86 protein-coding genes, 4 tRNA genes and 1 pseudogene (1 of these 91 cut by a window edge) are annotated in these 94,827 nt (G+C 67.2%); 39 read left to right on the forward strand and 52 right to left on the reverse strand.

Features of this window, described 5'->3' with window-relative positions; genetic code table 11:
• Positions 1 to 213: the end of a phosphoribosylformylglycinamidine synthase subunit PurL gene (gene purL, locus V1Y59_RS10330; protein ID WP_330504855.1), read on the forward strand. Its footprint begins 2,076 nt before the window's first position; the window shows 213 of its 2,289 coding nt (coding positions 2,077–2,289); its start codon lies beyond the left edge, outside the window; the stop codon is at positions 211 to 213.
• 76 nt (positions 214 to 289) lie between these two features.
• On the opposite strand, the gene V1Y59_RS10335 is transcribed toward purL, so the two are convergent.
• Positions 290 to 1,147 (reverse strand): glycerophosphodiester phosphodiesterase, encoded by an 858-nt coding sequence (locus V1Y59_RS10335; RefSeq protein ID WP_330504857.1) that lies wholly within the window; start codon positions 1,145 to 1,147, stop codon positions 290 to 292.
• Positions 1,148 to 1,275: 128 nt separating this feature from the next.
• Here V1Y59_RS10335 and V1Y59_RS10340 point away from each other — a divergent pair, with 128 nt between their 5' ends.
• Positions 1,276 to 2,373 (forward strand): NAD(P)H-dependent amine dehydrogenase family protein, encoded by a 1,098-nt coding sequence (locus V1Y59_RS10340; protein ID WP_330504859.1) that lies wholly within the window; start codon positions 1,276 to 1,278, stop codon positions 2,371 to 2,373.
• Here V1Y59_RS10340 and V1Y59_RS10345 read toward each other — a convergent pair.
• On the reverse strand, positions 2,370 to 3,878 hold the full coding sequence (locus tag V1Y59_RS10345; RefSeq protein WP_330504861.1) for a glutamate-cysteine ligase family protein: 1,509 nt from the start codon (positions 3,876 to 3,878) through the stop codon (positions 2,370 to 2,372). The two genes, V1Y59_RS10340 and V1Y59_RS10345, sit on opposite strands and share 4 nt — an antisense overlap.
• 16 nt (positions 3,879 to 3,894) lie before the next feature.
• Between V1Y59_RS10345 and V1Y59_RS10350 the strand changes: the two genes are divergently transcribed.
• The 3 genes from V1Y59_RS10350 (at position 3,895) to purM (ending at position 7,369) form a co-directional block, all read left to right on the forward strand.
• A complete protein-coding gene (locus tag V1Y59_RS10350; protein ID WP_330504955.1) occupies positions 3,895 to 4,308 on the forward strand; it encodes a sterol carrier family protein in 414 nt (137 codons plus the stop codon).
• 190 nt (positions 4,309 to 4,498) lie between these two features.
• Positions 4,499 to 6,076, forward strand: coding sequence for an amidophosphoribosyltransferase (purF, locus tag V1Y59_RS10355; RefSeq protein WP_330504863.1), 1,578 nt, complete (start codon positions 4,499 to 4,501; stop codon positions 6,074 to 6,076).
• Between the two features lie 171 nt (positions 6,077 to 6,247).
• Complete coding sequence (purM, locus tag V1Y59_RS10360; protein WP_330504865.1) at positions 6,248 to 7,369, forward strand: phosphoribosylformylglycinamidine cyclo-ligase; 1,122 nt, start codon at positions 6,248 to 6,250, stop codon at positions 7,367 to 7,369.
• A 245-nt stretch (positions 7,370 to 7,614) separates the two neighbouring features.
• Here purM and V1Y59_RS10365 read toward each other — a convergent pair whose 3' ends face one another.
• The 3 genes from V1Y59_RS10365 to ygfZ form a co-directional block, all read right to left on the reverse strand.
• Positions 7,615 to 7,791 (reverse strand): DUF3073 domain-containing protein, encoded by a 177-nt coding sequence (locus tag V1Y59_RS10365; RefSeq protein WP_330504867.1) that lies wholly within the window; start codon positions 7,789 to 7,791, stop codon positions 7,615 to 7,617.
• A gap of 167 nt (positions 7,792 to 7,958) precedes the next feature.
• Entirely contained in the window at positions 7,959 to 8,624 is a 666-nt protein-coding gene (locus V1Y59_RS10370; protein WP_330504869.1) for an MOSC domain-containing protein, read from the reverse strand.
• A complete protein-coding gene (ygfZ, locus tag V1Y59_RS10375) occupies positions 8,621 to 9,811 on the reverse strand; it encodes a CAF17-like 4Fe-4S cluster assembly/insertion protein YgfZ (RefSeq protein ID WP_330504871.1) in 1,191 nt (396 codons plus the stop codon). Before ygfZ ends, V1Y59_RS10370 begins: the two co-directional genes overlap by 4 nt.
• Before the next feature lie 73 nt (positions 9,812 to 9,884).
• On the opposite strand from ygfZ, the gene V1Y59_RS10380 reads away from it, so the two are divergent.
• The 6 genes from V1Y59_RS10380 to V1Y59_RS10405 all read left to right on the forward strand — a co-directional run bounded on the left by V1Y59_RS10380 (position 9,885) and on the right by V1Y59_RS10405 (position 19,066).
• Positions 9,885 to 10,754, forward strand: a complete 870-nt coding sequence (locus tag V1Y59_RS10380; RefSeq protein ID WP_330504873.1) for an aminodeoxychorismate lyase — start codon at positions 9,885 to 9,887, stop codon at positions 10,752 to 10,754.
• A gap of 303 nt (positions 10,755 to 11,057) precedes the next feature.
• Positions 11,058 to 12,614, forward strand: a complete 1,557-nt coding sequence (locus V1Y59_RS10385; protein ID WP_330504875.1) for a cytochrome ubiquinol oxidase subunit I — start codon at positions 11,058 to 11,060, stop codon at positions 12,612 to 12,614.
• A gap of 11 nt (positions 12,615 to 12,625) precedes the next feature.
• Positions 12,626 to 13,708, forward strand: coding sequence for a cytochrome d ubiquinol oxidase subunit II (gene cydB / locus V1Y59_RS10390; protein ID WP_330504876.1), 1,083 nt, complete (start codon positions 12,626 to 12,628; stop codon positions 13,706 to 13,708).
• Entirely contained in the window at positions 13,705 to 15,453 is a 1,749-nt protein-coding gene (cydD, locus tag V1Y59_RS10395; RefSeq protein ID WP_330504877.1) for a thiol reductant ABC exporter subunit CydD, read from the forward strand. Before cydB ends, cydD begins: the two co-directional genes overlap by 4 nt.
• Entirely contained in the window at positions 15,443 to 17,245 is a 1,803-nt protein-coding gene (gene cydC / locus V1Y59_RS10400) for a thiol reductant ABC exporter subunit CydC (protein ID WP_330504878.1), read from the forward strand. Before cydD ends, cydC begins: the two co-directional genes overlap by 11 nt.
• A gap of 498 nt (positions 17,246 to 17,743) precedes the next feature.
• Positions 17,744 to 19,066 carry a hypothetical protein gene (locus V1Y59_RS10405; protein ID WP_330504879.1) on the forward strand — a complete coding sequence of 441 codons (1,323 nt, stop codon included), beginning with the start codon at positions 17,744 to 17,746 and terminating at the stop codon, positions 19,064 to 19,066.
• A gap of 15 nt (positions 19,067 to 19,081) precedes the next feature.
• Here the strand turns inward: V1Y59_RS10405 and V1Y59_RS10410 are convergent, their stop codons facing one another.
• The 4 genes from V1Y59_RS10410 to V1Y59_RS10425 all read right to left on the reverse strand — a co-directional run bounded on the left by V1Y59_RS10410 (position 19,082) and on the right by V1Y59_RS10425 (position 22,453).
• On the reverse strand, positions 19,082 to 19,747 hold the full coding sequence (locus V1Y59_RS10410) for a heme-binding beta-barrel domain-containing protein (protein ID WP_330504880.1): 666 nt from the start codon (positions 19,745 to 19,747) through the stop codon (positions 19,082 to 19,084).
• 290 nt (positions 19,748 to 20,037) lie between these two features.
• On the reverse strand, positions 20,038 to 20,343 hold the full coding sequence (locus V1Y59_RS10415) for a DUF1416 domain-containing protein (protein ID WP_330431044.1): 306 nt from the start codon (positions 20,341 to 20,343) through the stop codon (positions 20,038 to 20,040).
• Positions 20,344 to 20,345: 2 nt separating this feature from the next.
• On the reverse strand, positions 20,346 to 21,185 hold the full coding sequence (locus tag V1Y59_RS10420; RefSeq protein ID WP_330431043.1) for a sulfurtransferase: 840 nt from the start codon (positions 21,183 to 21,185) through the stop codon (positions 20,346 to 20,348).
• Between the two features lie 356 nt (positions 21,186 to 21,541).
• A complete protein-coding gene (locus V1Y59_RS10425; protein WP_330504881.1) occupies positions 21,542 to 22,453 on the reverse strand; it encodes an LmeA family phospholipid-binding protein in 912 nt (303 codons plus the stop codon).
• A 146-nt stretch (positions 22,454 to 22,599) separates the two neighbouring features.
• Between V1Y59_RS10425 and V1Y59_RS10430 the strand changes: the two genes are divergently transcribed.
• The 3 genes from V1Y59_RS10430 to V1Y59_RS10440 all read left to right on the forward strand — a co-directional run bounded on the left by V1Y59_RS10430 (position 22,600) and on the right by V1Y59_RS10440 (position 25,338).
• A complete protein-coding gene (locus tag V1Y59_RS10430) occupies positions 22,600 to 23,415 on the forward strand; it encodes a winged helix-turn-helix transcriptional regulator (RefSeq protein ID WP_330504882.1) in 816 nt (271 codons plus the stop codon).
• The gene (gene mshD / locus V1Y59_RS10435; protein WP_431309144.1) at positions 23,384 to 24,319 is read left to right on the forward strand and encodes a mycothiol synthase; all 936 of its coding nucleotides are present in this window, start codon (positions 23,384 to 23,386) and stop codon (positions 24,317 to 24,319) included. The genes V1Y59_RS10430 and mshD overlap by 32 nt, the downstream gene beginning before the upstream one ends.
• 65 nt (positions 24,320 to 24,384) lie before the next feature.
• The gene (locus V1Y59_RS10440) at positions 24,385 to 25,338 is read left to right on the forward strand and encodes an endonuclease/exonuclease/phosphatase family protein (protein WP_330504883.1); all 954 of its coding nucleotides are present in this window, start codon (positions 24,385 to 24,387) and stop codon (positions 25,336 to 25,338) included.
• A gap of 7 nt (positions 25,339 to 25,345) precedes the next feature.
• Here V1Y59_RS10440 and V1Y59_RS10445 read toward each other — a convergent pair whose 3' ends face one another.
• The 6 genes from V1Y59_RS10445 to V1Y59_RS10470 all read right to left on the reverse strand — a co-directional run bounded on the left by V1Y59_RS10445 (position 25,346) and on the right by V1Y59_RS10470 (position 31,992).
• Positions 25,346 to 26,524, reverse strand: coding sequence for an LLM class flavin-dependent oxidoreductase (locus V1Y59_RS10445; protein WP_330504957.1), 1,179 nt, complete (start codon positions 26,522 to 26,524; stop codon positions 25,346 to 25,348).
• An 11-nt stretch (positions 26,525 to 26,535) separates the two neighbouring features.
• The gene (locus V1Y59_RS10450; RefSeq protein WP_330504884.1) at positions 26,536 to 27,735 is read right to left on the reverse strand and encodes a 3-dehydroquinate synthase II family protein; all 1,200 of its coding nucleotides are present in this window, start codon (positions 27,733 to 27,735) and stop codon (positions 26,536 to 26,538) included.
• Between the two features lie 53 nt (positions 27,736 to 27,788).
• Positions 27,789 to 28,616 carry a 2-amino-3,7-dideoxy-D-threo-hept-6-ulosonate synthase gene (locus V1Y59_RS10455; RefSeq protein WP_330504958.1) on the reverse strand — a complete coding sequence of 276 codons (828 nt, stop codon included), beginning with the start codon at positions 28,614 to 28,616 and terminating at the stop codon, positions 27,789 to 27,791.
• A gap of 160 nt (positions 28,617 to 28,776) precedes the next feature.
• The gene (locus V1Y59_RS10460; RefSeq protein WP_330504885.1) at positions 28,777 to 29,991 is read right to left on the reverse strand and encodes a 4-hydroxybenzoate 3-monooxygenase; all 1,215 of its coding nucleotides are present in this window, start codon (positions 29,989 to 29,991) and stop codon (positions 28,777 to 28,779) included.
• Positions 29,991 to 30,827, reverse strand: coding sequence for a glycosyltransferase family 2 protein (locus V1Y59_RS10465; RefSeq protein ID WP_330504959.1), 837 nt, complete (start codon positions 30,825 to 30,827; stop codon positions 29,991 to 29,993). Before V1Y59_RS10465 ends, V1Y59_RS10460 begins: the two co-directional genes overlap by 1 nt.
• Positions 30,828 to 31,026: 199 nt before the next feature.
• A complete protein-coding gene (locus V1Y59_RS10470; RefSeq protein ID WP_330504886.1) occupies positions 31,027 to 31,992 on the reverse strand; it encodes a hypothetical protein in 966 nt (321 codons plus the stop codon).
• Between the two features lie 670 nt (positions 31,993 to 32,662).
• Here V1Y59_RS10470 and pstS point away from each other — a divergent pair.
• The 4 genes from pstS to pstB are packed head-to-tail and all read left to right on the forward strand — an operon-like array spanning position 32,663 to position 36,652.
• Positions 32,663 to 33,784: a phosphate ABC transporter substrate-binding protein PstS gene (pstS, locus tag V1Y59_RS10475; protein ID WP_330504887.1), complete on the forward strand. Its 1,122-nt coding sequence runs from the start codon at positions 32,663 to 32,665 to the stop codon at positions 33,782 to 33,784.
• 41 nt (positions 33,785 to 33,825) lie between these two features.
• Positions 33,826 to 34,917, forward strand: coding sequence for a phosphate ABC transporter permease subunit PstC (gene pstC / locus V1Y59_RS10480; protein ID WP_330504888.1), 1,092 nt, complete (start codon positions 33,826 to 33,828; stop codon positions 34,915 to 34,917).
• Positions 34,914 to 35,840 carry a phosphate ABC transporter permease PstA gene (gene pstA / locus V1Y59_RS10485; protein ID WP_330504889.1) on the forward strand — a complete coding sequence of 309 codons (927 nt, stop codon included), beginning with the start codon at positions 34,914 to 34,916 and terminating at the stop codon, positions 35,838 to 35,840. Before pstC ends, pstA begins: the two co-directional genes overlap by 4 nt.
• Positions 35,841 to 35,875: 35 nt before the next feature.
• Positions 35,876 to 36,652: a phosphate ABC transporter ATP-binding protein PstB gene (gene pstB / locus V1Y59_RS10490; RefSeq protein ID WP_330504890.1), complete on the forward strand. Its 777-nt coding sequence runs from the start codon at positions 35,876 to 35,878 to the stop codon at positions 36,650 to 36,652.
• Between the two features lie 104 nt (positions 36,653 to 36,756).
• Here pstB and V1Y59_RS10495 read toward each other — a convergent pair whose 3' ends face one another.
• From V1Y59_RS10495 to gad, 7 genes are all read right to left on the reverse strand, one after another.
• On the reverse strand, positions 36,757 to 36,921 hold the full coding sequence (locus V1Y59_RS10495) for a hypothetical protein (protein ID WP_330504891.1): 165 nt from the start codon (positions 36,919 to 36,921) through the stop codon (positions 36,757 to 36,759).
• Between the two features lie 169 nt (positions 36,922 to 37,090).
• Positions 37,091 to 37,753, reverse strand: a complete 663-nt coding sequence (gene phoU, locus V1Y59_RS10500; RefSeq protein WP_330504892.1) for a phosphate signaling complex protein PhoU — start codon at positions 37,751 to 37,753, stop codon at positions 37,091 to 37,093.
• A gap of 102 nt (positions 37,754 to 37,855) precedes the next feature.
• A complete protein-coding gene (locus tag V1Y59_RS10505; RefSeq protein WP_330504893.1) occupies positions 37,856 to 40,030 on the reverse strand; it encodes an LCP family protein in 2,175 nt (724 codons plus the stop codon).
• A 181-nt stretch (positions 40,031 to 40,211) separates the two neighbouring features.
• Positions 40,212 to 41,366, reverse strand: a complete 1,155-nt coding sequence (gene dusB, locus V1Y59_RS10510) for a tRNA dihydrouridine synthase DusB (protein ID WP_431309145.1) — start codon at positions 41,364 to 41,366, stop codon at positions 40,212 to 40,214.
• Between the two features lie 56 nt (positions 41,367 to 41,422).
• Positions 41,423 to 42,415: an acyl-ACP desaturase gene (locus V1Y59_RS10515; protein ID WP_330504894.1), complete on the reverse strand. Its 993-nt coding sequence runs from the start codon at positions 42,413 to 42,415 to the stop codon at positions 41,423 to 41,425.
• A gap of 241 nt (positions 42,416 to 42,656) precedes the next feature.
• Complete coding sequence (locus tag V1Y59_RS10520; RefSeq protein WP_330504895.1) at positions 42,657 to 43,169, reverse strand: nuclear transport factor 2 family protein; 513 nt, start codon at positions 43,167 to 43,169, stop codon at positions 42,657 to 42,659.
• A 57-nt stretch (positions 43,170 to 43,226) separates the two neighbouring features.
• Positions 43,227 to 44,630: a glutamate decarboxylase gene (gene gad, locus V1Y59_RS10525; protein ID WP_330504896.1), complete on the reverse strand. Its 1,404-nt coding sequence runs from the start codon at positions 44,628 to 44,630 to the stop codon at positions 43,227 to 43,229.
• A 142-nt stretch (positions 44,631 to 44,772) separates the two neighbouring features.
• Between gad and V1Y59_RS10530 the strand changes: the two genes are divergently transcribed.
• Complete coding sequence (locus V1Y59_RS10530) at positions 44,773 to 46,173, forward strand: WS/DGAT/MGAT family O-acyltransferase (protein WP_330504897.1); 1,401 nt, start codon at positions 44,773 to 44,775, stop codon at positions 46,171 to 46,173.
• Between the two features lie 43 nt (positions 46,174 to 46,216).
• Here V1Y59_RS10530 and V1Y59_RS10535 read toward each other — a convergent pair whose 3' ends face one another.
• Together V1Y59_RS10535 and V1Y59_RS10540 are read right to left on the reverse strand one after the other, a co-directional pair.
• A complete protein-coding gene (locus V1Y59_RS10535; protein WP_330504898.1) occupies positions 46,217 to 48,268 on the reverse strand; it encodes an NAD(+) synthase in 2,052 nt (683 codons plus the stop codon).
• Between the two features lie 64 nt (positions 48,269 to 48,332).
• Complete coding sequence (locus V1Y59_RS10540; RefSeq protein WP_330504899.1) at positions 48,333 to 49,529, reverse strand: acyl-CoA dehydrogenase family protein; 1,197 nt, start codon at positions 49,527 to 49,529, stop codon at positions 48,333 to 48,335.
• Positions 49,530 to 49,853: 324 nt separating this feature from the next.
• On the opposite strand from V1Y59_RS10540, the gene V1Y59_RS10545 reads away from it, so the two are divergent.
• Positions 49,854 to 50,987 (forward strand): thiolase family protein, encoded by a 1,134-nt coding sequence (locus V1Y59_RS10545; RefSeq protein ID WP_330504900.1) that lies wholly within the window; start codon positions 49,854 to 49,856, stop codon positions 50,985 to 50,987.
• Positions 50,988 to 51,269: 282 nt separating this feature from the next.
• Here V1Y59_RS10545 and V1Y59_RS10550 read toward each other — a convergent pair whose 3' ends face one another.
• Positions 51,270 to 52,520, reverse strand: coding sequence for an HNH endonuclease (locus V1Y59_RS10550; protein WP_330504901.1), 1,251 nt, complete (start codon positions 52,518 to 52,520; stop codon positions 51,270 to 51,272).
• A gap of 147 nt (positions 52,521 to 52,667) precedes the next feature.
• The gene (locus tag V1Y59_RS10555; protein ID WP_431309146.1) at positions 52,668 to 53,861 is read right to left on the reverse strand and encodes an acyl-CoA dehydrogenase family protein; all 1,194 of its coding nucleotides are present in this window, start codon (positions 53,859 to 53,861) and stop codon (positions 52,668 to 52,670) included.
• Between the two features lie 118 nt (positions 53,862 to 53,979).
• On the opposite strand from V1Y59_RS10555, the gene fabG reads away from it, so the two are divergent.
• On the forward strand, positions 53,980 to 54,738 hold the full coding sequence (fabG, locus tag V1Y59_RS10560; RefSeq protein WP_330504903.1) for a 3-oxoacyl-ACP reductase FabG: 759 nt from the start codon (positions 53,980 to 53,982) through the stop codon (positions 54,736 to 54,738).
• A 49-nt stretch (positions 54,739 to 54,787) separates the two neighbouring features.
• A complete protein-coding gene (locus tag V1Y59_RS10565) occupies positions 54,788 to 56,011 on the forward strand; it encodes an acetyl-CoA C-acetyltransferase (RefSeq protein ID WP_330504904.1) in 1,224 nt (407 codons plus the stop codon).
• A 72-nt stretch (positions 56,012 to 56,083) separates the two neighbouring features.
• Here the strand turns inward: V1Y59_RS10565 and V1Y59_RS10570 are convergent, their stop codons facing one another.
• From V1Y59_RS10570 to V1Y59_RS10590, 5 genes are all read right to left on the reverse strand, one after another.
• Positions 56,084 to 57,133 carry an IS630 family transposase gene (locus tag V1Y59_RS10570; RefSeq protein ID WP_330504905.1) on the reverse strand — a complete coding sequence of 350 codons (1,050 nt, stop codon included), beginning with the start codon at positions 57,131 to 57,133 and terminating at the stop codon, positions 56,084 to 56,086.
• Positions 57,134 to 57,199: 66 nt separating this feature from the next.
• Positions 57,200 to 58,117: a LysR family transcriptional regulator gene (locus V1Y59_RS10575; protein ID WP_330504906.1), complete on the reverse strand. Its 918-nt coding sequence runs from the start codon at positions 58,115 to 58,117 to the stop codon at positions 57,200 to 57,202.
• A gap of 3 nt (positions 58,118 to 58,120) precedes the next feature.
• A complete protein-coding gene (locus tag V1Y59_RS10580; protein ID WP_330504907.1) occupies positions 58,121 to 59,035 on the reverse strand; it encodes a LysR family transcriptional regulator in 915 nt (304 codons plus the stop codon).
• 30 nt (positions 59,036 to 59,065) lie between these two features.
• Positions 59,066 to 59,827, reverse strand: a complete 762-nt coding sequence (locus V1Y59_RS10585) for a crotonase/enoyl-CoA hydratase family protein (RefSeq protein WP_330504908.1) — start codon at positions 59,825 to 59,827, stop codon at positions 59,066 to 59,068.
• 2 nt (positions 59,828 to 59,829) lie between these two features.
• Entirely contained in the window at positions 59,830 to 60,927 is a 1,098-nt protein-coding gene (locus tag V1Y59_RS10590) for an MBL fold metallo-hydrolase (protein WP_330504909.1), read from the reverse strand.
• Between the two features lie 183 nt (positions 60,928 to 61,110).
• Between V1Y59_RS10590 and V1Y59_RS10595 the strand changes: the two genes are divergently transcribed.
• Positions 61,111 to 62,265 (forward strand): CaiB/BaiF CoA transferase family protein, encoded by a 1,155-nt coding sequence (locus V1Y59_RS10595; protein WP_431309149.1) that lies wholly within the window; start codon positions 61,111 to 61,113, stop codon positions 62,263 to 62,265.
• Positions 62,266 to 62,483: 218 nt separating this feature from the next.
• Here the strand turns inward: V1Y59_RS10595 and V1Y59_RS10600 are convergent, their stop codons facing one another.
• The 3 genes from V1Y59_RS10600 to V1Y59_RS10610 are packed head-to-tail and all read right to left on the reverse strand — an operon-like array spanning position 62,484 to position 65,483.
• Positions 62,484 to 63,626, reverse strand: a complete 1,143-nt coding sequence (locus V1Y59_RS10600) for a CoA transferase (RefSeq protein WP_330504911.1) — start codon at positions 63,624 to 63,626, stop codon at positions 62,484 to 62,486.
• Positions 63,627 to 63,642: 16 nt separating this feature from the next.
• Complete coding sequence (locus V1Y59_RS10605) at positions 63,643 to 64,641, reverse strand: MaoC family dehydratase (RefSeq protein ID WP_330504912.1); 999 nt, start codon at positions 64,639 to 64,641, stop codon at positions 63,643 to 63,645.
• The gene (locus V1Y59_RS10610; protein ID WP_330504913.1) at positions 64,638 to 65,483 is read right to left on the reverse strand and encodes an HpcH/HpaI aldolase/citrate lyase family protein; all 846 of its coding nucleotides are present in this window, start codon (positions 65,481 to 65,483) and stop codon (positions 64,638 to 64,640) included. The genes V1Y59_RS10605 and V1Y59_RS10610 overlap by 4 nt, the downstream gene beginning before the upstream one ends.
• A gap of 248 nt (positions 65,484 to 65,731) precedes the next feature.
• On the opposite strand from V1Y59_RS10610, the gene V1Y59_RS10615 reads away from it, so the two are divergent.
• Both V1Y59_RS10615 and V1Y59_RS10620 read left to right on the forward strand, forming a co-directional pair.
• Positions 65,732 to 66,883, forward strand: coding sequence for an acyl-CoA dehydrogenase family protein (locus V1Y59_RS10615; protein WP_330504914.1), 1,152 nt, complete (start codon positions 65,732 to 65,734; stop codon positions 66,881 to 66,883).
• A gap of 21 nt (positions 66,884 to 66,904) precedes the next feature.
• The gene (locus V1Y59_RS10620) at positions 66,905 to 67,648 is read left to right on the forward strand and encodes a GntR family transcriptional regulator (protein WP_330504915.1); all 744 of its coding nucleotides are present in this window, start codon (positions 66,905 to 66,907) and stop codon (positions 67,646 to 67,648) included.
• 33 nt (positions 67,649 to 67,681) lie between these two features.
• Here V1Y59_RS10620 and menC read toward each other — a convergent pair whose 3' ends face one another.
• Complete coding sequence (menC, locus tag V1Y59_RS10625; RefSeq protein WP_330504916.1) at positions 67,682 to 68,788, reverse strand: o-succinylbenzoate synthase; 1,107 nt, start codon at positions 68,786 to 68,788, stop codon at positions 67,682 to 67,684.
• A complete protein-coding gene (locus V1Y59_RS10630) occupies positions 68,785 to 69,585 on the reverse strand; it encodes a GNAT family N-acetyltransferase (RefSeq protein ID WP_330504917.1) in 801 nt (266 codons plus the stop codon). The genes menC and V1Y59_RS10630 overlap by 4 nt, the downstream gene beginning before the upstream one ends.
• A gap of 109 nt (positions 69,586 to 69,694) precedes the next feature.
• Here V1Y59_RS10630 and V1Y59_RS10635 point away from each other — a divergent pair, with 109 nt between their 5' ends.
• From V1Y59_RS10635 to V1Y59_RS10650, 4 genes are all read left to right on the forward strand, one after another.
• A complete protein-coding gene (locus V1Y59_RS10635) occupies positions 69,695 to 70,222 on the forward strand; it encodes a YtxH domain-containing protein (protein WP_330504918.1) in 528 nt (175 codons plus the stop codon).
• Between the two features lie 127 nt (positions 70,223 to 70,349).
• The gene (locus V1Y59_RS10640; protein WP_330504919.1) at positions 70,350 to 71,087 is read left to right on the forward strand and encodes a YcnI family copper-binding membrane protein; all 738 of its coding nucleotides are present in this window, start codon (positions 70,350 to 70,352) and stop codon (positions 71,085 to 71,087) included.
• Positions 71,080 to 71,625 carry a copper resistance CopC family protein gene (locus tag V1Y59_RS10645; RefSeq protein ID WP_330504920.1) on the forward strand — a complete coding sequence of 182 codons (546 nt, stop codon included), beginning with the start codon at positions 71,080 to 71,082 and terminating at the stop codon, positions 71,623 to 71,625. The genes V1Y59_RS10640 and V1Y59_RS10645 overlap by 8 nt, the downstream gene beginning before the upstream one ends.
• Positions 71,626 to 71,661: 36 nt before the next feature.
• Positions 71,662 to 72,597 (forward strand): copper resistance D family protein, encoded by a 936-nt coding sequence (locus tag V1Y59_RS10650; RefSeq protein WP_330504921.1) that lies wholly within the window; start codon positions 71,662 to 71,664, stop codon positions 72,595 to 72,597.
• Between the two features lie 3 nt (positions 72,598 to 72,600).
• Here the strand turns inward: V1Y59_RS10650 and V1Y59_RS10655 are convergent, their stop codons facing one another.
• The 3 genes from V1Y59_RS10655 to V1Y59_RS10665 form a co-directional block, all read right to left on the reverse strand.
• A complete protein-coding gene (locus tag V1Y59_RS10655) occupies positions 72,601 to 73,683 on the reverse strand; it encodes a zinc-binding dehydrogenase (RefSeq protein ID WP_330504922.1) in 1,083 nt (360 codons plus the stop codon).
• Positions 73,683 to 74,243, reverse strand: a complete 561-nt coding sequence (locus V1Y59_RS10660) for a 2,4'-dihydroxyacetophenone dioxygenase family protein (protein WP_330504923.1) — start codon at positions 74,241 to 74,243, stop codon at positions 73,683 to 73,685. The genes V1Y59_RS10655 and V1Y59_RS10660 overlap by 1 nt, the downstream gene beginning before the upstream one ends.
• Positions 74,244 to 74,373: 130 nt before the next feature.
• Positions 74,374 to 75,414 carry an AraC family transcriptional regulator gene (locus V1Y59_RS10665; RefSeq protein WP_330504924.1) on the reverse strand — a complete coding sequence of 347 codons (1,041 nt, stop codon included), beginning with the start codon at positions 75,412 to 75,414 and terminating at the stop codon, positions 74,374 to 74,376.
• Positions 75,415 to 75,511: 97 nt separating this feature from the next.
• On the opposite strand from V1Y59_RS10665, the gene V1Y59_RS10670 reads away from it, so the two are divergent.
• A complete protein-coding gene (locus tag V1Y59_RS10670) occupies positions 75,512 to 76,534 on the forward strand; it encodes an NAD-dependent epimerase/dehydratase family protein (protein ID WP_330504925.1) in 1,023 nt (340 codons plus the stop codon).
• Positions 76,535 to 76,561: 27 nt separating this feature from the next.
• On the opposite strand, the gene V1Y59_RS10675 is transcribed toward V1Y59_RS10670, so the two are convergent.
• Positions 76,562 to 77,473, reverse strand: coding sequence for an alpha/beta fold hydrolase (locus V1Y59_RS10675; RefSeq protein WP_330504926.1), 912 nt, complete (start codon positions 77,471 to 77,473; stop codon positions 76,562 to 76,564).
• Positions 77,474 to 77,642: 169 nt separating this feature from the next.
• On the opposite strand from V1Y59_RS10675, the gene adhP reads away from it, so the two are divergent.
• Positions 77,643 to 78,674 (forward strand): alcohol dehydrogenase AdhP, encoded by a 1,032-nt coding sequence (gene adhP / locus V1Y59_RS10680; protein WP_330504927.1) that lies wholly within the window; start codon positions 77,643 to 77,645, stop codon positions 78,672 to 78,674.
• A gap of 30 nt (positions 78,675 to 78,704) precedes the next feature.
• Positions 78,705 to 79,628 carry an alpha/beta fold hydrolase gene (locus tag V1Y59_RS10685; protein WP_330504928.1) on the forward strand — a complete coding sequence of 308 codons (924 nt, stop codon included), beginning with the start codon at positions 78,705 to 78,707 and terminating at the stop codon, positions 79,626 to 79,628.
• Here the strand turns inward: V1Y59_RS10685 and V1Y59_RS10690 are convergent.
• The 3 genes from V1Y59_RS10690 to V1Y59_RS10700 are packed head-to-tail and all read right to left on the reverse strand — an operon-like array spanning position 79,621 to position 82,501.
• Positions 79,621 to 80,253, reverse strand: a complete 633-nt coding sequence (locus tag V1Y59_RS10690) for a LutC/YkgG family protein (protein ID WP_330504929.1) — start codon at positions 80,251 to 80,253, stop codon at positions 79,621 to 79,623. The two genes, V1Y59_RS10685 and V1Y59_RS10690, sit on opposite strands and share 8 nt — an antisense overlap.
• Positions 80,250 to 81,704: a LutB/LldF family L-lactate oxidation iron-sulfur protein gene (locus V1Y59_RS10695; RefSeq protein ID WP_330504961.1), complete on the reverse strand. Its 1,455-nt coding sequence runs from the start codon at positions 81,702 to 81,704 to the stop codon at positions 80,250 to 80,252. Before V1Y59_RS10695 ends, V1Y59_RS10690 begins: the two co-directional genes overlap by 4 nt.
• Positions 81,705 to 81,760: 56 nt before the next feature.
• Positions 81,761 to 82,501 carry a (Fe-S)-binding protein gene (locus tag V1Y59_RS10700; protein ID WP_330504930.1) on the reverse strand — a complete coding sequence of 247 codons (741 nt, stop codon included), beginning with the start codon at positions 82,499 to 82,501 and terminating at the stop codon, positions 81,761 to 81,763.
• A 360-nt stretch (positions 82,502 to 82,861) separates the two neighbouring features.
• Here V1Y59_RS10700 and V1Y59_RS10705 point away from each other — a divergent pair, with 360 nt between their 5' ends.
• Positions 82,862 to 84,370: an alanine/glycine:cation symporter family protein gene (locus tag V1Y59_RS10705; protein ID WP_330504931.1), complete on the forward strand. Its 1,509-nt coding sequence runs from the start codon at positions 82,862 to 82,864 to the stop codon at positions 84,368 to 84,370.
• A 37-nt stretch (positions 84,371 to 84,407) separates the two neighbouring features.
• Here V1Y59_RS10705 and V1Y59_RS10710 read toward each other — a convergent pair whose 3' ends face one another.
• Positions 84,408 to 85,259 (reverse strand): universal stress protein, encoded by an 852-nt coding sequence (locus tag V1Y59_RS10710; RefSeq protein WP_330504932.1) that lies wholly within the window; start codon positions 85,257 to 85,259, stop codon positions 84,408 to 84,410.
• Between the two features lie 88 nt (positions 85,260 to 85,347).
• Positions 85,348 to 85,962: a TetR/AcrR family transcriptional regulator gene (locus V1Y59_RS10715; RefSeq protein ID WP_431309147.1), complete on the reverse strand. Its 615-nt coding sequence runs from the start codon at positions 85,960 to 85,962 to the stop codon at positions 85,348 to 85,350.
• 104 nt (positions 85,963 to 86,066) lie between these two features.
• Here V1Y59_RS10715 and V1Y59_RS10720 point away from each other — a divergent pair, with 104 nt between their 5' ends.
• Together V1Y59_RS10720 and V1Y59_RS10725 are read left to right on the forward strand one after the other, a co-directional pair.
• On the forward strand, positions 86,067 to 87,242 hold the full coding sequence (locus V1Y59_RS10720; protein ID WP_330504934.1) for a phosphotransferase family protein: 1,176 nt from the start codon (positions 86,067 to 86,069) through the stop codon (positions 87,240 to 87,242).
• A gap of 3 nt (positions 87,243 to 87,245) precedes the next feature.
• Positions 87,246 to 88,388, forward strand: a complete 1,143-nt coding sequence (locus V1Y59_RS10725; RefSeq protein ID WP_330504935.1) for an Rv3169 family protein — start codon at positions 87,246 to 87,248, stop codon at positions 88,386 to 88,388.
• Between the two features lie 55 nt (positions 88,389 to 88,443).
• On the opposite strand, the gene V1Y59_RS10730 is transcribed toward V1Y59_RS10725, so the two are convergent.
• The 7 genes from V1Y59_RS10730 to V1Y59_RS10760 form a co-directional block, all read right to left on the reverse strand.
• Positions 88,444 to 89,244 carry a putative hydro-lyase gene (locus V1Y59_RS10730; RefSeq protein ID WP_330504936.1) on the reverse strand — a complete coding sequence of 267 codons (801 nt, stop codon included), beginning with the start codon at positions 89,242 to 89,244 and terminating at the stop codon, positions 88,444 to 88,446.
• Between the two features lie 4 nt (positions 89,245 to 89,248).
• On the reverse strand, positions 89,249 to 90,487 hold the full coding sequence (locus V1Y59_RS10735; protein ID WP_330504937.1) for an NRAMP family divalent metal transporter: 1,239 nt from the start codon (positions 90,485 to 90,487) through the stop codon (positions 89,249 to 89,251).
• Between the two features lie 158 nt (positions 90,488 to 90,645).
• Positions 90,646 to 91,485, reverse strand: a complete 840-nt coding sequence (locus V1Y59_RS10740) for a hypothetical protein (RefSeq protein WP_330504938.1) — start codon at positions 91,483 to 91,485, stop codon at positions 90,646 to 90,648.
• Positions 91,486 to 91,633: 148 nt separating this feature from the next.
• Positions 91,634 to 92,233: a dihydrofolate reductase family protein gene (locus tag V1Y59_RS10745; protein ID WP_330504939.1), complete on the reverse strand. Its 600-nt coding sequence runs from the start codon at positions 92,231 to 92,233 to the stop codon at positions 91,634 to 91,636.
• Positions 92,230 to 93,066, reverse strand: a complete 837-nt coding sequence (locus tag V1Y59_RS10750; protein WP_330504940.1) for a metalloregulator ArsR/SmtB family transcription factor — start codon at positions 93,064 to 93,066, stop codon at positions 92,230 to 92,232. The genes V1Y59_RS10745 and V1Y59_RS10750 overlap by 4 nt, the downstream gene beginning before the upstream one ends.
• Positions 93,067 to 93,369: 303 nt before the next feature.
• A tRNA-Lys gene (locus V1Y59_RS10755) sits at positions 93,370 to 93,445 on the reverse strand.
• A gap of 93 nt (positions 93,446 to 93,538) precedes the next feature.
• Positions 93,539 to 94,012, reverse strand: coding sequence for a hypothetical protein (locus V1Y59_RS10760; RefSeq protein WP_330504941.1), 474 nt, complete (start codon positions 94,010 to 94,012; stop codon positions 93,539 to 93,541).
• Positions 94,013 to 94,200: 188 nt separating this feature from the next.
• On the opposite strand from V1Y59_RS10760, the gene V1Y59_RS10765 reads away from it, so the two are divergent.
• From V1Y59_RS10765 to V1Y59_RS10780, 4 genes and pseudogenes are all read left to right on the forward strand, one after another.
• Positions 94,201 to 94,273 (forward strand) — tRNA-Glu (locus tag V1Y59_RS10765).
• A gap of 55 nt (positions 94,274 to 94,328) precedes the next feature.
• Positions 94,329 to 94,402: transfer RNA gene (locus V1Y59_RS10770), tRNA-Asp, on the forward strand.
• A gap of 40 nt (positions 94,403 to 94,442) precedes the next feature.
• A tRNA-Phe gene (locus V1Y59_RS10775) sits at positions 94,443 to 94,519 on the forward strand.
• 71 nt (positions 94,520 to 94,590) lie between these two features.
• Positions 94,591 to 94,827 (forward strand): annotated as a pseudogene (locus V1Y59_RS10780) (IS30 family transposase); the annotation flags it as partial.

Below are 94,827 nucleotides of genomic sequence, written 5' to 3' on the forward strand. Positions count from 1 at the left end.
TTCTCCGAGTCCGCCGGACGTGCTGTCGTGGCCGTGCCGCGCACCGAGGAATCACGGTTCAGCTCGATGCTCGACGCGCGTCGGATGCCGTGGACGCGGATCGGCGTGGTGGATCAGGGCAGTGACTCGGTGACGGTGCAGGATCAGTTCGACGTGACTCTCGCCGAGCTTCGCGCCACGCACGAGGGCACGCTGCCGAAACTGTTCGGCTGACACTTCTGGCCGCAGTTGCAGGTTCCGGCTTGGGGCGGGAACTGCGGCCAGAGTCCGGAACTGCGGCCAGAACCAGTCACAACGCGGCGACGAGCCCCTCGGCATCGTCAGTGGTGATCTGATCGACCCGTAGCTCGGTGAGGCGGCGGGCCTGCCGGATCGAGTCCGCGTCGATGCCGGAGATCGTGTACGCGTCCACCATCCGGTCGTGGGCGTGGAACGCGCCGACCATGTCGAATCCGCGGCGGTCCGCCTCGAGGATCAGGCGACGCTCCAGATAGACCATCTCGGCGTGCGGCGATGCGGTGATCGCGCGGCGGACGAACCCGTCGAAATCCTCCGACCGCAGTACCCGGCGAAGGGCGCCCTGATGGCAGGGGTCGTAGCCGATCCGGATGCCGGGTACAGCATCGGTCAACGTCCGAACGGCTTCGGCGTCCCCGCACGAGAGGATCGAACTCGATGCCATCGGTGCGACCGCGTCGGCAAAATTGCGCACCGTCACGGCGTCGAGGGCGATGGCGTCCTGTTTGAAGTCCAGCTGGAGCAAGGCATCGGGGTGGATGTCGTGCTCCGCGAGTAGTTCGGGGAGATCGTCGAGCAGGAGGACCGGTTCGTCCAGCGGGGCGCCGTCGTTGTCGCGGATACGCAGGGCGCGCAGTTGCTCGGCCGTTGCTGTGGAGACCCGGCCGCGACCGGTGGTGGCGTGCCCGAGGTCGAGATCGTGCAGGACGGCGAATCCGTGTTCGCCGTGGACCACCAGGTCGATCTCGACGCTGGCCCCTACAGTCATGCCCTCGACGATGCGATTCGACGTGAACGGCGGGTCGTCGGGCCGCCGCCGCGCGCGATGCCATTTGATCGAGGTCCTGTGACCCTCGTGGATCACCTCGACCGGTGGCAGCGTGAAAGCCGTAGACGGATCGGTCTGCATCGACGTGACGCTACGCCGGGTGAATGAACGGGAGGCGTCGTTGCGGTTCAGATTCGGGCGGTGCATCGGGTGCCGGCGTCTGCATGAAACTCCACCCCCAGAACTGCAACATGTTCTAATTTGGGCACATGACACTTCGTGTGGTCGAGTGGTCGACCGGAACCGTCGGGAAGCATGCCATCGCGGGAATCGATGCCCGCCCGGACCTGGAGCTCGTCGGGGTATGGGTGTCCGATCCGGCGAAGGTCGGGCGCGACGCCGGTGAGCTGGCCGGACTCGGCCGAGAACTGGGCGTGACGGCGACGAACGATCGCGATGCGCTCCTCGCGCTGAATCCGGACTGCATCGTGCACACGGCGATGACCGATGATCGGATCTTCGAAGCGATCGACGACCTGATCGCCTTCGTCGAGGCCGGGATCAACGTCGTGTCCAGCGGCCCTGTCCTGTTGCAGTTCCCGCAGGGCATCCTCGACCGGGACCTGATCGAGCGGATCGAGGCGGCCGGCCGTACCGGCAATGCCAGCCTGCACGTGAACGGGATCGACCCCGGATTCGCCAATGACGTGCTGCCGCTGGCCATGACGAGCCTGTCGCAGAGGATCGACGAAGTCCGCTGTCTCGAGATCGCCGACTACTCCACCTACTACCAGCCGGTGGTGATGAAGACGATCTTCGGTTTCGGCCAGTCGATGGACGAGACGCCGATGCTGTTGCATCCGGGGGTGCTCTCGATGGGGTGGGGCAGCGTGGTCCGCCAGGTCGCCGCAGGCCTGGGGCTGACCCTCGACGATCCGCTGGTGGAACGCTTCGATCGTGTTCCGGCAGAACGCGATTACTCCACGGTCTCGGTCGAGATCCCCCAGGGAAGCATGGCCGCCTTGCACTTCGAGGTGGTCGGTCAGGTCGACGGCGTCGACCGGGTGGTGCTCGAGCACTACACCCGCACCCACCCCGACCAATGCCCTGACTGGCCGACGCCGAACGAGGGGGACGGCTGCTACCGGATTCTGGTCTCCGGCGAACCGGAGATGAAGGTCGAGTTCACCCACCACGGCGAGAACGGCGACCACAACGTGTCCGGCATGATCGTCACCGCGATGCGGTTGGTCAATTCCGTTGCCGCCGTTGTGGATGCGAAACCCGGACTGGTGACGGCGCTGGATCTGCCGCCGGTGAGTGGGCGGGGGCTTGTGGCGGGGGCGTCGGGTAGCCCTGCCCTCTAGAGCGACCAGGTGTGTACCGGTTCCCCTTCGTGCATGAGGGTGACGTAGTCACGCAACATCCCGCACAACGCCTGTTCCCGGGTCTCGCCGGCGTCCTCGCGGGCGACCACGGCCTTGCGTTGCCAGACCGATCCGGTCTGGTGGGTGATGCACCGGCCTTCGATCACCGACAGGTACCGGGCACGGGCTTTGCCCGACACCCCGTAGGCCCGCAGACCCACGTCGGCGAGGTCGAGCAATCGGCGCAGGGTCAGTTCGTCGGGTCGCACCCAGCCGACGTTCGGCCAGTACAGTTGCGCCTCCAGACCGGCACGCGCACCGGACTGCAGGTTCTCGGCGGCCGCGTTGAACGACATCTGCGACCAGAGCGGGCGATCGGATTCGACGAGCCCGCGGACCACTCCGTAGTAGAAGGCCGCGTTCGACATCGTGTCGACGACTGTCGGTCCCGCAGGCAGCACCCGGTTCTCGACGCGCAGGTGGGCCCGCCCGCCGACGACGTCGTAGACCGGGCGGTTCCAGCGGTACACGGTGCCGTTGTGCAGCCGGAGCTCGTCGAGCGCCGGGATCCGGCCGTCGTCGAGCTCGTCGATCGGGTCGGTGTCGCTGGCGACCGGCAACAGCGCGGGAAAGTAGCGGGTGTTCTCCTCGAACAGATCGAAGATCGTGTTGATCCACCGTTCGCCGAACCAGACCCGGGGTCGCACGCCCTGGTTCTTCAATTCGAGCGGGCGCGTATCGGTGGCCTGCTCGAACACCGGGATTCGGCTCTCGTGCCAGAGCGCGGTCCCCGCCAGGAACGGGGAATTGCCGGCCAGCGCCACTTGCACGCCGGCGATACTCTGCGCGGCATTCCAGTACGCCGCGAAGTCCTCCGGGGCGACGCGAAGATGCAGTTGCAATGACGTGCACGCGGCCTCCGGCAGGATCGAATCCGTGGTGGTGTGCAGCCGTTCGGTCGGATGTTGCTCGCCCAGCGGGATGCCGCTGATGTCGATCTCGATGTCCTCGCCTCGTGCAGCGAAGATCTGCCTGTTCAGCAGGTCGTAGCGGGGGTTCGCCGAAATCCACTGATGGGCGAAGTGCTCGTGGGTGAGGGTGGGCAGCATCCCGATCATCACCAGGTGGTTGTCGGTGCGCGACGCGCGGTCCTCGGCGCGGTTCAGCGACGTGCGCAACGCCTGCTCGAGGGAGATCGTGTCGTCGGTGACGAACGGCCGTGGCGATACGTTGATCTCGATGTTGAACTGCCCGAGTTCGGTCTGGTAGTCGGGATCGGCGATGGCGTCGAGCACCGTCGCGTTGGCCATTGCCGGGTTCATCTCGTCGTCGACGAGATTGAGTTCGACCTCCATCCCCAGCAGCGGTTCGGGTGGCTCACCCTGATCGGTGAACAGGCCGTCGGCGAGCATCCGGGCGATGGCCTCGGTACCCCGGCTGACCTGCCGACGGAACTGCACGCGGTCGGCGCCGGTGAACTCCCGTTTGGCCACGTCGGTTCCCATGGATCAATGGTGCATGATGGTCGGCGTGGCAGCGCGCAAACCGATCGATCCGGTCGAGGTGCGCGCCGCGGTGATGGCGGTGGCGCCATGGCTGCTCGACGACTCGCGGCCCGAACCGTCACGCGCCGACCTCGCCGCCGCCGTGCGGCTCACCGCCCGGAGTCTCGCCCAACTCGCCCCCGGCAACTCCGTGGAGGTACGGGTGCCGCCGTTCGTGGCGGTGCAGTGCATCGAGGGACCCCGGCACACCCGTGGCACACCGCCCAACGTGATCGAGACCGTTCCGCGCGTGTGGTTGCTTCTCGCGACAGGGCTCCAGGATCTCGACGACGCGGTCACGGGCGGGCGGGTCAGTGCATCAGGACACCGGGCACCGGCGATCGCCGACCTGCTGCCGATCGTCCCGCTCGACCGCGGCACCCCGGCATGACACCACGGCGCAGGATGTGGCAGTGCGATGCCTCACACCTCGGAATATCCCGACCCGGCGCACCGCTGCATGATTCGCAATCGCCGGCTACCGACCGGTAAACTGCAGGTATCTCCCAACCGTCGATGTCTCAGCCCGTCAACGTGTTGCCATGTCGTGAACCCGTACCGCACCAGGGAGCGCACCCCGCATGACCGACTTGTCGATCGCCAGCAAGAACCTCCTCACTTCCTCGCGTACCTGCGGAACGGCGCGGATCTCTGACGAGCCCGAGAACGAGCCCCGCGAAGAATGCGGTGTGTTCGGTGTGTGGGCGCCCGGCGAGGACGTCGCGAAGCTCTCCTATTACGGCCTCTACGCCCTGCAGCATCGCGGCCAGGAAGCCGCCGGCATCGCCGTCGGCGACGGGTCACAGGTCCTGGTGTTCAAGGACCTCGGCCTCGTCAGTCAGGTCTTTGACGAACAGACCCTGGGTGCGATGGTCGGCCATGTCGCGATCGGGCACTGTCGGTACTCCACCACGGGTTCCACCACGTGGGAGAACTCCCAGCCGATCTTCCGCACCACCACCGCCGGAACCGGGGTGGCGCTGGGCCACAACGGCAATCTGGTCAACACTGCCGATCTCGCCAGCCGCGCCCGCTCGCTCGGTGTGATGAGTTCGGCCGCGACGTCGGACTCCGATCTCGTCGGCGCGCTCCTGGCTCACGGCGCCGCCGACAGCACGATCGAGCAGGCGGCGATGGATCTGCTGCCGCGGCTCAAGGGTGCCTTCTGCCTGACGTTCATGGACGAGCACACGCTTTACGCGGCTCGCGATCCGCACGGGGTTCGCCCGCTGTCGCTGGGTCGTCTCGATCGTGGCTGGGTCGTGGCGTCGGAAACCGCGGCGTTCGACATCGTCGGCGCGTCGTTCGTCCGTGACATCGAGCCCGGCGAACTGCTCGCCATCGACGCCGACGGGGTGCGTAGCTCGCGGTTCGCCGAGCCGGAGCCGCGTGGCTGCGTGTTCGAGTACGTCTATCTGGCCCGCCCGGACAGCGTGATCCATGGGCGGTCGGTGCATTCGACCCGTGTCGAGATCGGCCGACGCCTGGCACGTGAACATCCCGCCGACGGTGATCTGGTGATCCCCGTGCCCGAATCGGGCACGCCCGCCGCCGTCGGTTACGCGCAGGAATCGGGGATCCCCTACGGCCAGGGCCTGATGAAGAACGCTTATGTCGGACGCACGTTCATCCAGCCTTCGCAGACGATCCGTCAGCTCGGCATCCGACTCAAGCTCAATCCACTCAAAGAGGTCATCCGCGGCAAACGGCTTGTCGTGGTGGATGATTCGATTGTCCGCGGCAACACCCAGCGCGCCCTGATCCGGATGCTCCGGGAGGCGGGCGCCGCCGAGGTGCACGTCCGCATCGCGTCCAGCCCGGTGCGGTGGCCCTGCTTCTACGGCATCGATTTCGCCTCGCCTGCCGAGCTGATCGCCAACGGCATGGAGTCCGAGGAGGGGATGGTCGAAGGTGTCCGGCAGGCCATCGGCGCCGACTCGCTCGGCTACATCGGTATCGACGAGATGATCGCCGCCACCGAGCAGTCCGCCGACAACCTGTGCGCGGCCTGCTTCGACGGTGACTACCCGATCGAGCTGCCGAAAGAGACCTCGATGGGCAAGGCCGTTCTCGAGCAGATGCTGGCCAGTGCGGCCGGAGACAGCCGTGATCCGCTCACGGCGCCCAACGACAACGTCAGTGCGGTGATGCGCCCCTGACTGCTCGGCTCGGCGTCTGCCACCGAGCGATGCGGACACACCGGTGTCGGGTAGCGTATTCGGCGTCGGGACTCGCGGGTGACACTCGGGCGCGAGCCGACCGAACTACGACGGAAACTCCGACACCCGGAGGTCCGACCACCTGGATTTCGACAAGGGGTGCTCCGCCAGATGTCCGATCGGGATTCGGCTGCCGGTAGTCCGGCCAACGACCGTCACACCGCGGAGGACGGTCTCTCCTACGCCTCGGCAGGTGTCGACATCGACGCCGGCGAGCGTGCCGTCGAACTCTTCGCGCCGCATGCCAAACGCGCGTCGCGGCCCGAGGTGATGGGCGGCCTCGGCGGATTCTCCGGACTGTTCGCGCTGAAGGGCAACTACCGGGAACCGGTGTTGGCCGCGGCCAGCGATGGCGTCGGCACCAAACTGGCCATCGCGCAGGCGATGAACAAGCACGACACCGTCGGACGTGACCTCGTCGCGATGTGTGTCGACGATCTCGTGGTGTGCGGCGCCGAGCCGCTCTTCCTGCAGGACTACGTGGCGGTCGGCAAAGTCGTCCCCGAGACGGTGGCGCAGATCGTGGCCGGGATCGCCGACGGCTGCGTGGACGCGGGATGCGCGCTGCTGGGCGGGGAGACCGCCGAGCACCCGGGCCTGATGGACGAGGACCACTACGATCTGTCCGCGACCGCGGTCGGCGTCGTCGAGGCCGACGAGATCCTCTCCCCGGAGCGCGTCCGGCCCGGTGACGTCGTCATCGCGATGGGTTCGTCGGGACTGCATTCCAACGGATACTCGCTGGCGCGCAAGGTGCTGCTCGAGTGGGGGCACATGGACCTGGCCGGCCACGTCGAGGAGTTCGGTCGTTCGCTCGGCGAGGAACTGCTCGAACCGACCCGGATCTACGCGCGTGATTGTCTGGCCCTGGCTGCCGAGACGGATGTGCGGACCTTCGCGCACGTCACCGGAGGCGGCCTGGCCGAGAACCTGGCTCGAGTCATCCCGGCCGGTCTCGTCGCCGAACTGGAGCGCGAGACCTGGACTCCCGCGCCGGTGTTCGCGCTGATCGCGCAGCGCGGACGCGTGGCCCGCGAGGAGATGGAGCGCACCTTCAACATGGGTGTCGGCATGGTCGCCGTGGTGGCGCCGGAGGACACCGAACGTGCGCAGGCGGTGCTCACCGCCCGTCACGTCGACAACTGGGTGCTGGGTTCCATCAAGCGGTCGTCGGAGCCGAAGAATCATGACCTGCCCAGGGTGGCCCTGAGCGGCGAACACCCGCGGTTCTGAGCGGGCCGGCGCGAATCGGTTCTGGAGCGATCTCCCGAGGTCTCGATAACGCCCTCGCCTAGCGGCTCGGGCTACTCGACCGGCGGGTGGTGGCTCTCGCTACTCGACCGGCGGAGCAGGCAGCACGAAACCACACCTGTGCCGGAGGCGGGCGTGGAGCCCGCGGTCACCTGCTCAGGTGTGGTTCACGTGGAGCGCACCGAAAAGGTGCGGAGGTATGAGGGTGTGCCGACGGCGAACGAGCGTCAGGCTCGGCGCCACTCGTCCTCGTCGGCCCACTCATCCACCGGTTCCCGGCGATCCGCCGAGTCCTCCGACCCGGACAGCTCGCGCTGCAAGCTGTCGAAGTCGGTGTGGGGAGTGGAGTACTTCAGCTGACGAGCAACCTTCGTCTGCTTTGCTTTTGCCCGGCCGCGGCCCATATGGGACCCCCTCGCACAATGACGGGGCGGCCAAACGCTTGGCGGCCCCGTTCTCTAGGTAATGAATCTGTCGTGGGTCCCAGTTTAGCGCGCTCGTCTCGATAATGCGGATCGCCCTGCCGTACACGCCGCGACTCACACGAATCCGCCGTTCGGACGCGTGTCACTCAGACGCGGGAGAGCTTTCGCGTGGCCTCCCGCTGCACCTTGGGGGCGATTCCGTCCTCGGCGAGAAGCGCTGCGAGTTGTTCTCCGTCGGCGTCGGTGCCGGCGACCAGATGACGCACCCGGACGCCGTGATCGGGTCGATGGACGACACGGACGCGGTCACCTTCGGCCACCGTGCCCGCATGTAGAACACGCAGGTAGGCGCCGGTGTCGGCACGTGCGAGGAATCGTTTCACCCACTGCGGTTCGCCGGCCCAGGCCGCGAAGGTGCGACACGGGATGCGCGGGATCGTCGTTTCGAGGACGAGCCCGTCGTCGCCGACCTCCCATCGTTCGCCCACCAGCGCATCGGTGATCGGCAGTCCGTCGATGCGCAGATTCTCACCGAACCAACCGAACGGGAGTTCGCGGTCGAGCTCGTCGGCCCAGCGACGCGCCTCTCGTTCGCTGTAGGCGTATACGGCCTGGTCCGCGCCACCGTGATGCTTGGTGTCGACGACGTGATCGGTGACCAGGCCCATCTCGGTGACGGACACGCGCCCCGATCGTGGTCGCTTGTCGATCCCGCTGGCGCCGACCTTGTCGAGGACGACGTCGTCGCCGGCTGCGCACACAGCCAAGACCCTCCCGATGTCGCCGACCTGCTCGAATGGGCCGGCGGTCACGAGCCGTTCCCGCCGCCGCGGAGACGCTCGACGGCGGCGCGGCCGGCCTGCACGTGGTCGTCGGTGCGGACCGAGTCGGGATCGATGCGGGCGCTCACCGGGTGCTCACCGTCGACCATCAGGTCGACGTCGGGCCCGACCGACCGCTTGACCAGGGCCAGGGCGATGGGCCCGAGTTCAAAGTGGTCGACGACGGTACCGACCCGCCCGACTGCGCGGCCGCCGGCGGTCACACGATCGCCGGGTACGGGACGTTCGTCGGTGCTGCCGTCGAGGTGCAGCAGCACGAGACGGCGAGGCGACTTGCCGAGGTTGTGCACCCGCGCGACCGTTTCCTGTCCGCGGTAGCACCCCTTGTCGAGGTGCACCGCACCCTCGACCTCGGGTCCGCCGATCCAGTTCACCTCGTGCGGGATGGTGCGTTCGTCGGTGTCGATGCCCAGGCGCGGTCGGATCGCGGCCACGCGCATCGCGTCGTACGTCCAGCTGCCCGCCATCCGCGCGCCCGCCTCGACGATCTGACTCCACCACGTGTCCACCGTGTACTCCGGCACGACGAGGTCGACCGTCGGCAGTCCGGCACCGTCGCCGAGGGACGGCATCACCCGCCAGAACCCGAGGGGCTCGTCCTCGTGATGCAGCTCGGGCAGGCTCCCCGCCGCGTACACGCCTGCGTCGGGCGTCAGTTCGAGCAGTTCGGCGATGGGGCCGGTCGTCACATCGGGTCCGATGAGGGTGAGCACGGCCATGTCCGGGCGAGCGGCCGGCTCGGCCTTCGCCCAGAAGACCATCTTGGTCAGAAAGTCCAGCAAGGGCGCACCCCGCGGGCCTTCGCAGTCGATCCACGTGACGCCGTCGATGTCGGTGAGCACGAAATGCTCCTCGACGCGACCGTTGGCGTCCAAGGAGAGGTTCTCCGCGCTGGTGCGGTCGGCGAGGGTGGCGACATGCTGGCTGGAGATGGTGTGCAACCAGCTCAGGCGTTCGGCCCCGGGGAGTTCGATCACCGCCCGGTCGGACCTGTCGACGATGACGGCGCTGCGCTCGGCCGCCCGCTGCTCGCCGAGCGGGTCGCCGTAGTGCCAGGCGACATCGACCGTGTCGGGCCGGGCCGGGTCGGCGGAACGTGCGGGACCGGGCACGGCGCCTCGGTCGGAATACCTGGTCAAAATGGGTGACGCGGTCACGTGTCGATTCTACGGGTCGACACGGACACGTCGATGGGGGCGCAACCGCGCCGCACGGCATTAGCCTCGGATCATGGCTGCAGCGCAGATTCTGGTGACCCTCGACGGCACGGTGCATGATCCGGACGAACCCTTCCTGCACGCCGACGACCTGGCCGCGCTTCGCGGCGACGGGGTCTTCGAGACGTTGCTGATCCGATCCGGTCGCACCCGCAAGGTGCCCGCGCACCTCGATCGGTTGGCCCGCAGCGCCGAGATGATGGAGCTGCCGATGCCGGAGCGTGACACATGGGCCAAGGCGATCGAGGCGGCCGAGAAGCAGTGGACCGCCGACAACGGCGACGCCGAGGCGTGGCTGCGGCTGGTGTACTCACGCGGTCGGGAGTCCGCTCCCGACGCCGGTCCGACGGCCTACGTGATGGCGGGCCCGGTCGCCGAGCGGGTCGCGCACGCCCGGTCGGAGGGTATCTCGGTGGTGACGTTGGAGCGCGGCTTCTCGACCGACCTCGCCGAGCGTGCGCCGTGGCAGCTGCTGGGGGCCAAGACCCTGAGCTATGCCACCAACATGGCCGCATTGCGGTACGCCGCCACCAACGGGTTCGACGACGTGATCTACCTGAGCAGCGAGGGAGCCGTGCTCGAGGGGCCGCGCTCGACGGTGGTCACGGTGACCGGCCGGACCCTGACGACCCCGCCGACCGAGGCGGGGATCCTGCCGGGTACCACTCAGCGGGCGGTGTTCGAGACGGCGGCGCAAGAGGGCTGGACCACCCGCACCGAAGTGATCCGCCGCGCCGATCTGATCGCCGCGGACTCGGTGTGGCTGATCAGCAGTGTCGCGCTGGCGGCTCGGGTGACGTCGTTGAACCGCTACGTCATGCCGTTGTCACCGAACGACCACGAATTCGTCGATTTGGTGGACCGCGCGATTTGCGTTGATTGAGAATGATTGCGAAGTCGGGAAATTCTGCGGCAATTCGGTTCGCCGTGCCGGCAAGCGAGATGCAGCCCACAATTGAATATCGAGTGCGACATTGCTGTAGGTGATTGATCCGAACGATCTGTGCAGCGTAGCGTGGACGCCACGCCCTACTACGCCTCGTAGTACCACGGTTTTTCGTAGGACACGGTTTCGGTGGTTCGCGGTTCGTAGTGCACAGGGCGGGGTTCGGAGGTCAGGAGTTCGCACAGCCCGGACCGGCCCGTGCATCTTTAGCCCGATGCACCGACTCTCGATTGAGGCGACATGGACGCTCTTGATGTATCTCGGTGGCAATTCGGGATCACCACCGTCTATCACTTCATCCTGGTGCCGCTGACGATCGGCCTCGCGCCGATGATCGCGGTGATGCAGACGGTCTGGCACGTGACCGGTAATGAACAGTGGCTGCGCGCCACCAAGTTCTTCGGCAAGCTCTTCCTGATCAACTTCGCGCTGGGCGTGGCGACCGGCATCGTGCAGGAGTTCCAGTTCGGCATGAACTGGAGTGAGTACAGCCGGTTCGTCGCCGATGTCTTCGGGGCTCCGTTGGCACTCGAGGGCCTGGTGGCCTTCTTCCTCGAGTCGACGTTCATCGGACTGTGGATCTTCGGTTGGGGACGGCTGCCGCGGCGCGTGCACCTGGCGTGTATCTGGTTGGCCGCGATCGGCGTCAACGCCTCCGCCTACTTCATCATCGCCGCGAATTCGTGGATGCAACACCCGGTCGGCGTGGCCTGGGACGAGGAACGAGGCCGTCCGGCGATGAACGACTTCGTCGCCGTCATCACCAACAACACGACGCTGGCCGCGTTCCCGCACGTGATCGCGGGTGCCTTCCTCACCGCGGGAACCTTTGTCGCCGCGATCGGTTGCTGGTGGATGGCCCGGAACATGTACCGGGCGAAGAAGCTCCGCGAGGCGATCGAGACCGGCGACACCACCGAGATGCCGAAGTCGTCCTCGCCCAGTCATATCGACGCAACTCCCGAGGACCTCGAGCGCGACGCACGCGGACTGTGGCGCCCGGTGACGAGATTCGCGCTATGGGTCACCATGGTGTCCGGCGTGGCGTTGTTCATCACCGGGGACATCCAGGCCCAGATCATGTTCGAACAGCAGCCGATGAAGATGGCATCGGCAGAGTCGTTGTGCAACACCGAGACCGGCGCGCCGTTCTCCGTTCTCGCCATCGGTCGGCAGAACAACTGCGACAACATCACCGAGGTCCTCGAGATCCCCAACATGCTGTCGTTCCTGGCCGATCACGACTTCAACAGCACGGTGCAGGGCGTGAACCAGCTGCAGGAGCAGTATGCCGCGCAGTTCAACATGCCCGGACAGAATTTTGCGCCGAACCTGTTCGTCACCTACTGGGGTTTCCGCGCGATGATCACCTGGGCGCTCGGCTCGGCGGCGCTGGCGCTCGCCGCGCTGTGGCTGACCCGCAAGAAGCGGGTGGTGGAGTCACGCAAGTTCGGGCTGTTCGCGCTGTGGATGATCCCGACACCGTTCCTGGCCAACAGCTCCGGCTGGATCTTCACCGAGATGGGACGCCAGCCGTGGGTCGTGGTACCGAACTGGGCCGATGATCTCGACCCGTTGCGGATTCACATGCTGGTCCAGGACGGTGTGTCCAACCACGTCGCCGCGACGGTCTGGGTCACGCTCATCGGGTTCACCATCCTCTACGGCGCGCTCGGCGTCGTCTGGTTCATGTTGCAGCGCCGCTACATCATCGAGGGGCCGGCGACCTACGATGCGGTACCGCCGGACGAACCGTCGGATACCGATGAGCCCAAACAACTCTCGTTCGCCTACTGAGGAGATCTCCGATGGGTTTGCCCGAGTTCTGGTTCCTGATCATCGCGATCCTGTTCGTGGGCTACTTCGTCCTCGAAGGCTTCGACTTCGGCGTCGGCATGCTGATGCCGATCCTCGGCAGCAGCCACACCGGAGGTGACGAATCGGTCGGTCCCCGCGAGGAACTCGCCGACCCCGACGCCCGGCGACGGGCGATCCTGAACACGATCGGTCCCGTCTGGGACGGCAATGAGGTCTGGTTGCTGACCGCAGGCGGCGCGATGTTCGCCGCGTTCGGCGGCTGGTACGCGACCATGTTCACCGCGTTCTACCTCCCGTTGTTCCTCATCCTGGTGGGACTCATCACCCGGGTCTGCGCGATCGAATGGCGCGGCAAGATCAACAACCCGCGCTGGCGCATGTGGGCGGACGTGGGAATCGGGCTCGGCTCATGGATTCCGGCGATCCTGTGGGGCGTCGCATTCGCGAACGTCATCCGCGGCCTGCCGATCGACGGCGACGCCCAGTACACCGGCGGGTTCTTCAACCTCCTGAACCCGTATGCGCTGCTCGGCGGACTGACGACGCTACTGGCCTTCCTCACCTACGGCGCCGTCTTCCTCGCGCTCAAGACCACCGGGGTCCTGCGCGAGGATTCGATGAAGTACGCCGCGCGGCTGGCGATCCCGACGTTGGTCGTCGCTGCGGCCTTCCTGCTCTGGACGCAGTTCGCCTACGGGAACGGCTGGACCTGGATTCCGGTGCTGATCGCGGCGGTCGCCGCCGTCGTGATGGTCGGCGCCACCCAGGTGCGACGTGAGGGCATCGCGTTCGCCGCCACGTTCATCGCCGTGGGCGGTACCGTCGCAACACTCTTCGGCGCCCTCTACCCGAACGTGCTGCCGTCGTCGACCGACCCGGCGTTCAACCTGACCATCGACAACACGTCGTCGAGCGACTACACCCTGACCGTGATGACGTGGGCCGCCGTGCTGATCACCCCGGTCGTCATCGGCTACCAGGCGTGGAGCTACTGGGTGTTCCGCAAGCGCATATCCGTGGAGCAGATCCCGGCCAACACCGGTCTGTCCTCGCTGCGCGTGCCGTCGGAATGACGAACCCGATCACCGGGTCGTCCACGCAAGCTCTCGAGATCGGCCCCGGGCCGGCGAATGCCGCCGCGCCTCGTCGGTCCGGCCCGATCGACCCGCGACTACTGCGCCATTCATCCGTGGCCCGTGGCTATGTGGTCGTCACCGCGCTGTTCTCCTTCGCCTCCGTCGTCACCATCATCGTCACCGCGGCGATGGCGGCGTCCATCGTGTCCGAGCTCATCGTCGACTCGGACCGCCGGACGTTCGCCGCGCAGCAGACCCATCTGATCGTGCTCGCCGGGGCGTTGATCGCACGCGGACTCGTCACCTACCTGCACGACCGCTACGCCCATCGCGCGGCCGCCCGCGTGATCGCGCAACTGCGTGCGCGGGCGCTCGACGTACTCACGGATCCCGCGCACACGTCACCGCGCACATTGGTGACGCGCCGCGATCACGCCACGACCGTGGTTCTCCGCGGGCTCGACGATCTCGGCCCCTATCTGTCCGGCTATCTCCCGGCATTGATCGTGACGCTGACCGTCACGCCCACGGTCGTCGCGGTCATCGCACTGACGGACCTGGCGTCGGCGCTCATCATCATCGTCACCCTGCCGCTCATCCCGGTCTTCATGGTGCTGATCGGACTGATGACCCGCGACCGCACCACCCGCAAGCTGGAGGCGACCAGCCGGCTGTCGGCGCAGCTGCTCGATCTGATCGCCGGGCTGCCCACGCTGCGCGCGCTCAACCGGTATCGCGGGCCCGCCGCGCGGGTCGCCGAACTCGGTCGGGCACACACCCGCAGCACGATGTCCGCGCTGCGGGTCGCCTTCCTGTCCGGAGCGGTGCTCGAACTGCTCGCCACCCTCTGCGTCGCGCTCGTGGCCGTCGGCATCGGACTGCGGCTGGTGTACGGCGAGATGAGCCTGTACGCGGGGGTACTCGCACTCATTCTGGCGCCCGAGGCGTATCACCCGCTGCGGCAGGTCGGCGCCCAGTTCCACAACTCCGCCGACGGGGTGGTGGCGGCGGGGGAGGTGATCGACCTGATCGAGGCCGAGCCGGATGAGTCCTCCGCGACGTCGGGTACCCGGACCTGCGCGGTCGCCGGCCAGGCCATCTCCCTGCTCGACGTCGGCGTCCACGGCCGGGACGGCTGGGCACCGGCACATCTCGACGCGGTGATCGAACCGGGCCGACTCACGATGCTCACCGGCCCGAACGGTGCCGGAAAGTCCACCGCCCTGCTCACCGTCATGGGCCTCGCCAGACCCGACGAGGGCTCGGTGCTGATCGGGTCGATCTCGGTCGGCGAACTCGAACCGACGGCGTTGCGCGAGCAGATCGCATGGCTGCCGCAGCAGCCGGTCGTGGTCCCGGCAACGGTGGCCGACAATCTCGCGATGTTCGGCGCGATCGACCCGGTGGACCTGCGACGTGCCTGTACCGCAACAGGATTCGACGACGTGATCGATGATCTGCCCGACGGTGTGGACACGGTGGTCGGTGCGGGTGGCGTCGGGTTGTCGGCCGGACAGCGGCAGCGCCTGGCACTGACCCGGACGCTGGCCTCCCCGGCACCGCTGGTCCTGCTCGACGAACCGACCGCACACCTGGACGAGGGGTCGGCTCGCGCGGTGCTCGAGGCGTTGTCGGCACGCGCGGCCGCCGGCGACACCGTGGTGGTGATCGCACACCAGCCTCTGGTGCGGTCGTTCGCCGACGCGATCGTGGACGTGAGGGGAGGGGCCCATGTCGACTGAGCCGTCACGAACCGCCGCCGAGTCCGCGGCCACATCCTCTGGGGACCCGTTGCGTCGGGCCTTCGTCTTCCTCGGACTGCGCGGTCGCCCGTTGACGAAGTCGATCCTGCTCGGCGTCGGCGGATCGCTGTCCGCGCTGGGGCTCGCCGCGCTGTCGGCGTGGTTGATCACGCGGGCCTGGCAGATGCCGCCGGTGCTGTACCTGTCCGTGTCGATCACCGCGGTCCGTGCGCTCGGCATCTCCCGCGGCGTGTTCCGCTATCTCGAACGTCTCGCCACCCACGACCTGGCACTCGGTGCGATGGCCACCGCTCGGGAACGCGTCTATCAGACGCTCGCCGCCGGGTCGCCGGCGTACTCGGTGCGCCTGCGCCGCGCCGACCTGCTCGGACGGACCGGCGACGACATCGACGAGATCGGCAACGCGTTGATCCGTGGTGTCATCCCCATCGCGGTCGGAGCCGTGACGAGTGTGGCGGCGGTGGTCATCATGGCGTTCGTGTCGTGGTGGGCGGCGGTCGTGCTGGCCGTGGCCCTCGTCGTGAGCGGCCTGGTGGCCCCGTGGCTGGCCGCCCGGGGGTCGGTACGCACCATCGAGGACTCGTCGTCGGCTACTCGGCGTTCCGAGGAGGCGACGGTCACGGCGCTGTGGCACGCCCCGGAGTTGATCGTGGCCGGGCGGCGCGACGATGTGCTCGCGACCGCGCGGCGGTCCGACGCCGACGCACTCGCGGCGGCCGATCGTGGCCTGCGGTATGAGGCGGCGGCGAGTGCCGCGACGCCGCTGTCGATGGGTGTGTCGTTGGTGGCGGCCTGCCTGATCGGCATCCACCTGGCCTCTACGGTGCCGGGGTCGCTGGCGTCGGTGGCTTCGGGTGAAGGTCTGACGCCGATGATCCTCGGTGTGCTGATCCTGTTGCCGTTGTCGGCGTTCGAGTCCACCGGTCCCCTCACCGAGGCCGGCATCCAGCTGGAACGGAGCAGGCAGAGTGCGCGGCGCGTGATGTCGCTCGTCGACGGGGCGGGCGCATCGACGTCCCCCGACACCGAACCCACCGACACCGAGCTCGCCGACCCCGACCCCGCGGCCGATCGCACCGTCCACCGCGGGCCGGTCACGATGACGGTCGACGGCCTTCGCTGGGGATGGTCACCCGACCGACCGCTGGGGCCGGCCGACGGATTGCGGTGCCGGCTGGCGCCGGGAGACCGGCTGGTCGTCGTCGGGCCGAGCGGTTCGGGCAAGTCCACCCTGGCGCTCACCCTCGCGGGCCTACTCGCACCCTGTTCGGGAGCTGTCGCCGTGCGCGATCCGGACGGACACAGCGTGGACATCCGGGCAGCGACCTGCTATCACGCCGAGGAAGGTCACCTGTTCTCCACGACCCTGCGGGAAAATCTGCTTGTCGCGCGGGGCGATGCGACCGACGACGACCTCGTCGACGCGCTCGATGCGGTCGGACTCGGCGGGTGGCTGCGCACGCTGCCCCACGGCCTCGACACCGAACTCGCCGGTGGTTCGGAGGCGGTGAGCGGCGGGCAACGTCGGCGCCTGTTGCTGGCTCGGGCGTTGCTGCACCCGGCGCCGGTCGTCGCGCTCGACGAGCCGACCGAGCACCTCGATGTCGCCGACGCCGAGGCGATCCTGGAACGGCTGGTGTTGCCTGCAGCGAACCTCTTCGACGAGCAGCGGATCGTCATCATCATCACGCATCATGCTGCCGCGCAACAGCTTTCCGCGAAGAATCCGCGATGTCGCGTCGTCGATCTCCATCCGGTCGTCGCGAGCTGAAAAGCGGTTGCCGGGCCCCGTGGCCGGGCGTATCTTCGTCGGTACACGACGAAGGAGGTGGTTCGAAGTTGTATGACTATTGGACACGTGAGGTGACCATCCGCTAGCGCGGATCGAGGCATTCACCTCCACGGAGTGCGCGCCGGATCGGATCCCGATCCGCGACGTCGCACCGTCCGTGCCGGCGAATCCCAGATGGTCACCCGGCCCTCGTACCCCGATCCTGTCCGATCGGCACAGGCCCCTCCGCGGGGTGGTACGGGGGCCGTTTCCGTTCTCCGGCGGCCCCGTTGCGGCGCGGTGCGTCATCCAGCGGTGTGTAACGCGCCTCACCGCAACCGCGATCGCTAATTCAAGTAGTCGACTACTCGTGCTCCTGATCCTCGTCTGGCGTGAACTGGGTCCAGACGTCGATCAGAACCGATCAGACCGGCCCAATCCGCTGCGGGCCGGGACGCGAACCACACACGAACAACCGACTCGCCAAGGGAGCCCGCCATGACCACGACACACGCGCACGTGGTGTCCGTCCTGGACGAACCGACCGCACACGACACGCGTTCACCCGCCGCTCGTGAGGTCGCCCCGCACATCGACGACGAGGTTCGCGCACGGTTTCTGACCCCCGAAGACCCGGACTGGACCAACGACGGCGCAGTCAACTGCGTGACCGGCCACATCTCCGGGTTGACCTACTCCAGTGGTCCCGGGGCCTATCACATCATCTTGCACAACGGGTCGGCGGACGACCTCGGCGTGATGTCGGTCCCCGAACTCCCCGAGACCGCAGGCGCGGTGTTCACCTACCTGCCCGCGGGTGCGTCGGTGGATCTGCCGACGGCGGAGTTCCACGCACTGCAGACCGAGCGAGTCGACGGGCGTCCCGTGCTGGTCGGGCAGATCGTCGAATCCGGGTCGGGCGAGAACGAACCGGAATTCACCCTCGACGGCCCGGCCGCCGGCGAGGTCGACTGGGACGAACGCGATCCCGACGCCAGGTTCTGGCGGCCCGGCGACGTCGACTTCGGGGTCCCGCAGACGCCCGCGTTCGTCTTCGCCGACCCGATGGCACACGGTGTGCACCAGACCCGGGTCGGTGGCGAGGTGGCGATCCACAACCGGGGCGACGGTCCGATCGCGGTGCTGACCGTCGGGGCCGACGGACCCCGCGACCTCGTGGTCGCCGAGCCCGGCCACAGCGTCCCAGTGCCGCCGGGTGACCAGGTCTGCTATGTCCAGGCTCCGCGGACAGATTGCTGCCCAACGCTTCTCGGCGTGCTGTGGTTCGCCGACGGCGAGTCGATGCCCACGTCACTGCCCATCCCGGATCGGCGGGATCACCTCGATCATCACTATCTGACGCCGTGGAGCGCCGATTGGGACTGCGGATATCCGGAGCAGTTCCACCTCGATGCCGAGGCCGACGGGGTGACCTACCAGTACCGGACGGGCGCGGACACCATGACGATCCGCAACACCGGCGATGCGACGATCGCGGTGATCTACAACTGCGGCGAGGACCGCGCTGTCGCCGAGATCGCACCACGCGGCAAGCGGACGTTCCCCGTCTGCGCCGATGCGGACACCGGCCAGGTGTTCTCGGTGGTCGGACAGCGGGTGGACAGCCGGCCCGGTCGGGCCGCGACGCTCGACTCGGCGGGCATGGTGATCCCGGGGACTACCGGTCAACCGGGGACACCGACCAACTATGGGTCGGTGGTGATCATGTTGGGGACTGTCGTCTACAGCGCGATCCCGAAGAAGAACCTGTACCTGGCCTGGTCGGATCGCCGGCGCTGGCTGCGTCTGCCGCATCACTGATGCGGTGACGCCAGGTCAGCCGACGACGCGGCGGAGCTTGGCAGAGAGCCGTGGGATGAGATCGCCGTCTGCGTCGACACGCTCCTCGACGTAGGCGAGGTCGCCGTCCTCGACGAGTCCGTACAGCCGTTTCGCCCCGCCGGTGCGGCGTCCGGAGTCGGCCTTGATGACGACGTCGGTGGCCAGTTCCCACGACGTCTGCGTCAGTGGGCTGCCGTAGAAGAGTTCGATCGACCCCTCGGCGTGCGCGAGCAGCAGTTCGATGGAGTCATCCTCACCGATGCGCCAGAAGCCGGACTCGCGCAGGTCGGGGCGGACGAATCGGGCGTCCTCGTCGATAACCCACGACCGTGCCTGCCAGTTCAGGAAGTTCTGCCCGTCGTGGCTGACGATGATCTGCTGGGCGAAGTGGTAGTCGGTCCCGGTGTCGGGGTCATTCGCCTCGCCCTCGCCCTGCCACACACCCACCATCGGCAGCAGCGCGAGCAGCCCCGAATGCAGGTCGGCACCGAGGCGCAGATTGGCGGTGTCGTGGGGGAGCGGGAGATCGCCCCACTCCGGGAGGTTACGGTCGCCGGTCTCCTTGGCGCGCTCGGCCGCCGAGTTGATCGCCTCGTCGCCGGAGCGTCGTCCGGCCGGGCGCTCCCGAGGGTCGGTGCCGTCCGCGTCTGCGGAGGTCACGACTCGTCGGTGATCAAACGGTAGAGGACATAGACGCCGAACCAGGTGATGAGGATTGCCGCCAGGATCAGCAGAATCTCGAAGAAGATGACCACGCGTGGATTCTACCGCCAGCCTCACGAGGTCCGCGCGGCCGGTCTCGCCACCCGTGGATCGAAGTGGCGGCGCACGGAGTGAGGTGCGTGTCGAGATCTTTCGGCGGTAGGAAATGACGAAGAAGACCCCCGGCGAACAAGCCGGAGGTCTTCTTCTGGTGTCGTCTGTCTTTCGACGACCTACTTCTTGACGTTCTACTTCTTGACCACGATGTCGTTCTCGTGCACGCCGGGGCCCTCGGGCGACACGGTCACATCACCGTTGCCGACGGACGACAGCGCACGCAGCGTCCACGTTCCGGGTGCCGCGAAGAAGCGGAAGTCGCCGGTGGGGCTCGCCACGACCTCGGCGGTGAACTCGCCGGTCGAGTCGAGCAACCGCACGAATGCGCCGGCCACCGGGGTGCCCGACTCGTCGTTGACGGTGCCGATCAGCACGGTCTCCTTCTCGACGTCGACGCCGGCAGGGAGCTTCTGTCCCTGCTTGGGTGCTCCGCACATGATTACTTTCCTTCTCCCAGCTCGACGGGTACGCCCACCAGCGAGCCGTACTCGGTCCAGCTGCCGTCGTAGTTCTTCACGTTCTGGTGGCCGAGCAACTCCTTGAGCACGAACCAGGTGTGGCTCGAACGCTCGCCGATGCGGCAGTAGGCGATGGTCTGCTTCTCACCGTCGAGACCGGCCTCCTTGTACAGCTCAGCGAGGTCGTCGTCGCTCTTGAAGGTCCCGTCTTCGTTGGCGGCCTTGCTCCACGGCACGTTGATGGCGCCGGGGATGTGGCCGGGTCGCTGGCTCTGCTCCTGCGGCAGGTGCGCCGGGGCGAGGATCTTGCCGGTGAACTCGTCGGGGCTGCGCACGTCGACGAGGTTCTTGTTGCCGATCGCGTCGACGACCTCGTCGCGGAAGGCGCGGATCGAGGTGTCGGGCTCGGCGGCCTTGTAGGTGGTGGCCGGGCGGCTCACGGCATCGGCCGACAGCGGGCGACCGTCCAGTTCCCACTTCTTGCGGCCACCGTCGAGCAGTTTGACGTCGTTGTGGCCGTACAGCTTGAAGTACCAGTACGCGTAGGCGGCGAACCAGTTGTTGTTGCCGCCGTAGAGGACGACCGTGTCGTCGTTGGCGATGCCGCGCTCGGAGAGCAGCTTGGAGAACTGGTCGGCGTCGACGAAGTCGCGCCGGACCGGATCCTGCAGGTCGGTCTTCCAGTCGAGCTTGACGGCGCCCTCGATGTGGCCGCCGTCGTATGCGGTGGTGTCCTCGTCGACCTCGACGAAGACGGTCTTGTCGGCGTTGAGGTTCTGCTCAGCCCAATCGGCGCTGACCAGGACGTCCGAACGTGCCATGGTGTGTTCCTTCCCGAACATTGAGGCCCGAACTATCGGTGATTGTGCGATGTGGAGCGGGATGATGGGGCCGAACGGTTCGGCGCGGATGCCGTCGACAGACCTGGTGTCCGGATCGGACCCGGGATGTCAGAGGTGCAGAGAACTGCCCGGCCGCCATCGCGAAGCGGACGCGTCGTACAGACGCCACGTCCACTGTCTAACGACAGCAACAGTCGGCGACACGACAGAAGTCGATCGCACGACGGCGGGTGAGCAAGAACTCACGGCGCAGTTGCATGCGCCCCACCCTACAGGGACGCCGGGTGGCTCCCAAACCCCGCCTCGGGGACGTAACCGCCGGTCAAGAACCTGCCTCAGAAATCTGCCGGACGCACGTCGCGGCTCCCGGAGTCCCCGGCGAGGACGACGTCGCTGCCCTCGCTGTGGGCTCGAGTCGGCGCGGTCCCCCACGGCATGGGCATCGGCGGCAGGGTGGCGGTGAACTCCGACAGCACGTGGTCCCGTTGGTCGTCGGCAACGTCCGCCTCGACGTGTTCTTCGGGACCGCGATAGAAGTCGGTGGCCTCGAGGTGCAGTCGGCCGTCGACGACGGACAGATCGACGACCACGCTGACCTTCACCACCGGACCCGGGTAGGCAGAGGCCGACGGTGGGACGTCGCTGTCGGGGGGCGGTGCGGACAGCGGCACGGTGCCGGTCAGCAACACGCCGCTCGACCGTCGCAGCAGACCGTCGCCGGGGCCGCCGGCACCCGCGCGGCCGGCCGGTGCCGGGGTGTTGACGGTGAGGTCGGTGATGCCCAGCATGCGTCCGAGGTTCACCGAATCGAGGCGTACATATCCGTCGACCGACGCAGTGTGCACGATGTCACTCTCCTCGATCCGGAAACCGTCGGGGACGGTCGTCGCACCGAGGGTGGCGCCCATCTCGGCCCGGCACCCGTCGGTGGACGGGCAGCCGACGCCGACGCCGCGGGCGGTGATGACCACGCCCGTGAACTCACCGGTGCGGGCGTGACCGACGAACGGAAAACCGCTGATCGTGACCTCGGGATCGAAGGTCAGGCGGGGCGAGGTCAGCAGCGCACGAGAAAACGAGTGTTCGGCGCGCATCGCCACGAAGGTGTCGGCCAGGAGCGCCACCCCGATTGCCACGACGAGTCCGAGGGCACCGACTCCGACCCACCTGCGTGCCCGGCGATGTGTACGGTTCGACGCATGCTGTCGACGCTCCTCGGGCGCCTTGTTAACAGCAGAACGCCACATTGGCGCTATTCTGTCATCTATCGCGCACACGTTGGTAAGGCGGCGTAAACAATCGCCGACCGCAGATCCGGCGTCGACCAGGGCTCATCGGTGAGTCCGGGAGGGCGTGGACGTGGGTTTGGGGAACGACGGGATCGGAGTGGTTCATGGATCTCTTGCTGTTGACGGCCGACCCTAATCCGGAGAGTGTTCTGCCGTCGCTGTCGCTGCTCGCCCATACCGTCCGGACCGCACCGACCGAGGTCTCCTCGCTGATGGAGGCGGGCAACGCCGACGTCGCCATCGTGGACGCCCGCACCGATCTCGCCGCCGCCCGCGGGCTGTGCCGACTGCTCGGCAGTACCGGGTCGTCGGTACCGGTGGCCGCCGTGCTCACCGAGGGCGGTCTGGTGGCCGTCAACGCGGACTGGGGTCTGGACGAGTTCCTGCTTCCCGCGACCGGCCCCGCCGAACTCGATGCCCGGCTGCGACTGCTTGTCGTGCGGACGCGCGGGATGACCTCGGAAGAGGCCAGCGGCAAGGTCACGCTGGGTGAACTGGTCATCGACGAGGGCACCTACACCGCGCGACTGCGGGGACGCCCGCTCGACCTCACCTACAAGGAGTTCGAACTCCTCAAGTACCTCGCCCAGAACGCCGGGCGGGTGTTCACCAGAGCGCAACTGCTGCAAGAGGTCTGGGGCTACGACTTCTTCGGCGGAACGCGCACGGTCGATGTGCACGTCCGGCGACTGCGCGCCAAGCTCGGCAGCGAGCACGAGTCGTTGATCGGCACCGTGCGCAACGTCGGCTACAAGGCGGTACGGCCGAGTCGCGGTCGCCCCAGCGGAGGCGACAACTCACTCGGTTCGGTGGCCGACGACGACGACTTCGACAGCGACGATCTCGGCGGGGACGAACTCGGACCGGATGATCTCGACGGCCCGTTCGATGAGGAGTTCAGCGCGAGTGCCGGAAACTGAGCCCAGCGTGGGCGACCCCGTCGTCCTCGACGTACTCACCCCCGAGAAGGCCACGCAGGCACACGATCTCGCCGCTGCCGCGACTGTCGCGGACGGGGTGGCGCCGCTGGCCGAGCAGGCACTACACGCGATCGACGCCTCGGCGGAATCCGGCGTCCGGCACGTGCTGACCGATGCCGGCTACGCCAACGTCATCGCGGGCCGAGCCGGGGAACCCGCCATGATCGAAGCCGTGGTCCATCCGGATGCACGCCGCCGCGGGCACGGACGTGCGTTGCTGGACACGGCATTCGCCGCCGCGCGCGAGCTCGTCGCCGAGCCGGGGCCCAGAGCGTGGGCACACGGTGATCTGCCGGGAGCGGTGGCGCTCGCCGGTGCGATGGGTTTGCAGCGACGTCGGGAACTCCTCCAGCTACGCCGCCCGTTGGGTCCCGAAGCCGACGAACTGCCACCGCTGCAGGTCGCCGACGACATCGTGCTCCGTACCTATACGGGACCGGCCGACGACGCCGAGATCCTGCGCGTGAACAACGCCGCATTCGACTGGCATCCGGAGCAGGGTGGGTGGTCGCCGGCGGAGATCACCGACCGGGTCCGCAGTGAATGGTTCGACCCGGAAGGGCTGTTCCTGGCCTTCGACGCCGGAGAACCGACGCGGCTGCTCGGCTTCCACTGGACGAAGCGGCAGAACGCCGAACTCGGCGAGGTCTACATCGTCGGGGTCGACCCGGCAGCGCAGGGACGGGGGTTGGGTCGGCTGCTCACCCTTGCGGGCCTGCATCATCTCGCCGACCGCGCGATGGCCGAGGTGGAGCTCTACGTGGAGGGCGACAACACGGCGGCACTGCGCACCTACGAACGTCTGGGTTTCACCCGCTACGCGATCGACGTCGCCTACGGCTGACCAGAGCTGGTGTCCCGCCCGCGACCGGTGAAAGTCGTTGAGGGTGAGCATGACAGGATCGAGCCATGCGTCGCGTGCTGTGGGTGGTCGGCTGGGTCGGAGTGCTTCTCGGCGCGATCGGTGTCGGGGCCCATTTCTCGGGTCTGGTCAGCAACATCGCGACCCGTATCGCATCGTTCACTCCGGTCCTCATCGGAGTCGGGCTCATCGGCCTGATCCTGCTCCTGGTCGCCCGGGCATGGATGTCTGCGGCGGTCGCGGCGGTCGTCGTCGCCGTCGGCCTGGGGTCGCAGGCTCCGTTGTATGCCGGTGTGGACGAGCAGGTCTCAGCATCCGACCTCACCGTGATGCAGGCCAACATCTTCCTCGGCGAGGCCGACGCCGCGTCCTTGGTCGCCCGCGTCCGCGAGGCCGATGTCGATGTCCTGACCGTCATCGAACTGACTCCGGAAGCGACCGCCGGACTGGAGCGCGCCGGCCTGCGCGAGGTGCTGCCGTTCGCCTTCGTGAACCCCCGCGACGGCGGTAGCGGGGCCGGGATCTACGCCCGAGCGTCGCTGACCGATGGTCGCGTGCTCGATAGGATGCGGCATTCGAATCTGCATGCCCGGCTGTCGATTCCCGGACGGGAGCCGTTGTCGGTGTACGCACTGCACCCGCTGCCGCCGTACCCGGAGCCGTCGTGGCGCTGGGACGCCGAGTTGCGCGAGCTCCGATCGGTGCTGTCCGCCGATCAGGACCCGCTGGTGAGCGGTGCGGACTTCAACTCGACCTACGACCACCGCCCGTTCCGGGCGCTGCTGTCCGGATCCGATGCGGACGACTCACCCGAATTGACCGATGCGGCAGAATATCTCGGCTCCGGGATCGTGCCCACGTATCCGGCAGATCGGCCGTACCCGGCCGTGCTGGCGCTCGACCGGGTGCTCACCCGCAACGGTCCGACGCCGACCTCGTTGCGGCGCTTCGAGATCGCCGGATCGGATCACCACGGCGTGATCGCCACGGTGCGTTACTGAGACCGCGTTACTGAGACCGCACTCCCGGCAGGGCGGCGGACTTCAGGAGCGGAAGAAGCAGGTCCGCGACCATCTCCGCCTCGGCTGCCAGCGGCCAGCCGGACAGGATCCAGATGTCGATACCGGCCTGATGGGCCACCGACGACATCGCGGCGGCGACGTTCTCCGCACTGCCGACGAAGTACGTCCCGGTTCCCTTGCCCGCGATGTCGAACGGCGGCTCGGCCGCCGTCCACGTGGTCAGGCCGGCGGCCATGTTGGGCGCGAACTCCAGGTCCGCCCGCCCGGGCAGACGACCGGCCCGCAGGGCATCGATCCGCGCCTGGACCTGTGCGTTGTCGCTACGGAGCTCGTCCAGACCGGGATAGCCGAAACTGCGCAGATTGCGGTCCGCGGTGGCGAGCACGGTCTCCGGTCGGGTCTGCCGCAGCTGCCACTCGAACCGCTCCCACGCCTCGTCGTCGGTCTCCCGCACGATGACGCTGGCCAGCACACCGAACCGAAGTGTGCGGCCGCGGTCGGCCGCCGCCGCGCGGACTCGGTCGAACAGTCCGGTGAGCTTGGCCGGTTCGGACATGAAGGACAGATACACGTCGAGAACCTCGGCGGCGTGCGCGATACCCTCCGGCGATGCCCCGGTGCCCCAGACCTCGATGCCGTCGGGCTGCCGCGGCCCGGGGATCGGTGGCTTGTATCGCGGTCCGTAGGAGAAGAACTCGCCGTCGTAGGGCTCGGCGTCATCGAGGTAGAGACGCTTCACCTGCCGCCAGAACTCCGCCGACACCCGGTAACGTTCCGCCTTGGAGCCGAATCGGCCGTACCGGTGCAGGACCGGGTCGGCTCCGTTGACCTGGTTGTAGATCAGCCGTCCGCCCGAGTACTGGTCGAAGACCTGGGCTTCCTCGGCCAGCAGGACAGGCGGTTTCACGCCCGGATACTCAGGGATGAGGAACCGGAGGTGCTCGGTGTCCCCGACGAGGGAGATGGCCTCACGTGCGGTGGTGAGCGCCCCGTAGTAGCCCAGACGGTCGAGCGTGCGTGCCTGATGCCGGATGGCCTCGAACGTCGGCTCCGCCCGGCGCTCCGGCTCCCACGGCACGTCACCGTCGGTCGGGTTGATGTACCAGAGAACCTGTGGGGCAACGCCATCGGACGGGGTTCCGAGGTCGGGCACGAGGGCGGAGATGCTCACGTCGGCTACCTCTCGTCGCAGAATTCCGTGATGGGCAGGCCGACGTGGCGGGACTCCGGAGGCGCGTAACCCAGGAGGGTGTCGCCCGGCTTCAGGTCGGTGACATTGTTGACCGAGCCGCCGGGGCCGAGCAGGCGGACGTGCCAGTCGTCCTGGGCGATCACGTTGACGACTCTGCCGTCGGTGGTGGTGGCGGTGACCGAGATGAGGGGTCGCCGTTCGATCTTGACCCGGCCGATGCGAACCTCGCGCACCTCACCGGTGCTGCGGATGGCCAGGATCGGTTGCCCGGCCTGCAGTTCGCTGACATAGCGGGTTCGGTTGTCGGGCACCAGGACATACGAGTGCACGGCACCGGCGTTCCAGCGGAACGGGCGGGTCGGCATGTACGGCAGTGGGTGGGTCTCGCTGCAGGACAGGAACATCCCGGTGGAGAACGATCCGATGAGGCAGCCCTCGTCCTTCTCCAACAGCGAACACGTGTCGATGCACGCACGCTCGCCCATGCCGATGTGCTCGACCTTGGTGACGGTCAGCTCGGTGAGTTCGATCCGATCGGCGCTCGGGCGGATGACCTCGGCGAGGGTCCCGACGTCGTCGGCGTTGCGGGGACGCAGCAGCAGGCCGTCCGACCCGTGCTCGAGGACCAGCTTCACGATGCCGGCGTCCTCGATGTCGTTGACGATGGTGACGGTGCGCCCGCCCGAGTTCTCCGCCGCCGCGATGACGATCTCCAGCGGGATCTTGGTGGGGTCGGTGAAGGTGAGCAGGGTCCAGGGCGCCCGGCGCACGGTCTCGCATGCGTGGCGCAGGGTGTCGGCGTCGGAAACCACCACGTGCACGCCGGCCTCTGCGGACGGTCCGGCGTCGACGATCCGATTCGTGTCGTCACCCGAGTGATCGGCCAGAACGATGTCGACCGACGCCGCCACATCGGCATCGACGGAATGTCCAGTGGTGGTGAGTACCCGGCGCACCGTCGGCGGAAGGTCGCGCAACAGTTCGGCGTCATCGGCGACGATGCCGTCGATGCGGTGATGGATCGCGGCTTGGACGAGCGCATCCCGCTCGACGTCTGCGGCGCCGCGGATATCGATCCAGGCGAAGTGCGCACGCTGCTCCTGAGCGGCCGAGTTCGGCACCGCATCGGGGACTGCGGCGAGCGGGGTGATGTCGTCGGTGACGATATCGGTGGAGGAGTTCACGATGGTCTTTCTGGTGTCGGGACGGGCTGGGTGATCTCAGGCGAGTTCGAGTCTCAGGCGAGTTCGAGGGTCGCGGCCAGCGGACGGTTGGGCGTTGGTTCGGAATGGAGACCGTCGGCAAGGGTCGTGGCGACCCGCTCGGGGTCGTCGGCGCCGAAGATGAGACGGCCGAAACTGAGTCCGGCGACGCGGGATTCGGCGACCTGGAGGCCGAAGATGATCGCGGCGTCGTCGGACGTCGTCGTCGGTCCGCCGGCAACCAGGATCGGTATGGGGCAGCTGTCGACGACCTCGTCCATCCGATCGGAGGATCCGGCGTAGTCCAGCTTCACGATGTCCGCGCCGAGGTCGGTGGCGATCGCACCCAGATGCGCCAGCGTCGCAACCGAGGTGTTGCCGGCGTCGGCCACCCCTCCGCGCGCATACATCATGGCGAGCAGTGGAACGCCGAGCCGATCACATTCGGCGGCCACGATGCCGAGATCGACCAGCTGTTCGGCCTCCGTCGGCGCACCGACGTTCACGTGCACGCTCACCGCATCGGCGCCCAGCGCAAGGCATTCCTCGACCGAGCCGACCAGCACCTTGCGGGTCTGGTCGACCGCGAGATTGGTGCCCGCCGACAGGTGCACGATCAGCCCCATCGATCCGAATCGGGTCGGTGCGATGGTCCGCGCGCGCCCCTTGTGCACGATGACGGCATCCGCGCCGGCACGATGCAGAATCGCGGCCGTCTGGTCGGCATGGCCGGCGGCGCCGAGCGGACCCACGGTGACCGAGTGATCGAGCGGCACGACGAGAGCACGACGGCTCGGGGAGCCGAAGATCCGAGACAGACGAATCTGTTTCCCCTGCGGCAGATGCCGACGGGTCACGTGCATGTCGATCACAGCTTTCTCCGATCACTGAGCGTGGCCGCCGCCGTTGCGACACGTGGATGTGTCGGAGCGGCCGGCAGCCTCAGGTAAGGGTAGCCTCGCCTAGCTTGGTGGGCAATTGGAGGGGTGGGACGACCGTCGGCTGCGGTGTTCTGATGGTCGGTCACGCCGGTACCGCCGCGGGCTGCCACGGGGTCGGGAACGGCAGACCGAGGTAGACCTTACCGAGCGCGCGCTCCTCGTCGGCCGACGTCGTCCACCGTTGCAGCCGTGCACGCCGGATCTCCCAATCGAAGTCGTCGTCGCCGAGACGGTGCAGCGTCGTCGTCAGGTTCCACGAAAAAGCTTGTGCCTGCCACACTCTCGGAAGCGCGGTCGACGAGTACGTCTCGAGACCGGTGCGGTCGGCGTGCGCATAGAAGGTGCCGAGTGCGTGCGAGAGCACGCACGCGTCGGAGATCGCCAGGTTGAGTCCCTTCGCCCCGGTGGGTGGCACGATGTGCGCGGCGTCGCCGAGCAGGAACAGCGAGCCCTGCTGCATCGGGTCGGTGACCACGCTACGTAACGGTGCCAGCGAACGTTCGATGATCTCGCCGGTCTCGAGCTCAGGGTGATCGTCTGCGGCGCTGCGTCGTCGCAGTTCTGCCCAGATCCGATCGTCGGTCCACGCGGCGAGATCGGTGTCCGCGGGCACCTGCAGATACTGGCGTGTCAGGTGCGCGCCACGCATGCTGTGCACCGACAGTCCGTCCGGGTGGGCGCAGTACATACCCTCGTCCGTGACGGGCGTGGTGTGTGCCAGAATGCCCAGCCACGCAAACGGATACGTCCGATCCATCACCCGGAAACGCGAGGGATCCACGACCTGGCGGCAGACCCCGTGGAAACCGTCGCATCCGGCCACGAAATCGGCGCGCACCCGGCGGCGTACCCCTGCTTCGGTGAACTCCACCCGGGGATGGTCGGTGTCGATCTCGTGGACGGCGACATCGGTCGCCTCGAAGTACAGTGGGCGGCCCGTAGATCGCCGTGCGTCTATCAGGTCGGCCACGAGCTCGGTCTGGCCGTAGACGTACGCGTGCCGGTCGAGATGCCGATGGAAGTCGAGGTGATGTGTCCGGCGATCGAATCGGACATAGAAACCGTTGTGTACCAGCGCCTCCCGATGAAGGCGATCCGCGAGGCCGATCTCGGTGAGTAGGTCGACTGTGGTCTGCTCGACGACCCCGGCACGAACACGCGCCCGAACATGGGCTTCGGATTGTCGCTCGACGACGACGGTGTCAATGCCCTGCAGGTGCAGCATGTGCGCGAGCGTGAGGCCGGCGGGGCCGGCGCCGACGATGGCGACCTGGCACCGGATGTCCGTGGTGGTCATCAGCGTGCCGAACGCGCCTGATCGGTGACTGCCGTGGCGCCCTGTCGTCTGCTGCTGCGCTGACCGGCACGACGTGAACGACGCTCACGGTCGATCGTGCGCAGGACGCGCAAACCGTCGCTGAAGGCATTCAGGTTGCTGCGGCCGTGGATACGTCGACTCTCGTGGCTCCCGACCTCGCGGATCACCACCCCGGCGCGCGCCATGCGCACGTTGATCACGGTCTCGACCTCGAACCCGTCGCCCCACTGGGCCTCGGTGGCATCGACATCGGGCAGGTCGATGACCGGGCGATGTCGGCGCCAGAACGCGTTGTAGCCGTAGCAGAGGTCCGCGAAGTCGGTGTCGAACAGACGATTCACCAGCCCGTTGAGCGCCTTGTTGCCGAGCCGTCGGAGCACGGTGATGTCGTCGCTACCGCCGCCGAGCGAGAAGCGGCTGCCCTTCGCGAGGTCGGCCCCCTCGACGAGCGCGTTGACGAACATCGGGATCTCGGCGGGGTCCGTCGATCCGTCCGCGTCGATCATCACGATGATGTCGCCGGTCGCGGCCGCGAATCCACATGCGAGGGCGTTGCCCTTGCCGCCGCGGGTCTGCTGGACGATGACCGCCTCCGGCCAGAGTCGACGCGCCACGTCGATCGTGTTGTCGACGGACGATCCGTCGACGACCACGATCTCGTCCACCGGCGGCATCCGTTCGGCGACGTACGGCAGGTTGAGAGCCTCGTTCCGGGTCGGGATCACCACCGTCACACGCGGTGTGGCGCCTTCGGCGGGCGCAGCGGTGTCGGCGGTGCCGGTGCGGGTGTCGAGGTCGTTTTCGAACTCGCTCATGTCGCCGGTCGATGTCGTGTCGACGGCTGCGGCAGCGCGTACGCGCTCCGATGCGTTGGTCAAGGTGCCCTCCGTGTCGTCGCCGCACACCTGGCGCATGTCGCATTGAGGCGAGTTGCCGGTGATCGGTTGATTGCGACCCTAGGCGCTTAGGATAACCTTGCCTAATTCTCAGCGCGTTTTGTGGGTCTCCTCACCGCTACTCGGAGATGACCGCCAAGGCGTGGCCGACCACTGCCGTCAGGGCGTCGGAGACCCGATCGCCGTCGATGACGTCGGCGTGGAACGCCGCCGACAGGCACAGCGCATGGTCGCCCACGGTCGAGGACGTCACGGTGATCCCCGCCGGCGACACCGGATCGCTGACCGTGTAGTTGAACGCGAGGTCCGGGTCGGTGAACGGGGAGAACTGCGTCTGCGGTATCCGTCCCACGTAGGAGTGCAGCAACTCGGCGCGGACCGCGGCCGGATTCGCGGCGACCCGCCATGCGCTGTCGGCGTCGAGCGAGGATCCGGCGATCCTCAGCTTCGTGCTGCCGACGACCAGGTTCGCGACCGGCCGGCCGCTGCGGTACGCGGCGGCGATCATGTCCTTCACTTCCGGTGCAGAAGTACTGGTGTTCAGGGGAAACGTGAGACCTGCCGAGAACGAGGCCAGTGTGTCCATTCGCCGGGGGAGATAGGGCCGTACGTCGAAGGGGATCGTGACGTCGCGCCGGGTGTCGATTCCGGCCTGGGACAGCGACCGCAGCAGCGCACAGGTGACGATGGCGAACATGCTCACCCCGGGGAGGTGGCGGTCGCGGGCAGCACGCAGTTCGGCGATCTGGTGATCGTCGATGCGGATCGTCCGGGCGCTCGGCGTGCTCCGGGACACCGCGCAGGTGGGGGCCTGCGGCCCGGTGTCGGCTGTGGTCCGGCCCGAGTGGTGAAGGCGTGCGAGCTCGACCAGCCGTCGTGGATCGCCGCCGAAGGTGCGGGCGGCCGCGGCGGCCAACGGGTGCCGGCCCCGACGGTAGGGCGCCCAATGCGGATCCGTGAGTGCGACCCCACCGAGCATGACGTCGACCACGGCTTGCGAGAACGCCACGTCGCCGAGTCCGTGGCTGAATTCGATGGCAACCCACTCGCCCGCGAGTACCACCCGAAGTCCGGTCTCGGGCATGCCGCGCACCGTACGGAGGAGATCCAGCGGGTCCGCCGTGAGCGAAAGGGGTGCCACTTCCGCGACCGACACGGCTTGGTCGGTCTCGACCGTGTGCCAACGCTTTTCCCGGGCCGACGGGCGCAGCCCGAGACGGAACGCCGGCCCGGCCGCGGCCATGGCATGAAGACGGTCGACTGCTACGTCACGTGATGGAACCGCCATCGGACCGAACACCGACGCCGACCGACGTCGGCTGTGCTGGAGATCGAGGGAGGTCATCGGGACGCCCGCGGCCGGATCGCGTGAAGCGGAAAGGCCCGAAACGGAGAGTCGCCGAGCGAACGGGATGCCCATGATGATCGATGCACAGGGTAGCAACACCCCGCGACCGGACCGTGAAACGGTTCACCCCGAGTTCACCATTCGTCCACCGCCCGTAGCCGATGGACGGGTGACGAATGTCGGGTCGGCGCAGATTCCGATGAATCGTCGCGGATCTCGGCTTCACATTGCTGCACAGAATGGCCGCACTCGTGAGGGACGTATCACATTCCCCAAGGTACGGGGGTGGGTATTCATCTTCCGTTAACCCTCGGGGTGCGGAGTGTCCACCAGCGAATCTTAGTGTCTGAGCGACCGGGCGTGGTCACCGTTGTGGCGCGCCATGATCTGATGCTGGAGGAATCCTGTGAAATTGAGTCGTCCCGGTGTTGCAGTGGGCTCCTTGTTGGCCACGTCCGCGCTCGTGCTGAGTGCGTGCAGTGACAACTCGGAGAGGGGAGACAACACCGCTGCGCCTGCGTCCGCAGTGGCCGACATCCAGTGCGAGGGCAAGCAGAACCTGCAGGCCAGTGGCGCCACCTCCCAGGCCAATGCGATGACGATCTTCTCCACCTCGTTCGCCCAGACCTGTCCCGGATTCGAACTCGCTTACGGCGGTGGCGGTTCCGGCCAGGGCGTGTCGGACTTCACCCAGAACCTGACCGACTTCGGCGGCTCTGACTCGGCGCTCGAGGGCGAGGATGCCGCCGCCGCCCAGCAGCGCTGCAGCTCCGAGGCCTGGAACCTGCCACTCGTCTTCGGTCCGATCGCCGTCGCCTACAACGTCGAAGGTGTCGACGACCTCGCGCTGTCGGCCCAGACCATCTCGGCCATCTTCGGCGGCGAGATCACCAACTGGAACGACCCGGCCATCGCCGCCGAGAACGAGGGCGTCGAACTGCCGGATCTGCCGATCAGCGTCATCTACCGCGCCGAGGAGTCGGGTACCACCGACAACTTCCAGAAGTACCTGACCGCCGCCGGCGGCTGGGACAAGGGCGACGGCAAGACCTTCAACGGCGGTGTCGGCGAGGGCAAGCAGGGCAACCCGGGCGTCGGCTCGGCGGTCGGCCCCACGGCCGGCAGCATCGCCTACGTCGAGTGGGCATACGCAACGTCCAACGACCTGTCGATGGCCAAGATCATCACCGAGCAGGACCCGGAGGGCGTCGAGCTGAACGCCGAGACCGGCGGCCAGACGATCGATTCGGCCACCCTGGCCAACGGTGACGAGAACCACAACATGGTGATCGACACCCAGTCGTTCTACAAGCCGACCCAGGCCGGCTCGTACCCGATCGTCATGGCAACCTATACCCTGGTGTGCTCGGACTACGCGGATGACGCCACCGCCCAGGGCATCAAGACCTTCCTGAACGTGGCGTCGGCACCGCAGAATCAGGGCCAGGATCTGCAGAACGCGGGCTACATCCCGCTGCCGCAGGAGTTCCAGACCAAGCTGCAGGGCTCGATCGAAGCCATTCAGTAACTGCGGCTCGAACTCGACCGAGAGAATAGCGATCACACATCATGTCCGTGGATGACACCACCGGTGTCGGCCGGAGCCGGGCGGGTAAACACTCGTCCGGCTCGGCGCCGACCCCGACACCCGAGCAAGATCCGAACCGCACACCGGATGACCGCGAGCTAGAGGAACAATTGCACCCGGGGCTGCAGAGCAGTCGCGGGCAGATGGGTGACCGCGTTTTCTCGTACCTGGCGCAGGGCACCGGCCTGCTGGTCATCATCCTGATCGCCGGCATCGGGGTCTCGTTGCTGATCGACGCGATCCCGGCCATCACCGAGAACAACGCGAACTTCCTGTTCTCGTCGGACTGGAACACCAGTGGTCAGGCCTTCGCGGACGGAACCGCCTCCTTCGGCGTCTGGGAACTGTTCCGGGCGACGATCCTGACATCGTTCTTCGCCCTGTTCCTGGCGACGCCGGTGGCGATCGGCATCGCGGTGTTCCTCGTCGAATACGCCCCCTCGAGCATTTCTCGGCCGCTGGCCGCGGTCATCGATCTGCTCGCGGCCGTGCCGTCGATCATCTTCGGTCTGTGGGGCATCTACGTCCTCGCCCCGGTGATCTCCCCCTTCGCGGTCTGGCTGAACGACACCTTCGGGTGGTTCTTCCTGTTCTCCAGCGGCAAGACATCGATCACCGGTGGCGGCACCATCTTCACCGCCGGCATCGTCCTGGCCATCATGATGCTGCCGATCATCACCTCCATCACCCGCGAGGTCCTGCGCCAGACGCCGAGTGGTCACAAGGAGGCCGCTCAGGCGCTCGGCGCGACCAAGTGGGAGGTCATCCGGATGACCGCCTTCCCGTACAGCCGCTCCGGCATGATCGCGGCCTCGATGCTCGCCCTCGGTCGCGCGCTCGGCGAGACGATCGCCCTGATGATCATCCTGAGTGCCGCCGTCGGCCAGTTGAAGTGGTCGCTGTTCGAGGGCGGCGACACCTTCGCCTCGAAGATCGCCCGAGACGTCGGCGAATTCGTCGGCAGTGAGGCCTCGGCAGGGGCGTACATCGCCGCCGGCCTGGTCCTCTTCGTCCTCACATTCGTCGTCAACGCGATCGCCCGTGTGATCGCCGGTGGAAAGGTGAACGGATGACCGTGACCGTCGATACGACATCGGGTGGGCCGGTCAAATCCTCACCCACCGCGTTCCGTGAGGTGTCGGCCAGCCGAAAGTTCCGCAACGAGGCCGCCCGCGTGACCTTCGCGCTGTGCTTCGTGCTCGGTGTCATCCCGCTGGTGTGGCTGCTGTGGACGGTCATCTCCGAGGGTGCCCCGGCGCTCACCGATCCGAACTGGTGGTTCGGCAACGCCTACGGCGTCGACACCACCACCCAGTTCGGGGCCGGTATCTCGCAGGCCATCATCGGCACCCTGATCCAGGCGCTGATCGCCACCGTGATCTCGGTGCCGATCGCGGTCATGACCGGCATCATGCTGGTCGAATACCCGACCAGTCCACTGGTGAAGCCGGTGAGCTTCATGGTCGACATCCTGGCCGGTGTGCCGTCCATCGTGGCCACATTGTTCATCTTCACGGTCTTCGTGATCGGGCTCTCGATGGGTCAGAGTGCGTTCATGGTCAGTCTCGCGCTGATCCTGCTGATGATCCCGATCGTCGTCCGATCCACCGAAGAGATGCTGAAACTGGTGCCCGACGAACTCCGTGAGGCGTCGTACGCGCTCGGTATCTCCAAGTGGCGGACCATCGTGAAAGTCGTGCTGCCGACGGCGATGTCGGGCATGCTGTCCGGCATCTTCCTGGCCATCGCGCGCATCATGGGCGAGACCGCGCCGGTGCTGATCCTCGCCGGTCCGGCCAGTTCGCAGGTGCAGACGAACCCCTTCGACGGCGGGATGAACTCGCTGCCGCTGTTCATCAAGGACATGTGGTCGGCGGCCCAGCCGGCCTCGGGCTTCTACTACTGGGGAGCGGCGCTCACGCTGATCATCATCATCGCGGTGCTGAACCTCATCGCCGCGATGACCGCTAAGTTCCTCGCCCCCAAGACCAAGTAACGGCGCGACCGCCGCCACACAGCAAAGGCATCATCATGGCCAAACGCCTCGACGTCAAAGACCTCAACATCTATTACAGCAAGTTCCACGCCGTGAAGGACGTGACCCTCGCCGTCCCGCCGCGCAGCATCACCGCGTTCATCGGCCCGTCGGGCTGCGGCAAGTCCACGGTCCTGCGGACGCTGAACCGCATGCACGAGGAGGTGCCGGGCGCATACGCCGTCGGCAGCGTGCTGCTCGACGGTGAGGACATCTACGCCAAGGGGATCAACCCGACCGCGGTGCGCACCACCATCGGTATGGTCTTCCAGCGGCCGAACCCGTTCCCCACCATGTCGATCCGCGACAACGTCGTCGCCGGTCTGAAGTTGCAGGGGGTGCGCAACAAGTCCCAGCTCGAAGAGGTGTGCGAACGCAGCCTGCGCGGCGCGAACCTGTGGGAAGAGGTCAAGAACCGTCTCGACAAGCCGGGCGGTGGCCTGTCCGGCGGTCAGCAGCAGCGTCTGTGCATCGCCCGGGCGATCGCCGTCTCCCCGGACGTGCTGTTGATGGACGAGCCGTGCTCGGCGCTCGACCCGATCTCCACCCTGGCGATCGAGGACCTGATGGGTGAGCTCAAGAAGGAGTACACCATCGTCATCGTTACCCACAACATGCAGCAGGCCGCTCGTGTCAGCGACCAGACGGCGTTCTTCAACCTCGAGGCCGTCGGCCAGCCCGGCCAGCTGATCGAGATCAACGACACCGAGACCATGTTCTCCAACCCGAGCAAGCGGGAGACCGAGGACTACATCTCGGGTCGCTTCGGCTGAGTCCCGACCTCAGGTTCTCCGAATCCGAAGAGATCGCGCCGCGGACCGTTCACCGGTCCGCGGCGCGATTACTATCTCGGGTTCGTGCTGGGGTTTCGCAGCTCTCACATGTTCGCGAGCAGGAGCACCAGTAGCGCGATGAGAGACAGCGTGACCCCGCTGTAGGTGAGGATCTGCCGTCGATGCGCGGCAGCCGTCGGCTCGTCGTCGTCGACAGCGTTGAAGTCGGGTTCCACGCTGCCGGGTTCCACGCGATGGTGCCGATCCATGTGGGACACCTTAACGCCACGCACGTCGGGCAACGAAATCCCAAGTCCGGCTTGGTGAGGGCACTCTCATCCGATGGGTCGGCGAGGTTCAGCTCGCACCGGCTGTCCGCACAGACGACGACACCGCCGTCCCGAACGGAACGGCGGTGTCGTCGACGTCCGAGAGCGGTCAGGAGACCTCGAGGAACTGTTCCGGGGTCTGACCGGTGGCCTGGAACACCACACGCCGACCGATGAGCACCGCGTGGTCGGCGAACCGCTCGTAGTAGCGTCCGAGGAGAGTGACATCGACGGCCGCGGCCACACCGTGTCCCCAATCCCGGTCCATCAGGACCGTGAACAGGTGGCGGTGGAGGTCGTCCATCGCGTCGTCGTCCTCTTGCAGACGAAGCGCGTCCTTCGGGTTCTGCGTGTTGAGCACCTCACGTGCGGTCTCCGCCAGCTGCACCGCCAGGCGACCCATCTCCGCGAAGTAGCCGTTGACCTCCTCGGGGAGCGCCTTGGCCGGATGGCGGCGACGCGCGACCTTGGCGACATGCAGTGCGAGAGCGCCCATGCGGTCGGCGTCGGCGACGATCTGGAAGCCACTCACGATCCCGCGGAGGTCACCGGCCACCGGCGCCTGCAGCGCGAGCAACGCGAAGGCCTGCTCCTCGGCGCGGGCCGACAGGTCGTGCATCTTGTCGTTCTCGGTGATGACCTCCTCCGCGATGGCCAGATCGGCCTGCAGGAGGGCTTGCGTGGAGCGGGCCATCGTGGTGCCGGCGAGCTCGCACATCTCGCCGAGGATGGTGTTGAGCGCGTCGAGCTGCTCATGGTAGGCGGTACGCATGCCTACTACAATACGTGGCTCACGTGTCCCACTAGCCGCCGAAACAGTGAACGCCCAGTGAACGCGGCGTGCACCTTGTCCGCTTCGCGAAGAACGCGCAGGTCAGCTGCAGTTCGTGTCGCCGGCGTTGGTGACCGCGAGATCGTTGGGCAGGTTCGACGTGTTCGACGCGGGCGCCAGCTGCGGCACCGAGATCGTGCTGCCGACGGCGGGCGCGGAACCGACCGAGCCGTCGAAGTCTGATCCGAGGATCACCTCGACGCCCGACTTCACGGTGCGGTCGAGCTGAATCGACGCGCCGGGGAACATGGCGGCCAGGGTGGCCGCGGAATCCTGCTCGCCGCCGCCGTACCGGATGACGGTGTCCTCGCGGTTCTCGGAGGCGTCCGCCACACCACGCACGTCGAAGCCCATCGACACCAGCTGATCCGAGGTGTCACCCGCGGCGCCGGTGCGGCCGGTGCCGTTGAGAACGCGGACACCGACGTTGCCGGGATTCTGTGCGGTGGCGGCCAACTGCGTGGGAGCCGCTTCCGAGGTCGAGGTGCTCGGCGTGCTCGACTCCTCCGAGCTGCTCGACGTCGACGAAGACGACTCCTCCCTGGCCTGCTCACCGGGCAGCGGGTCGTCGTCGATGATCGCGTTGAAGATCGCGTTGATGTCGTCGGTCCGCGGGATCTCGTTGTTCAGTCCGTCCATGGATGTACCCGAGGTGGGAATCGTCAGGAAGGTGACCCGGCCGGCCTCGATGCCCTGCATCGATTCGGCGAGATTCAGCAGCGACTGTGTGTCCACGCCGTCGACGAAGCTGTACTCGATGAAGGTGTTCACGATGCTGTTGAGCTTGTTGGGATTCGACAGCACGTTTCCGGAGAGCGTCGACCGCAGCAGCGAGGACATGAACAGCTGCTGCCGCTTGATGCGGCCGTAGTCGCCGTTGCCCTCTGATGCGATGTTGCGCGCCCGGACGTAGTTGAGTGCGCGTCGGCCGGTGAGTGTCGATGTCCCCGGTTTGCGCAGCACCTGGCCGAGTTCGTAGTCGTAGAGCGGCGTGGGGGAGCAGACCTGCACGCCGCCCAACGCCTTGACGACCTTCTCGAAGCCGTAGAAGTCCATCGCGATGAACCGGTTGATGTTGAGGCCACTCATCTGTGTGATGACGCTGACCAGGCATTCCGGTCCGCCGTCGGCGTAGACGCCGTTGAGTTTGACGTCATAGGCGGCCGGTAGCGCGGCGCCATAGGTGCCGGTGTCGTTGTCCCACTGCCGGCAGTCGGGCCGGTCCACCTGGAGATCGCGGGGGAAGGACACCGCGACCACGCGACTGCGGTTCGCGGGGATGTTCACCAGGATCACCGTGTCCGAGCGAGCACCGGCGGCGTCGTCGGTGGTGCCGGCGCCCACCCGGGCGTTCTGGCCCGCTCGGGTGTCGGTTCCGACGATCAGGTAGTTCTCGTCGCCGTACTGGGCGTCCTTGTTCCGGATGTTCTCGTCTTCGGGGTTGACGGCGTTGATCGTCTTCCAGCTGCCGTCCCACGACTGCAGGTAGCCCCACACGAATCCGGTGCCCACCAACGCCATGACGCAGGCCACCGCGACGAGGATGCGGCCCGTGGTGGTGACGTTGCGGCCCAGGTTGCGTCGGCCGGCCGAGGATCCGGGGTGGCGCCGCGGCCGCGAGCGCGGCGGGATCGTGTCCGACAGGTCGGGGGTGGGCTGCAGCGGACGTACCCGGCTGCCCTGCCCGCGGGATTCCTCGGTGACCCGCGCTCGGGTGGCGTCGTCGGAGAGATCGACGTCCGAATCGGTCGGGGCGTCCGACGGCCCGACCGCCGGGATCTGCAGCGTGACGTCGTTCTCGTGCGGATAGCGCGTGAGGTCGTCGAAACGGTGGACCTCGGTCGGTTGGTCGTCGGCCGACGGCTGCCGTGGGCCTGCGCCCGAGGGCGGTGTGCTCGCGCGTTCACCGGCGGGGGCATTCGAGCCGCGATCCCCGGGCTCTCGGTCGTGGGGTGCACCCGCGTGCGGGCCGTCCTCGCCGGCCGCGTTCATCTGCTCCATGAGCTCGCGAACAGTGAGACGGGTCCGGCCGCGCACATAGCGGTCGGTCGAACGAGGTTCGTGCAGGGCGCCGTGGGCGGGGATCGCGTTGTTCGGCGCCTCGCCGAACATGTTGGAGAAGTCGTGCGAGCCACCGGAACGGCCGGCGCGCCGGCTCCGGCGGGGCGTTGTGCCCTCGTCGGCCGGCTCGTCCGGTTCCGAACTCCTACGACTCAACTCTTACCCCTTGACCCCGACTGACTCGGCGCGACTCATGTGGTGGCGTCGGCTTCGGCGCACCATGACATCGTCCCTGCGCGTGCGGGACCTCCGCGTCATAGTACTGATGGCACCTGAGAACATTTCTCAGCCACGTCGGGGGATTCGCCGCCGTGACCGACCGGTGATCTGCCCGTGCTCAGCCGCCCGAGTGCATGACCTCGGCGCCCGCGGGGACCACGTCCTCGTCGGGATCGTCGAGCCAGCCCTCGGGCAGCGCGACCTTGGCAGGCGAGCCCTGCCGCCCGCGCGGCCCGTGCCCGTCGGCGGGGAACTCGGCGTCGGCCGGCAGGGTGGCGACCAGGTCGCGCAGTTCGTCGAGGGTGTTCACCAACGCCAGTCGGTTGCGCAGGTCGCTCCCGGCGGGGAAACCGCGCAGGTACCAGGCGACGTGCTTGCGGATCTCACGCATGCCCTTGTCCTCGCCGTGGTGGGCGGCCAGCAATTCCCCATGCCGCACGATGATCTCCGACACCTCGCCGAGATTCGGCTGCGCCGGGGCGGGCAGGCCGTTCAGTTCGGCCGCCAACTCGGCGAACAGCCAGGGCCGGCCGAGGCAGCCGCGGCCGATCACGACACCGTCGCACCCGGTCCGGCGCATCATGGCGACCGCGTCGGAGGGTTCGAAGATGTCGCCGTTGCCGAGTACCGGCACGTCGGTGACGTGCTCTTTGAGACGTGCGATCTCGTCCCAGTCGGCGGTACCCGAATAGCGCTGAGAGGCCGTGCGGGCGTGCAGTGCGACGGCCTGTGCACCCTCGGCGGCCGCGATCCGGCCGGCGTCGAGATGTGTGTGGTGGTCGTCATCGATGCCGATCCGGAACTTCACCGTCACCGGGATCGACGTGCCCTCGGTCGCGCGGACCGCGGCGGCAACGATGCGCTGGAACAGCTTGCGCTTGTACGGAATCGCCGATCCGCCGCCCTTGCGGGTCACCTTGGGGACAGGGCAGCCGAAGTTCATGTCGATGTGGTCGGCGAGGTTCTCGTCGACGATCATCTTGGCCGCGGCGTAGGTGTTGTCCGGGTCGACGGTGTACAGCTGCATCGACCGCGGGTTCTCGTCCGGGCCGAAAGCGGTCATGTGCATCGTCACCGGGTGACGCTCGACGAGCGCACGCGCGGTGACCATCTCGCAGACGTAGAGGCCCGAGACCGTACCGGTGCGCGCCAGTTCGAGTTCACGGCACAGCGTGCGGAACGCGACGTTGGTCACGCCGGCCATCGGGGCCAGCACCACCGGACTGGCGAGTTCGATCGAGCCGATGCGGAGTGATGGACGATTCCCGGGCAACAGCGAACCGGCGCCCTCGGTGTCCGAAGGCGCCGGCCGGCTGATGACTGCGGTGCTCAGGATGCCTGCTTCTCCCGCTTCTTGGCCTCGCGCGCGAGGGAGCGGTCACGCATCTCCTCGAAGCGGAGGGTGTCCTTCTCGAGCTGCGCGAGGAAGTTGCCCAGCTCTTCACGGGTCTGCTCGCCCTCGCTGGTGAAGTCGTCGCGCTCGAAGACCTTCCACTTGCGCAGCACCGGCATGATGACCTCTTCGAGGTGCTGGCGCAGGTCGTAGATGCCGTGCTTGGCCATCAGCACGCCGTTTCGGCGGAAGTTGGGCATCCCGGCGCCGGGCATCTGGAAGTTGGTGACGATGTCGGTGACCGCCCGCAGCGTCTGGTCCGGCGCGATGTCCATGCCGGCGCCGCAGATGTTGCGGTAGAAGATCATGTGCAGGTTCTCGTCGGCGGCGATGCGCTGCAGCATCTTGTCGGCGATCGGGTCGTTGCACGCCTTGCCGGTGTTGCGATGGCTCACCCGCGTCGCGAGCTCTTGGAACGTCACGTAGGCCACCGAGTGCAGCAGGCCCAGTTCGTCGGCGTGGTCCTCGAGTTCGTCGACGCGTCCGGCAGCGGCGAGCATCGGGTCGTAGCCGTTGGTCATGTGGATCATCCGGGCCTCTTCCAAAGCGACCGGATCGACGCCGCGGGTGACCACCAGGTAGTCGCGCATGACGATGCCGTGGCGGTTCTCCTCGGCGGTCCACCGTCCCACCCAGTGGCCCCACGCCGAGTCCATCGAGAAGTTGTCGGCGATCACCCGGTGGTAGGAGGGCAGGTTGTCCTCGGTGAGCAGGTTGGTGATCATCGCGGCCTTCGCGACCTCGTCGAGCTGCGACTGCTCGGGGTCGTAGTCCACGCCGCCGAGCGCCGCGAAGTTCTTGCCCTCGTCCCACGGAACGTAGTCGTGCGGGTTCCAGTCCTTGGCGATCTTCAGGTGCCGGTTGACGTTGTCCTCGGCGACCGGCGACAGCTCCTTGAGCAGTTCGAGCTGGTTCAGCTGGCGTGCCATAGTTTCCTCCGAACGGTGACGGTCGTGGTCCGCATGTCATGTCTGATGGGTTCGGCGGGCCGACTGACATGGTGATCAGTCGTTCAGGGTACGTCACCTGCTCCGGTGGACCCAAGCACCGCACTTACGCAATCGTAACCAGCGCGGCGCGTCGTTACGCGTTCATCGCGTGTCGCCGGTCACGGATGGTTGGCGTGGCCCCGTGTTCCCGCCTCATCTGCGGGTTCGCGAGGCAACTGCGTCAGCCGCGCCGGGCGAACATCTTGCCGACGGTCTGCATCCATCGGTTCGCCTCGTCGTCGAGAGTGCCCAGGTCAGCCGCCTTCTCGCACCACCGCATGGCCGCCTGTCCGAATTCCATCGGGTTGTAGACATCCTCCTCGCAGTTCCAGAGGCCGTCACCGGCATAGGTGAGGATCGTGATGTTGGTGGCCGTGATGTGGGTGCCGTCACCGGGATCCCGCATCGGGTTGTCGACTTCACAGATCACCCGGCCGGTCGGGGCGTCGACGACATGCCACAGCGACGGGAAGCCGGTCATGTGGCTGCCCGGGAAGGCGGTCATCGTCTTCCAGATCCAGGCCCGGATCTCTTCGCGGCCGGTCATCGTGCCCAAGGCGTGCTCGATGTAGCGGGCGTCGGTGGTGAACATCTCGGCGAACCGGTCCCAGTCGCGGGTGACGGCGATCTCGGCAACCGTCTTCTGGAATTCCCGGAACGCGTCATCGAGCTCGGCGTGGCTGTAGTTGCTCATCGAGGACCGAGCGTACTAGAACGTGTTCTACCGAAGCCTGTTTTCCGAGGGAACGGCTCAGTGGTGGAATCCGGTGGTGGTGTGCGGCGTCGGCATCGGGCCGTCGAGGCTGTCGAGGTATTCGACCGAGCTCCGGATGTCACGCATCAGGACGTCGGCGAGATCGCGGGACAGGCCGTTGCGCACCACGATCCGCTGGACCCACTGGTCGGCGAGGTTGTCGGGCAGCGGGTAGGCCGGCACCAGCCAGCCCTTTTCGCGTAACTGCGACGACAGGTTGTCCAATGTCCAGTTGGTGGAGCGTCCCGGAGCGAGCTGCCACGCGAAGACGGGGATGTCCGAACCGTCGCTGCGCAACTCGAAGTGCTCCATCGCCCCGATCGCCGATGACAGATAGAGCGCGACGTCCTGACAGTTCTGCTGCACCGCGCGATAACCGTCGAAACCGAGGCGGAGGAATTGGTAGTACTGCAGCAGTACCTGGGCGCCGGGCCGGGAGAAGTTGAGCGCGAAGGTCGGCATGTTGCCGCCGAGGTAGCTGACGCGGAACACCAGGCTCTCCGGCAGCAGGCTTTCCTCGCGCCACACCACCCAGCCGATGCCGGGGTAGACCAGCCCGTACTTGTGGCCGGACATGTTGATCGAGGCGACCCGCTCGAGCCGGAAGTCCCACACCAGGTCGGGTTGGAGGAAGGGGGCCACCGCTCCGCCCGATGCGGCGTCGACATGGATCGGGATGTCGAGACCGGTCGACGCCTGGATCTCGTCGAGCGCGGCCGCGATCTTGTCGACCGGTTCGTAGGCGCCGGTGTAGGTCACGCCCATGATCGGCACGACGCCGATCGTGTTCTCGTCGACGTACGAGGCGAGGTCGTGCCCGTCGAGCAGGGGATGTTCCTCGGTGATCGGTACGTAGCGGGCCTCGATGTCGAAGTAGTTGCAGAACTTCTCCCAGCACACCTGCACCGCCGACGACATGATCAGGTTGGGTGTGCCGACGGGTTTGCCCTCGGCCTTGCGGCGTTCGACCCATCGGCGTTTGAGCGCCAACCCGCCGAGCATCGCCGCCTCCGACGAACCGATCGTCGACGTCCCGACCGCACGGGTCGGGTCGGGCGCGTTCCACAGATCGGCGAGCATTGTCCAGCAACGTGTCTCGATCGCCGCGGTCTGCGGGTACTCGTCCTTGTCGATCATGTTCTTGTCCGCCGACTCGACGTAGAGCCGGTTGGCGTGGTCGTCCATCCAGGTGCCGACGAACGTGGCGAGGTTCTGGCGCGCGTTGCCGTCGAGCATCGCCTCGTCGTGGACGATCTGATAGGCGGTCTCGGGCAGGGATGACGTCGCCGGGAGCGAGAAGCGCGGGAACTCGGTGGCCTCACCGGGTCGCGTGAACAACGGGTTCGCATTCACCGGCAGATCGGCGACATCTTTACGGTCGACATCGAGATGATGATCCATACGCCAAAACCTAGGGCGAACACGGCATCGACCGGTCATACTTCCCGCATGATTGGGCCGGATGATCGACGCTGTGGGTAGTCGGACAAACGGCCATGGGTCACCGTGCGGTGAGGGGTGACGAGCGAGTGAGGTGGTGGCAATGCAGCGTCTGAGCGGCCTCGACGCGTCGTTTCTGTATCTGGAGACCCGATCCCAGATGATGCACATCATCGGTCTCATCGAGATCGATCCGTCGACCGTGCCGGGCGGCTACAGCTTCGTCAAACTCCGTGACGAACTGCAGCGGCGGATCGCGGCGATGCCCAATTTTCGTCGCAAACTGGACAATTCGATGCTCAACATCGATCACCCGGTCTGGATCGAGGACGATGACTTCGACATCGAGCGCCACGTGCATCGCGTCGCGGTCCCGGCGCCCGGCGGTGAGGCCGAGCTCGCCGACCTGTGTGGACACCTGGCCGGGCAGACGCTCGATCGCGGTAAGCCGTTGTGGGAGTTGTGGATCATCGAGGGACTCGCGGATGGCAAGGTCGCGGCGATGCTGCGTACGCACCATGCCAGCGTCGACGGGGTCACCGGCGCCGAGATGCTGGCGCAGATGTGCACGTTGAGCCCCGAGGCGCCCGAACTGGATCCGGACAAGGTTCAGGAAACGGCAGGGCGGACGTCCCGGACGACGATGGCGCTCACCGGCGCGATGAACTACTTCGTCCAACGACCCATCGCGATGGCCAGACTGATTCCCGGCACCGTCGAAGTACCGATCAACTGGTTCCGGCGCAGCCGCACCAAATCGGCGATGCCGGCCCCGTTCCAGGCGCCGCGCACCAGGTTCAATGCGCCGATCACGCCGCACCGCGCCCTCGCGATGGCGCAGCTGTCGCTCGACGACGTCAAGCTGGTCAAGAACCGGTTCGACGTGAAGATCAACGACGTGGTTCTCGCCATCACCGCCGGAGCGCTGCGTGACTATCTCCAGGGTCACGACGAACTACCGGACCAGCCGCTGGTGGCGATGGTCCCGGTGTCGGTGCACGGCGCCGACGAGAGCTCGCTGGTGACCGGCGGTACCAACAAGGTGACCGGCATGTTCGCGAAGCTCGCCTCCGACCTCGACGATCCGGTGGACCGGCTGAAGCGGGCCGCCGAGCTGGCACGGACGTCCAAGGACCATCACGCCGACATCGACGCGAACATCCTGCGCGCCTGGGCGCAGTTCGCGCCGGGGACGACGATGGCGACGGTCATGAAGTTCTACGGCGATCGGCGGCTGGCGATGTCGCATCCGCCGGTCTTCAACGTGCTGATCTCGAACGTCGCTGGACCCGACTTCCCGCTCTACTTCCTGGGCGCGCGGGTGACCGCGGTGTATCCGCTCGGTCCGGTCTTCCACGGTCTGGGACTCAACATCACGGTGTTCTCCGCCGACGGCCACCTCAACGTCGGCATCCTGACCTGCACCGACCTCGCACCTGACGTGTGGGACATCGCGCACGCCTTCGACCACGAGCTCAAGCGCCTCCTCGAGGCCTGCGACTAGCTAGCCGAGGCCGTCGTCCGGGTGGCCCGACGGCCGATGGTGCCTACAGCGCGTCCAGCCAGACCCGAGCGCTCGCATCGCTCGGCGAGCGCCAATCCCCGCGCGGCGACAGCGATCCGCCGGAGCCGATCTTCGGGCCGTTGGGCATCGCGGAGCGCTTGAACTGATTGCCCATGAACCGCTTGAGGAAGACGCCGAGCCAGTGCCGGATCGTGTCGGTGTCGTACTGATTGCGGCGATCGTCGCCGATCAGTTCCGACCACGCACCTCGGTCACGATCTCCCCACGCCTGCGACGCCAGATACGCCACCTTGTCGGGACGGTAGCCGAAGCGGGTGACGTAATAGAGGAAGAAGTCGTGGAGTTCGTAGGGCCCCACCGTGTCCTCGGTGCTCTGTATGCGGCCGTCGTCGCCGGCGGGCACCAGTTCCGGTGAGATGACGTCGTCGAGGATCTCGGTCAGCACCTCTGTCGTCTCCGCCGAGTATGCACCGGTCGCGATCATCCACCGGATGAGGTGCTGGATCAGCGTTTTCGGAACCGACGAGTTCACGTTGTAGTGCGACATCTGGTCGCCGACACCGTAGGTACACCAGCCCAACGCGAGCTCGGACAGGTCGCCGGTACCCAGGACGATCGCCCCGTGATGGTTGGCCAGCCGGAACAGGTGTGATGTGCGCTCGCCCGCCTGGACGTTCTCGAACGTGACGTCGTAGACCTTCTCCCCGGCGGCGTAGGGGTGTCCGAGATCGGCGAGCATCTGTTCGCACGATGGCCGGATGTCGATCTCGCTACCGCTGACACCGAGCGTGTCCATCAACACGTGGGCACGGCGCAAAGTCGCGGTGCCCGTGGCGAAACCGGGCATCGTGTAGGCGAGAATGTTCTCTCGCGGCAATCCCAGCCGGTCGAACGTGTCCACCGCGACCAGCAGGGCGAGGGTGGAGTCGAGGCCTCCGGACACCCCGATGGCAATCTTGTCGATCCCGGTGGCGCGTAGTCGGGCGGCCAAACCCTGCACCTGGATGTTGCCGACCTCCCGGCAGCGGGCGTCCCGGTCGGCGGAGTCGGCCGGCACGAACGGGAAACGCGGCACCTCGCGGCGCAGGATGTCGCCGGCCGCTGTGTCAGATCCGGCCGCTGTGTCTGATCCGAGTGTTGTGTCGGGTCCGAGCGTGAACCGGATGCGGCGCAGCGGTTTCAGTTCGTCGGCGAAGTCGCCGACCTGATCGCGCAGGCTGATCATCCGCATCCGCTCCTGGCGCAGCCGGTCGAGATCGATGTCCGCGGTGATCATCGCAGCGTCCATCGCGAACAGGTCCGAACGGGCGAGAAGGGTGCCGTTCTCGCTGATCAGCGCGTCGCCGTCCCAGGCGAGATCGGTGGTGGACTCGCCGAATCCGGCCGCCACGTACACGTGGGCCGCGACGCAGCGGGCGGAATGACTGGTGCACAGAGCTTTTCGATAGCCCTCTTTGCCGACGGTCACCGGAGAGCCGGACAGGTTGACCAGCACGGTGGCGCCTGCCAGGGCCGCCCAGGTGCTCGGTGGGATGGGGACCCACCCGTCCTCGCAGATCTCGACGTGCACGCTGAATCCCTCGACATCGGTGGCCTCGAAGATCAGGTCCGCACCGAACGGAACCTGCTGTCCGAGCACGGTTGCCGTCGTCACCGGAGCGTCGCGGGCGGCGGCGAAGAACCGCTGCTCGTAGAACTCGCGGTAGTTCGGGAGGTACGACTTGGGCACGATGCCCAAAATCCCGCCGTCGTGGACCACGGCGGCGCAGTTGTAGAGTCCGTCGCCGACGCGCATCGGCAGCCCCACCGTGATGACCGGCCGCAGACCCCGGCTCGCCTCGACGATCGACGCCAGACCCGTCAGGCACGCGTCGATGACCGCATCCTGGTGGAACAGGTCGTCGATGCTGTACCCGCACAACCCGAGTTCGGGGAACACGACGAGCGCGGCCCCGTCATCGGCAGCCGCGCGCACCAGTTCGACGGTCCGTTCGGTGTTGGTCGCCGGGTCGGCGATCGAGACGATCGGCACTGCTCCGGTGACCCGTGCGAATCCGTGGTCGTAGACAGACACCCCCCGAGCGTATCCCGACGCGGCGGTCCTCGAACGTGTGCGCGGCTCGCGCCGTCGGAGGCGTTCAGTTCTCGCGGTACTCGCGCAACAGACCCTTGCTGATGATCTGCTTCTGGATCTCACTGGTGCCCTCGCCGATGAGCAGGAAGGGTGCCTCGCGCATGAGACGTTCGATCTCGTACTCGGTCGAGTAGCCGTAGCCGCCGTGGATGCGGAAACTCGCCTGTGTGACCTCGGCGCAGTACTCGCTGCACAGATACTTCGCCATGCCCGCGGTGACGTCGTTGCGGTCACCGGAATCCTTGAGACGGGCGGCGTTGACCATCATCAGATGGGCGGCCTCGACCTTGGTCGCCATCTCGGCCAGACTGAACGCCACGGCTTGATGCTCGGCGATCGGCTTGCCGAAGGTGGATCGCTGTTGCGCGTATCGAACGGCGAGTTCGAATGCGCGCTGGGCGATCCCGCAGGCGCGGGCCGACACGTTGACCCGGCCGACCTCGACGCCGTCCATCATGTGGGCGAATCCGTGGCCGGGAACACCACCCAGGATGTCGGTGGCCGGGGCGCGATGGTCGTCGAAGAACAGCTCGGTGGTGTCGATGCCCCGGTAACCCATCTTGTCGATCTTGCGGGGGATCGTGAGGCCCGGCAGCACCTCGCCGAACCCGGAGGGCTTCTCGATGAGGAACGTGGTCAGGTTCTTGTGCTTGCGCTCCTGGCCCTCCTCGGTGCGGACCAGTGCAGCGACCAGAGTGGAGCTCGCGCCGTTGGTCAGCCACATCTTCTGCCCGGTGATCGAGTAGTCGCCGTCGGCTCCGCGCTTGGCGGTGGTGGTGATCGCGGCGACGTCCGAACCGAGGTCGGGCTCCGACATCGAGAACGCGCCGCGGACCTCGCCGGTGGCCATCCGCGGCAGGAACCGCTGCTTCTGCTCGTCGGTGCCGTGCTGACGGATCATGTAGGCGACGATGAAGTGGGTGTTGATCACCCCGGACACACTCATCCAGCCGCGGGCCAGTTCCTCGACACACAGCGCGTACGTGAGGAGTGACTCGCCGAGCCCGCCGTACTCCTCGGGGATCATCAACCCGAACAACCCCATCTCGGCCATCCCGTCGACGATCTCCTGGGGGTAGGTGTCGGTGTGCTCGAGTTCCTGCGCGACCGGGATGATCTGCTTGTCGACGAACCGACGCACATTCGCCACGATCTCCGACTGGACGTCGGTCAAACCGAGTGTCTGGGCGAGACGGGCCATGCTGACCTCTTTCTGTGTGACTGCTGCGTAACCGGTGACCAGCTGCGTGATCGGTGTTCTGCTGCGACCGATCTCTGTGACCGGGCGGACTGCGCTCAGCTCAGCATGCCCTGCACCGAACGGTCGTGGAACCAGGAATCGGCTATCGGAGCCTTAGCGGCTGCCAATCCGCGCCGGGGTCGCCGGTTCGGGCACATAGGCGGTGACTATCGGTCCGTGTGTCCGAATCCTCTTGTCACCGACCCCCACGCCGGGGTGTAGTCGATCTGGGAGAAGCCACTCGACCAGAGCGTTGATCTGCCCGCCGACGAGGAGGAACAGCACATGCGTGATGCCGTCATCGTGGACGCGGTTCGAAGCCCGATCGGCCGTCGCCGCGGCGCCCTGTCCGGAATCCATCCGGCCGACCTGTCCGCCCACGTTCTCGAAGCGCTTGCCGAACGGACCGGTATCGAACCGCAGGTCGTCGACGACGTCGTCTGGGGGTGCGTCAGTCAGACGTCGGAGCAGGCAGGCAACGTGGCCCGGACCGCCGTTCTCGCCGCCGGATGGCCCGAGTCGGTACCGGGTACGACCGTGAGCCGGGCGTGCGGATCGAGCCAGCAGGCGCTGAGCATGGCGGCTGCCGCCGTGGTGTCCGGCCAGCAGGATGTGGTCGTCGCCGGCGGTGTGGAGTCGATGAGCCGGGTGCCGATGGGCAGCGCGGCGCCCAACGGGGAGAGCCAGCCCGCCACAGTGCTCGACCGCTACGGAGTCGACAGATTCAGCCAGGGAATCGGTGCCGAGATGATGGCCGAGAAATGGTCGCTGAGCCGTACCGCTCTCGACGAGTTCGCGCTGCGCTCCCACGAACTCGCCGCACAGGCCACCGATGCAGGTGCCTTCGATCGTCAACTCGCCCCGATCGCCGGTGTGCTCGAAGGGGACGAGGGAATTCGTCGCGGCGGCACGGTCGAGTCCATGGCTGCCCTCAAACCCGCCTTCCGAGAGGACGGGGTGATCCACGCCGGAAACGCGTCGCAGATCTCCGACGGCGCCGCAGCACTCCTCGTGATGGGCAGTGACACCGCAGCGAGATTCGGGCTGACGCCGATCGCACGCGTCCACACCGTCGCCGTCGCGGGCGACGACCCCGTCATCATGCTCACCGGACCGATCGCGGCCACCGCTAAGGCCCTGGAGCGGTCCGGACTGACCATCGACGACATCGGGGTGTTCGAGATCAACGAGGCGTTTGCGCCCGTCCCGTTGGCGTGGCAGATCGAGACCGGCGCCGACCCGGACCGCGTCAATCCCCTCGGCGGTGCGATCGCCGTGGGTCACCCACTCGGCGGTTCCGGGGCGATTCTCATGACCCGAATGGTGCATCACATGCGCGACAACGGAATCCGGTACGGATTGCAGTCGATGTGCGAAGCCGGTGGGATGGCCAACGCCACCGTCGTCGAACTCGTCTGAGGCGCTCAGCCGGCGTTCGGCCGGCGTTCGGCACGTTCATCGACCGGTGACCCTGCCGTCCGGTGTCGCGTACCGCGCACCGTGCCGGCCTGGTGTGGGTCGGCTGGCGGCCGTCGGGTACGTGACACCGGTTGGTGGCGTGGGTGTTTCACTCTGTGGAGTTGTCAAGGTACGGATCCGGTCCCGATCAGGTCGGGTGCGGTCTTGCTGATCGAGTAGCCGCCGAGCCGCTGGGCGAGGTGGCGTATCGAGATCTGTGGGGCGGATACTGCGGGGACAGGGTCAGGCGGCGGCGGGTAGGTTGTCGAGGTTCAACGTTCGTCGGTTGTGGGCGGGCAAGGTTCGGCGCTGTGGGTCGACGGTGACTGGTGGGATGAGCCAGGGGTGGTGGTCGGCGCCGATGATGACGTCCCAGCCGTTGTGGTGGACGTCGGCGTGACAGGCTGGACATAGTAAACACCCGTTCTGCAAGGATGTTTCGCCTCCGTCGGCCCAGTGGATGATGTGGTGGGCGTGGGCTCGGGTGGCGGGGGCGCCGCATTTGATGCAGCCCTGATCGCGTACGTGTAGGGCGCGGCGCAGGTGGGCGGGGAACAGGCGGTGTTCGCGGCCGACGTCGAGGGGGACGCGTTCGCCGTCGACGATCATGGTGGTGATGCTGCTGTCACACGAGAGGCGGCGCAGGGTGGCGTCGGTGATCGATCCCATGAACTCCAGGCTGGACTGGTCGGGTGTGTCGGCGGGAACGGTGAGCAGGACTTGGGTTTTGGGTGCTGACATGGCGCCGGCGGTGTCGATGCGGGCGGCGATGTCGAGCAGGGTGTCCAGGGCGTCGGCGTGGCGCCGCGCGGTGGTGCGGAGGTCGGTGCGGCCGTCGGGTTCGGGTCGTGGCTTGCCGAGTGCTTCGAGGGCGGCGGTGAGTTTCTCGCCGACTTCGACGTCGAGGTCGGCGGTGACGTGCAGGCGGCCGTCGTCGTCGATGTGGGTGGCGAGTTCGTTGAGTTCGCGGTCTTCGGCGGCGGGCAGGCCGTCGGTGTCGTCGGCGAGTTGGTTGCCCAGGGTGCGGGCACGTTTGTCGATGTCGGCGGGGGTGGCGCCGGAGAAGAACTGTCCCAGAAGATCAGTCACGTGATTTAGACGCAGCGCGTCGTCGATCGGTTCCGCTGATCTGCGGTCGATGTGGTGGATACCGCGCACGATCGCATCGACATGCTCACCGGGGATGGCGCCGTCGGCGGCGTGGGCATCCAGCGTCGGCAACGCCTCCAACGATCCGGCGATCCGCAGCAGCCGTTGGGCGACCGATGGTGCGAAGCCCATCACGATGAGCAGTTCGCGGGTGCTGCGGCCGTGGTCGCGGGCAACGCCCAGCTGTTCCAGCATGCCGGCGAGGCGTGCGGCGTGATGGTCGACGAGGTTGCGGACGATGAGCATGAGCTGCATCGCCTCGAACGCGTCATGACCCGACAGGTCATCAACACATAGGTCGCGTAGTAGATCGCTGATGGTGGTGAGATCCCCCGAAGTTCTCATACCTCCAGAGTACACGAACAGATGTTCGATTCAAGGTGAATTGTGAAGTGGTGCAAACACATCCAGCCCCTTCAGTGAACAGCGGTAGACCGTGGTGGACCGCAGTGAACAGAAGTCACACGAGCAACAGGGCGCTGTGTCCGGCACTCACCGCGACCGCTGGGCCCGCTTCACCAGGTTCCCGCCGACTATGAGCCGCTGGATCTCGCTCGTGCCCTCGTACAGACGGAGCAGCCGGACGTCGCGATAAATCCTCTCGACAGGTACCTCGCGCATGTAACCGCTGCCGCCGTGGATCTGCACGGCGAGGTCGGCGACCTCGCCTGCCATCTCGGTGCAGAACAGTTTCGCGGCAGACGGCGCGATCCGTCGATCGGTGTTCTCCACCCATGCACGGGCGGCATCCCGGACCATGGCCCGACCCGCCATCACGCCGGTCTGCTGGTCGGCCAGCATGGCCTGCACCAGCTGGAACTCGCCGATTGCCCGACCCCCTTGAGTCGCTGTCGCGGCCCAGGAAACCGATTCGTCGAGGGCACGTTGGGCCGTACCGACCGCCAGTGCGGCGATGTGCACGCGCCCGCGCGCCAGCGAGGTCATCGCGGCGCGGTAGCCGACATCCTCGCTGCCACCGACGACGGCTTCGGCAGGCACGCGGACCTCATCGAAGTACACGTCCGACGTCCAGGCACCCTCTTGTCCCATTTTGCGGTCCTTGGCGCCGACGGTCACCCCGGGGGCGTCGGCCGGCACCAGGAACACGGCGATCCCCGTGCCCTGCTCGTCCTTCGGTCGGGTCCGCGCGAAGACGACGAACAGGTCGGCAAGCGGGGCATTGGTGATGAACCGTTTCTCGCCGCTGATCACCCAGTCGGAGCCATCGCGCACGGCTTTGGTGCGCAGACCTGCCGGATCCGACCCGGCACCAGGCTCGGTGAGCGCGAACGACGCCACGACCTCTCCCGACGCGATCCGCGACAGCCACGCGGACTTCTGTTCATCGGTGCCGAATCCGACGAGGACCTGGCCGGCGATGCCGTTGTTGGTGCCGAACATGGAGCGCAACGCCAGTGACGTGTACCCGAGTTCCATCGCGAGCTCGACGTCCTGGGTGAGGTCGAGACCCAGGCCGCCCCACTCCTGGGGGATCGCGTAGCCGAAGAGTCCCATCTCCTTCGCGGTTGCGCGGATGTCATCGGGGATGGCGTCGGCCTCGAGGATCTCCTGCTCGCGTGGCACGACCCTCTCGCGGATGAATTCGCGTGTCGCGGCGAGGATGTCGGCGAAGTCGTCAGCGCTGACCTGAGGAGTTGCGGTGGTTGTGTTCATGACACTGGTCATCATCCCACTGTGGCCGTCGGGGCGGGGCCGGTCCACTACGAACTCCCTACCGATCCCTTAGCCGCTTCGAATGGAACATCGGGCCGGATCGGGAAGTAATGCCGGTAGATTCCGACCCATGAGTTCATCTGCACCTCGAGCACTGCTCGATGGACGGACCGCGGTCGTCACCGGGGCCGCACAGGGTATCGGTTTCGAGATCGCACGGGCGTTCGTCGACGCCGGAGGCCGGGTTGTGATCGGCGACGTCAACCTCGATGCCGCGTCCGCCGCAGCCGAAGAACTCGGCGGCGCCCAGGTGGCGCGCGCCGTGCGGTGCGACGTCGTCGACGCGGCGCAGGTCGACTCGATGCTCGCCGACGCCGTCGAGGCGTTCGGCTCCCTGGACGTGATGGTCAACAACGCCGGAATCACGCGCGACGCGACGATGCGCACGATGTCGGAAGAGGACTTCGACCTGGTGATCTCGGTCCACCTCAAGGGCACGTGGAACGGCACACGCAAGGCTGCCGCGATCATGCGCGAGGCGAAACACGGTGCGATCGTGAATATTTCGTCGCTGTCGGGCAAGGTCGGCATGGTCGGCCAGACGAACTACTCGGCCGCCAAGGCCGGCATCGTCGGCATGACGAAGGCGGCCGCCAAGGAGATGGCGCACCATGGCGTGCGTGTCAATGCGATCGCGCCGGGCCTCATCCGCTCCGCCATGACCGAGGCGATGCCGCAGAAGGCATGGGACCAGAAGATGGCGGAGATCCCCATGCAGCGAGCCGGTGAGGTCGGCGAGGTGGCGTCGGTCGCGCTGTTCCTGGCGTCGGACATGTCGTCGTACATGACCGGAACCGTCCTCGACGTCACCGGCGGGCGATTCATGTGATCATCGGTCGCCGCAGTCCCCGAACCTGACTCATACCGAAAGGTCTGCCATGAGAGACATCGTCGTCTGTGAACCCGTCCGCACGCCGATCGGCCGGTACGGCGGCATGTTCAAGGACGTGACCGCTGTCGACCTGGGGGTGACGGCGTTGCGCGGACTGCTCGACCGGACCGGACTCGCGCCTGACGTCGTCGATGATGTGATCCTCGGCCACTGCAACGGCAACAGTGAGGCGCCGGCGATCGGGCGGGTGGTCGCCCTCGACGCCGGGCTGCCGATCACCGTGGGCGGTATGCACATCGACCGGCGATGCGGCTCCGGGCTGCAGGCGGTGATCCAGGCCGGATTCCAGGTTGCCAACGGCGACAACGACATCGTGGTCGCGGGTGGCACCGAGTCGATGAGCAACGCGTCGTTCTACTCGGTGGACATGCGGTGGGGCGGCGCGCGGACGGGTATCGCCATGCACGACAGCCTCGTACGATCCCGGTCGACGGCCGGGGGTCGACACCATCCCGTCCCCGGAGGGATGATCGAGACCGCCGAGAACCTGCGCAAGGAGTACGAGATCGGCCGCGACGAGCAAGACGAACTCGCCGTCGAATCACACCTGCGCGCCGTCCGGGCGCAGAAGGACGGTCTGCTCGCGGAGGAGATCGTCCCGGTCGGCGTCCGCACGAAAGCGGGCGAGCAGATCATCGACACCGACGAGCATCCGCGTCCCGACGTGTCCGTGGAAGCGTTGACCAAACTCACGCCGATCATGGTCAAGCAGGACCCGGAGGCCACCGTGACGGCCGGCAATGCCAGTGGCCAGAACGATGCGGCGGCGATGTGCATCGTCACGACCCCGGAGGTGGCGGCCCAGCACGGCCTGCGACCGCTGGTGCGGTTGGTGTCGTCGGCCGTCGCGGGCGTGCCGCCGCGCATCATGGGTATCGGGCCGGTACCCGCTACCGAGAAGGCGCTCGCCAAGGCCGGGTTGTCGTTGGCCGACATCGACGTCATCGAACTCAACGAGGCGTTCGCGGCGCAGGCGCTTGCCGTCACCCGCGAGTGGGGATTCGGTCGATTCGGTTCCGGCGGAGACTTCGACCGCACCAACGTCCACGGCTCAGGGATCTCGCTGGGGCATCCCGTGGGGGCCACCGGCGTTCGGATGCTCGCGTCTCTGACGCGCGAGATGCAGCGCCGGGAGGCGCGCTATGGTCTCGAGACGATGTGCATCGGAGGTGGCCAGGGGCTGGCGGCGGTGTTCGAGCGGGTGGTGTAGGCGGGGGCGCGTTGTGGGAGGTGTTGTCGGGCAGGGGATCTCGATACGGCTCCTCGCCTAGTGTTGCGCGTCCTAAGTTCGTTTACGTTTTGCGTGGGTGAGGATTTCATCCGCGGGTTTGGTCCACACGAATGGGTGACAGCGGTCGTTCCAGCCGTCGATGAATGAACGTATTGCGGCGACGAGGTCACTGACCGAATCGAACGAGCCACGCCGAATGGCTTGGCGGGTGATTATTCCGAAGAACACCTCGACCAGATTGAGCCAGGAGCCCGATGTGGGAGTGAAATGCAAGGTCACTCTCGGGTTTCGAGCCAGCCACGCGTTGATGTCCGCGTGCTTGTGGGTGTGGTAGTTGTCGCAGATGATGTGCAGCTTGCGACGCGGATAGGCCTTCGCGACCATCTTCATGAAATCGAGAAACTCCGCCTTGCCGTGCCGCTCGTAGCAGTGGTCAACCACCACTCCCGTGGCCACCTCCAGTGCCGCGAACAACGTGGTCGTACCGTTGCGCTTGTAGTCGTGCGTTGCCTTTTCAGGTAGCCCGGGCCGCATCGGCAAGATCGGCTGAGTGCGGTTGAGTGCCTGGATCTGACTCTTCTCGTCCACGCACAACACCACCGCATTCGTCGGCGGGCTCAGATAGAGCCCAACCACATCGCGAACCTTGGCCTCCAGCTCGGGATCAGTGGAGAACTTGAACGTCTCCTGCCGCCACGGCTTGATCCCGTAGCGCCGCCACACCCGGGCCACCGTCGCGTCGCCGACGCCCAGATGCACCGCGAGTAGGCGCGTAGACCAGTGTGTCACCGACAACCGCGGCGGAGGAGGATCCAGTGTCACAGAAAGGATTGCAGCGTCATCGATCGTCTTGGGCCGACCGCTACGCGGCTCGTCATAGAGCCCGTCAACTCCTTGCTCGAGGAACCGATCACGCCACTTGATCACGGTCGGCCTCGATACCGCCAATCGCCTGGCCGTAGCCGAAGTCCCGGCACCCGAAGCTACCGAGAGCACAATGCGTGCACGCTCAACCAGACCCGCACGCACCGTCGACGAACGGGTCCAGGACTCCAGAACCGCACGCGACTCATCATCGAGAACCACGACCGAAGTGGGCATGCGTAGATTCTCCCACCTCCGAGCATGTAAACGAATTAACGACGCGCGACACTAGCGGCTCGTCGCCTACTCGATCAGCGGGAAGCGGGGGCTCGGTGCCTGGTCAGGTCCAGCACCGACGGCCTCCCGGATCAGCTCGACGAACGCCTGACCGACCGGTGAGAGGGTCGCCGGGTCGAAGGCGATGGCGAATGGGCGGACGAAGCGCGGGTCCACGGTACGTATGACGGCACGGTCGGCGACGGACTCGGCCATCGACTTCTCCAGCAGGCTGCCGCCGATGCCCGCCAGCACCATCGGAAGTCGTTGCTCGCGCAGCTCGGACAGGACTGCCAGGGGCGGCCGCGCACCGGCGACGCGGATCGCCTCCTCGATCTCGTCGGCGACCGACTGTCCCCGCGGCACGAAGACCATCGGCACCGGCGGCAACTGCTCCAAGGGAATGGGTCCGTCCGGAACGTCGGAGCCGGGCGGATAGACGAGCAGGTACTCCTGCTCGCCGATGACGATCACTTCCAGGTCGTCCCCGGCGATCGGCAGATGCGCCACCGCGAACTCGCAGTGGCCGTCCTCGAGCACCGTTGCCGCCAGCGTCTCGTCCCTCAGCTCACCGAAACGAACGGCGACACTCGGATATCGATGCCGGAACTGCACGAGGAGGTCGATGAGTGGCCCTTGCGCGACCGCGGGCACGGCGACGATGTCCAGTCGTCCCGTCAGCTCGTCACCGGCGACCGTGAGCAGGTCATCGACGGCGGTGACGTCTCGCACGATCTGGCGGGCCGGTCCCACCATCGTCCGCCCGGCGGCACTGAGTACCATCCCGCGGCCGATGCGGTGGAAGAGTTGGACTCCGAGCTCGCGCTCGAGCGCCCGAAGCGCCTGGGAGACAGTGGGTTGCGCGACACCGAGCGCGGCCGCGGCACCTCCGATGCCTTCGTTCTCGACGACCGCGAGGAAGTATTCGACCTGACGTAACTCCATGGCCTACCGCTCGTCGAACCCGGTCGCGTGGGATGGGGCGGTCCTTGCGCCGCCGACGGTGTCGCGGGCGACGGCGATGAAGGCCATGCCGGCGGGCGATGGTCGCCCGGACCGCATCACGAGTGAGTAGTCGCGGGTCGGCGGTGGGTCGATGCGAAACCGACGGGTGGACGGCATCTGTTGTCGCGCTACGATTTCGGGCGCAAGGGTGGCGCCGGTGCCGCGCGACACCAGGTCCCACGTGGCGGTGGGGTGAGCGCAGTCGACGACGACGTTGCGGCCCTCGTCGTCGATCAGGTCGGCGAGCATCGCGGAGGTGGCCGGGTCGCTCATGTCGATCACGAGCGGGATCGCGCGGACGTCCGCGCGCGGGATCGGATTCGGCAACTCGCCGGTCAGTCCCGGCGGCACGGCCAGGACCAACTCCTGTGTCCCGAGGGGGAGCGCAGTGAACGTCGCGCGGTCGGCCGCGGTGTCCATCAATCCGATCTCGGCGTCGCCACTCCGCAAAGCCGCCAGCACGCCGGTCGGCCCGTCGGCCGCGAGTACCCGGGCGGTCACGCGCGGGAATCGATCGTGGAACGCCTGGACCATCTTCACCATGGGGTCGATGCCGAACGCCCTGTGTGTCACGAGATCTACACGGCCCGAACGTAGTTCACGTACCGCCTCGACTTTCGACTTCGCGCGGTCGACATCGACGAGAATCCGCCGCGCCGCGCCGTCGAGCCTGCGTCCGGCCTCGGTCAGTTCGAGTCTGCGGCCCGACCGGTCGAACAGGGTGACGCCGAGGCGTCGCTCCAGCGTCCGGATGGCCTGGGACAGCGAGGGTTGCGAGATGTACAGCGACTGGGCCGCCTTCGTGATCCCGCCGTGGTCGACGACCGCGACGAAATAGGTGACGAGGTGCAGGTCCACGGACTCATCGTAGGAGAGCGGAGGCCCCGATCACCGTCCGGTCCACCGGGGCGCCCGCTTCTCGGCGAACGCGAGGGCGCCCTCCTGCGCATCCTGTGAGGCGAACACCGGGCCGAGATGGTCCCACTGCTTCGCGAAGAGATCGCCGTCGGTGTAGCCGATCGACATCGACATGACCTGCTTGGTGGCCTTCACCGCCAACGGGCCGTTGGACGCTATCGTCGCGGCGAGTTCGCGGGCGCCGGCAAGTGCGTCGCCGGGCTCGGTCAGCCGGTTCACCAGGCCGAACTCGTGTGCCCGCGTAGCGCTGAGCGGATCGCCGGTGAGCGCCAACTCCATCGCGAGCTGATACGGCAGCGTCTTCGCCAACCGGAGCAGCCCACCACCCGCAGCGGCGAGACCGCGCTTTACCTCCGGGATGCCGAACTTCGCGTCCCCGGCGGCGACGATGAGGTCGGCAGTGAGCGCGAGTTCGCATCCACCGGCCAGCGCCCAACCCTCGACGGCGGCGATCAGCGGCTTGGTGGGCGGCGCCTCGGTCAACCCGGCGAAGCCGCGACCCGGCAACGACGGCCGCTCACCGCGAGTGAAAGCCTTGAGATCCATCCCGGCGCAGAATGTCCCACCCGCACCGGTCAGAATCGCGACGGTCAGGTCATCGCGGGCCTCGAGCTCGTCGATGGCTGCTGCGACCCCCTCCGCGACCTCCAGGTTCACCGCGTTCTTCGCCTCGGGTCGATTGATCGTGATGACGGCGACGCCGTCGGCGAACTCGGTGGTCACTGCACTCATCGTCAGCTCCTGTCGCAGGTGGTCGGGATGGGCATCGAACTCGCCTCCGGTGTCGGCGTCGGCGCGGAGACACTCCAGCGGACCGGTGTGCCCCGGCTGGGCGTGAGGACGCCGCGTTGATCGAGCACGACGAGATGCGCATGCGTCTCGCGCATCGCCATCCGGGCCAGATCCTCGGACAACTGCTCGAACGGCCGCGACCACGTGACCGACCGGGTGATTTCCCACGCGGTGCTCTGCGGGTTCTCGGCGACGGCGGTGGCGATCTCGCCGAGTCGCTCTTCGTGGTGGTCGAGGAGGTTGCTGACCCGGTCGGCGAGGCCGCGGAAACGGTACTCGTGCGAGGGCAGCGCCTCGAGGTCGGGAAGCCGCTCGGTGTGCGCCAACGACACGAGGTACTCCGCGAGCGGGTTCTGTGACTGGAATGCGTTGGTCGACACGTTCGGACTGATCCGGGGCAGCAGGTGATCGCCGGTGAAGATGACGCCGGCGTCCTCGTCGACGAAGCACAGATGCCCCGCTGTGTGGCCCGGTGTCCAGAGGGCGCGGACATTCCAGCCCGGCAGGTCGAGGGCCTGATCGTGGTCGAGTTCGACGTCCATGGTGCGGCCGGAGGGGAGCCGCGCGATGTGCCGGAACCCGTTGTCGATCACGTCGGGCGCACCGAGCGCCTCGAGCTCGATCCTCGACTCCTCGATCTGCCGTTCGATCTCGGCGTCATCGACGTGGCGCAGGTGGCGGGCGTCGTTGCGGTGCATCACGAGCACCGGATCGACGTGCTCGAGCAACCGGGGGACGAGACCGAAATGATCGGGATGCAGGTGGGTGATCGAGACGTGCCGGACATCGGTGATGTCGTGTCCGGTCGCGCGGATGCCGTCGACCAGCGCCTGCCAGGATTTTTCCGACGGCCAGCCGGTGTCGATGAGGGCGATCCCGTCGGGCAGCGCGAGCACGTAGATCAGCACATACCGCAGCGGATTGGCGCCCATCGGTACGGGCACCGACCAGAGGCCCGGCCTGACCTCTTCGACCGGCGGCAGCACCTTGTCGGCCCAGGCCTCGCGTTGACGATGTCCGGTGACCTCGATCGTCGTCATCTCACCTCCAGCGGCGTCGCCCGCACCAGCAAGAAAGTTGCGGGGATCAACTTCCATACGATCATGCGACGGTGATCACGTTCAATGTGGGTCCGACTCTCACTCGATGAGGGACTCCCTATGCCCGTCCCGGCCGGTCATCTGTTGACGACCCGGTTTGCCGCGGGTGATCGTTACCCGGTGATCGACGATTCTGCAGGTCCACCTCTCGCTGGTATCACCGTTGTCGCTCTCGAGCAGGCCGTGGCGGCCCCACTGGCCACTCGCCACCTCGCCGATCTCGGCGCACGGGTCATCAAGATCGAGCGGGTGGGCGAAGGCGATTTCGCCCGCAGCTACGACGACGCGGTCCACGGGCTCGCCTCACACTTCGTCTGGCTCAACCGCGGCAAGGAATCCGTCGAGCTCGACCTCAAGTCGCCGGCCGGCCGTGACGCGCTGCGGCGACTGATCGGGCGCTCCGACGTGTTCCTGCAGAATCTCGCGCCGGGGGCGGCCGACCGACTGGGATTCGGCGCCGACGACCTGCGCACCGACAACCCCGGCCTCATCGTGGTCGACATGTCCGGATACGGGGATGCCGGCCCGTACCGGGACCGGAAGGCCTACGACATGCTCGTGCAGGCGGAGGCCGGCTTGATCTCGGTGACCGGTAACGCCGACGACGCGGTCAAGACCGGCATTCCCACGTCCGACATCGCGGCCGGCATGTACGCGCTGACAGCGGTGCTCAGTGCGCTCGTGCGCCGCGGCGTCACCGGCGTGGGCGCCTCGGTCGCGGTGTCGATGTTCGATGCCACCGTGGAATGGATGGGCCATCCGCTCTACATGCGGCTCTACGGCGACCGACAGACTCCGCGTTCCGGGGTCGGCCACGCGGCGATCGTGCCCTACGACCGCTATCCGACATCGGACGGCGAATTGCTCATCGGTGTCCAGAACGATCGTGGCTGGCGTGTGCTGATCTCGGATGTGTTGGGCCGTCCGGAATTCGCCGAGGACGTGCGTTACGCCACCAACATCGAGCGGGTTCGGCGGCGCAGCGAGGTCGATGCACTCGTCGCCACCGAGACCAAACGGTTCACCACCGTCGAACTGGACCAGATGCTCGCTGCCGCCGGGATACCGGCCGCGGAGATCCGCGAACTCGACGGCGTGGTCGCGCATCCGCAACTCGCCGAACGGGATCGTTGGCGTGAGGTCGGCACCGAGGTGGGCCCGGTTCGGGCATTGCTGCCGCCGATGACCTTCGCCGACATCGAACTCCCGATGGGGGATGTGCCCGCGTTGGGCCAACACACCGAGGCGGTCCTCGCCGAACTCGACGAGAGCAGGTGACCTGACCGCACTCGTGCATGCAGGGCTGAAGGCGGTGTCTGGGTGCCCAGTCGACGGGATGTTGCGCCCAGTCGACGGGAAGTGGCACCCAGTCGACGGGATGTTGCGCCCAGTCGACGGGATGTGGCGCCCAGTCGACGGGAAGTGGCGCCCAGTCGACGGGAAGTGGCGCCCAGTCGACGGGAAGTGGCACCCAGTCGACGGGATGGGTTTGTGCGCTACTCGCCCGGTGTGTCGGCGCCGAGTGACGGCGCCGGGCCGGTCGTATAGTGCGCGCCGTCGAACGCGGCGGGAAAGGCGGCGGCGAGGTAGCGGCCGATGCCGGGCTGGTCGAGCTCGGTGAACATCGGATTGTCGGCGAGGACGCCCTCGGACACGACGTCGTCGAAGGTCCGATACCGCTGTGAGAGGACCGACGCCGTCTCGAGTGCCGCGGTGACGTCGGCGGTGGAGTGGCGGGCGAACCACGGTTCGAAGAGGCCGTTCAGCACCGCGCGATGGGTGAACCGGTCGGCCTCGCGACGGAAGTCGGCACCGAGGGCCTTCTCCACGGCGTCGATGGCGTCGCGCACACCGGTGAGGTCGACGAGATCACGGAAGTGGCGGGGTGTGAGGGCGACGACCATGAACCGTCCCCCGTCGGCAGTGGTGAAATCCGTTCCGTACGTGCCGTATACGTCGTTGCCCGTCCCAGTCCTGCTGTGCTCGTTCACCTGCGGCTCGGTGAGATAGCCGAGGGTGCCGGCCACCGACAGTGCGGTGTCTTCGAGGGGCAGGGTGATGTGCGCGCCGACGCCGCTCTGTTCGCGTCGTCGGACCGCAGCGGAGATGCACAGTGCCGCATACAGTCCGCACGCCAGATCCCAGGCCGGAAGTACGTGGTTCACCGGATCCGCGTGCTCGACCGGACCGGTGATCTGCGGAAAGCCGAGACCGGCGTTGACCGTGTAGTCGACGCCCGGTGTGCCGTCGGTGCGACCGAGGATCTCCAGGGTGATCACATCCGGACGGATGCGCGACAACACCGTGTGGCTCATCCACGACCGGCCGGCCTGGTTGGTCAGCAGGATTCCGCCGCCGGGACCGGACTCGGTGACCAGTCGTTGCACCAGCTCCTGGCCGGCCTCGCTGCGCAGATCGGCCTCCACCGAGCGTTTGCCCCTGTTGAGCCCGGTCCAGTAGATCGACTCGCCGTCGGCGGTCAGGGGCCAGCGATTCACGTCCGCTGCGCCCCCGATCGGGTCGACCCGGACCACCTCGGCACCCAACTGCGACAAGGTGAGCCCGGCGAACGGTGATGCGATGAAACTGGAGACTTCGACGACGCGGAGGCCGGCGAGCGGTTTGTCGGCTGGGGTCATGGTCGCTCCTTCGGGTTCAGGCCATGAGTGCGCGAAAGCGCCAGTCGAGGACGGGCCGTGTGGCACCGTCGGACTCGTGGGCCACGACCGTCGACCGAAGATCGACGACGCCGCCGCGGTCGAGTGGGGTCGCACGTTCGACGTGGAGAGCACTGGTGAGTGTGTCGCCCTCGTGGACCGGGCCGGTGTGATCGCACGACTCCCAGCCCAGCACCGTGACCAGATTCGGCAGAGCGCGGGTCGCCTGGGCGAGCGCCAACCCGATCGTGTGGCCGCCGTACACCAGGCGGCCGTTCTGTCCGACCCGGGCGTCGTGATGGGTGGCGGCGATGTTGAGGGTGAGTCGGGCGAGTTCCGGTGCGCTCGACACCACATCTGCGCTGGAATCGAACGTCCCGCCGGCCAAGTCCGTTGAGAAGTGTTGTCCCGCAACCTTCTCTCTGAACACCTCCAGATCCCAGTCGGGCAGCGTCGGTTCGGTGGTCTCAGCGGTGCCGATCGTGGACAGATCGTCGGCGGGCGGTGTGCGGTCCGGGTTCGCCGAGGGACTCAACGGCAGCATCGCGCATCGGTAGAAGTCCAGCACGACTCGGTCGTGCTGGTCGGTGGTGACGATGTGCAGCGCAGCGAGCCCAGTCGGGGCGCGGCCCGGCTTGGGGGTGTTCTCGCGCAACCCGACGACCTCGGTGGTGGTGGTCAGGGTGTCGCCGATGTGCGGGCTGTGCAGGAAGCGGAGCCCGCGATAGAAGAGATTGGCCTTCACGTGATGGGTCGCCAGAGTGGACTGGCCTATGGCCAGGTCGCACACCAGTCCGGGATGCGCAACAGCCTCGGAGCCTCCGGTCACGCGTCGTGCCAGTTCGGCGTCGAGGGACAGGCGCATCCGATCGCCCAGGATCGCCTGATGGGCCGCGGCCATCCCGGACGTCAGCGTCACCGACGGGGCGTCGGAGAAACGCTGTCCGACGGTGAGTTCGTCGAAGTACGGACCGCCGACGGAGATGGCGGCGCTCACGAGAGACCCGCCTTCGCCAGGACGCGTCGTGCGGAGACGGCCATCGCCTCGTCGAGCATCCGGCCGTCGAGCTTCGCCGCACCGTCACCGCGCGCGGCTGCGTCGGAAAGTGCCGCGATGACCCGTCGCGCGTCCGCAACGTCATCGGCCTCCGGCGTGAAGATCGCGCGCGCCGAGTCGATCTGGGTAGGATGGATCACCCAGGTGCCGTCGAAGCCCAGGTCCCGCACCCAGGTCTTGGCTTCGCGAAATCCGTCGTCGTCGGCGATGGTGAGATGCGGCCCGTCCACCACCGCAACACCGGCAGCACGGCCGGCGATCAGTACGCGGTCCTGGATCGGATGCCAGCCAGATCGCGGCATCGACGCCGAGCGACCCAATGTCGCAGCCAGATCCGCATAACCGATCACGACCGTGACCAGGCGGTCGGTGGCGGCACAGATGTCCGCGATGTCGCGGATCCCGGTCGGTGTCTCCACCAGGATCTGCAGTCCGATGGACGAGCCGCGCAACGCCCCGTCCGCTTCGATCAGCTGGTCTGGTGACTCGGCCTTGGGGAGCACCACCGTGCACAGCTGTGGTCCCATCGCGGCGCAGGCGGCGATGTCGTCGCCGAACCATTCGGTGTCGCCGGCGTTCACCCGGATGGACACCGGCCGCTGCGAACCGAATTCGGCCACCAGGTCGGCCGCGGCCGCACGCGCAGAGCTCTTCTGGTCCGGGGTTACGGCGTCCTCGAGGTCGAGTACGACCTCGTCGGCGGCCGAGGAAAGCGCTTTACGGGCCTTCCGGTCGTCGGAGGCGGGAGCGACGAGCACCGCGCGTCGTCTGTCTGCCCTCATCGTCTGTCTGCTCTCATGGTCTGTCCGTTCTCGGGTTTCGATGCCGTGGGCCGCGGCGGTAGGCCGGCCAGAGTCCAGCCAAAATGTGCGGCCAAATATTGCGCACCTAGACACTTACCAGACGCTGTGCGAAGTGGGAAGCCCTGTATGAGTGCTTGACAAGCTCGGCCACTGACGCGAGTATGGCCGTACAAATCGAGGCGGGACTGGCGCGGCCGTGGCTTCCGAGCCGACACGATGAGGTGATCATGACCAATCTGAATGTCGAGGAATCGTTCCTGGTCGAGACGGTACGAGCGTTCATCGACCGCGACGTCAAGCCGACGGTGCAGGAGGTGGAACATGCCAACTCCTACCCGGAGAAGTGGATCGAGCAGATGAAGCAGATCGGCATCTACGGTCTCGCGGTGCCCGAGGAGTACGGCGGCTCACCGGTGTCGATGCCGTGTTATGCGCAGGTCACCCAGGAGTTGGCGCGCGGCTGGATGAGCTTGGCCGGTGCGATGGGCGGACACACGGTGGTCGCCAAGCTGCTGACACTGTTCGGAACCGAGGATCAGAAGCAGAGGTATCTGCCGCGCATGGCGACCGGCGAGATGCGGGCGACGATGGCGCTGACCGAACCCGGAGGTGGGTCGGACCTCCAGAACATGGCCACTGTCGCCAAGGTCGACGGCGACGACCTGGTGATCTCCGGCGCCAAGACGTGGATCTCCAATGCCCGTCGCTCGGGCCTGATCGCACTGCTGTGCAAGACCGATCCATCAGCCGAGCCACGCCATCGCGGGATCTCGATCGTGCTGTGTGAGCACGGGCCCGGATTGGCGGTCTCGCGTGACCTCCCGAAGCTGGGCTACAAGGGTGTGGAGACCTGCGAGCTCTCGTTCGACGGTTACCGGATTTCGCAGTCGGCGATCCTGGGAGCCACGCCCGGTAAGGGTTTCGGGCAGATGATGAAGGGGCTGGAGACGGGTCGAATCCAGGTCGCCTGCCGCGCGCTCGGTGTCGCGACCGCGGCGCTCGAGGATTCGCTCGCCTACGCCCAGCACCGGGAGTCGTTCGGCCAGCCGATCTGGAAGCACCAGTCGATCGGCAACTATCTCGCGGACATGGCGACGAAGCTGACCGCTGCACGTCAGCTCACCTGGCATGCTGCCGAGAAGTACGACCAGGGCGAACGCTGCGACATGGAGGCGGGGATGGCGAAGCTCTACGCGTCGGAGGTCGCGATGGAGATCGCGCTGAACGCAGTCCGCATTCATGGCGGGTACGGCTACTCGACCGAATACGACGTCGAACGCTACTTCCGCGATGCACCACTGATGATCGTCGGGGAGGGCACCAACGAGATCCAGCGCAACGTGATCGCGAGCCAACTCGTTTCCCGCGGCGGGATCTGAGCAGGCGATACGATTCCCGCAATGACCGCACGAGACGTCGCCGAACCGGCCTATCGAGTTCTCGCCGCGACGTTGCGTGCGCGGATCGCGGAGGGACGCTACCGCGACGGGGTGCGTCTGCCGACCGAGTCGGAGCTGTCCGACGAGTTCGGTCTGAGCAGGCAGACGGTGCGGCGTGCCTTTCAGGACCTGGTCGCCGAGGGTGCGGTGTACCGAGTCCCGGGGCGGGGGACCTTCGCCACCGAGGGTGCCGGGCGGTATCTGCGGCAGCTGGGCTCCATCGAAGATCTGATGAACCTGTCCGCGGACACCACGATGGAGGTCGTCACATTACCACGCCGCCAGGTGGACCTCGAGGCGGCCGGCCGATTGCGGCTCGACACCGACCTCGTCTACCGCATGACATTTCGACGATTTCACGACGGCATGCCGTTCGTATCGACGACCGTATGGTGGCCCGAGCCGGTGGGTCGGCTTCTGCTCGACCACGATGATCTGCGCGAGGGCGCGCGCAGCACCCACACCATGATCGGATTGCTCGAGCCTCACCTGTCGCGGCCGATCACCGAAGCGGCCCAATCGATCACGGTGGCAGCGGCGGATTCCGCGGTTGCCGAGCAGCTGAACTGCACCCCGGGTCATCCGATGTTGCGGGTGGATCGGCTCTACAGCGACTCTGCCGGCCAGGCGGTGGAACTCGCGGTGAGTCATTTCCTGCCCGAGCACTACACCTATCGCGTCACCCTTCGGCGAGGCGCGACGTGACGTCCTTCCCGCAAGTCGTTCTCGCGCCGGTCATCATGTCGGCGTGACCCATTCGCTCCACGTGGTGTGCTCGGCCACCGCGCCGGGCAACGGGTCGACGCCGATCCCCGGGCCGCGAGGCACGTCCATCACCCCGTCGTGAACGGTGAACGGCGGCGTGATGTCCTGGGCGAAGTACCGCTCGGACGCCGAGATGTCGCCGGGCAGGGTGAAACCGGGCATGGCCGCCAGTGCGAGATTGGCGGCGCGCCCGATGCCGGTCTCCAGCATCCCGCCGCACCACACCGGGATGCCGTGGGCGACACAGACATCGTGTATCCGTGCCGCCTCCAGGTAGCCGCCCACCCGACCCGGTTTGATGTTCACGATGTCGCACGCGCCGAGCCGGATGGCGTCGGCCGCCGACCGTGCGGAGACGATCGTCTCGTCGAGGCAGACCGGGGTGGACATCACCTCACGCAACCGGACATGGGTCATCAGGTCTTCCTCGTCGAAGGGCTGCTCGACGAGGAGCAGGCCGAACGCGTCGAGTTGCGCCAGGTGCCGCAGATCGGTTGCGCGATAGGCGGTGTTGGCGTCGACCTGCAGCGCCACTGCATCGCCGACGTGTTCGCGGACCGCGGCGGTGGGGACGACATCCCAACCCGGACGGATCTTGAGTTTGATTCGCCGGTACCCGGCGTCGAGATGACGGTCGACTTCGGCGAGCAGCGCCGCGATGCTGTCGGTGATGCCCACCGACACGCCAACCGGCACTGATTGTGCGGTGCCGCCGAGCCGGTCCGCCAGCGGCATCTGCGCACCTCTCAGTTCGGCGTCGAGTATCGCGATCTCCAACGCCGCCTTGGCCATTCGATGGCCCTTGAGGTGTGCGAGGGCGGGTGCGACGTCGATCGCGCGGATGTCGCGGTGGCACACCGCCGGGATCAGGAATCGCCGCAGGACGTCGATCGCGCCGTCGGTGTACTCGGCGGAGTAGACGGGTTCGTCGATGGAGACGCATTCGCCCCACCCCTCACCCGCCTCGGAGACGACCCGCACGAGGAGCGCCGACCGCACCACCTCGGTGGCGAAGGACGTCTGGAAGGGGCCGACCAACGGCAGCTCGACGCGCCTGAGTTCGACTCCGGTGATCCTCATTCGTCGGCTGCCACTACGTAGTGCCCGGACCGCAGGAAGCGGGTGGCAGGCGCGGCAGCTGCGGTGTCGGAGGCGAAATGCGGTGCGAGGGCGTCCCGCACCGCGGTTCGCCAGTGGGACGCGGCAACCGGGTCGGTGCGTCGCATCGCCTCGATGTCGCGGGGGACCGGGATCACCACGGGTGAGCCGGACTCGGCGATCGCCTTCGGGACCTCACCGGTCGTCTCGATGCCCATCCGGCCACCCGCGCCGACGACGTCATCGACCGTCTCATCGGTGGGTTCCGGCAGTGGCACATCGAGTGCCCAGGACATGAGCAGCCGGTCGCTCTCATCACCACCGCCGAGTTCGTCGCCGAGGTCGCCGTAGAAGTCCCGGTGGTAGGCGATGGGCGCCGCGCCCAGTTTGGCGATGTTGAAGTACGCGTTGCGGGCGACGAGCGGGTCGAAGGTCCACGTGATGGTGGTGATTCCGCGCGCCAGGGCCCAGCCGCGCTGGTGCATTTTCAGTGCACTGCCGACGTTGTGCCCTCGGCCGATGCGGGACACCCCGGTCATGTGGCTGTGCAACGTCGTCCCGACGGGTGCCGCGAAGAACGCCACACTGCCTCCGGCGAGCCGATCACCGACGAAGGCACCCGCGACGTAGTTGCCGGCGTGGGAGAGCGCGCGCAGCATGTCGACACTGACCGGCCGGTTTGCGGGATCGGGATGCCACACGTCGTCGAACACCCGGGTCAGCTTGTCGAGGTCTGCCGGGTCGGTCAGTTCCCGGATTTCGGGGCCGTTCGCAGACATACGGTGATTATCGCACCACGGGTGGCCGGCTCCGAGCGCTTCGCCCTGCGACCGAACGTGGCCGAGTGCGCCCGTGGGCGGTCGAACCGCGGCATTAGGATGAGGGGTCATGAGCTGCGCAGGACCCGACCGGGCCGGAGATTCGCTGACGCGGATCGCGGCCGGTGTCGTGGTCCCGGGCGTCGCCGTCGCCGCCCATGGCCTCGGTGCCGGTGCCGTGCCCGGGGTCGCCGGGATGGTGCTCGCCGCGGCCGTCGGTGTCCTCGCCGCACTCCTCCTGGGTGATCGGCGACGACGATCGGCCATCGTCTCGGTGTCGCGCGCGGCCGGCGTGCTCACGGTCGCGCAGATCGCGGCGCACACGGTCATGACAATGGGGCCGGCTCACGCCGGCGCCCACGATCACCATGACGCGGTGCTGCCGATGCTGCTCACCCACATCGCGGCCATCCCGTTGAGCGCAGCACTCATCGTGGTCGCGGCCGGTCTGCTCGCCACGTTGACCACGGCCATCGGCAAGCTCACCGCCCCACCGGTGATCGCGGCGCCCGCACCGGCTCCCGTCTTCTGGGTGGCTCCCACCCCCGGCCTGACAGCGGTCATCCGCGGAATCGGGGTCCGCGGACCGCCTGCGTGAGCTCTACCCACCAACACCGCCGCCCGGAATCCCCGGAGGCGGCGTCCCCTGCATCGACCCGACGGACACCGTTCGATGCGATCGAACGGGCGCCCATCGAGCGCGCCCACCACAGAAAGAGCTTCACATGTCCAATTCCTTGCTCAGGCGGCTCGTCGCCCCCACCGCGGCCGCGGCCATCGCCGCCACGGCCGCGTTCGTCGGTGCCGGTGCCGCCTCCGCACACGTCACGGCCAACGCCCCGACCCTTGCGCAGGGCGGATACGGCGTCGTCACCTTCGTCGTGCCCAACGAATCCGACACGGCCGCCACCACCGAATTGACCGTCACCCTGCCGAACCTGAAATCCGCCCGACCCGAGGCGATGTCAGGCTGGCGGTCAGAGGTGGCGAAAGACCCCTCGACCGAAGCGGTCACCTCGATCACCTGGACCGCCCTGCCCGGTACGCCGGGCGTCCCGGTGGGCGAGTTCGCGCAATTCCGGATCTCGGGCGGCCCGTTCCCCGAGGAGGATTCCGTCATGCTTCCGGCGACTCAGATCTACGCGGACGGCGAACGCGTCGCCTGGGCGGAGCCCATGGGCGCCGACGGTGAGGAGCCCGAGCACCCCGCGCCGACGTTGACACTGCCCGCGGCGACCGACGGCGACGACCACCACGGCGGATCGGCCTCGCATGGGTCGACCGACACGGCCGGTTCGGCCGAGACGACTGAGGCCTCGGACTCCACGGATGACGCCGCGCGGTGGCTCGGCGGGATCGGTCTTCTCGTCGGTGCTCTGGGCGCGGTGATCGGGGTGGCCGCGCTGACGCGGAGTGGTCGCCGCGGCGGGGGTTCGGACACCGAGCGCGGCAGCGATGCGTAGCCGCCGGATCACCGCGACGGTCGCGGTTGTCGTGGGGGTTCTGCTCACCGGAGGGTTCGGGTTCCTCGCGACGCCCACCGCCTCGGCCCACTCGCAGGTCGTCTCGTCGGACCCCGAGGACGGTTCAACCGTTCAGACCGCTCCGCAACAGGTGACGATCACCTTCAACGAACCGCTGCAGGAGACGTTCGCGGTGCTGACCGTCGTGGGCCCCGACGGCAACTTCTGGCAGGACGGCGAGGCGATCGTCGACGGGCCGAGGCTGAGCGTCGCGCTTCGCGAACTCGGCCCGGCCGGCACCTACACGCTGAACTATCGCGTGACGTCGGCCGACGGACATCCGGTCGACGGACAGCGGACGTTCGAGCTGACCACCGCGGGTAGCGGGACGCCCGGGCCGGTCGCCGACAGTGCCGCCGACGAGAGCGACGGGGGACCTCCGCTGTGGCCGTTCATCGTCGGTGCGGTGGTGCTGCTGGTCGGTGGACTCGGCGTGGTGCTGCTGATGTCGCGCAGGTCCGGGCCCCGGTCGAGCTGACAGGCGCGAGATCCGCATGACGAACGACGCATCGGCATGACCTCCGGGGCGGGGCGTACCGCTTCACCGAACACGGCGGTGCGCGCCGCCGCGCTCGGCGGCGGGCTGATCGCGATGTTCGTCGGCCTCGGGCTGTGCTGGATTCTCGCCGCGCCCGACGGGCCGTCGGCGACCGCGGTCCCCAACGTGGTCGCTCTGGGCGCGGCGGTGCTGATCGTCGGGCTGGGCGCGTTGCCCACGCTCGGGCTCGATCCGACGGCCCGGATGATCGGGCTCGCGGGTGCGGCGTGGTTCGTCGCGGTGGCGGTGGCGGCGTGGATGCGTACGGCCGACCAGACCGGTCGATCACCGGGTGAGGTGGGGATCGACGAGTTCGGTGACACCTTGAGTGCCGGTGCACCCGAGCTCGTCACCCTGCTCGCCTCGGCCGCGGTGGTGGTGGTCGCGGGCCTTCACCTCACCGGCCGCGTGGAACCGCCGGCCGCGGCGTACGGCATTCTCGCCGCGATCGGGGTGTTGGCGACAGCCATCACCGGCCACGCCGGCGGACACGCGATCGGCCCGGTGCTGGTGGGTGCGCATGCGCTGGGGGCGGCGTGGTGGTGCGGCACGCTCGCCGCGATGGTCCTCGTCGTACGAGGACGCCGCGGCTGGGCGTCCGCGCTGCCGGACTTCTCGTCCCGGGCGCTGTGGGCAGTCGCGGTCATCGCCGCCACCGGCGTCATCAGCGGCCTGCTCGAAACCGGGCTGGGCGATCTGGTGGACACCGGCTACGGACGCATTCTGCTGGCGAAGACCGCCGGACTGGTGCTGCTGATCGGGCTCGGCGTGTACGGCCGGCAACGCTGGGTGCCTGCCGTGACCAGGCATCGGCTCTCCGAGAACACCTCTCTGCGGCTGTCGCTCGTCGAACTCGTCGTGATGGGAGCGGTGCTCGGACTCGCCGTGGGACTGTCGGGCACCGCTCCCTGAGCGTCAGCGTGACGGATCGAGCAGGATCTTCGCGTCGTGCGGGTTGCTCCGAAGCCGCTCGAAGGCGGCCGCGACTCCCTCGAGGCCGACTGTGTCCGTCAGCAACGGCTCCACGTCGAGATCGCCCGCCGCCAGGTGTGCGAAGGTTTCGGCGAACTCCTCCGGGCTGTAGTACAGGGAGAACCTGATGTCGAGCTCTTTCAGGATGCCCTGCGCGGGTTCGATGCTGTCCGAACCCATTTCGATGCCGGCCACTACGATTCGCGATCCGGCAGGCACGCCCGAGATCAGTTGCTGCAGCAGACCCGGTGCGCCGACACATTCGAACGCGACGGTCGGACGCAGCGGGAGCTGACCGAGAACTGCGGTCGGAGCCGCCATCCGCGCCGGATCGTCGGTGGCCGCAGCCGCGAACAACGCCTCGTAAGGTGATTCCTCTGCCGGGTCGACGACGACGTCGGCACCGAGCCGACGGGCGAGGTCGCGACGCTCCGGTGAGAAGTCGGCTGCGACGATCGGTCCGAGACCCTTCAGCTTCAGCACCGCGATGACGGCCAGACCGATGGGGCCGCAACCGATCACGAGTGGAACGGTGTCGGCGCCGGCCTCGGCGCGATTCACCGAACGGTAGGCCACGGCCAACGGCTCGGTCAGGGCAGCGACCCGCGTGTCCATGTGCTCGGGAACCTCGATGAGCAGCGGCTCGGACAACAGCATCCGTTCGGCGTAGGCGCCCGGGGCCTCGACGCCGGCGAATCCGATCATGACCGGCTGATCGCGCAACAGGATCGGCATCGAGACCACCCGACTGCCGACCGGGATGCGTCCCTCGGTCTGCGGGCCGTGCGCGACGAGCCGGCCGACGAACTCGTGCCCGAACACCATCGGCTTGGACAGGTCCATCAACTCGACACCGGCGGCACCTTTGGTGGCCTTGTTGAAATCGGGGCCGTGTTCCGCGCAATGCAGGTCGGAACCGCAGATGCCGCAGGCGAGAACGTCGACGAGAACCTCGCCCGGTCCGGGGGTCGGCTCCGGGACCTCGGCGACGGTCAGTCGGGAATCCTGCATCAGGACCGCGCGCATCACGCCTCCTCGACGTCGAAGCCGGCGAAGCCGCCGCTGATGAAGCGGACGGGGCCCGACCCCTGGGCCTCCGCCAGAGCGCCGGTGAGGTGGCGGATCAGCGCCGTGTCGAGGATGGAGTGGAACGACCCGTCCTCGTTGAAGTTCACATTAGCGCCGACGACGCTGAACAGGACGACGGTGTCCTCGGTGTTGTCCTCGGGGCAGATGAAGGTGTGCGCCGACGCGCCGGGCTCGTACAGGTAGGAACCGGCAGTCTGCGGCTGTTCCGGGTACTCGAGGTAGTGCCAGCTACCGCTGAGGGTGTAGGCGTCGACCGTGCCGGTGTGATAGTGCAGGGGGACCGTCGCACCTGGTGCGAAGGTGGCCAGGACGACCCATTCGCCCTTCTCGAGGTCGAGACGCAACGGCTTGAAGTGGACGCCCGGGCCGAGTGCGTCCCGGATCAACGGGTTGTCGTTTGCGTTGACCGTCAACAACTCTCCCTGGGGGAGTGCGACGACGGGGAGCAGAGAACCACTGGTGGTGGTCACGGGTACCGGAAGTGTCGGGCTGGACATCGTGAGCTGCCTTTCGATCAGAGGTCGATGTGATCTCCACCATCCCGGATTCGTCGGTTCGCCTCTTGACAATAGAAGACACGTTCTTGACATCTCAGGACGAAATGTGATGCGTAACACTGGACGGAGGTCAGCTCCGCATCGATGTGTGGTTGATGGTGAGCGGACGTGTGGCCCGCGCTTCGTGGCGGAACCGGGCGGGGCTCACCCCGAACCACCGGCGGCAGGATCGGGTGAGGACGCTCTGCTCGGCGTATCCGAGTTCATGGGCGAGATGTGACAGCGTCATGTCGGTCTCGCGCAGCCAGCGTTCGGCGAGTTCGCGCCGGACGTCGTCCACCACGGCAGCGAAGGTCGTGCCCTCGGCGGCGAGGCGGCGCTGCAGCGTCTTCGGATGGAGGCGGAACTGCCGAGCCGTGACGGGAAGTGTCGCCGCGCCGGTCGGTAGCAGTTGCCGGACGAGGTCGCGCACCGAGCCGGAGAGCTGTCGGTCGTGCCGGTCGATCACTCCGTCGAGGTAGGTGACGATCGCTCGGTGCGCCGTCTCGTCGGCGGCGAGTGGTCGGGCGAGATCGGAGGCCTGCAGGGTGAACCCGGCGCGAGGTTCGGAGAACCTTGGTGTGCAGGAGAACTCGTGTAGGTAGTCCGTCCGGTCACCGAGTGGCTCGTGCGGCACATGCACGGTGAGGGGGGAATAGGTGGTCCCGAGCAGGAAGCGGAGGACGCGCAGGGTGACGCCGAGTGAGAGCTCGATCACCTGGCGATGCGGTGGCGGATCGGCGATCAGCAATCGGAACTCCAGGAACGCGATCTCGGTGTCGGGCAGTTCCTGAACCTGGACGGTGATCGCCGGACTGTAGGCGCTCAGGTAGGTCTCGAACGCCGACAACGCCTCGGCGACCGTCGAGGTGGTGCGGGCGGCGACACCCACCGGCCCCAGGATCTCGATGCCCTGCCGGCGCGCCAGTCGCCGGCCGAAATCGTGGGCCCCTGTCACTGCGGCTGCCGACTCCAGCGCATCGATCAGCGCGACGTAGGTGAAGAACGTGTCGAAGTCGCCGATCGACCCGGGTCGGATTCCGGCACGCCGCAGGATCGGCGACGGCTCGGCGCCGAGCGTGGACACCTCGTCGGAGAAGCCGGTCAGCGATGTGCCCCGGACCACAGACATGTCTCCCAGAGTCAAGAGTCTGTCTTCTTCTGTCAAGAGTGCACGGGCGTACCCGAGCATGCTCGACATCCTTGGCCCTCGATGAAAGAGAACTCACATGACCTCCCTGGCGACCGATTCCGCTGCGGCTGTCCGTCCCTCATCGCGATTGGCGGGGCGCTCCGTCTTCGTCACCGGCGCCAACGGCTTCATCGGCCGGGCGCTCTGCGCTCGCCTGCGCGCACTCGGCGCGCAGGTCGCCGGGGTCGACCTGGTCGCCGACCCCGACCACAATGTGGTCGGCGGTGATGTGACCACCCCGGACCGCTGGCAATCTGCGCTCGCCGGGGTCGACACGGTGGTCCACACCGCGGCGCTTCTCGGTGCGGCACATCCGCTCGAGAAGTCCCGCGAGGTCAATGTGATCGGCACGAGCCGGGTGCTGAGCGCCGCCATCGAGGCAGGCGTGTCCCGCTTCGTCCACATCTCGTCGGTGGCTGCCTATGGATTCGACTTCCCCGATGGAGTCGACGAGACTCATCCGGTTCAGGTCAACGGTGACGTCTACACGGACACGAAGGTCAACTCTGAGGCGGTGGTCCTCGCGCGACACGCGGCCGGCGAGATCGATGTCACCGTGATCCGGCCCGGGGACGTGTGGGGACCGGGCTCGATTTGGGTGCGGGTACCGATCGCCGAGATGCTCAAACCGACCGGGTTCCCGCTGCCGAACGGCGGCGATGGTGTCTTCTCGCCGGTCCACATCGACAACTTCGTCGACGGGATGGTCCTGGCACTGCATTCCGGCGATGCGTCGGGACAGATCTTCACCCTCACCGACGGTGCCGGTGTGCGGTGCGGAGACTTCTTCGGTCGCCTCGCCGAGATGAGCGGCGGCACCATCAGGACCCTGCCGATGGTGATCGCGGCACCATTGGCCGACGTGCTCGGGGGTCTGTTGCGGCGACTCGGGCAGTCCAGCGACCTGAGCGCGGGAGCCATGCTGTTGCTCAACCGGCCCGGAACCTACTCCATCGAGAAGGCGCGAGAGATCCTCGGGTACGAACCCCTCGTCTCCATCGACGAGGGGATGGACCGGGTGCGCGCATGGGCTCGCGAGACGGGCCTGATCGACCGCTGATGTCCGGTGAACCGCCGGGCGGTGCGTTCAGCGCGGCTGATCCCAGACGGTGAGCAACTCGGTGATGATCTCAACCGACAGGCCGAGAGCGCCGAGGTGACTCTCGCCGTGCATGGTGAACATCTTGGCGTCGGGCAGCACCGACACCATGTGTTCGCCGTGGCTGTGCGGGATGATGTGGTCGCGGTCGCCGTGCCACCACCGCACCGGGACGGTCACCTCCGGCACCCGGAATCCCCAGTCGCGCGAGAACACCACGATGTCGGCGAACGGCGCCTCCATCCGGCGTGACCCGCCGTGCAGCAGGTCGTCGAGGAACATCGCGCGGAACTCGGGCCGCGCCAGCAACTCACGGTCGCCCTGCGGCGAGAGTCGTCCGTAGATCGCGATCGCCGGGTCCGCGATCGGGCGGGCGACGCTCAACAGGGAGCTCAGTGCCCAGCCGACCGGCGCGCCCGCCACCCCGAGGACCGGTGCCGCCACCTGGGCGAGTCGCATCGCGCCGCCCGGAATGGCGTCCGGTCCGACGGTGGGGGCCACGCCGCCGAGGATGCCGGCTGCGACGACCCGATCCGGGAAGGCGTGCGCGACGCCGAGCGCGTAGGGCCCGCCGCCGGACAGCCCGATGACGGCGAACTCGTCGATCCCGAGGGAATCGGCGACGGTCGCGAGGTCGTGTGCGAACTCGGCGACATTGCGGTAGCTGTACGGGGTCGACGACCCGACGCCGGGCCGGTCCAGACCGATGATGCGCAGCCCGTTCTGCGCGGCGAAGGCGCGGGCCTCGGTGGGGATCTGTCGGCGGGCTCCCGGGGTGCCGTGCAGCCAGAAGAGGGCCCGGCCGGTTGCCGACCCGAACTCGGCGAACCCGATCCGGCGCTGGTCCTCGTCGCCGACCGCGACGGAACCCTCGATCTTGGGACGGTCGATGTCCATCATGCAACCGAGCATCCCACGATGAGTGTGTCCCGGGTCACGCACCCCTGTTCCGGTTGGGCGACGATCCGGTGAACCGCGGCTGATCGTCGGGTCGAAACGGGCTCGCCGACGGCCCGATCGGCGAACACTGGGAACCGACGGGGGACCGATCGACGACAGGGAGTGCGTGATGTCAGATGAGAAGCTCACGGCGGCGGTGGTCACCGCATTCGGCGATCCGCTCGAGGTCACCGAACTCGACGTGCCCGATCCGGGCCCCGGGCAGGCACTGGTGAAGCTCGAGACCACCGGGGTGTGCCACACCGATCTGCATGCCGCGCACGGGGACTGGCCGGTCAAACCATCGCCCCCGTTCGTGCCCGGTCACGAGGGGTACGGCACCGTCGTGGCGGTGGGTCCGGGCGTCACCGAACTCGCGGTCGGCGACAAGGTCGGCAACGCCTGGCTCTGGTCGGCCTGCGGCACCTGCGAGTACTGCCGCACCGGCTGGGAGACGCTGTGCGAGATGCAACGCAACGGCGGCTACTCCGTCGACGGCTCGTTCGGCACCCACATGCTCGTCGACGAGCGGTTCGCCGCCCGCATCCCCGATGGCGTCGATCCCGTCGAGGTCGCACCCATCCTCTGCGCCGGCGTCACCGTCTACAAGGGTCTGAAGGTCTCCGAGACCAGGCCGGGGCAATGGGTGGTGATCTCCGGGATCGGCGGACTCGGACACGTCGCCGTGCAATACGCGACCGCGATGGGTATGCGGGTGGCGGCGGTGGACATCGACGACGACAAACTGGCACTCGCCCGCGACCTCGGTGCCGAGGTCACCGTGAATGCGGCGAAGACCTCGGACGTGGCGGTTGCGGTCCGGGAGCAGACCGGCGGTGCGCACGGCGTGCTCGTCACCGCGGTGCATCCGCAAGCCTTCGGGCAGGCCATCGGGATGGCGCGACGCGGCGGCACCATCGTGTTCGTCGGTCTGCCGCCGGGTGACTTCCCGGCCCCGATCTTCGACGTCGTGCTGAAGGGACTCACGATTCGCGGGTCGATCGTCGGAACCCGGCAGGACATGGCCGAGGCACTCGACTTCTATGTCCGCGGCCTGGTGAAGCCCACCGTGGCCACCGCCCGCCTCGAGGACATCAACGACGTGTTCCGGCGCATGGAGGAGGGCAAGATCGACGGCCGGATCGTCATCGACTACCGCTGAGCGTCTGAGAAAGCGCGTACCGTCGTCTGCATGGGTTTCGAGTTCGTCGGCGGCGTGGGCCGCGCGTTCGGTCACGTCCTGCGGCCGTATCCCGCCCGCGACATCCCGAGCGGCTCGATGCTGGAGCTGCCCGGCCGGGGGCCGGTGTTCGTCACCGATTCGGGGCCCAGGGACGCGCCGGTGGTCTTCCTGATGCACTCGGTGCTGACGACCGGACTGCTGTGCTGGTACCCGGTGATCCCGGAACTGAACCGGCGCTACCGGGTGGTCACCATGGACCAGCGCTGGCATGGCCGCGGAATCCGTTCGGACACCTTCGATCTGCGTGACTGCGCCGACGATGCGGTGGCCGTCGCGGACGTGCTCGGCATCGACCGGTTCACCGCGGCGGGGTTCTCGATGGGCGGTGGGGTCGCCCAGTTGGCGTGGCGGCGCCACCCGGGCCGGGTCAGTGGTCTCGTGTTGTGTTCCACCGGACCGTACTTCAGCACCCGCGACCCCGATCGGCGGGCGCAGTCGCATCGCACGGCCCGTGTGCTGACGGGGGTGTACCGGGTGATGCCGTCACCACGGGCGGCTCGGCTCGACGACACCTCCGCGCACACCACGGTCTGGGCGATGCGTCAGTTCCTGTCCACCCCGTTGTCGCACATGGGTCATTTCGGGGAGGGGCTCGGCGCCTTCGATTCGCGGCCATGGCTCGGCGAGATCGACGTGCCGACGTCGGTGGTGGTGTCCACTCGTGACCGCGTCGTCGAGCCCGCACGTCAGCAGCTGCTGATCGACGGGATACCCGGCGCGCGTCGGTTCGAGGTCGACGGCGGACACGCCTGCTGTGTGCTCGGTGCCCGGTGGTTCATCCCGCCGTTCACCGACGCGATCGACGCGGTGAACGACACCGTCGCGCTGCGACCGGCCGGGCCACAGCCGATGGAGGGTACGTCCGTCACCTGACGACGACGACGTGCAGCGTGCGCGGACCGTGGACGCCCTCCACGCGATCGAGCTCGATGTCACTGGTGGCGCTGGGGCCGCTGATCCACGTCTGCGGGCGGTGTGCCACACCGAGGTCGATCAGCCGGGCAACGGCCTCCGGGACGTCGCTGACGATCTGCGTGGCGTCGACGATGCAGACGTGCATGTCCGGCACCAGCGAGAGCGCGCGACGACCTTGTCCTGCACCGTGGTCGAGCACGATGGTGCCGGTGTTGGCGATGCCGACGGTGGCCGTGGTGATGACGGCGCCGGCCGCGTCCAGTTCGGCCGGTTCAAGAGCGTCGTCGTCGAGCCATTCCAGGTCGGCGGCCAGCCGATCGCGCACGATGTGGTCGGCGAGGACCGGCCCCCGGGCAGGGGTGAGTGCTGCGGTCACCGCGGCGGTGAGCCCGTCCTCGGTCACCTCCTCGACGACGGCGCGGTAGTCGGCCACCCGCTCCGCGAAGCGGTCCACCACGTCGAGGTCGCCGGTGTCGACGGGCCTGCCGTACTGCCAGTCGATCACCGTCTCAGCCGGGTCCGGGTCGACGACGTCGGTGAGCGCCGACCGCACCCGGTTGAGGATGATGTCGCGAGAACTCATCGGTCCGACTCCGTGTCCGCGCTCGGGTTCCGTTCGGCCCGTTCGCGTTTCCACCAGTCGCGGAATGATTCCGCGGGCGGTACCGGGATGTCGCGCGCCGAACTCCACCCGGCCAACGGTCCGGGCAGCGCGCCGATGGTGGAGCGGCGACCGAAGAAGCGCTTGCTCGACGTCGCCGCCTTCTGTGCTGCTTCCAGCCGCCGGTGATTGCCGAACACCCACGCCATCGCCTTCATCGCGGCCGACTCACCCGACGGGAGCCCGCCGCGCTTCTCGTCGACGACACGAGTTCGTAGGTGCACCAACAGTTCCGGGATCGGGATGCGCACCGGGCACACGTCCGAACATGCGCCACAGAGGCTCGACGCGAACGGCAGCGAGGCGTCGACGGCCGATCCGGTGCCGCGCAGCTGCGGGGTCAGGATGGCGCCGATGGGGCCGGGATACACCGATCCGTAGGCGTGGCCGCCGGCCCGCTCGTAGACCGGACACACGTTGAGGCAGGCAGAGCAGCGGATACAGCGGAGGGCATCGCGGCCGACGGTGTCGGCGAGCACCGTCGAGCGGTTGTTGTCCAGCAGCACGATGTGGACGTCGCGCGGTCCGTCATCGGGGGACACGCCCGTCCAGATGGAGGTGTACGGGTTCTCGCGTTCGCCGGTGCTCGAGCGCGGCAGTACCTGCAGGAACACCTCGAGGTCGGCCCAAGTGGGCAGGATCTTCTCGATGCCGACCACCGAGATCAGCGTCTCGGGCAGGGTCAGGCACATCCGGCCGTTGCCCTCTGATTCGACGACGACGAGACTTCCGGTGTCGGCGATGGCGAAGTTGGCTCCGCTGATCCCGACTTTGGCGCGTAAGAACTTCTCGCGCAGGTGAAGTCGCGCGGCCTCCGCGAGCCGGCGGGGATCGTCGGTGAGATCGTCGGGGGCCGGCCGCCCCACCTCGGCCATCCGGCGCAGGAAGATGTCACGGACCTCGGCGCGGTTGCGATGGATCGCCGGAACCAGGATGTGGCTGGGCCAGTCATCACCGAGCTGCACGATCAGTTCCGCGAGATCTGTTTCCCAGGAATCGATTCCGGCTTCTGCGAGTGCTTCGTTGAGTTCGATCTCCTGGGTGGCCATCGACTTCACCTTGAGTACCTCGTCCGCACCCGCGGCGCGGACGAGGTCGACGACGATCCGGTTCGCCTCTTCGGCGTCCGCGGCCCAGTGCACCACCGCCCCCGCCGCGATCGCATTCTTCTCGAACTCCTCGAGATGGCGGTCGAGGTGGCGCAGCGTGCGGTCCTTGATCGCCGCCGCGGCGAGGCGCAACTCCTCCCAGTTGTCGAGTTCGTCGACCACCTCCGCCCGCTTGTTGCGGATGATGCCGGTGGCGTGCGCGAGATTTCGGCGCTGGGTGGTGTTGGCCAGTTCGTCCCGTGCGGCGACCGGGAACTTCGGCATGCCGACGAAACTCGACGTCACACCGACGTGTGGATGGGCGTCCGGTCGGGCGGTGGTCACGCCGGCTCCTTCTCGGTCGAGGCCAGGATCTCGGCGAGATGCATGGTGCGGATGCCGGAGCGTTCGCGTGACAACATCCCGCCGATATGGGCCAGGCACGAATTGTCCCCCGCAACAAGAACTTCGGCACCGGACTGTTTGACGTTGACACATTTGTCCGCACCCATCGCCACGGACGTGTCCGCGTTCTTCATCGCGAACGTCCCACCGAAACCGCAGCACTGCTCGGCCGCCGGCAACTCCACGAGGTCGATGCCCTTGACCTCCCGCAGCAGTCGCAGCGGTTTCTCGCCGACCCGCAGCATCCGAAGGGAGTGGCAGGTTGGGTGATAGGTGACGCGATGCGGAAAATACGCTCCGACATCGGTGATCCCGAGTCGGTCGACGAGGAACTCGCTCAGCTCGAACACCTTCGGGACCAGCTCGTCGACCTCCGATCGCAGCGCTGCGTCACCGGTCCGGTCCGCGACCCACGGGTGCTGATGGCGCACCGACCCGACGCACGACCCGGACGGGGCGACGACGGCGTCGTAGGAGCCGAAGACATCGACGAACTGCCGGACGCCGGGAACGGCCTCGTCGGCATAGCCGGTGTTGATGAACATCTGACCACAGCAGGTCTGTTCGAACGGGAACTCCACGTCGATTCCGAGACGCTCGAGCAGGAGGACTGTCGCCTTCGGGGTGCCCGGCCACATGGTGTCGTTGAAGCAGGTGGCGAAGAGTGCGACCCTCATACTGCGATCATCCTCCACCCCTAGGTGGCTCGCAGCGTGTTCCGAGCGATCGACGTCATCGGATGCCCGAGGAGCCTGTCCCCGTTGCCTGAGGAGCCCGCGACGAAGGAGCGTGCGTCTCGAAGGCCCCCTTCGTGACGCCTCCTCGCAGGCTCGGAGGCTCCTCAGGGGCCGGGGTGGTCGCGACCTGCCCCAACCGTTGCCTGAGGAGCCCGCGACGAAGGAGCGTGCGTCTCGAAGGCCCCTTCGTGACGCCTCCTCGCAGGCTCGGAGGCTCCTCAGGGGTCGGGGTGGTCGTTGTGACATGACCGGATGCGTGCAAACCACGCAACAATCACGCGTCGAGCGCATACTCACCCAATGGATGCTGTCAACGACTGGCTGCTCACCTGGGGCGATCATCTGTGGACATGGATTGTCCTACCTGTGGTCGTCGGCCTCGGTGCATACTTCACGATTCGGTCCGGCGTCGTGCAGTTCCGGCTGATTCCAGAGATGTTCCGTACGCTCACCGACAAGACGCCGCGCACGGCAGACGGTGAACCGCAATCCGTCTCGGCGTTCCAGGCGTTCACCATCTCGGCGGCATCGCGCGTCGGGGTCGGCAACATCGCCGGAGTCGGCACCGCGATCGCGGTCGGTGGACCGGGAGCGGTGTTCTGGATGTGGCTGATGGCCTTCGTCGGTGGCGCGTCGAGCTTCATCGAGTCCTCGCTGGGCCAGCTGTTCAAGATCCGTGATGCCGACGGTTTCCGCGGCGGTCCCGCCTACTACATGCAGCGAGGCCTCAGATCCCGGTGGATGGGCGTCCTGTTCGCGATCATCCTGATCGTCTGCTTTCCCTTCGCGTTCAGCTCGCTGCAGGCCAACACCATCGCCGACACGATCACCACGACCGCCGACGCCGAGGACAACACCGCGCTGCTCTGGTTCATCGGGCTCGCGCTGACTGTCCTGCTGGGACTTGTCATCTTCGGTGGGGTACGCCGGATCGCTTCGGTGACTCAGCTTCTCGTTCCGTTGATGGCCTTCGCCTATCTGATCCTCGGCCTCGCGGTCGTCATCATGAACATCGACCGTGTGCCCGACGTGATCGGCCAGATCTTCTCCGAGGCATTCGGTTTCAACGAGGTCGTCGGCGCGACCTTCGGGTACATCGTCCTGACCGGCGTGAAACGCGGCATGTTCTCCAACGAGGCCGGGCTCGGGTCGGTGCCCAACGCCAGCGCCACCGCGGCCGTGACCCATCCGACCAAGCAGGGGCTGGTTCAGACGCTCGGGGTGTACTTCGACACGTTCTTCATCTGCTCGATCACCGCGTTCATCATCCTCGTGTCGGTGCCGGATCTGACCGATGCGTCGAAAGGCATCTCACTGACCCAGGGAGCGCTCGAAGACAGTCTCGGGTCGTGGTCGAACACCGCACTCTCGGTGATCATCTTCCTGCTCGCGTTCAGTTCGATTCTGGGCAACTACTACTACGGCTACTCCAACATCGAGTTCATCACCGGCAGCAAGGTTGTGCTCAACGCGTATCGCGTCCTCACGATGCTCACCGTGCTCGGTGGCTCGGTGGTGGCCGCGGATCTGGTGTGGAACTTCGCCGACGGCATCATGGGCCTGATGGCCCTGATCAACCTGATCGCCATCGGTTTGCTGAGCGGCCTCGCGTTCCGACTGCTGAAGGACTACACGCGCCAGCGCAGGGAGGGACGCGACCCTGTCTTCACCCGTGATCTGATGCCGGATGTGGCCGGAATCGAGTGTTGGGAAGACGCGGACACGGTCACCGGACCGATGGATCTCGACGACCTGACGGCCGAGAGCCACAAACACCGCGATCATCTGCACGGCGCTCCCGAGATCTGACCACCGGGCACCCGAACCCGGGGTGAGCGACTCGCAGTCAGTGGACGATGAGCAGCGGGCAGTGCGCGGTGCGCAGGACATGTTGGACTCGTGAACCGAGCAGCAGTCCGGCGAAACCGCCGCGGCCGCGGCTGCCCATGACCACCAGGTCCGACGTCTGCGACAAGTCCGTCAGCGCGTCGTTGGCGTCCCCGTCGATCACCTCGGTCGTCACATCCAATTTCGGCATCTGGGACTTCACCGAATCGGCCACATCGCCGAGCCGGTTCGCGATCAGGTCGACCGCCGGCAAGTGCTCGTCGCCGTGCAGTGCCAGCGTCGATGAATCCCAGGCGGACACGATCGCGAGGGTGCTTCCGCGCGCGAATGCCTCGTCGGCCGCCGCCTCGACGGCACGTTGCGAGATGACCGACCCGTCGTAGCCCACCGTGATCCGGTCGGTCTCGGTCTCGGTGCCCTCCTCGCGGATCACCGCCACCGGACAGGAGGCGTGCGCAGCCACCGTACCGGCGACCGATCCGGTGAGCGCTCCTGCGACCCGCCCGTGGCCCGGGGCGCCGACCACGACCGTGGCACAGCGGGCCGCCCAGGTCAGGAGGGCGTTGCGACTGGACTTCTGCTCGAAATGCTGCCGGACCTCGACCCCGGGCGCCTCCTTCTCGACGAACCGCATCGCCTGCGTGAGCTCGTGTTCGTGGCGTTCGCGCGCCGCCCGGAAGTAGGACGTCGGGACCACGTGGTCGATGACCGGTGTCCGCGGTGCCTGGGATGCGGCGATGAGGTCGAGGGACGTGTCGTGAACGGCGGCGGCGCGGGCGGCCCACCGCACCGCAGCCAGGGACATCGGGGAGCCGTCAACACCGACGGCGATCGGTAGATTGTGACTCATACCACATATTGTGGTCCTTTGGCTGCACGTCGGGAAGGGGTGCAGGGGCAGGTCTGTCCGAAATGTGACGGGGTTCGCGGGGCGGTGCTCAGCGCAGCGCGCCGTGCATGATGATCGCCGTCATCTGCTCGACCCAGGAGTCGTCGAAACGGGCATCGGGGACCAGGAGCATCCGCAACATCGCCGATCCGCCCATCACCTCGATCAGCCGGTCCGGATCGATGTCGGCGTGTACCTCGCCGCGCTCGACGGCGACCATCAGACGCTCGCGCACGGCGCCGAAGACGTCGGCGAATCCGCCGTGTACCCGGGCGGCCAGCGCTGGATCGGAGGCCATGTCCGCGATCAGGCCGGCGAGCGCGGCACGGGTGACGGGACGTGCGAACAGGTTCTTCGCAACGGTGATCATGGCTCGCAGATCGTGGGCGAAGTCGCCGGACGAGGGCGGCATGGTCGTGAATTCGGCGAAGGCGACGTCGTGGAGGAGTTCGGCCTTGCCCGACCAGCGGCGGTAGATCGCGGTCTTTGTGGTGCCGGCCCGATCGGCGATCGCCGCAACCGTCACCTTCTGATATCCCACCTCGACGAGAAGCTCGGCCGCGGCGTGCAGCACGGCGGCATCGATGCGGGTGTCCCTGGGACGGCCCGCGCCGGGATCGGCCACCACGCTCACGCGATGACCATATCCTCGCCGTGTCGTCATCCGCGGTACCGCCGGTCGCCGATTTCCCCGAATCGCCGTAGCGGGCGCACGTCGCGTGATCCAATACCGCTACCTTTCGTAGCGTTATTGAGGAGGCGATGGGTATGACCACCGAACCGACAGTCGGGCAGGTGGACCGCCTGCAGCGATCAGGCCGCGACACGACATCACTTCCCGACGCCCTCGCGCAGTGGTTGTCCGGCCATCTTCCCGACGGCGCGGAGCCGTCGGTGACCGTGGAAGCCGCGCAGGACGCGAACGGCATGTCGTCGGAGACCATCCCGGTCTCGGCGCGCTGGACGGTCGGCGGGGGACAGGCCGAGGAGCTCTGGGTGATGCGGATGGCGCCCCGCGACACCGACATCCCGGTGTTCCCGACCTACCGGATGGATCACCAGTTCGAGGTGATCCGCGGAGTGGCCGAATCGTCGGCGGGCAGCGAGGTCCCCGTCCCGCGAGTCCGCTTCCTCGAGGCAAGCGGCGACGTGCTCGGTGTGCCCTTCTTCCTGATGGATCGCTGCACCGGCGACGTCCCTCCCGACGTCATGCCCTACACCTTCGGCGACAACTGGCTCGCCGACGCCTCCGCAGACGACCAACGCCGCGTGCAGGATTCGACGGTCGCGCTGCTTGCTTCCCTGCATGCGATCTCGAATCCGCAGGAACAGTTCGGCTTTCTCGACGACACCCGTCCGGAGGGCGCGAACGCGCTCCGGCGCGACCTCGCGTGGCTGCGCAGCTGGTACGAGTACTCGGTGCATGGCAGCGAGACGCCCGGCGACGCCGGAGTCGGACGATCGCCCCTGGCCGACCGTGCGCTGGCGTGGCTCGATCGCAATTTCCCGGAGCGTGCGGCAGCCCGGGAACCGGTGCTGTGCTGGGGTGATGCTCGCATCGGCAACGTGATGTACGAGAACTTCGCGCCTGCCGCCGTGCTGGACTGGGAGATGAGTCGGATCGGCCCGCGCGAACTCGATGTCGCCTGGATGATATTCGCGCACATGGTGTTCCAGGAGCTGGTGCACCTCGCCGACCTCCCCGGCATGCCGGACTTCCTTCGCGAGGACGATGTCCGCACAACCTATCGCGACCGCACCGGTGTCGAACTCGACGATCTGCGCTGGTTCTACGTCTTCGCCGCGGTGCAGTGGTGCTGCGTGTTCATGCGGACCGGTGCCCGGCGCATCCACTTCGGCGAGATGGAACCGCCCGAGGACATCGACTCCACCCTCTTCTATCACCGTGCCCTACTCGAGCGACTCATCGCGGAGGATCTGTAACCGATGACCGGAGCGCAATCACTCGGACCACTCGACGAGTATCCGATCCATCAACTGCCGCAACCCATTGCCTGGCCTGGGAGTTCGAATCGGAACTTCTACGACCGGTCCTACCTCAACGCGCACGACCGCACCGGGAAGATCTTCCTGATCACCGGAATCGGCTACTACCCGAACCTCGGGGTCAAGGACGCCTTCGTGCTGATCCGTCGGCGCGGCGAGAACACCGACACCCAAACCGCGATTCACCTGTCGGACGCGATCGACCACGATCGACTCAACCCGCACGTCGGTGGATACCGCCTCGACGTCGACGCACCGCTGCGCGAGTTGCACCTCACCCTCGACGAGACCGAGGGCATCGCAGTCGATCTGAGGTGGGAGGGGCTGTTCGACACCGTGCTCGAACAGCCGCACGTCATGCGGTCCGGGGCCAAGGTCACCCTCGATGCCCAGCGGTTCGCGCAGGTCGGCTCGTGGCGTGGATCGATCAGCATCGACGGCGAGCGGATCGACGTCGATCCGGACACCTGGATCGGGACACGAGACCGATCGTGGGGTATTCGACCCATTGGTGAACCGGAGCCGGCGGGACGGCCCGCCGATCCGCCGTTCGAGGGCATGTGGTGGCTCTACATCCCGATGGCCTTCGACGATTTCCAACTGGTCCTCATCGTCCAGGAGGAACCCAACGGGTTCCGCTCCCTCAACGACTGCACCCGGGTGTGGCGCGACGGTCGCGTCGAACAACTCGGATGGCCCCGCATCGACGTCCATTACGCGTCGGGTACGCGTATCCCCACCGGGGCGACGATCACCGCCACCACACCTGCCGGCGATCCGGTCGTCCTGGAAGTGGAATCGCTCCTGGGCGTGCCGATCCACGTGGGCGGGGGGTACGGTGGCGACGCGGACTGGACCCACGGGGTATGGCGCGGTGAGAAGTTCGTCGAGCGCCTCACCTACGACATGGACGATCCCGCGGTCGCGGGACGGACTCCGTTCGGCGTCATCGACCACGTCGGTCGCGCGACGTGTCGCGAGAGCGACGGAACCGTCCGAGAAGGCTGGGGCTTGTTCGAACACGGCGCACTCGGTCGTCACGACCCGTCGGGCTTCGCCGACTGGCTCAGCGTCGCCCCTTAAGACTCGCGAACGACGAAAAGCATTCGCGCGGTTGTTGTCTGATTCCGGATCCGCGTCAGGGCGCGATGAGGTCGCTCTCCGCGAGATCGGTGATCAGCATGTGACCGGGTGAGTGCGCGATCGCCAGAGGCGGCGCAGCCTGCATCACCGCCAGTTGTGGGGTGACACCGCACGCCCAGAAGACCGGGATGTCGCCCGGCGAGAACCTCACTGCGTCACCGAAGTCCGGTGTGTCCAGATCGTCGATCCCGAGGGCTTGGGGATCGCCCACATGGACCGGGGACCCGTGCACCGATGGATACCGGGAGGTGATGCGCACCGCGTCGGATACCTGGTCCGGCGGGATCGGCCGCATCGACACGACGAGCGGGCCGGCGATGTGCCCCGCGGGTCGGCAGTCCCGAGTGGTTCGGTACATCGGCACATTGGTGCCCTGTTCGATATGTCGCACCGGCACCCCGGCCGCGAGCAGTGCGGTCTCGAACGTGAAGCTGCACCCGATCAGGAAGGCGACCATGTCCGTCGTCCACCGATCCGCCACGTCGGTGGTCTCGGCGACGAGCTGGCCGTCGGCGTACACGCGGTACAGCGGGATGTCGGTACACACGTCGCCGTGTGCACCCAGCAGCGGCCCACCGCGGGCGCCGGGCTCGAGGACATCGAGAACGGGACACGGCTTCGGATTGCGCTGCGCGAACAGGAGCACGTCAAAGGCGATATCGCGCGGGACCGCGATCAAATTGGCCTGGGCGTAGCCATCCGACCAGCCGGAGGTTGGGGTCACGAGCCCGGCGGCGAACCGGCGGCGCGCCGAGGCCGGGTGAACCTCACCCGGATGCCCGTCGACGGTGTGCATCAGATCAGCTCCACAGCTCGGACAGGCCGCTCAACGACTTCCATCCGAGGTACAGGGTGAGCACCCAGACAGCGAGGCCGATGAGGCGCAGCCACATCGGGTAGGCGTACCCGCGCAGCAGGTCGCGCCGCATCCACGCCACCCAGACCACCACGGTGAAACCGATCGGCAGGATGAGTCCGTTGAATGCGCCGGCGAAGACCAACAAGTCCACGGGTGCCGCCCCGATGACGACGAAGATGCCGGCGCTCAGCGCGATGAAGGCGACCGTCAGCAGGTTCTGGCGCCGGCGCGAGGTCCGCGACGTGGTGAGGAAGGTGACCGAGGTGTACGCCGCCCCGATGACGGAGGTGATCGATGCCGCCCACAGGATGACACCGAAGAACACGCCGCCGATGGAGCCGAGCGCGGTCTCGAACGCCGACGCGGTCGGGTTGTCGTCGGCCAGTTGCGCCCCGCCGACCGTCACGCCGAGGATGGCGAGGAACAACAGGGTGCGCATCACTCCGGTGACGAGGATGCCGTAGACCGAACCGGCCTGGATGCGGCCGACGTTGTCGGGCCCGCTGATTCCGCTGTCGAGCAGCCGATGGGCTCCGGCGTAGGTGATGTAGCCACCGACGGTGCCACCGACGATCGTGGTGATCGCGAGGAAGTCGATCTGTTCGGGCAGGACCGCGTTCTTGAGCGCCTCACCCAGCGGCGGCTTCGACACGATCGCGGTGTAGGCGGTCATGACGATCATGCCGGCGCCGAGCACCACGATGATCCGGTCGAGCGCGACACCCGCTCGTTTGCTCAGGAAGATCCCGATCGCGATCAGCGCCGACACCGCTCCACCGATCTCCGGATCGAGTCCGAACATCGCGTCGGTGCCGAGTCCGGCGCCGCTGGTGTTGCCGATGTTGAACACCAACCCGCCGAGCACCACCAGACCCGCCAACACGTATCCGACGCCCGGCAACACCTTGTTGCCGAGCTCGTGAGCGCGAATGCCGGACACCCCGACCACCCGCCACACATTCATCTGCACGGCGAAGTCGATGACGATCGACGCGAGGATGGCGAAGGCGAATGCGGCGCCAAGCTCGATCGTGAATTCGGTGGTCTGGGTGATGAATCCGGGGCCGACGGCACTGGTGGCCATCAGGAACATCGCGCCCAGCAGGGCCGTTCTGGTGGAGCCGCCCTTCTCTGGGTTGGGCTCCCCGGCGACAGGGGCGGTGCTGTCCGGTCGTGCCATGGGCTCTCCCATCGGAGGAAATCCGGGGTCGGCAGAACTTGCTACATGGTAGTTGCCCGGCATTACCGAGCCATTGCATTCGGACTACATCGGGTCCCCTCAGAACGAGGTGCCCCAGGCCGATCGGCCTGGGGCACCTCGTATGCAGATCGTCGGTGTCAGGGCAGCTTGGGCAATGCCTTCGTGATGTCCTCGATCGTGCGGTTGATCTGATCATTGGCGTCGCTGATCGTCTTGTCGATCGTCGTGCGCACCGTCCGCTCCGCGTCGCGCTGAGTCTTGACCCACTGCGCGGTCGTCGGCATGCCGAGGTTGTTGGTGCCGAGAGTCTTGGCTCCGTTGCCCTTTCGCAGGCCCAGCTTCTCATCGTGAATCGACATGGCGGTTCCGACGCCACCCAGTGCGGCGCCGACGCCCGACGCGGTCCAGCTCACCGCGAGGGTCGCTGCCGCGCCCGCCACGAAGCCGACCGGAACACCGATGACGGCGCCGATGACGCCGCCCGGAATCGCACCGATGCCGCCGGCGAGACCGCCGATTCCCGCGCCGATCGCAGCACCGATCACGCCGCCGGCCACTGCACCGCCCACGAGGGCGACGGTCTCGAACGCCAACAACGGAACGAGTACGACGTAACCGGTGACCTGAGCCCCGGTCATCGCGTCGGCGCCGATCCGCTGCCAGTCGGCAGGCGTGAACGCCCACGGGTTGACGTTGGGCGCCCTCGTTGCCACCTCGGACGGCACGACCAGTACCCGGTCGGCAGCGCCGGCCGGTGACAGCTCCGGCCGGTTACCGGCCACCGGCGCGATCTCGGCCGTCGGCGCCTGCCGGTCCGCAGCGGCAGCAAGTTGTGACGTCACGGCAGCGGCCTGTTGAGTGACCTGCTCCGGCGCGGCGGTCGCCCCTGCGACCTGGCCGAACTGCACGGCAGCGGTGACAGTGACCGCTCCCGCGATCAGCTTGAGTGATGTTGTGCGCGCGCACGATGAACTCATGCAAATTCCCCCTGATTCGCATCCCCGAAATTCGGCGGTTGGCCGAGCCGGTTGACAGTAGCGAACCTGGTATTTGGACTTCGACATCCAGGGTGGTGCAGAGTGTCGCAGGTCACAGTCGTCCGGGTTGGCGCAAGCACCCAGGAGTTCAGCGGGTGCGGTCGTAGATCAGCGCGATCTCGCCCGACTCACCCGCTTCTTGCTGACGGAGCATCCATGTCGATCCGGGCAGCCCGTCGTGGAAGAGCCGTTGCCCGCCACCGGTGATCTCGGGACAGATCATGAGGTGCAGGCTGTCGATGAGGTCCTCCGCGAGGAGGGCGGAGATGACGCTGACGCTGCTGTTGACGAGGATGTCCCCGGTTCCGGTCGACTTCAGGTCGGCGATGACGTCGGCGGCGGGGGCGTTCACGATATGGGTTCGCTCCCAGGGTGATTCGGTCAGAGTTGTCGACAGGACCACCTTGTCCACGTCCACCAGCCACTTGGCGTAGCCGCGGTCGCGCGGGTCGGCGGATTCGTCGGCTGCCACCGATGGCCAGTAACCGAGGAAGCCCTCGGCGTTCACGCGGCCGAGCACCGCGGTCGTGGCACCTTCCCAGAGACGGGTGAGATGACCCCGGGCGACCTCGGTGGCCGCGTAGGGGACGATCGCCCCGAGGTCGTGTGGTCCGCCGGGGCCGTTGTAGCGCCCGTCGAGGGTGAGGTTGATATTTGCTCGTACCGAGCGTGCGGTGGTGTCGGTCATGATCGTGCTCCCTTGGTGTCGGTGTGGGTGGTGCTGTCGCCGGCGCGGATTGCGGCGGCGAGGTTGTCGAGGACTTGGCCCCAGCCGGTCTCGATCCCGGCGATCTGCTGTGCGGCCTGGGTCTCGGTGGCGGAGATGCTGAGTTCGAGCCGAAGCCTGGTGCCGGCTCCGGCCGTGGTGAGCGCGAGATCGTAGTGGCCGGTGAAGGTGATCCGCCCGTTGTCGTCCAGTACGGAGAGCTCGAACACGAGTCGGCCGGGCGCGACCGCGACGGCGACCGAGCCCTCCGAGCGGTACCGAACTCCCTCGGGATCAACGAATTCGACGACGATCGGCCCCCCGGGTTCCGGGGTGATGGTGCAGGCGGCCACTGTCATCGGCACCGGAGCCCACCAGGATTCGAGGAGAGTGGCGTCGGTCCAGTACTGCCAGACGAGGGCGGGCGCGGCAGCCAGTTCCCGCTCGAAGGTGTAGGTACGCCCGTCTGCCCAGTGCGGCCGCACCGCGGCGGCGGCCTCGCGGTCGATGGCAGTGCGGTAGTTCGCGAGAGCCTCGCGGTCGGCCGCGTGCGCCTCGACAGCCGAGATCAGATCATCGACCCGCTCCCGGAGGTCGCGCAGTGGCTGCGCCTCGAGCGCGTAGACGCGGCGCTGCCCGAGCGGGAAAACGGTGACGAGGCCTGCGCGGGCCAACGTCTGGAGGTGTTTGGTGGTCTGCGGTTGTCGCATGCCGGTGAGGCCGGCCAGTTCGCCGACCGAGCGGGGGCGCTCGGCGAGGAGTTCGACGAGCCGCCACCGCGCGTTGTCGCCGAGTGCGGAAACGACCTGATCCATACCGAAAGTATTCTCCAGAGAGAATATTCTTGTCAACGAATATTTCTGGTTGATCTGGAAGGGAAGGAAATGGAACAGAGCGGTCGTAGGCACGGTCGGCGGGAGGTCACCCATAGCCGTTCCCGGGCAACGGAATCAGTGCCCGATCGGAATCAAGAGCCGTCGGGGGTGACATGAGAACGTCTGCCGCCCGGATCTACTCGCGGTCGTGATGTATCGGCGCAGCGCGCCGAGAAGGCGCCGGGGTGAGGAGCGGATCGTACGCTCGCGAAACGCAAAAACCGCCCGTTGCCAGGCGGTTCGTGGTGCCCCCACCAGGGCTCGAACCTGGGACCTGCGGATTAAAAGTCCGTAGCTCTACCAACTGAGCTATAGGGGCGTGCCCTGCGGCGAGGGCGTCGACGAGTTTACAGGCAGCCGCAGGGCGGGTGGTGACGGGTGGCTCGGCGATCCGCTCGCGGCCGGGGTCGGATCAGGTGGGCTGCCATCCACGTCCGTCGAGGATGCCGGAACGCATGCCCGGCGCACGCATCGCAGCGCTCAGCTCGGTGACGGTCGAGACCACGACCAGGGTGTCGACCGGGCTGCGGGCCGCCCGCAGCCATCTCGGGTCGCAGCTGATCGCCAGGGCCTGCTCGGGGTCGATCGCGATGCCGCCGATCTCATTGAGGGCGGCGAAGATCGTCCGCTCGGCGGCGATCCCGGTTTCGTGCACCACGATCGCCTCCGGTCCGACGTCCACCCGGATGCCGACCGGGTCGACGAACGTGGTGCCGCCGAGCAGCCGGTGTCCGTCGACCGGCGGCGCATCGTCGTCGCCCAGCTCCTCGGTAGGGATCGGCAACAGGTGTCTTGCGACGAATCGGCTGATCAACGTCCCGTCGAAGGGAGCCGAACCGGCGGCGCGGCCCGGATGGGTCGGGCGCACGAAGAGTTGTTCCCCCATCCCTATTGCCTATCATGAACACCGGATCACCGTCAGCGAAGGGTCGGGCGCCGACGTGGCCGGGCCGAGTCTCCCGAGAACAGCGCCCGGAAAGGCCGAAAACACCCCGGACCTCACGATTTGTGAATTGTCGAAGGTGTGTCCTAAGCTAAGTCGGCTCCCAACGGAGAACTCCTTACGGAGAACCGGCCCCCTTCGTCTAGCGGCCTAGGACGCCGCCCTTTCAAGGCGGTAGCGCGGGTTCGAATCCCGTAGGGGGTACGCTTGTCCGGCCCTCAGGCTACTGCCACGGGGTTGGTGAGTGACAACAGAACATGGCCCTGTGGCGCAGTTGGTTAGCGCGCCGCCCTGTCACGGCGGAGGTCGCGGGTTCGAGTCCCGTCAGGGTCGCAAGTTTTCTTGCGATAGGCATTCGGTTCGGGTGCCGTCCGGCCAGGTAGCTCAGTTGGTACGAGCGTCCGCCTGAAAAGCGGAAGGTCGCCGGTTCGATCCCGGCCCTGGCCACCACCGAAGAACCCCCGGCGATGGCGGGTTCACATGATCGTCGCAACACTCTCAGATGAGAGGTTGCGACGATCATGTCGTTTCAGGAGGACTGTGTTCGGTTCGGTGACCAGTTGGCGAGGCTGGTGGATGCCGGGGTGCCGGTGAAGGAAGCCGCTGTTGCGGTCGGTGTGCCGCGGCAACGGTGCTACGCGATTCTCCGGGCGATCGGCCGGCCGGTAGGGCGGCCACGCGGGCCGGGTAAGCCGGCTGATCCGGGACGGATCGTGGCTGTGTTCACTAGGACCGGCTCGATCAACAGGGCTGCGATC

The sequence above is a fragment of the Gordonia prachuapensis genome (genome assembly GCF_036350515.1).
Lineage (GTDB): Bacteria > Actinomycetota > Actinomycetes > Mycobacteriales > Mycobacteriaceae > Gordonia > Gordonia prachuapensis.

What these genes read in the sequence shown, in the direction of transcription:
- V1Y59_RS10455 (WP_330504958.1), bottom strand. Translation starts at nt 28,616, where the DNA reads ATGCACGTGACCCGTCGGCATCTGCCGCAGGGGAAACAGATTCGTCTG.
- V1Y59_RS10750 (WP_330504940.1), bottom strand. Translation starts at nt 93,066, where the DNA reads ATGGATCAGGTCGTTTCCGCACTCGGCGACAACGCGCGGTGGCGGCTC.
- V1Y59_RS10620 (WP_330504915.1), top strand. Translation starts at nt 66,905, where the DNA reads ATGACCGCACGAGACGTCGCCGAACCGGCCTATCGAGTTCTCGCCGCG.
- V1Y59_RS10365 (WP_330504867.1), bottom strand. Translation starts at nt 7,791, where the DNA reads ATGGGCCGCGGCCGGGCAAAAGCAAAGCAGACGAAGGTTGCTCGTCAG.
- V1Y59_RS10585 (WP_330504908.1), bottom strand. Translation starts at nt 59,827, where the DNA reads ATGAGTGCAGTGACCACCGAGTTCGCCGACGGCGTCGCCGTCATCACG.
- V1Y59_RS10730 (WP_330504936.1), bottom strand. Translation starts at nt 89,244, where the DNA reads ATGCACACCGTCGACGGGCATCCGGGTGAGGTTCACCCGGCCTCGGCG.
- V1Y59_RS10385 (WP_330504875.1), top strand. Translation starts at nt 11,058, where the DNA reads ATGGACGCTCTTGATGTATCTCGGTGGCAATTCGGGATCACCACCGTC.
- V1Y59_RS10700 (WP_330504930.1), bottom strand. Translation starts at nt 82,501, where the DNA reads ATGAGGGTCGCACTCTTCGCCACCTGCTTCAACGACACCATGTGGCCG.
- V1Y59_RS10470 (WP_330504886.1), bottom strand. Translation starts at nt 31,992, where the DNA reads ATGCCCGAGACCGGACTTCGGGTGGTACTCGCGGGCGAGTGGGTTGCC.
- V1Y59_RS10545 (WP_330504900.1), top strand. Translation starts at nt 49,854, where the DNA reads ATGCGTGATGCCGTCATCGTGGACGCGGTTCGAAGCCCGATCGGCCGT.
- V1Y59_RS10645 (WP_330504920.1), top strand. Translation starts at nt 71,080, where the DNA reads ATGCGTAGCCGCCGGATCACCGCGACGGTCGCGGTTGTCGTGGGGGTT.
- adhP (WP_330504927.1), top strand. Translation starts at nt 77,643, where the DNA reads ATGTCAGATGAGAAGCTCACGGCGGCGGTGGTCACCGCATTCGGCGAT.
- V1Y59_RS10675 (WP_330504926.1), bottom strand. Translation starts at nt 77,473, where the DNA reads ATGATGGACATCGACCGTCCCAAGATCGAGGGTTCCGTCGCGGTCGGC.
- V1Y59_RS10720 (WP_330504934.1), top strand. Translation starts at nt 86,067, where the DNA reads ATGACCACCGAACCGACAGTCGGGCAGGTGGACCGCCTGCAGCGATCA.
- V1Y59_RS10495 (WP_330504891.1), bottom strand. Translation starts at nt 36,921, where the DNA reads ATGGATCGGCACCATCGCGTGGAACCCGGCAGCGTGGAACCCGACTTC.
- V1Y59_RS10640 (WP_330504919.1), top strand. Translation starts at nt 70,350, where the DNA reads ATGTCCAATTCCTTGCTCAGGCGGCTCGTCGCCCCCACCGCGGCCGCG.
- V1Y59_RS10715 (WP_431309147.1), bottom strand. Translation starts at nt 85,962, where the DNA reads ATGACGACACGGCGAGGATATGGTCATCGCGTGAGCGTGGTGGCCGAT.
- V1Y59_RS10515 (WP_330504894.1), bottom strand. Translation starts at nt 42,415, where the DNA reads ATGGCACGCCAGCTGAACCAGCTCGAACTGCTCAAGGAGCTGTCGCCG.
- V1Y59_RS10615 (WP_330504914.1), top strand. Translation starts at nt 65,732, where the DNA reads ATGACCAATCTGAATGTCGAGGAATCGTTCCTGGTCGAGACGGTACGA.
- V1Y59_RS10745 (WP_330504939.1), bottom strand. Translation starts at nt 92,233, where the DNA reads ATGACCGACACCACCGCACGCTCGGTACGAGCAAATATCAACCTCACC.
- V1Y59_RS10540 (WP_330504899.1), bottom strand. Translation starts at nt 49,529, where the DNA reads ATGGCCCGTCTCGCCCAGACACTCGGTTTGACCGACGTCCAGTCGGAG.
- V1Y59_RS10570 (WP_330504905.1), bottom strand. Translation starts at nt 57,133, where the DNA reads ATGCCCACTTCGGTCGTGGTTCTCGATGATGAGTCGCGTGCGGTTCTG.
- V1Y59_RS10335 (WP_330504857.1), bottom strand. Translation starts at nt 1,147, where the DNA reads ATGCAGACCGATCCGTCTACGGCTTTCACGCTGCCACCGGTCGAGGTG.
- V1Y59_RS10695 (WP_330504961.1), bottom strand. Translation starts at nt 81,704, where the DNA reads ATGCCGAAGTTCCCGGTCGCCGCACGGGACGAACTGGCCAACACCACC.
- mshD (WP_431309144.1), top strand. Translation starts at nt 23,384, where the DNA reads ATGAGGAGTTCAGCGCGAGTGCCGGAAACTGAGCCCAGCGTGGGCGAC.
- menC (WP_330504916.1), bottom strand. Translation starts at nt 68,788, where the DNA reads ATGAGGATCACCGGAGTCGAACTCAGGCGCGTCGAGCTGCCGTTGGTC.
- V1Y59_RS10685 (WP_330504928.1), top strand. Translation starts at nt 78,705, where the DNA reads ATGGGTTTCGAGTTCGTCGGCGGCGTGGGCCGCGCGTTCGGTCACGTC.
- V1Y59_RS10575 (WP_330504906.1), bottom strand. Translation starts at nt 58,117, where the DNA reads ATGGAGTTACGTCAGGTCGAATACTTCCTCGCGGTCGTCGAGAACGAA.
- V1Y59_RS10725 (WP_330504935.1), top strand. Translation starts at nt 87,246, where the DNA reads ATGACCGGAGCGCAATCACTCGGACCACTCGACGAGTATCCGATCCAT.
- V1Y59_RS10460 (WP_330504885.1), bottom strand. Translation starts at nt 29,991, where the DNA reads ATGACCACCACGGACATCCGGTGCCAGGTCGCCATCGTCGGCGCCGGC.
- V1Y59_RS10405 (WP_330504879.1), top strand. Translation starts at nt 17,744, where the DNA reads ATGACCACGACACACGCGCACGTGGTGTCCGTCCTGGACGAACCGACC.
- V1Y59_RS10345 (WP_330504861.1), bottom strand. Translation starts at nt 3,878, where the DNA reads ATGGGAACCGACGTGGCCAAACGGGAGTTCACCGGCGCCGACCGCGTG.
- V1Y59_RS10415 (WP_330431044.1), bottom strand. Translation starts at nt 20,343, where the DNA reads ATGTGCGGAGCACCCAAGCAGGGACAGAAGCTCCCTGCCGGCGTCGAC.
- V1Y59_RS10665 (WP_330504924.1), bottom strand. Translation starts at nt 75,414, where the DNA reads ATGTCTGTGGTCCGGGGCACATCGCTGACCGGCTTCTCCGACGAGGTG.
- V1Y59_RS10650 (WP_330504921.1), top strand. Translation starts at nt 71,662, where the DNA reads ATGACCTCCGGGGCGGGGCGTACCGCTTCACCGAACACGGCGGTGCGC.
- cydD (WP_330504877.1), top strand. Translation starts at nt 13,705, where the DNA reads ATGACGAACCCGATCACCGGGTCGTCCACGCAAGCTCTCGAGATCGGC.
- cydC (WP_330504878.1), top strand. Translation starts at nt 15,443, where the DNA reads ATGTCGACTGAGCCGTCACGAACCGCCGCCGAGTCCGCGGCCACATCC.
- gad (WP_330504896.1), bottom strand. Translation starts at nt 44,630, where the DNA reads ATGGATCATCATCTCGATGTCGACCGTAAAGATGTCGCCGATCTGCCG.
- V1Y59_RS10705 (WP_330504931.1), top strand. Translation starts at nt 82,862, where the DNA reads ATGGATGCTGTCAACGACTGGCTGCTCACCTGGGGCGATCATCTGTGG.
- V1Y59_RS10465 (WP_330504959.1), bottom strand. Translation starts at nt 30,827, where the DNA reads ATGAGCGAGTTCGAAAACGACCTCGACACCCGCACCGGCACCGCCGAC.
- V1Y59_RS10710 (WP_330504932.1), bottom strand. Translation starts at nt 85,259, where the DNA reads ATGAGTCACAATCTACCGATCGCCGTCGGTGTTGACGGCTCCCCGATG.
- V1Y59_RS10690 (WP_330504929.1), bottom strand. Translation starts at nt 80,253, where the DNA reads ATGAGTTCTCGCGACATCATCCTCAACCGGGTGCGGTCGGCGCTCACC.
- V1Y59_RS10380 (WP_330504873.1), top strand. Translation starts at nt 9,885, where the DNA reads ATGGCTGCAGCGCAGATTCTGGTGACCCTCGACGGCACGGTGCATGAT.
- V1Y59_RS10555 (WP_431309146.1), bottom strand. Translation starts at nt 53,861, where the DNA reads ATGACCAGTGTCATGAACACAACCACCGCAACTCCTCAGGTCAGCGCT.
- cydB (WP_330504876.1), top strand. Translation starts at nt 12,626, where the DNA reads ATGGGTTTGCCCGAGTTCTGGTTCCTGATCATCGCGATCCTGTTCGTG.
- purF (WP_330504863.1), top strand. Translation starts at nt 4,499, where the DNA reads ATGACCGACTTGTCGATCGCCAGCAAGAACCTCCTCACTTCCTCGCGT.
- V1Y59_RS10420 (WP_330431043.1), bottom strand. Translation starts at nt 21,185, where the DNA reads ATGGCACGTTCGGACGTCCTGGTCAGCGCCGATTGGGCTGAGCAGAAC.
- V1Y59_RS10440 (WP_330504883.1), top strand. Translation starts at nt 24,385, where the DNA reads ATGCGTCGCGTGCTGTGGGTGGTCGGCTGGGTCGGAGTGCTTCTCGGC.
- V1Y59_RS10760 (WP_330504941.1), bottom strand. Translation starts at nt 94,012, where the DNA reads ATGGGGGAACAACTCTTCGTGCGCCCGACCCATCCGGGCCGCGCCGCC.
- pstA (WP_330504889.1), top strand. Translation starts at nt 34,914, where the DNA reads ATGACCGTGACCGTCGATACGACATCGGGTGGGCCGGTCAAATCCTCA.
- V1Y59_RS10630 (WP_330504917.1), bottom strand. Translation starts at nt 69,585, where the DNA reads ATGTCTGCGAACGGCCCCGAAATCCGGGAACTGACCGACCCGGCAGAC.
- V1Y59_RS10635 (WP_330504918.1), top strand. Translation starts at nt 69,695, where the DNA reads ATGAGCTGCGCAGGACCCGACCGGGCCGGAGATTCGCTGACGCGGATC.
- V1Y59_RS10530 (WP_330504897.1), top strand. Translation starts at nt 44,773, where the DNA reads ATGCAGCGTCTGAGCGGCCTCGACGCGTCGTTTCTGTATCTGGAGACC.
- V1Y59_RS10590 (WP_330504909.1), bottom strand. Translation starts at nt 60,927, where the DNA reads ATGACGACGATCGAGGTCACCGGACATCGTCAACGCGAGGCCTGGGCC.
- V1Y59_RS10425 (WP_330504881.1), bottom strand. Translation starts at nt 22,453, where the DNA reads ATGTGGCGTTCTGCTGTTAACAAGGCGCCCGAGGAGCGTCGACAGCAT.
- pstB (WP_330504890.1), top strand. Translation starts at nt 35,876, where the DNA reads ATGGCCAAACGCCTCGACGTCAAAGACCTCAACATCTATTACAGCAAG.
- V1Y59_RS10350 (WP_330504955.1), top strand. Translation starts at nt 3,895, where the DNA reads ATGGTCGGCGTGGCAGCGCGCAAACCGATCGATCCGGTCGAGGTGCGC.
- V1Y59_RS10520 (WP_330504895.1), bottom strand. Translation starts at nt 43,169, where the DNA reads ATGAGCAACTACAGCCACGCCGAGCTCGATGACGCGTTCCGGGAATTC.
- V1Y59_RS10740 (WP_330504938.1), bottom strand. Translation starts at nt 91,485, where the DNA reads ATGAGTTCATCGTGCGCGCGCACAACATCACTCAAGCTGATCGCGGGA.
- V1Y59_RS10600 (WP_330504911.1), bottom strand. Translation starts at nt 63,626, where the DNA reads ATGACCCCAGCCGACAAACCGCTCGCCGGCCTCCGCGTCGTCGAAGTC.
- V1Y59_RS10655 (WP_330504922.1), bottom strand. Translation starts at nt 73,683, where the DNA reads ATGCGCGCGGTCCTGATGCAGGATTCCCGACTGACCGTCGCCGAGGTC.
- V1Y59_RS10340 (WP_330504859.1), top strand. Translation starts at nt 1,276, where the DNA reads ATGACACTTCGTGTGGTCGAGTGGTCGACCGGAACCGTCGGGAAGCAT.
- purM (WP_330504865.1), top strand. Translation starts at nt 6,248, where the DNA reads ATGTCCGATCGGGATTCGGCTGCCGGTAGTCCGGCCAACGACCGTCAC.
- V1Y59_RS10565 (WP_330504904.1), top strand. Translation starts at nt 54,788, where the DNA reads ATGAGAGACATCGTCGTCTGTGAACCCGTCCGCACGCCGATCGGCCGG.
- fabG (WP_330504903.1), top strand. Translation starts at nt 53,980, where the DNA reads ATGAGTTCATCTGCACCTCGAGCACTGCTCGATGGACGGACCGCGGTC.
- V1Y59_RS10610 (WP_330504913.1), bottom strand. Translation starts at nt 65,483, where the DNA reads ATGAGGGCAGACAGACGACGCGCGGTGCTCGTCGCTCCCGCCTCCGAC.
- V1Y59_RS10430 (WP_330504882.1), top strand. Translation starts at nt 22,600, where the DNA reads ATGGATCTCTTGCTGTTGACGGCCGACCCTAATCCGGAGAGTGTTCTG.
- pstC (WP_330504888.1), top strand. Translation starts at nt 33,826, where the DNA reads ATGTCCGTGGATGACACCACCGGTGTCGGCCGGAGCCGGGCGGGTAAA.
- V1Y59_RS10550 (WP_330504901.1), bottom strand. Translation starts at nt 52,520, where the DNA reads ATGAGAACTTCGGGGGATCTCACCACCATCAGCGATCTACTACGCGAC.
- V1Y59_RS10660 (WP_330504923.1), bottom strand. Translation starts at nt 74,243, where the DNA reads ATGTCCAGCCCGACACTTCCGGTACCCGTGACCACCACCAGTGGTTCT.
- phoU (WP_330504892.1), bottom strand. Translation starts at nt 37,753, where the DNA reads ATGCGTACCGCCTACCATGAGCAGCTCGACGCGCTCAACACCATCCTC.
- V1Y59_RS10735 (WP_330504937.1), bottom strand. Translation starts at nt 90,487, where the DNA reads ATGGCACGACCGGACAGCACCGCCCCTGTCGCCGGGGAGCCCAACCCA.
- V1Y59_RS10670 (WP_330504925.1), top strand. Translation starts at nt 75,512, where the DNA reads ATGACCTCCCTGGCGACCGATTCCGCTGCGGCTGTCCGTCCCTCATCG.